This is a genomic window from Micromonospora sp. NPDC023956, from assembly GCF_040639195.1.
GTDB lineage: Bacteria > Actinomycetota > Actinomycetes > Mycobacteriales > Micromonosporaceae > Micromonospora.
The window spans coordinates 396548-511890 of sequence record NZ_JBEZZN010000003.1 but is presented as its reverse complement, the minus strand read 5'-3'; the positions used below and the strand labels follow the sequence as shown (position 1 = coordinate 511890).

99 protein-coding genes, 4 tRNA genes and 1 pseudogene (2 of these 104 running past the window's edge) are annotated in these 115343 nt (G+C 72.5%); 29 read left to right on the top strand and 75 right to left on the bottom strand.

The annotated features are described in order from the left end of the window. From fusA to AB0F58_RS08460, 23 genes are all read right to left on the bottom strand, one after another. On the bottom strand, positions 1 to 1493 hold the 5' portion of the coding sequence (gene fusA / locus AB0F58_RS08570) for an elongation factor G (RefSeq protein WP_357139881.1). It extends 604 nt beyond the left edge of the window; 1493 of the gene's 2097 nt are visible here — the first part of the coding sequence; it begins with the start codon at positions 1491 to 1493; its stop codon lies off the left edge, out of view. 77 nt (positions 1494 to 1570) lie between these two features. Next, positions 1571 to 2041, bottom strand: a complete 471-nt coding sequence (rpsG, locus tag AB0F58_RS08565; protein ID WP_357139879.1) for a 30S ribosomal protein S7 — start codon at positions 2039 to 2041, stop codon at positions 1571 to 1573. A gap of 1 nt (position 2042) precedes the next feature. Further along, positions 2043 to 2417 carry a 30S ribosomal protein S12 gene (gene rpsL, locus AB0F58_RS08560; RefSeq protein WP_014440718.1) on the bottom strand — a complete coding sequence of 125 codons (375 nt, stop codon included), beginning with the start codon at positions 2415 to 2417 and terminating at the stop codon, positions 2043 to 2045. A 460-nt stretch (positions 2418 to 2877) separates the two neighbouring features. Further along, positions 2878 to 3261: a hypothetical protein gene (locus tag AB0F58_RS08555; RefSeq protein ID WP_357140441.1), complete on the bottom strand. Its 384-nt coding sequence runs from the start codon at positions 3259 to 3261 to the stop codon at positions 2878 to 2880. Positions 3262 to 3728: 467 nt separating this feature from the next. Then, positions 3729 to 4097, bottom strand: coding sequence for a hypothetical protein (locus AB0F58_RS08550; protein WP_357139877.1), 369 nt, complete (start codon positions 4095 to 4097; stop codon positions 3729 to 3731). A gap of 103 nt (positions 4098 to 4200) precedes the next feature. After that, positions 4201 to 8094, bottom strand: a complete 3894-nt coding sequence (locus tag AB0F58_RS08545; RefSeq protein WP_357139874.1) for a DNA-directed RNA polymerase subunit beta' — start codon at positions 8092 to 8094, stop codon at positions 4201 to 4203. An 87-nt stretch (positions 8095 to 8181) separates the two neighbouring features. Beyond that, entirely contained in the window at positions 8182 to 11622 is a 3441-nt protein-coding gene (locus AB0F58_RS08540) for a DNA-directed RNA polymerase subunit beta (RefSeq protein WP_357139872.1), read from the bottom strand. A gap of 573 nt (positions 11623 to 12195) precedes the next feature. Then, positions 12196 to 12585 (bottom strand): 50S ribosomal protein L7/L12, encoded by a 390-nt coding sequence (gene rplL / locus AB0F58_RS08535; protein ID WP_357139869.1) that lies wholly within the window; start codon positions 12583 to 12585, stop codon positions 12196 to 12198. A gap of 52 nt (positions 12586 to 12637) precedes the next feature. Beyond that, positions 12638 to 13183, bottom strand: a complete 546-nt coding sequence (rplJ, locus tag AB0F58_RS08530) for a 50S ribosomal protein L10 (RefSeq protein ID WP_357139866.1) — start codon at positions 13181 to 13183, stop codon at positions 12638 to 12640. Between the two features lie 454 nt (positions 13184 to 13637). After that, positions 13638 to 14330: a hypothetical protein gene (locus AB0F58_RS08525; protein WP_357139863.1), complete on the bottom strand. Its 693-nt coding sequence runs from the start codon at positions 14328 to 14330 to the stop codon at positions 13638 to 13640. Beyond that, on the bottom strand, positions 14327 to 15277 hold the full coding sequence (locus AB0F58_RS08520) for an ABC transporter ATP-binding protein (protein ID WP_357139860.1): 951 nt from the start codon (positions 15275 to 15277) through the stop codon (positions 14327 to 14329). Before AB0F58_RS08520 ends, AB0F58_RS08525 begins: the two co-directional genes overlap by 4 nt. Before the next feature lie 81 nt (positions 15278 to 15358). Beyond that, positions 15359 to 16075, bottom strand: coding sequence for a 50S ribosomal protein L1 (gene rplA / locus AB0F58_RS08515; RefSeq protein WP_357139858.1), 717 nt, complete (start codon positions 16073 to 16075; stop codon positions 15359 to 15361). A gap of 83 nt (positions 16076 to 16158) precedes the next feature. Then, positions 16159 to 16590: a 50S ribosomal protein L11 gene (gene rplK, locus AB0F58_RS08510; protein ID WP_357139855.1), complete on the bottom strand. Its 432-nt coding sequence runs from the start codon at positions 16588 to 16590 to the stop codon at positions 16159 to 16161. Positions 16591 to 16779: 189 nt separating this feature from the next. Beyond that, positions 16780 to 17502, bottom strand: coding sequence for a transcription termination/antitermination protein NusG (gene nusG / locus AB0F58_RS08505; protein ID WP_357139853.1), 723 nt, complete (start codon positions 17500 to 17502; stop codon positions 16780 to 16782). Positions 17503 to 17531: 29 nt separating this feature from the next. Continuing rightward, positions 17532 to 17924 carry a preprotein translocase subunit SecE gene (gene secE / locus AB0F58_RS08500; protein WP_357139851.1) on the bottom strand — a complete coding sequence of 131 codons (393 nt, stop codon included), beginning with the start codon at positions 17922 to 17924 and terminating at the stop codon, positions 17532 to 17534. Between the two features lie 208 nt (positions 17925 to 18132). Further along, positions 18133 to 18205: transfer RNA gene (locus AB0F58_RS08495), tRNA-Trp, on the bottom strand. A gap of 128 nt (positions 18206 to 18333) precedes the next feature. Next, entirely contained in the window at positions 18334 to 18726 is a 393-nt protein-coding gene (locus AB0F58_RS08490; RefSeq protein ID WP_357140438.1) for a MaoC family dehydratase, read from the bottom strand. A gap of 43 nt (positions 18727 to 18769) precedes the next feature. Next, positions 18770 to 19216, bottom strand: a complete 447-nt coding sequence (locus AB0F58_RS08485) for a MaoC family dehydratase N-terminal domain-containing protein (protein WP_357139848.1) — start codon at positions 19214 to 19216, stop codon at positions 18770 to 18772. A 118-nt stretch (positions 19217 to 19334) separates the two neighbouring features. Further along, entirely contained in the window at positions 19335 to 19502 is a 168-nt protein-coding gene (gene rpmG, locus AB0F58_RS08480; protein WP_013288652.1) for a 50S ribosomal protein L33, read from the bottom strand. Positions 19503 to 19633: 131 nt separating this feature from the next. Continuing rightward, positions 19634 to 19706 (bottom strand) — tRNA-Met (locus AB0F58_RS08475). Between the two features lie 26 nt (positions 19707 to 19732). After that, positions 19733 to 19805, bottom strand: a tRNA-Thr gene (locus AB0F58_RS08470). A gap of 107 nt (positions 19806 to 19912) precedes the next feature. Continuing rightward, positions 19913 to 22441, bottom strand: coding sequence for a bifunctional diguanylate cyclase/phosphodiesterase (locus AB0F58_RS08465; RefSeq protein WP_357139845.1), 2529 nt, complete (start codon positions 22439 to 22441; stop codon positions 19913 to 19915). A gap of 70 nt (positions 22442 to 22511) precedes the next feature. Beyond that, positions 22512 to 22661, bottom strand: coding sequence for a hypothetical protein (locus AB0F58_RS08460; protein WP_357139843.1), 150 nt, complete (start codon positions 22659 to 22661; stop codon positions 22512 to 22514). A 640-nt stretch (positions 22662 to 23301) separates the two neighbouring features. Between AB0F58_RS08460 and AB0F58_RS08455 the strand changes: the two genes are divergently transcribed. Beyond that, positions 23302 to 23517, top strand: a complete 216-nt coding sequence (locus AB0F58_RS08455; protein ID WP_357139841.1) for a hypothetical protein — start codon at positions 23302 to 23304, stop codon at positions 23515 to 23517. A 160-nt stretch (positions 23518 to 23677) separates the two neighbouring features. On the opposite strand, the gene AB0F58_RS08450 is transcribed toward AB0F58_RS08455, so the two are convergent. Further along, the gene (locus AB0F58_RS08450) at positions 23678 to 24421 is read right to left on the bottom strand and encodes a class I SAM-dependent methyltransferase (RefSeq protein WP_357139838.1); all 744 of its coding nucleotides are present in this window, start codon (positions 24419 to 24421) and stop codon (positions 23678 to 23680) included. A 155-nt stretch (positions 24422 to 24576) separates the two neighbouring features. Then, on the bottom strand, positions 24577 to 24999 hold the full coding sequence (locus AB0F58_RS08445) for an ATP-binding protein (protein ID WP_357139835.1): 423 nt from the start codon (positions 24997 to 24999) through the stop codon (positions 24577 to 24579). 202 nt (positions 25000 to 25201) lie between these two features. Here AB0F58_RS08445 and AB0F58_RS08440 point away from each other — a divergent pair, with 202 nt between their 5' ends. Beyond that, complete coding sequence (locus tag AB0F58_RS08440) at positions 25202 to 25564, top strand: STAS domain-containing protein (protein WP_357139832.1); 363 nt, start codon at positions 25202 to 25204, stop codon at positions 25562 to 25564. Here the strand turns inward: AB0F58_RS08440 and AB0F58_RS08435 are convergent, their stop codons facing one another. Together AB0F58_RS08435 and AB0F58_RS08430 are read right to left on the bottom strand one after the other, a co-directional pair. After that, complete coding sequence (locus AB0F58_RS08435) at positions 25565 to 26821, bottom strand: PP2C family protein-serine/threonine phosphatase (protein ID WP_357139829.1); 1257 nt, start codon at positions 26819 to 26821, stop codon at positions 25565 to 25567. It abuts the gene before it with no gap. A 197-nt stretch (positions 26822 to 27018) separates the two neighbouring features. Beyond that, positions 27019 to 27102, bottom strand: a tRNA-Tyr gene (locus AB0F58_RS08430). Between the two features lie 176 nt (positions 27103 to 27278). Between AB0F58_RS08430 and AB0F58_RS08425 the strand changes: the two genes are divergently transcribed. Together AB0F58_RS08425 and AB0F58_RS08420 are read left to right on the top strand one after the other, a co-directional pair. Continuing rightward, on the top strand, positions 27279 to 27773 hold the full coding sequence (locus tag AB0F58_RS08425) for a YajQ family cyclic di-GMP-binding protein (RefSeq protein ID WP_357139826.1): 495 nt from the start codon (positions 27279 to 27281) through the stop codon (positions 27771 to 27773). Between the two features lie 142 nt (positions 27774 to 27915). Then, positions 27916 to 28509: a GNAT family N-acetyltransferase gene (locus tag AB0F58_RS08420; protein ID WP_357139823.1), complete on the top strand. Its 594-nt coding sequence runs from the start codon at positions 27916 to 27918 to the stop codon at positions 28507 to 28509. Positions 28510 to 28678: 169 nt separating this feature from the next. On the opposite strand, the gene AB0F58_RS08415 is transcribed toward AB0F58_RS08420, so the two are convergent. The 9 genes from AB0F58_RS08415 to AB0F58_RS08375 all read right to left on the bottom strand — a co-directional run bounded on the left by AB0F58_RS08415 (position 28679) and on the right by AB0F58_RS08375 (position 38528). Beyond that, positions 28679 to 29944, bottom strand: coding sequence for an MFS transporter (locus AB0F58_RS08415; RefSeq protein ID WP_357139820.1), 1266 nt, complete (start codon positions 29942 to 29944; stop codon positions 28679 to 28681). Positions 29945 to 30210: 266 nt separating this feature from the next. Beyond that, complete coding sequence (gene htpX, locus AB0F58_RS08410) at positions 30211 to 31086, bottom strand: zinc metalloprotease HtpX (RefSeq protein ID WP_357139817.1); 876 nt, start codon at positions 31084 to 31086, stop codon at positions 30211 to 30213. Between the two features lie 145 nt (positions 31087 to 31231). Next, entirely contained in the window at positions 31232 to 32698 is a 1467-nt protein-coding gene (locus AB0F58_RS08405) for a proton-conducting transporter membrane subunit (RefSeq protein ID WP_357139814.1), read from the bottom strand. A 184-nt stretch (positions 32699 to 32882) separates the two neighbouring features. After that, positions 32883 to 34436, bottom strand: a complete 1554-nt coding sequence (locus tag AB0F58_RS08400; RefSeq protein WP_357139812.1) for an NADH-quinone oxidoreductase subunit M — start codon at positions 34434 to 34436, stop codon at positions 32883 to 32885. 34 nt (positions 34437 to 34470) lie between these two features. Beyond that, positions 34471 to 36408, bottom strand: coding sequence for an NADH-quinone oxidoreductase subunit L (locus AB0F58_RS08395; RefSeq protein ID WP_357139809.1), 1938 nt, complete (start codon positions 36406 to 36408; stop codon positions 34471 to 34473). Continuing rightward, the gene (gene nuoK / locus AB0F58_RS08390) at positions 36405 to 36776 is read right to left on the bottom strand and encodes an NADH-quinone oxidoreductase subunit NuoK (RefSeq protein WP_357139806.1); all 372 of its coding nucleotides are present in this window, start codon (positions 36774 to 36776) and stop codon (positions 36405 to 36407) included. Before nuoK ends, AB0F58_RS08395 begins: the two co-directional genes overlap by 4 nt. Then, positions 36773 to 37312 carry an NADH-quinone oxidoreductase subunit J gene (locus AB0F58_RS08385; RefSeq protein WP_357139804.1) on the bottom strand — a complete coding sequence of 180 codons (540 nt, stop codon included), beginning with the start codon at positions 37310 to 37312 and terminating at the stop codon, positions 36773 to 36775. The genes nuoK and AB0F58_RS08385 overlap by 4 nt, the downstream gene beginning before the upstream one ends. Beyond that, positions 37309 to 37884, bottom strand: a complete 576-nt coding sequence (locus AB0F58_RS08380) for an NADH-quinone oxidoreductase subunit I (protein ID WP_357139801.1) — start codon at positions 37882 to 37884, stop codon at positions 37309 to 37311. The genes AB0F58_RS08385 and AB0F58_RS08380 overlap by 4 nt, the downstream gene beginning before the upstream one ends. A gap of 221 nt (positions 37885 to 38105) precedes the next feature. Further along, positions 38106 to 38528: an ester cyclase gene (locus AB0F58_RS08375; protein WP_357139798.1), complete on the bottom strand. Its 423-nt coding sequence runs from the start codon at positions 38526 to 38528 to the stop codon at positions 38106 to 38108. A gap of 207 nt (positions 38529 to 38735) precedes the next feature. Between AB0F58_RS08375 and AB0F58_RS08370 the strand changes: the two genes are divergently transcribed. After that, positions 38736 to 39803, top strand: a complete 1068-nt coding sequence (locus AB0F58_RS08370) for a glutathione S-transferase C-terminal domain-containing protein (protein ID WP_357139795.1) — start codon at positions 38736 to 38738, stop codon at positions 39801 to 39803. Positions 39804 to 39931: 128 nt separating this feature from the next. Here the strand turns inward: AB0F58_RS08370 and nuoH are convergent, their stop codons facing one another. Both nuoH and AB0F58_RS08360 read right to left on the bottom strand, forming a co-directional pair. Beyond that, positions 39932 to 40894, bottom strand: coding sequence for an NADH-quinone oxidoreductase subunit NuoH (gene nuoH / locus AB0F58_RS08365; RefSeq protein WP_357139792.1), 963 nt, complete (start codon positions 40892 to 40894; stop codon positions 39932 to 39934). Beyond that, complete coding sequence (locus AB0F58_RS08360) at positions 40894 to 41682, bottom strand: NADH-quinone oxidoreductase subunit C (RefSeq protein WP_357139789.1); 789 nt, start codon at positions 41680 to 41682, stop codon at positions 40894 to 40896. Before AB0F58_RS08360 ends, nuoH begins: the two co-directional genes overlap by 1 nt. A gap of 152 nt (positions 41683 to 41834) precedes the next feature. On the opposite strand from AB0F58_RS08360, the gene AB0F58_RS08355 reads away from it, so the two are divergent. Beyond that, positions 41835 to 42881, top strand: a complete 1047-nt coding sequence (locus AB0F58_RS08355) for a glucose 1-dehydrogenase (protein ID WP_357139787.1) — start codon at positions 41835 to 41837, stop codon at positions 42879 to 42881. 35 nt (positions 42882 to 42916) lie between these two features. Here AB0F58_RS08355 and AB0F58_RS08350 read toward each other — a convergent pair whose 3' ends face one another. The 6 genes from AB0F58_RS08350 to AB0F58_RS08325 all read right to left on the bottom strand — a co-directional run bounded on the left by AB0F58_RS08350 (position 42917) and on the right by AB0F58_RS08325 (position 50393). After that, the gene (locus AB0F58_RS08350; RefSeq protein ID WP_357139785.1) at positions 42917 to 44233 is read right to left on the bottom strand and encodes a DUF2252 domain-containing protein; all 1317 of its coding nucleotides are present in this window, start codon (positions 44231 to 44233) and stop codon (positions 42917 to 42919) included. Between the two features lie 123 nt (positions 44234 to 44356). Further along, positions 44357 to 46279: a carboxypeptidase-like regulatory domain-containing protein gene (locus AB0F58_RS08345; RefSeq protein ID WP_357139782.1), complete on the bottom strand. Its 1923-nt coding sequence runs from the start codon at positions 46277 to 46279 to the stop codon at positions 44357 to 44359. A gap of 59 nt (positions 46280 to 46338) precedes the next feature. Then, positions 46339 to 46923 carry an NADH-quinone oxidoreductase subunit B family protein gene (locus tag AB0F58_RS08340; RefSeq protein ID WP_357139780.1) on the bottom strand — a complete coding sequence of 195 codons (585 nt, stop codon included), beginning with the start codon at positions 46921 to 46923 and terminating at the stop codon, positions 46339 to 46341. Between the two features lie 106 nt (positions 46924 to 47029). Further along, a complete protein-coding gene (locus AB0F58_RS08335) occupies positions 47030 to 48631 on the bottom strand; it encodes an aminotransferase class V-fold PLP-dependent enzyme (protein WP_357139779.1) in 1602 nt (533 codons plus the stop codon). Beyond that, complete coding sequence (locus AB0F58_RS08330) at positions 48628 to 50004, bottom strand: MFS transporter (RefSeq protein WP_357139776.1); 1377 nt, start codon at positions 50002 to 50004, stop codon at positions 48628 to 48630. The genes AB0F58_RS08335 and AB0F58_RS08330 overlap by 4 nt, the downstream gene beginning before the upstream one ends. Before the next feature lie 32 nt (positions 50005 to 50036). Further along, positions 50037 to 50393: an MGMT family protein gene (locus tag AB0F58_RS08325; protein WP_357139774.1), complete on the bottom strand. Its 357-nt coding sequence runs from the start codon at positions 50391 to 50393 to the stop codon at positions 50037 to 50039. A 13-nt stretch (positions 50394 to 50406) separates the two neighbouring features. Here AB0F58_RS08325 and proB point away from each other — a divergent pair, with 13 nt between their 5' ends. From proB to AB0F58_RS08305, 4 genes are all read left to right on the top strand, one after another. Next, the gene (proB, locus tag AB0F58_RS08320) at positions 50407 to 51564 is read left to right on the top strand and encodes a glutamate 5-kinase (protein ID WP_357140435.1); all 1158 of its coding nucleotides are present in this window, start codon (positions 50407 to 50409) and stop codon (positions 51562 to 51564) included. A 93-nt stretch (positions 51565 to 51657) separates the two neighbouring features. Further along, complete coding sequence (locus AB0F58_RS08315; RefSeq protein WP_357139772.1) at positions 51658 to 52902, top strand: glutamate-5-semialdehyde dehydrogenase; 1245 nt, start codon at positions 51658 to 51660, stop codon at positions 52900 to 52902. Continuing rightward, entirely contained in the window at positions 52899 to 53048 is a 150-nt protein-coding gene (locus AB0F58_RS08310) for a hypothetical protein (RefSeq protein ID WP_357139769.1), read from the top strand. Before AB0F58_RS08315 ends, AB0F58_RS08310 begins: the two co-directional genes overlap by 4 nt. A gap of 12 nt (positions 53049 to 53060) precedes the next feature. After that, positions 53061 to 54077 carry a methyltransferase gene (locus AB0F58_RS08305; protein ID WP_357139767.1) on the top strand — a complete coding sequence of 339 codons (1017 nt, stop codon included), beginning with the start codon at positions 53061 to 53063 and terminating at the stop codon, positions 54075 to 54077. A 24-nt stretch (positions 54078 to 54101) separates the two neighbouring features. Here AB0F58_RS08305 and AB0F58_RS08300 read toward each other — a convergent pair whose 3' ends face one another. From AB0F58_RS08300 to AB0F58_RS08270, 7 genes are all read right to left on the bottom strand, one after another. Then, positions 54102 to 54980, bottom strand: coding sequence for a squalene--hopene cyclase (locus AB0F58_RS08300; protein ID WP_357140432.1), 879 nt, complete (start codon positions 54978 to 54980; stop codon positions 54102 to 54104). A gap of 78 nt (positions 54981 to 55058) precedes the next feature. Beyond that, positions 55059 to 56279, bottom strand: coding sequence for an adenylyltransferase/sulfurtransferase MoeZ (gene moeZ / locus AB0F58_RS08295; protein ID WP_357139764.1), 1221 nt, complete (start codon positions 56277 to 56279; stop codon positions 55059 to 55061). 121 nt (positions 56280 to 56400) lie between these two features. Beyond that, on the bottom strand, positions 56401 to 57288 hold the full coding sequence (locus AB0F58_RS08290) for a DUF3152 domain-containing protein (protein ID WP_357139762.1): 888 nt from the start codon (positions 57286 to 57288) through the stop codon (positions 56401 to 56403). A 139-nt stretch (positions 57289 to 57427) separates the two neighbouring features. After that, positions 57428 to 59131, bottom strand: coding sequence for a tetratricopeptide repeat protein (locus tag AB0F58_RS08285; RefSeq protein ID WP_357139760.1), 1704 nt, complete (start codon positions 59129 to 59131; stop codon positions 57428 to 57430). Between the two features lie 436 nt (positions 59132 to 59567). Then, positions 59568 to 60392: a DUF3152 domain-containing protein gene (locus AB0F58_RS08280; protein WP_357139757.1), complete on the bottom strand. Its 825-nt coding sequence runs from the start codon at positions 60390 to 60392 to the stop codon at positions 59568 to 59570. Between the two features lie 18 nt (positions 60393 to 60410). Continuing rightward, entirely contained in the window at positions 60411 to 61370 is a 960-nt protein-coding gene (locus AB0F58_RS08275) for an alpha/beta hydrolase (RefSeq protein ID WP_357139755.1), read from the bottom strand. 23 nt (positions 61371 to 61393) lie between these two features. Continuing rightward, on the bottom strand, positions 61394 to 63529 hold the full coding sequence (locus tag AB0F58_RS08270; RefSeq protein ID WP_357140429.1) for a hypothetical protein: 2136 nt from the start codon (positions 63527 to 63529) through the stop codon (positions 61394 to 61396). Between the two features lie 939 nt (positions 63530 to 64468). Between AB0F58_RS08270 and AB0F58_RS08265 the strand changes: the two genes are divergently transcribed. After that, positions 64469 to 65134: a TetR/AcrR family transcriptional regulator gene (locus AB0F58_RS08265; RefSeq protein ID WP_357139752.1), complete on the top strand. Its 666-nt coding sequence runs from the start codon at positions 64469 to 64471 to the stop codon at positions 65132 to 65134. 144 nt (positions 65135 to 65278) lie between these two features. Further along, positions 65279 to 65503, top strand: coding sequence for a DUF3107 domain-containing protein (locus AB0F58_RS08260; RefSeq protein ID WP_088981995.1), 225 nt, complete (start codon positions 65279 to 65281; stop codon positions 65501 to 65503). 245 nt (positions 65504 to 65748) lie between these two features. Here the strand turns inward: AB0F58_RS08260 and AB0F58_RS08255 are convergent, their stop codons facing one another. Continuing rightward, on the bottom strand, positions 65749 to 66396 hold the full coding sequence (locus AB0F58_RS08255) for a ferritin-like fold-containing protein (RefSeq protein ID WP_357139749.1): 648 nt from the start codon (positions 66394 to 66396) through the stop codon (positions 65749 to 65751). A gap of 353 nt (positions 66397 to 66749) precedes the next feature. Between AB0F58_RS08255 and AB0F58_RS08250 the strand changes: the two genes are divergently transcribed. The 3 genes from AB0F58_RS08250 (at position 66750) to AB0F58_RS08240 (ending at position 70290) form a co-directional block, all read left to right on the top strand. Further along, positions 66750 to 68450: a DEAD/DEAH box helicase gene (locus AB0F58_RS08250; protein ID WP_357139746.1), complete on the top strand. Its 1701-nt coding sequence runs from the start codon at positions 66750 to 66752 to the stop codon at positions 68448 to 68450. A 92-nt stretch (positions 68451 to 68542) separates the two neighbouring features. Beyond that, positions 68543 to 69691 (top strand): SAM-dependent methyltransferase, encoded by a 1149-nt coding sequence (locus tag AB0F58_RS08245; protein ID WP_357139744.1) that lies wholly within the window; start codon positions 68543 to 68545, stop codon positions 69689 to 69691. A 182-nt stretch (positions 69692 to 69873) separates the two neighbouring features. Further along, positions 69874 to 70290, top strand: a complete 417-nt coding sequence (locus tag AB0F58_RS08240) for a helix-turn-helix domain-containing protein (RefSeq protein WP_357139741.1) — start codon at positions 69874 to 69876, stop codon at positions 70288 to 70290. A 55-nt stretch (positions 70291 to 70345) separates the two neighbouring features. Here the strand turns inward: AB0F58_RS08240 and AB0F58_RS08235 are convergent, their stop codons facing one another. The 7 genes and pseudogenes from AB0F58_RS08235 to AB0F58_RS08205 form a co-directional block, all read right to left on the bottom strand. Then, positions 70346 to 71245 carry a hypothetical protein gene (locus AB0F58_RS08235; RefSeq protein WP_357139738.1) on the bottom strand — a complete coding sequence of 300 codons (900 nt, stop codon included), beginning with the start codon at positions 71243 to 71245 and terminating at the stop codon, positions 70346 to 70348. Positions 71246 to 71392: 147 nt separating this feature from the next. Beyond that, positions 71393 to 73567, bottom strand: coding sequence for a DEAD/DEAH box helicase (locus tag AB0F58_RS08230; protein WP_357139736.1), 2175 nt, complete (start codon positions 73565 to 73567; stop codon positions 71393 to 71395). Between the two features lie 274 nt (positions 73568 to 73841). After that, complete coding sequence (locus AB0F58_RS08225; RefSeq protein ID WP_357139734.1) at positions 73842 to 74951, bottom strand: branched-chain amino acid ABC transporter permease; 1110 nt, start codon at positions 74949 to 74951, stop codon at positions 73842 to 73844. Then, on the bottom strand, positions 74948 to 75838 hold the full coding sequence (locus AB0F58_RS08220; RefSeq protein WP_357139731.1) for a branched-chain amino acid ABC transporter permease: 891 nt from the start codon (positions 75836 to 75838) through the stop codon (positions 74948 to 74950). The genes AB0F58_RS08225 and AB0F58_RS08220 overlap by 4 nt, the downstream gene beginning before the upstream one ends. 179 nt (positions 75839 to 76017) lie before the next feature. Beyond that, positions 76018 to 76734, bottom strand: a pseudogene (locus tag AB0F58_RS08215) (ABC transporter ATP-binding protein); the annotation flags it as partial. Continuing rightward, positions 76731 to 77474 carry an ABC transporter ATP-binding protein gene (locus tag AB0F58_RS08210; protein ID WP_357139728.1) on the bottom strand — a complete coding sequence of 248 codons (744 nt, stop codon included), beginning with the start codon at positions 77472 to 77474 and terminating at the stop codon, positions 76731 to 76733. The gene AB0F58_RS08210 and the pseudogene AB0F58_RS08215, both read right to left, overlap by 4 nt. Before the next feature lie 7 nt (positions 77475 to 77481). Further along, a complete protein-coding gene (locus tag AB0F58_RS08205; RefSeq protein ID WP_357139725.1) occupies positions 77482 to 78687 on the bottom strand; it encodes a substrate-binding domain-containing protein in 1206 nt (401 codons plus the stop codon). Between the two features lie 415 nt (positions 78688 to 79102). Here AB0F58_RS08205 and AB0F58_RS08200 point away from each other — a divergent pair, with 415 nt between their 5' ends. Beyond that, entirely contained in the window at positions 79103 to 79276 is a 174-nt protein-coding gene (locus tag AB0F58_RS08200; RefSeq protein WP_357139722.1) for a GntR family transcriptional regulator, read from the top strand. Between the two features lie 707 nt (positions 79277 to 79983). On the opposite strand, the gene AB0F58_RS08195 is transcribed toward AB0F58_RS08200, so the two are convergent. Then, a complete protein-coding gene (locus AB0F58_RS08195) occupies positions 79984 to 81105 on the bottom strand; it encodes a glycerophosphodiester phosphodiesterase (protein ID WP_357139720.1) in 1122 nt (373 codons plus the stop codon). A gap of 142 nt (positions 81106 to 81247) precedes the next feature. Here AB0F58_RS08195 and AB0F58_RS08190 point away from each other — a divergent pair, with 142 nt between their 5' ends. Together AB0F58_RS08190 and AB0F58_RS08185 are read left to right on the top strand one after the other, a co-directional pair. Continuing rightward, complete coding sequence (locus tag AB0F58_RS08190; protein ID WP_357139717.1) at positions 81248 to 82630, top strand: potassium transporter TrkG; 1383 nt, start codon at positions 81248 to 81250, stop codon at positions 82628 to 82630. A gap of 34 nt (positions 82631 to 82664) precedes the next feature. After that, entirely contained in the window at positions 82665 to 83297 is a 633-nt protein-coding gene (locus AB0F58_RS08185) for a TrkA family potassium uptake protein (protein ID WP_357140427.1), read from the top strand. Between the two features lie 60 nt (positions 83298 to 83357). Here the strand turns inward: AB0F58_RS08185 and AB0F58_RS08180 are convergent, their stop codons facing one another. The 7 genes from AB0F58_RS08180 to AB0F58_RS08150 form a co-directional block, all read right to left on the bottom strand. After that, positions 83358 to 85172 carry a serine/threonine-protein kinase gene (locus AB0F58_RS08180; RefSeq protein ID WP_357139714.1) on the bottom strand — a complete coding sequence of 605 codons (1815 nt, stop codon included), beginning with the start codon at positions 85170 to 85172 and terminating at the stop codon, positions 83358 to 83360. A gap of 105 nt (positions 85173 to 85277) precedes the next feature. Further along, complete coding sequence (locus AB0F58_RS08175; RefSeq protein WP_357139711.1) at positions 85278 to 86831, bottom strand: fused MFS/spermidine synthase; 1554 nt, start codon at positions 86829 to 86831, stop codon at positions 85278 to 85280. A gap of 36 nt (positions 86832 to 86867) precedes the next feature. After that, complete coding sequence (locus AB0F58_RS08170; protein WP_357139709.1) at positions 86868 to 87881, bottom strand: hypothetical protein; 1014 nt, start codon at positions 87879 to 87881, stop codon at positions 86868 to 86870. A 152-nt stretch (positions 87882 to 88033) separates the two neighbouring features. Further along, positions 88034 to 88846: an inositol monophosphatase family protein gene (locus tag AB0F58_RS08165; RefSeq protein WP_357139706.1), complete on the bottom strand. Its 813-nt coding sequence runs from the start codon at positions 88844 to 88846 to the stop codon at positions 88034 to 88036. Further along, positions 88839 to 89291: a response regulator gene (locus AB0F58_RS08160; protein WP_357139704.1), complete on the bottom strand. Its 453-nt coding sequence runs from the start codon at positions 89289 to 89291 to the stop codon at positions 88839 to 88841. Before AB0F58_RS08160 ends, AB0F58_RS08165 begins: the two co-directional genes overlap by 8 nt. Continuing rightward, positions 89288 to 91075: an ATP-binding protein gene (locus AB0F58_RS08155; protein ID WP_357139702.1), complete on the bottom strand. Its 1788-nt coding sequence runs from the start codon at positions 91073 to 91075 to the stop codon at positions 89288 to 89290. Before AB0F58_RS08155 ends, AB0F58_RS08160 begins: the two co-directional genes overlap by 4 nt. Next, positions 91072 to 92274: a fused response regulator/phosphatase gene (locus AB0F58_RS08150; RefSeq protein WP_357140425.1), complete on the bottom strand. Its 1203-nt coding sequence runs from the start codon at positions 92272 to 92274 to the stop codon at positions 91072 to 91074. Before AB0F58_RS08150 ends, AB0F58_RS08155 begins: the two co-directional genes overlap by 4 nt. Before the next feature lie 376 nt (positions 92275 to 92650). On the opposite strand from AB0F58_RS08150, the gene AB0F58_RS08145 reads away from it, so the two are divergent. Then, positions 92651 to 95038 carry a M28 family peptidase gene (locus AB0F58_RS08145; RefSeq protein ID WP_357139700.1) on the top strand — a complete coding sequence of 796 codons (2388 nt, stop codon included), beginning with the start codon at positions 92651 to 92653 and terminating at the stop codon, positions 95036 to 95038. Positions 95039 to 95209: 171 nt separating this feature from the next. Here the strand turns inward: AB0F58_RS08145 and AB0F58_RS08140 are convergent, their stop codons facing one another. The 3 genes from AB0F58_RS08140 to AB0F58_RS08130 form a co-directional block, all read right to left on the bottom strand. Then, positions 95210 to 95464 carry a Smr/MutS family protein gene (locus AB0F58_RS08140; protein ID WP_357139698.1) on the bottom strand — a complete coding sequence of 85 codons (255 nt, stop codon included), beginning with the start codon at positions 95462 to 95464 and terminating at the stop codon, positions 95210 to 95212. A 127-nt stretch (positions 95465 to 95591) separates the two neighbouring features. Next, positions 95592 to 95963, bottom strand: a complete 372-nt coding sequence (locus AB0F58_RS08135) for a tetratricopeptide repeat protein (protein WP_357139696.1) — start codon at positions 95961 to 95963, stop codon at positions 95592 to 95594. Positions 95964 to 96048: 85 nt separating this feature from the next. Further along, positions 96049 to 96828 carry an ROK family protein gene (locus AB0F58_RS08130; RefSeq protein ID WP_357139694.1) on the bottom strand — a complete coding sequence of 260 codons (780 nt, stop codon included), beginning with the start codon at positions 96826 to 96828 and terminating at the stop codon, positions 96049 to 96051. A gap of 63 nt (positions 96829 to 96891) precedes the next feature. Here AB0F58_RS08130 and AB0F58_RS08125 point away from each other — a divergent pair, with 63 nt between their 5' ends. Next, positions 96892 to 98529, top strand: a complete 1638-nt coding sequence (locus AB0F58_RS08125) for an ABC-F family ATP-binding cassette domain-containing protein (protein ID WP_357139691.1) — start codon at positions 96892 to 96894, stop codon at positions 98527 to 98529. Positions 98530 to 98655: 126 nt separating this feature from the next. Continuing rightward, positions 98656 to 99381 (top strand): methyltransferase domain-containing protein, encoded by a 726-nt coding sequence (locus AB0F58_RS08120; RefSeq protein WP_357139688.1) that lies wholly within the window; start codon positions 98656 to 98658, stop codon positions 99379 to 99381. Between the two features lie 136 nt (positions 99382 to 99517). Here the strand turns inward: AB0F58_RS08120 and AB0F58_RS08115 are convergent, their stop codons facing one another. The 3 genes from AB0F58_RS08115 to AB0F58_RS08105 all read right to left on the bottom strand — a co-directional run bounded on the left by AB0F58_RS08115 (position 99518) and on the right by AB0F58_RS08105 (position 102704). Further along, positions 99518 to 101098 carry a hypothetical protein gene (locus tag AB0F58_RS08115; RefSeq protein ID WP_357139685.1) on the bottom strand — a complete coding sequence of 527 codons (1581 nt, stop codon included), beginning with the start codon at positions 101096 to 101098 and terminating at the stop codon, positions 99518 to 99520. Then, entirely contained in the window at positions 101095 to 101550 is a 456-nt protein-coding gene (locus tag AB0F58_RS08110) for a hypothetical protein (protein WP_357139682.1), read from the bottom strand. Before AB0F58_RS08110 ends, AB0F58_RS08115 begins: the two co-directional genes overlap by 4 nt. A gap of 146 nt (positions 101551 to 101696) precedes the next feature. Then, positions 101697 to 102704, bottom strand: coding sequence for a LacI family DNA-binding transcriptional regulator (locus AB0F58_RS08105; protein WP_357139679.1), 1008 nt, complete (start codon positions 102702 to 102704; stop codon positions 101697 to 101699). Positions 102705 to 102865: 161 nt separating this feature from the next. On the opposite strand from AB0F58_RS08105, the gene AB0F58_RS08100 reads away from it, so the two are divergent. The 6 genes from AB0F58_RS08100 (at position 102866) to AB0F58_RS08075 (ending at position 110123) form a co-directional block, all read left to right on the top strand. Further along, positions 102866 to 104377, top strand: a complete 1512-nt coding sequence (locus AB0F58_RS08100) for an alpha-N-arabinofuranosidase (RefSeq protein ID WP_357139676.1) — start codon at positions 102866 to 102868, stop codon at positions 104375 to 104377. A gap of 134 nt (positions 104378 to 104511) precedes the next feature. After that, on the top strand, positions 104512 to 105840 hold the full coding sequence (locus tag AB0F58_RS08095; RefSeq protein WP_357139673.1) for an ABC transporter substrate-binding protein: 1329 nt from the start codon (positions 104512 to 104514) through the stop codon (positions 105838 to 105840). 6 nt (positions 105841 to 105846) lie between these two features. After that, entirely contained in the window at positions 105847 to 106809 is a 963-nt protein-coding gene (locus AB0F58_RS08090; RefSeq protein WP_357139670.1) for a sugar ABC transporter permease, read from the top strand. Positions 106810 to 106820: 11 nt separating this feature from the next. Further along, positions 106821 to 107645, top strand: a complete 825-nt coding sequence (locus AB0F58_RS08085) for a carbohydrate ABC transporter permease (RefSeq protein WP_357139668.1) — start codon at positions 106821 to 106823, stop codon at positions 107643 to 107645. After that, positions 107642 to 108661 carry a glycoside hydrolase family 43 protein gene (locus AB0F58_RS08080; protein ID WP_357139665.1) on the top strand — a complete coding sequence of 340 codons (1020 nt, stop codon included), beginning with the start codon at positions 107642 to 107644 and terminating at the stop codon, positions 108659 to 108661. Before AB0F58_RS08085 ends, AB0F58_RS08080 begins: the two co-directional genes overlap by 4 nt. Positions 108662 to 108794: 133 nt before the next feature. Continuing rightward, entirely contained in the window at positions 108795 to 110123 is a 1329-nt protein-coding gene (locus AB0F58_RS08075) for a choice-of-anchor A family protein (RefSeq protein ID WP_357139662.1), read from the top strand. Positions 110124 to 110191: 68 nt separating this feature from the next. Here the strand turns inward: AB0F58_RS08075 and AB0F58_RS08070 are convergent, their stop codons facing one another. Then, a complete protein-coding gene (locus tag AB0F58_RS08070; RefSeq protein ID WP_357140423.1) occupies positions 110192 to 111655 on the bottom strand; it encodes an amino acid permease in 1464 nt (487 codons plus the stop codon). A 276-nt stretch (positions 111656 to 111931) separates the two neighbouring features. On the opposite strand from AB0F58_RS08070, the gene AB0F58_RS08065 reads away from it, so the two are divergent. Together AB0F58_RS08065 and AB0F58_RS08060 are read left to right on the top strand one after the other, a co-directional pair. Then, on the top strand, positions 111932 to 113596 hold the full coding sequence (locus tag AB0F58_RS08065) for a family 10 glycosylhydrolase (protein ID WP_357139659.1): 1665 nt from the start codon (positions 111932 to 111934) through the stop codon (positions 113594 to 113596). 189 nt (positions 113597 to 113785) lie between these two features. After that, the gene (locus AB0F58_RS08060; protein WP_357139657.1) at positions 113786 to 114325 is read left to right on the top strand and encodes a phospholipase; all 540 of its coding nucleotides are present in this window, start codon (positions 113786 to 113788) and stop codon (positions 114323 to 114325) included. 19 nt (positions 114326 to 114344) lie between these two features. On the opposite strand, the gene AB0F58_RS08055 is transcribed toward AB0F58_RS08060, so the two are convergent. Further along, positions 114345 to 115343: the 3' end of an adenylate/guanylate cyclase domain-containing protein gene (locus AB0F58_RS08055; protein WP_357139654.1), read on the bottom strand. The gene runs 1746 nt beyond the window's last position; the window shows 999 of its 2745 coding nt (coding positions 1747-2745); its start codon lies beyond the right edge, outside the window; the stop codon is at positions 114345 to 114347.

Here is a 115343-nt window from a genome sequence, read left to right as displayed (position 1 = left end):
TGGGTGTACTCGACCTTCTCCACCTTGCGGCGGATGGTCTCGCGGTACGCCACCTGCGGCTTGCCGATGTTCGCCTCGACGTTGAACTCGCGGCGCATCCGGTCGACCAGGATGTCCAGGTGCAGCTCGCCCATGCCGGAGATGACCGTCTGGCCGGTCTGGTCGTCCAGCTTCACGCGGAAGGTCGGGTCCTCCTCGGCGAGCCGCTGGATGGCGGTGCTGAGCTTCTCCTGGTCGGCCTTGGTCTTCGGCTCGATCGCGACCTCGATGACCGGCTCCGGGAACGTCATCGACTCCAGGATGACCGGGTTCGCCGGGTCGCAGAGCGTGTCACCGGTGGTGGTCTGCTTCAGACCCTGCACCGCGATGATGTCGCCAGCCTGGGCGGAGCCGCGCTCCTCCCGCTTGTTGGCGTGCATCTGGTAGATCTTGCCGATCCGCTCCTTGCGGTCCTTGGTGGAGTTGACCACCTGGGAGCCGGACTCGAGCGTGCCGGAGTAGATCCGGACGTAGGTGAGCTTGCCGAGGTGCTTGTCCGTCTGGATCTTGAAGGCCAGCGCGGAGAAGGGCTCCGACTTCGACGGCTTCCGCTGCAACGGGGTCTCCCCGTCGGTCGCGGTGCCCTCGATGGCCGGGATGTCCAGCGGCGACGGCAGGTAGGCGACCACCGCGTCGAGCATCGGCTGGATGCCCTTGTTCTTGAAGGCGGTACCGGTGAGGACCGGGTTCGCCTTGCCGCCGATGGTGGCCCGGCGGATGGCGGCCTTGACCTCCTCGACGGAGATCTCCTCGCCCTCCAGGTACTTCTCCATCACCGCGTCGTCGACGTCGGCGAGGGTCTCCATCAGCTTCTCGCGCCACTCGGCGGCGGAGTCGGCCAGGTCGGCCGGGATCTCCTCGACCGCGTAGTCCTCGCCCTTCTGGGTCTCGCCACGCCAGGTGAGGGCACGCATCTCGACCAGGTCGACCACGCCGATGAAGTCGGACTCGTTGCCGATCGGGATCTGGAGCACCAGCGGGGTGGCGTTGAGCCGGTCGATCATCATCTGCACGCAGCGGAAGAAGTCGGCACCGGTCCGGTCGAGCTTGTTGACGAAGCACATCCGCGGGACGTTGTACTTGTCGGCCTGACGCCAGACGTTCTCCGTCTGCGGCTCCACACCGGCGACACCGTCGTAGACCGCCACCGCACCGTCCAGCACCCGCAGCGACCGCTCGACCTCGACCGTGAAGTCGACGTGGCCGGGCGTGTCGATGATCTGGATCGTGTGGCCCTTCCACTCACACTTGGTGGCGGCGGAGGTGATGGTGATCCCCCGCTCCTGCTCCTGCTCCATCCAGTCCATGACGGCGGCGCCCTCGTGGACTTCACCGATCTTGTACGTGATGCCGGTGTAGAACAGGATCCGCTCGGTGGTCGTGGTCTTACCGGCATCGATGTGCGCCATGATGCCGATGTTGCGTACGTTGGCGAGCGCGTCTGCGGCGGCCACTTCAATCCCTACTTATCGTCGTCTCGACTCAACTGGTGGCGGTTCCGGCGCCCCGGAGGGCACCGGAACCTGATGTGTTACCAGCGGTAGTGCGCGAAGGCCTTGTTGGACTCGGCCATCTTGTGCGTGTCCTCACGCCGCTTGACGGCGGCGCCGAGACCGTTGCTGGCGTCCAGCAGCTCGTTCATCAGCCGGTCGACCATGGTCTTCTCGCGACGCGCGCGGGAGTACGTGACCAGCCAGCGCAGCCCGAGCGTGGTCGCCCGCGCCGGACGCACCTCGACCGGAACCTGGTAGGTGGCGCCACCGACACGGCGGCTGCGCACCTCGAGGGTCGGCTTGACGTTGTCCATCGCCCGCTTCAGGGTGACGACGGGGTCGGTGCCGGACTTCTCGCGGCAGCCCTCCAGGGCCGCGTACACGATGCGCTCGGCGAGCTGACGCTTGCCGCGCAGCAGGATCTTGTTCACGAGCTGGGTGACCAGCGGCGAGTTGTACACCGGGTCAGCGACCAGCGGCCGCCGCGGAGCGGGTCCCTTACGCGGCATCTCAGCTCTTCTCCTTCTTCGCGCCGTAGCGGCTGCGCGCCTGCTTGCGGTTCCGGACGCCCTGGGTGTCCAGCGATCCGCGGACGATCTTGTAACGCACGCCGGGGAGGTCCTTCACCCGGCCGCCACGGACGAGCACGATCGAGTGCTCCTGCAGGTTGTGACCCACGCCCGGGATGTAGGCGGTCACCTCGATCTGGCTGCTGAGCTTCACACGAGCGACCTTGCGCAGCGCCGAGTTCGGCTTCTTGGGGGTGGTGGTGTACACGCGGGTGCACACGCCACGACGCTGAGGGGAACCCTTCAACGCCGGGGTCTTGGTCTTACTCGTCTTGGCCTGGCGGCCCTTGCGGACCAGCTGCTGGATCGTGGGCACCGGGTTTCTCCGCTCCCTTCGGCCGCATCACGCGACCGCGCCGTCTGCTCGTAGCCGCCCTGATGGACGACTCTCCTACATTCCCGGCCAGGGCCGCCTCGCGGAGGTCCCGGCACCCGCGGTCGGGCGTGTCGCCCGATTCACGGTTTCCGGTGCCGACGCGCGCGCCGCACCGGGTGTGTCCCTGGCACACGGTCGCCCGCTCGCCAGGTGTTGTGGCTCTGTGGTGATGCCGCTCGACGATCGAGTCGCCGAGTCCAGCGCACGCACGAGTTGCCCGGACTGGCCGGGCACAAGGGGAAAGAGTACCTACCACAAGCGTGCAGGTCAAAACGGGGTGGTCCGGTAGGAATACGAACGCTCTCCCGGCTCCCGACGACCTGCCCGTCCGCGTCGGGCATCTACAGGTAACAAGTGTAACGGCTACCCCGCGTCCGGGCCCGGCGACCCCGGGCAGGCCTCAGGCGAACTGGGCGAGCACCGCCACAGCCAGGCCGAGCAGGCTGAGTGCCAGCCCGGTCGCGCCGCAGCTGATCCCCGCCACGGCCAACCCCCGGCCGGCGAACCGGACCGCCGGCGGCACCGCCGGCCGGCGGATCTGCCGGGTGCCGAGCAGACCGGCGACCACCGCCCCGGCCCCGGTGAGCACACCGAGCAGCGTGAACGCCCCCGCCGCCCAGGCGCCCCAGCCCCCGGCGGCTCCGAGCAGGCCGAAGCAGCCGACCACCAGGGACACCAGGATCGAGATGATGCCGGCGACCAGCGAACCCACCGCGAGGCCCGAGGTGACCGGCGGCACCTCCAGGTGCGCCACGCCGAACGGCGTACCGGGGACCGGGTCGATCCGCTTCGGGGGCAGCACCGCCTCCCGGGGCGGCGGCACCGGCCGATGGCCGGGCCAGGCCGGATGCCCGACCGGGCCCGGCAGTGGGTACGGACCACCGGCCACGGCACCGGGGTGTGCCATCACCGGACCGGGAGCCGCACCGCTTCCGGCGGGTGCGGGTCCGTTCTCTCCGACCGGCGGCGGTACCGGAGCCGGACCGGCCGACCACGCGGAGGCCGGGGTCACCGCCGACCGAACCGGGGCCGGGTCGGCAGCGGGGTCGGAGGTCGGGGCCACCGCCGGGGGGACGGGAGCCGGGCCGGCCCCGGGGCCGGATTCGGGGGTCACCGCCGGCTGCGCCGGGGCCTCCGCCGACGGCCGCACCGGTTCGGTCACTGGGTCCTCCTGTCGACGGGCACCGGCCACCGCCGCGCGGCGGGTACCGGGGTCAGGCTACCGCCGGGACGCCGCCCGGCACGGCCGGGTCAGTTGACGTTCGGCCCGAAGTCCTGGGTGTAGGGCGCCTCCGCGAGCCGGACCAGGCCGTACACCACGGCGAGCAGCACGGTGACCATGGCCAGGCCCAGGCCGATCCAGGCCAACCGCTCCCCCTGGCGCAGCCAGGCCGCGCCGGTCAGGAAACCCCCCGAGGCGTACGCCTCCCGGCGCGCCTGCCGGGAGAGGCGCAGTGCGACGGTCGCCGGTACGACACCCCCGAGGAAGAGGCCGGTCAGCGCGGCGACCAGCCCGAGGGCGAACACCGCCCGAGCCTTCGTCGAGCGGGCCGGGTCAGGGTCGAGCGGATGGCGCAGGCCCTGACGCACGGCGGGTGGCTGCCCGGGGGCCGTCGTCATGCCCTCCATCATGCCCGCCCGGCCGTCGGGGCCGCGGCGGAGCCCCGACGCCCGGTACGCGACGAGGCCCCCGGCGCGTTGCCGGGGGCCTCGTCGTCACTGCTTAGCGGTACGACCCGAAGTCGAAGTCGTCCAGCGGCACCGCCTGGCCACTGGCCGGTCCGAAGCCGTAGTCGGTCTCCGGGTAGCCGGTCATCGAGTAGACCTTGGCCTTCGCCTCCTCGGTCGGCTCCACCCGGACGTTGCGGTACTTGCTGATGCCCGTACCGGCCGGGATGAGCTTACCGATGATCACGTTCTCCTTCAGGCCGATCAGCGAGTCGCTGCGGGCGTGGATCGCCGCGTCCGTCAGCACCCGGGTGGTCTCCTGGAAGGAGGCCGCCGACAGCCACGAGTCGGTGGCCAGCGACGCCTTGGTGATACCCATCAGCACCGGACGGCCGGCGGCGGGCTCGCCGCCCTCGCCGACGAGTCGGCGGTTCTCCGACTCGAACAGCGCCCGGTCGACCAGCACGCCCGGCAGGAACTCGGTCGAGCCGGAGTCGATGACCGTCACCCGCTTGAGCATCTGGCGGATGATGATCTCGATGTGCTTGTCGTGGATGAGCACACCCTGCGAGCGGTAGACCTCCTGGACCTCCTGGGTCAGGTGGACCTGGACCGCCCGCGGGCCGAGGATGCGCAGCAGCTCGTGCGGGTCGATGGTGCCCTCGGTGAGCTTCTCGCCGACCTCGACGTGACCGCCGTCGTGCACGCCCGGCCGCAGCCGGACCCGCTTCGAGATCTTGTCGTAGACGATCTCGTCGCTGCCGTCGTCCGGGATGACGATGATCTTCCGCGAACGCTCGCCGTCCTCGATCCGGATCCGGCCGGGGGTGTCGGCGATCGGCGCCTTGCCCTTCGGGACCCGGGCCTCGAAGATCTCGGTGACACGCGGCAGACCCTGGGTGATGTCCTCACCCGCGACACCACCGGTGTGGAAGGTACGCATGGTCAGCTGCGTACCCGGCTCACCGATGGACTGGGCGGCGATGATGCCGACCGCCTCGCCGATGTCCACCGTCTTACCGGTGGGCAGCGAGCGACCGTAGCAGGCACCGCAGACGCCCAGCTTCGACTCGCAGGTCAGCACGCTGCGCACCCGGACGTTCTCCACCCCGGCGGCGACGATCTTGTCGACCAGGATCGAGTTCAGGTCCGAGCCCCGCTCGACGACGACGGTGCCGTCCGGCCCCTTGATGTCGTCGGCCAGGGTCCGGGCGTGCACCCCGGTCTCGGCGTGCTCGTGCACCACCAGCGTGCCGTCGATCCGCTCACCGACCTGCATCGGGATCGCCCGGTCGGTGCCGCAGTCCTCCTCGCGGATGATGACGTCCTGCGAGACGTCCACCAGACGACGGGTCAGGTAACCCGAGTCGGCGGTCCGCAGCGCGGTGTCCGCCAGACCCTTCCGGGCACCGTGCGTGGAGATGAAGTACTCCAGTACGGACAGACCCTCCCGGTAGCTCGACTTGATCGGCCGGGGGATGATCTCGCCCTTCGGGTTGGCCACCAGGCCCCGGATCGCGGCGATCTGCCGGAGCTGGAGCAGGTTACCGCGGGCACCCGAGTGGATCATCTTCCACAGCGGGTTCTCCCGGGGCAGCGAGGTCTCCAGGTCCTTGGCGACCTCGTTGGTGGCCTTGGTCCAGATCTCGATGAGCTCGCCGCGGCGCTCCTCACCGGTCATCAGACCACGCTGGTACTGCTTGTCGATCCGGTCGGCTTCCTTCTCGTACCGGGCCAGGATCTCCTGCTTGCGCGGCGGAGTGACGACGTCCTCCATGCCGATGGTCACGCCGGACCAGGTGGCCCAGTGGAAACCGGCCTCCTTGAGCCCGTCGAGGGTGGCCGCGAGCGCCACCTTCGGGAACCGCTCGGCGAGGTCGTTGACGATCGCCGAGAGCTGGCCCTTGCGCACCTCGTAGTTCACGAAGCGGTAGCCGACCGGCATGGTCTCGTTGAACAGCACCCGACCGAGGGTGGTGTCGACGATCAGCGGCTCGCCCTCGACCCAGCCCTCCGGCGCGACCCACGGCTCGGCCCCGGCGCCGTTGTCGACATCGGTGACGCCGCGCAGCCGGATCCGCACCGGCGACTGGAGGTGCAGCTCGCCGTTGTCGAAGGCCATCCGCGCCTCGGCGTCCGAGCTGAACGCCCGGCCCTCGCCCTTGCCACCGGGGGTGAAGTGGGTGAGGTGGTACAGACCGATGATCATGTCCTGGGTGGGCATGGTCACCGGCTTGCCGTCGGCCGGCTTGAGGATGTTGTTCGACGACAGCATCAGGATCCGCGCCTCGGCCTGCGCCTCGGCGGAGAGCGGCACGTGCACCGCCATCTGGTCACCGTCGAAGTCGGCGTTGAACGCGGTGCAGACCAGCGGGTGGATCTGGATGGCCTTGCCCTCGACCAGCTGCGGCTCGAACGCCTGGATACCGAGTCGGTGCAGGGTGGGCGCCCGGTTGAGCAGCACCGGGTGCTCGCCGATGACCTCTTCCAGCACGTCCCACACGACCGGCCGCTGCCGCTCGACCATCCGCTTGGCGGACTTGATGTTCTGCGCGTGGTTGAGGTCGACCAGCCGCTTCATCACGAACGGCTTGAACAGCTCCAGCGCCATCTGCTTGGGCAGGCCGCACTGGTGCAGCTTCAGCTTGGGGCCGACCACGATGACGGAACGGCCGGAGTAGTCGACCCGCTTGCCGAGCAGGTTCTGCCGGAACCGGCCCTGCTTGCCCTTGAGCATGTCGGAGAGCGACTTCAGCGGCCGGTTACCCGGGCCGGTGACCGGACGACCGCGACGACCGTTGTCGAAGAGCGCGTCGACGGCCTCCTGGAGCATCCGCTTCTCGTTGTTGACGATGATCTCGGGCGCGCCGAGGTCGATCAGTCGCTTGAGGCGGTTGTTCCGGTTGATCACCCGGCGGTACAGGTCGTTCAGGTCGGAGGTGGCGAAGCGGCCACCGTCGAGCTGCACCATCGGCCGCAGGTCCGGCGGGATCACCGGCACGCAGTCGAGCACCATGCCGAGCGGCGAGTTACGGGTGTTCAGGAACGCGGCGACGACCTTGAGCCGCTTGAGCGCCCGGATCTTCCGCTGTCCCTTGCCGGAACGGATGATCTCGCGGAGGTTCTCGGCCTCGGCGTCGAGGTCCATGTTCTGGACCAGCGCCTTGATCGCCTCGGCGCCCATGCCACCGGTGAAGTACTCGCCGAACCGGTCGCGCAGCTCACGGTAGAGCAGCTCGTCGGTGACCAGCTGCTTCGAGTCCAGCTTGCGGAAGGTGTCGAGCACCTCGTCCAGACGGTCGATCTCGCGCTGGGCCCGGTCGCGGATCTGGCGCATCTCGCGCTCTCCGCCCTCCTTGACCTTGCGCCGGACGTCCGCCTTGGCACCCTCGGCCTCCAGCTCGGCCAGGTCGGCCTCGAGCTTGGCGGCCCGCTTCTCGATCTCCGAGTCGCGGCTGTTCTCGGCCTGCCGCTTCTCGGCGAGGATCTCGTTCTCGATGGTGGAGAGGTCACGGTGACGCGACTCGGCGTCCACGCTCGTCACCACGTACGAGGCGAAGTAGATGATCTTTTCGAGGTCCTTGGGGGCGAGGTCCAGCAGGTAGCCCAGCCGGCTCGGCACGCCCTTGAAGTACCAGATGTGGGTAACCGGGGCGGCCAGCTCGATGTGCCCCATGCGCTCACGACGCACCTTGGAGCGGGTCACCTCGACGCCGCAGCGCTCACAGATGATGCCCTTGAACCGGACCCGCTTGTACTTGCCGCAGTAGCACTCCCAGTCCCGTTGCGGACCGAAGATCTTCTCGCAGAAGAGTCCGTCCTTCTCCGGCTTCAGGGTGCGGTAGTTGATCGTCTCAGGCTTCTTGACCTCGCCGTGGGACCACTGCCGGATGTCGTCGGCGGTAGCGAGGCCGATGCGCAGCTCGTCGAAGAAGTTGACGTCGAGCACTTGGTTATCCCTCACATCAAGTCAGCTCGGTTGATGGTTCGGCGGATCGGGTGCGGCGGCGGGCTCGCGCCGCCGCACCCGGCCCGATCAGACTTCGTCGACGCTGCTCACACCCTCGTTGGGCCGGCGGGAGAGGTCGATGCCGAGTTCCTCCGCCGCCCGGAACACCTCGTCGTCGGTCTCGCGCATCTCCAGGGCCACACCGTCGGAGGAGAGCACCTCGACGTTGAGGCAGAGCGACTGGAGTTCCTTGAGCAGGACCTTGAACGACTCCGGGATGCCCGGTTCGGGGATGTTCTCGCCCTTGACGATCGCCTCGTAGACCTTCACCCGGCCCAGGACGTCGTCGGACTTGATGGTGAGCAGCTCCTGGAGCGCGTAGGCCGCCCCGTAGGCCTGCATGGCCCAGCACTCCATCTCGCCGAACCGCTGGCCACCGAACTGCGCCTTACCACCCAGCGGCTGCTGCGTGATCATCGAGTACGGGCCGGTCGACCGAGCGTGGATCTTGTCGTCGACCAGGTGGTTCAGCTTGAGGATGTAGATGTAGCCGACCGCGATCGGGTCCGGCAGCGGTTCCCCGGAGCGGCCGTCGAACAGCTGCGCCTTCCCGCTCGACCCGATCAGCTGCTTGCCGTCCCGGTTGGGCAGGGTCGACGCGAGCAGACCGGAGATCTCCTCCTCGCGGGCACCGTCGAAGACCGGGGTGGCCACGTTGGTGTCCGGCTCGGCCTCGGCGGCGTCGATCGAGCGCAGTGCGCGCTTCCAGTCGGCCTCGTCGCCCTCGACGTTCCAGCCGGTCTTGGCGACCCAACCGAGGTGGGTCTCCAGGACCTGACCGATGTTCATCCGGCCCGGCACACCGAGCGGGTTGAGCACGATGTCGACCGGGGTGCCGTCCTCCAGGAAGGGCATGTCCTCGACCGGCAGGATCTTCGAGATGACGCCCTTGTTGCCGTGCCGGCCGGCGAGCTTGTCACCGTCCTGGATCTTCCGCTTCTGGGCGACGTAGACCCGGACCAGCTCGTTGACGCCCGGCGGCAACTCGTCGCCGTCCTCGCGGGAGAAGGTCCGGACGCCGATGACCGTGCCGGTCTCGCCGTGCGGCACCTTCAGCGAGGTGTCCCGGACCTCGCGCGCCTTCTCGCCGAAGATCGCGCGGAGCAGCCGCTCCTCCGGGGTCAGCTCGGTCTCGCCCTTCGGCGTGACCTTGCCGACCAGGATGTCGCCGGGGACGACCTCGGCGCCGATCCGGATGATGCCGCGCTCGTCGAGGTCGGCGAGCATCTCCTCGCTGACGTTCGGGATGTCGCGGGTGATCTCCTCCGGGCCGAGCTTGGTGTCCCGGGCGTCGACCTCGTGCTCCTCGATGTGGATCGAGGTGAGCACGTCCTGCTGCACGAGGCGCTGCGACAGGATGATCGCGTCCTCGTAGTTGTGGCCCTCCCAGGTCATGAACGCCACGAGCAGGTTGCGCCCGAGCGCCATCTCGCCCTCGTCGGTGCACGGACCGTCGGCGATGACCTGGCCGGCCTCGACGCGGTCGCCCTCGAAGACCACCGGCTTCTGGTTGACGCAGGAGCCGGCGTTGGAGCGGCGGAACTTGTGCAGCAGGTACGTCCGGCGGTGACCGTCGTCCTGGTGGATGGTGATGTAGTCGGCGCAGAGGTCCTCGATCACACCGCCGACCTCGGCCACCACCACGTCACCGGCGTCGACCGCGGCGCGGTACTCCATGCCGGTGCCGACCAGCGGCGACTCCGCCTTGACCAGCGGCACGGCCTGCCGCTGCATGTTCGCGCCCATCAGGGCCCGGTTGGCGTCGTCGTGCTCGAGGAACGGGATCATCGCGGTCGCGACCGAGGTCATCTGCCGCGGCGACACGTCCATGTAGTCCACCGCGGACGGCTGGACGTCCTCGGTCTCGCCACCCTTACGACGGACCAGGACCCGGTCCTCGGCGAAGGTGCCGTCGGCCAGCAGCGGCGCGTTCGCCTGGGCCTTGACGAACCGGTCCTCCTCGTCCGCGGTCAGGTAGTCGATCTGGTCGGTGACCCGACCGTCGACGACCTTCCGGTACGGCGTCTCGATGAAGCCGAACGGGTTGACCCGGGCGAAGGTGGAGAGCGCGCCGATCAGGCCGATGTTCGGGCCTTCCGGCGTCTCGATCGGGCACATCCGGCCGTAGTGCGACGGGTGCACGTCCCGGACCTCGAAGCCGGCCCGCTCCCGGGACAGACCACCCGGGCCGAGCGCGCTCAGCCGGCGCCGGTGGGTCAGGCCCGCCAGCGGGTTGGTCTGGTCCATGAACTGGGACAGCTGCGACGTACCGAAGAACTCCTTGATCGCCGCCACCACCGGACGGATGTTGATCAGGGTCTGCGGCGTGATCGCCTCGACGTCCTGGGTGGTCATCCGCTCGCGGACGACCCGCTCCATCCGGGAGAGGCCGACCCGCACCTGGTTCTGGATCAGCTCGCCGACGGTACGCAGGCGACGGTTGCCGAAGTGGTCGATGTCGTCGGCCTCGTAGCCGTCCTCACCGGCGTGCAGCCGGCAGAGGTACTCCACGGTGGCGACGATGTCGTCCTCGGTCAGCGTGCCCGTGGTGATCGGGACGCTCACCTCGAGCTTCTTGTTGAACTTGTACCGACCGACCTTGGCGACGTCGTACCGCTTCGGGTTGAAGAAGAGGTTGTCGAGCAGGGTCTGGGCGTTCTCCCGGGTCGGCGGCTCGCCAGGGCGCAGCTTCCGGTAGATGTCGAGTAGCGCCTCGTCCTGGCCGGCGATGTGGTCCTTCTCCAGGGTGGTCATCATCAGCTCGGACCAGCCGAACCGCTCGCGGATCTGCTCGGCCGACCAGCCGACCGCCTTGAGCAGGACGGTGACGGCCTGCCGGCGCTTGCGGTCGATCCGGACCCCGACGGTGTCGCGCTTGTCGATGTCGAACTCCAGCCAGGCACCCCGGCTCGGGATGACCTTGACGCTGGAGAGGTCGCGGTCGGAGGTCTTGTCCGGCTGCTTGTCGAAGTAGACGCCCGGCGACCGGACGAGCTGGCTGACCACCACGCGCTCGGTGCCGTTGATGATGAAGGTGCCCTTCGGCGTCATCATCGGGAAGTCACCCATGAACACCGTCTGGCTCTTGATCTCGCCGGTGGTGTTGTTGGTGAACTCCGCGGTCACGAAGAGCGGCGCGCAGTAGGTCAGGTCCTTCTCCTTGCACTCCTCGATCGAGGCCTTGACCTCGTCGAAGCGCGGCGCCGAGAAGGAGAGCGACATGGTGCCGGAGAAGTCCTCAATGGGACTGATCTCGTCGAGAATCTCCGCGAGACCCGAGCGTGCGTGCGGGTCGTCAGCCGACCGGCCCTGCCAGGCCTCGTTGCCGACGAGCCAGTCGAAGGACTCGTTCTGGATGGCGAGGAGGTTGGGGACCTCGAGGTGTTCGGTGATCCTGCCGAATGAGACACGGCGGGGAGCGAAAGCGCTCGACGTACGACTGGTCTTCGCAGGGCGGGAAGCTGCCAAGATGCGTCCTTCCGAGGACCGGTGCTGCAGAACGGCTGGTACGCGTGCACTCCAATGACCCCACCAGGAACACCCATAATTGGACATTCCGAGCAGGGGTCGAGATCGGAAGGCAGCGCAAACTAGCAGTGTAGCCGAAAGGCTAACCGCTGTCCAGCCCACCCCGCGGGTCGCCGCGGAACGTGCCTCGGGACCCCCGAAACGGGGTCTACCGAGCCGCTCGGAACGCGGCGCTCCCGCTGGACCGTCCGGCGTACTGCGGCATGGTGCTGCCGCAGCCCTTACCCCGGGCGTGGCCGTCGCAAGCGTGGAAGGTCTTGCAGGTGTCAGCGTGCCTGCCCGGGCGGGGTCGCGTCAAGGGCTGATCACCTTCCGGAGCCCTCTTTCCCACCGCCGTGCGACCGTCCGACACCGCAGCGTCACCGGCCGCCAGAACGCAAGCGCAGCTCACGGGCACACCAACAGGTGACGGAACGACAGCGGGCGGTGACCCCGGTCAGGGATCACCGCCCGTTGCGTGCCGTCGTGTGCCTCAGCTCACGTGAGCCGGGGCCCCGCGCAGGCACGCGCGGGTCACTTCAGGGTGACCTTGGCGCCTTCGCCCTCGAGCTTGGCCTTGGCCTTCTCGGCGGTCTCCTTGTTGACCTTCTCCAGGATGGCCTTGGGGGCGCTCTCGACGGCGTCCTTGGCCTCCTTCAGGCCCAGGCCGGTCAGCTCACGCACGACCTTGATGACCTGGATCTTCTTGCCACCGTCGGCCTCGAGGACGACGTCGAACTCGTCCTTCTCCGGCTCGGCCTCGGCGGCCGCGCCGCCAGCCGCCGGGCCGGCGACCATCATCGCGGCCGGGGCCGCGGCGGTGACCTCGAAGGTCTCCTCGAACTGCTTCACGAACTCGGAGAGCTCGATCAGCGTCATCTCCTTGAACGCGTCGAGCAGCTCGTCGGTGCTGAGCTTCGCCATGGCTGGCGTCCTTTCTCATCTACGGAAGTTCGAACCGGGTACCGGAAGGCCGTCAGGCCTGCTCGGCGCCCTCCTTCTCGCGCTTGTCCTGCAGAGCGGCCGCCAGACGGGCGGTCTTCGACAGCGGGGCCTGGAACAGGGCCGCGGCCTTGCTCAGGTTGCCCTTCATCGCGCCGGCCAGCTTGGCCAGCAGCACCTCACGGGACTCCAGGTCGGCGAGCTTCGTGACCTCGGCCGCGGAGATGGCCTTGCCCTCGAAGACACCGCCCTTGATGACGAGCTTCGGGTTGGCCTTCGCGAAGTCGCGAAGGCCCTTCGCCGCCTCGACGACGTCGCCCGAAACGAAAGTCAGCGCGGTAGGACCGGAGAACAGCTCGTCGAGGCCGTTGATACCGGCATCCGTCGCAGCGCGCTTGGCCAGCGTGTTCTTGGCGACCGTGTAGGTGGTCTCCTGGCCCAGCGAGCGCCGCAGCTGGGTCAGCTGGGCGACCGTGAGGCCGCGGTATTCGGTCAGCACGGTGGCGCCGGCGCCCCGGAACTGCTCGGTCAGCTCGGCGACGGCCGTGGCCTTGTCGGCCCGGATCGGCTTGTCCGCCATGTCCCTCCTCTCTCGTTACGCCAGGCTGGTCACCACCGAAGCCGGGAGGCGTCGGTGGTGGCGGAGGAATCGCGGGTAACGAGAAAAGCCCCGGCGCAGGGCGCGCGGGGCGAGGGCCGGCGGATCGGAACGCAGTCGGCGGACCACGTACCATCGAACCGATTTTTCGCTTGCCGCCCTACGCGGGTCGCCCGTCGTTCGCGGGACCTTCGACCGTGCCGGAGCACGGTGACCAGCGGTCTCTGGGTGGTACGTCAGCCAAAAGTACATTGGATGACGTCGGAAGACTACGCGACCCCTCCCCCAACACCAAATCGCCCCGGGCGTGGGCCCGGTCACGTCCGGCCGCTGGGTGGGCAGCATCCGGCGTACCGGCGACGGTCGGGCAGCCGTCGCGCGGGCTCCGGGTGGGGACCGTCGCCCCGGCGGCAGCACTGGCGGACGGTCGGGCGAGTCAGCCCCGCAGCCGACGACGCCAGGCGTACCCGGCCAGCACCACGCCGCTCCAGAGCACCGCCCAACCCGTCAGCAGGAGCGCCGCCGGCCCGGCCACCCCGGCCGTGGTGGCCCGCGCGGTCGCCATGACCGGCGGCGCGAGCCACGGCAGTACCGAGCCGGACCGGCCGAACACCAGCGCGACGACCGAGCCGACCGCGAGCACCGCGACGCCGTACCCGGTGCTGCCCACGCAGGCACGGCTGGCCAGCGCGCCGAGCGCCACCGCGGCGGGTACGGCGAGCAGGTGGGCCCAGAGCCCCAGCGCGATCCCCATCGGCAGCGGGTGGTCGGCGGCGGCCTCCGGGCCGGCCAGCCCGCCCAGCGGCCACGGCAGCAGCAGCGCCAGGGTCACCGTGCCGAGCGCCACCACCGTGGCGGCGACCAGTCCGGCCACCTGTTCCCGGCGACGGCTGCCGACCGTCACCAGCGCCATCCGGCGCTGCACGTCCGGCTCCACGTCGAGCAGCAGCTTGGTCTGCCAGGCCAGCACCGGAAAGAGGACCACCGCCGAGACGCCGTACGCCTCCGCCGGCTGGGCACGACCGCCGCCGTAGAGGACCCCGAGCACGACCAGGCCGGCGAGCAGGGGCGCGAGGACCCGGCCGGTACGCAGGAAGCCGGCCAGCCGGAGCCGGACCAGCGCGGTCACCGGGCCGCCCCGTCCGGGAGGACGGTGCCGTCGGCCACCGGCTGTCGCGGCGCGGCCCCGGCACCCGTCCCCGGTTCGTCGACCGCTCCGGTATCCGGTCGGGAGCCACCGTCGTCCGGCGCGACGCCGTCACCCGTCGGCCCGGGGTCGGATGCTGGGCCGTCGTCCGGCGCGACGCCGTGGCCCGTCGGCCCGGGGTCGGGTGCTGTGTCCGGCTCGGGGGTGCGTACCCGCAACACCTGGTGGCCGGCGGCGCGCAACCGGGCGACGGTGCCGGCGACCCGGGCCGCCGGGACGGCCACCTCCACCACCGCGACGCCCTCCGACTCGGCCGGGCCGGCCTCGGTGACCGTGCCGTCGGCCACCGTCCAGTGCCGCGCGCCCGGCAGCCGGACCGTCTCGTTGCGGTGGTCGCTGACCAGTACCCGGCCCCCGGCGGCGAGCACCTCGTCGACCACCAGCGGCACCAGGTCACGGGCGGCGGCGTCCAGCCCCTCCCAGGGCTCGTCCAGCACCAGCAGGCCGGGCCGGCGGAGCATCGCCTGCGCCAGGCCGACCTTCTGTGCCGTCCCCTTCGACAGGTCGGGCAGACGGACCCGGCGGAACCCCGCGATGCCCAGCCGGGACGTCCACTCGTCCACCGCCCGGTCCGCCTCGGTGGCGGAGAGCCCGGCCACCCGGGCCATCGCGGTGAGGTAGTACGACACCGTGAAGGGCTGGTCGGCGGGGAACCGCTCCGGCACCCAGCCGACGTGCCGGGGACGGTCCACGACCCGGCCCCGGGTGGCGCGGAGCACACCGGCCGCCACCTGGAGCAGGGTGGACTTGCCGGCCCCGTTACGGCCCAGGACGACGGCCACCTCACCCGGCCCGACCCGGGCGTCCGCCTGTCGCAGCACCCACGGCCCCCTCCGGTGGTACCGCACCGAGACGTTCTCCAGCCGCATGCCGACGAGCGTGCCACAGGAGAGACGGATCGGGGCGCCCCCACCAGTGGTGGCGACGCCCCGATCCGGGTGTTGAGTTCGTCAGCCCTCGGAGGAGTCCTCGTGCAGGTTCTTCACCAGGTTCGGGTCGACCGGGACGCCCGGACCCATCGTGGTGGTGAGGGTGACCTTCTTGAGGTACTTGCCCTTGGCGGCCGACGGCTTGACCCGCAGGACCTCGTCGAGGACGGCCGCGTAGTTGTCGATCAGCTGCGTCTCGGAGAAGGACGCCTTGCCGATGATCAGGTGCAGGTTCGAGTGCTTGTCCACCCGGAAGGCGATCTTGCCGCCCTTGATGTCCGCGACGGCCTTGGCGACGTCCATGGTCACCGTGCCCGTCTTCGGGTTCGGCATGAGACCGCGCGGGCCCAGGATCCGCGCGATCCGGCCGATCTTGGCCATCTGGTCCGGGGTGGCGATCGCCGCGTCGAAGTCCAGCCAGCCTTCCTGGATCCGGGCGACCAGCTCGTCGGTGCCCACCTCGTCGGCACCGGCGGCAGCGGCCTCCTCGGCCTTCGCACCGGCGGCGAAGACGATCACGCGGGCGGTCTTACCGGTGCCGTGCGGCAGGTTGACCGTGCCCCGGACCATCTGGTCCGCCTTGCGGGGGTCGACGCCGAGGCGCATGGCGACCTCGACCGTGGCGTCGAACTTGACGGCGGTGGTCTCCTTGGCGAGCTTGACCGCCTCGGACGGGCTGTACAGCTTCGACCGGTCGATGACCTCGGCGGCCTTGCGGTAGCTCTTGCTGCGCTGCATGTTCCAACTACTCCTGTGGTCTCTGGCGGGCGCCGTGCATCACGCGCCCTCCCACGAACGGGTCTGGTGTCGGGTCGCCGAGGTCAGTCGTTGACGACGATGCCCATCGACCGGGCGGTGCCGGCGATGATCTTCTCAGCCTGGTCGAGGTCGTTGGCGTTGAGGTCGGACATCTTCTTCTCGGCGATCTCCCGCAGCTGGGCGCGGGTGACCGAGCCGACCTTGTCCTTCTGCGGCACCCCGGAGCCCTTCTGCACACCGGCGGCCTTGATCAGCAGCCGGGCGGCGGGCGGGGTCTTCAGCACGAAGGTGAAGGTCCGGTCCTCGTACACGCTGATCTGGGCGGGGACGATGTCGCCCCGCTGCGACTCGGTCTGCGCGTTGTAGGTCTTGCAGAACTCCATGATGTTCACGCCGTGCTGGCCGAGCGCGGGGCCGACCGGCGGCGCCGGAGTGGCCTGGCCCGCCGGCAGCTGAAGCGTGAACGTCTTGACGAGCTTCTTCTTCGGAGGCATGTCTCTTCCTGGGGCTTGGAACGGGAAAAGTGATGCTGGCGCGTCCCGCTCGATGCGCGCACGGTCAGCACGACAGAACGGGGGCGACGTTCTAGGGTAGCGCAGCCCGCTGCCACCCCTTGCGGTGAGGGCCCACGGGCCGGGTACGAGTCGGGGCGGCGGGCCATGCCCACCGCCCCGGACGCGACGTCAGATCTTGGTGACCTGGTTGAAGTTGAGCTCCACCGGGGTCTCCCGGCCGAAGATCGACACCAGCACCTTGAGCTTCTGCTGGTCGGCGTTGATCTCGCTGATGGTGGCCGGCAGGGAGGCGAACGCACCGTCGGTGACGGTGACCGAGTCGCCGACCTCGAAGTCGAGGACCCTGATCTCGGGCTTCGCCTTCTTCTGCTCGGTCTCCACCGCCGGGGCCAGCCACTTCAGCACCTCGTCGAGGGAGAGCGGGGCCGGACGGTCCGCCCGGTCGGTCGCCCCCACGAAGCCGGTGACGCCCGGGGTGTTGCGGACGCAGGAGTACGACTCCGGGGTGAGTTCCATCCGGACCAGGATGTAACCCGGGAAGACCTTGTTCTGGACCTGGAGGCGCTTGCCGTTCTTGACCTCGACCTCTTCCCGGGTCGGCACCTCGACCTGGTAGATGTAGTCCTCCATGTCGAGGGACGTGATCCGGGTCTCGAGGTTGGTCTTGACCTTGTTCTCGTAGCCCGCGTAGGAGTGCACCACGTACCAGTCGCCCGGGGCGTAGCGCAGCTTCTGACGCAGCTCGGCGACCGGGTCGAACTCCTCTTCCGGTTCCGGCTCGGTCAGTGCGAACTCCGGCTCGCTGGCGGCCTCGACCGACTCGTCACCCGCCGCCGTCACTACCGAGGACTGCTCGTCCGCGGGTCCGGCGGTCTCGTCGTACTCAGGCACGCTCGCTCACTTCCGTCACTATCGCTTGGTCAGCTGGATCCGCCGAAGACCACCAGCGCACCCTTGGCGAACACGAAGTCGAGTCCGACGACGAGCGCGGTGACCACCGTCACGAACGCGACCACCACCGCGGTGTAGGTCAGCAGCTCCTTGCGGGTCGGCCAGATGACCTTACGCAGCTCGGCCACGACCTCGCGGATGAACCGCGCGAAGCGCCCGAACAATCCGACCCTGTCGTCGGACTTGGTCCTCGGCTTGCTGTCGGCCGAGTCGGCCTTGGTCCGCGACCGGGTCGCGGTGCCGCCCCGGGAGACCGGCTCCTCCGCGTCGGTGGCGTCGTCGTCGTCGGCAACGCTCTCGACGGTTTCGTCGTCGAGACGGTCGTCGCCGGCGTCCTCGCCGCGCCGCTTGTTGTCGGCCACTTCGCCCTCCGTCGCGGATGTCGGGTCGCACGTTGTTGGACGTGCGCGGCGCTGGTCACGCCGGCCGGACCAACCGTCCCGCGACGGGCCGCGGCCGGCGGATCAGCCGAAGGGCCCGATGCCTCGGAGCCATCCTGCCGATGCCACCACCACGGGCCGAACGCCGCCGGCAGGCGGCGCGACCCACGAAACGGTCAGGCCTGAGGCGCAGGGGTGACAGGACTTGAACCTGCAGCCTGCGGTTTTGGAGACCGCTGCTCTGCCAATTGAGCTACACCCCTGTGCGGCGCTGCTCACCCCACACCGACACGCAGGACGGTGCAGGGGTCACTTGCCCCACGGCGGACCAGTGTACGGGTAGTGGGTCCACTTTCCCAACCGGTCCACCCCTCGCGGGTCGAACAGCAGGTCAGCGGGGTGCCCGGATGACCGCCCGCGCCTGGGCGAGGACCTTCTCGCCCCCGCAGGTGACGGTCAGGTCGAGGCGGGTGAGCCCGTCCTCGGTGATCTCCCGCACCTTCGCGGCGACCTCGATCTCGGCCCCCTCGTCGTCGTCCGGCACGACCACCGGGCGGGTGAAGCGGACGTTGTAGTCGACCACCGCGTCCGGCGCGCCGGCCCACTCGGTGACCGCCCGTCCGACCAGCGCCATGGTGAACATCCCGTGCGCGATCACCCCGGGCAGCCCCACGCCGGTGGCGAAGCGGTCGCTCCAGTGGATGGGGTTGAAGTCGCCGGAGGCACCCGCGTAGCGGACCAGGTCGGCCCGGGTGATCCGGTACGTCCGGGTGGGCAGCTCGATCCGGGCCTGCCCCGCGTCGGCCGCCGTGGTTGCCGCGTCCATCTCAGTCCTCCCCGCGTACGACGAGCTTCGACCAGACGGTGACCACGGGCTCGTCGGCCACCGTGGAGACCTCGGTCCGGATGGTCAGGAAGCCGTGCCCACCCCGGTTGTCGATCGCCTCGACGTGGTTGACGCAGACCAGCTCGTCCCCGGCGGCCACCGGGCGGGTGTAGGCGAACCGCTGGTCGCCGTGGACGACCCGGCTGTAGTCGACCCCGAGGTCCGGATCGTCGACGATCTGGCGGCTCGCCGCCATGGTGATCGTCACCGGGAAGGTCGGCGGGGCGACCACGTCGCGGTGGCCGAGGGCCCGCGCGGCCTCCGGGTCGTGGTGGGCCGGGTCGGTGGCGCCGATCGCCGTGGCGAACTCACGGATCTTCTCTCGGCCCACCTGGTAGGGGGCGGTCGGCGGGTAGCTCCGGCCGACGAAGGACGGGTCCAGTGACATGCGGAGAACCTACACGGACGAAAAACGCCGATCCGGCACACGGGCGATGGATCCATGCCCTGCGCGCCGGATCGGCGTCGGAAGCTGCGTCGGCCGGCCGGCGGGGCCGGCCGCCGGGTCAGCGGGTCTCGCGGTGGACGGTGTGCTTGCCGTCCCGGGGGCAGAACTTCTTCAGCTCGATGCGGTCCGGGTCGTTACGACGGTTCTTGCGCGTGATGTAGTTGCGCTCCTTGCACTCCACACACGCCAAAGTGATCTTCGGCCGAACATCGGTCGCCTTCGCCACGGCGGAGTGCCTTCCTCGCTAACGGATCACCTACGGCGTGGCAGCCTATGCGCTGGCCACGCGGACACGCAAAGTGGGCGCCAGGGGCGCCCCTTTCACCGGCCACCGGACATCGGCCCGGAGGACGAGAGTAGCGGTGGCCGGACTTGAACCGGCGACACAGCGATTATGAGCCGCTTGCTCTGCCATCTGAGCTACACCGCCGCAGGCGGGTCCAGCCGGACCCTCTGAGCCCCCTTACGGAATCGAACCGTAGACCTTCTCCTTACCATGGAGACGCTCTGCCGACTGAGCTAAGGGGGCCTACCCGATCACCCCGGGGGGTGTCGCGCAGGGGTAACAGTACACGGCGGATCCCGGGAGGTGAAATCGGATCCCCCCTCCTCTGCCGCAGCGGGCATCGGCGCAGGTCAGGGCACTACACGGAGGCGGCGCACGTCCGCGCCGGGCAGCGACTCGACCTCCGCCTGGGCGCCGAACCAGGCCTCCAGCCGCTCGTACGGCAGCGGACGGCTGAACAGGAAGCCCTGGCCGATGTCGCAGCCGATGTCCTGGAGCAGTTCCAGGGTCAGCTCGCTCTCCACCCCCTCGGCCACCACCGCCAGGCCGAACTGCTGGGAGAGGGTCACCACGGCGTTGACGATCGCCAGGTCGCCCGGATCGGTCGCCATGCCCTGCACGAACGACCGGTCGACCTTCACCTCGTGCACCGGCAGCCGGCGCAGGTAGGCCAGGGAGAAGGAGCCGGTGCCGAAGTCGTCCACGGAGAGCCGGACGCCGAGGTCGCGTAGGCGGCGCAGGGTCGGGATCGGGCGGTCGGTGCCGTCCAGGACCCCGGTCTCCCTGATCTCGAAGGTGAGTCGCTGCGGCGGTACGCCGTACTCGTCCAGCAGCTCGCGCACCTGGTCGGGGAAATGCTGGTCGGTGAGCGTACGCGCGGAGAGGTTGACCGCGACGGAGAGTGGCTGCTCGGCGTGCGTCCAGTCCCGACTGCGCCGCAGCCCCTCCCGGAGCACCAGTTCGGTGAGCCGACCGAGCTGGCCGGTGTGCTCGGCCACCGCGACGAAGTCCTCCGGCGTGACCGAGCCGTGTGCCGGGTGCTCCCAGCGGGCCAGGCACTCCACGCCGACCAGTCGCCGGTCGCGCAGGGTCACCTTGGGTTGGTAGTAGACCTCGACCCCACCCTCCTCGAGAGCCTGTCGCAGGTCACCGGCGATGCCGAGGCGACGCAACGACCGGGACTCCAGCGCCGGGCTGAACAGCTGGATGCTGCCCGGCATGGACTTCGCGGCGGTCGCCGCCAACTCCACCCGTTGCAGCAGGGTGGCGGCGTCGGTGCCGTGGTCCGGGTGGACGGCGACCCCGACCGCGGTGTCCACGTCCAGGGTGAGCGGCTCGAAGACCATCTCGTCGCGGATCTGCTCGCGCAGCCGGGCGGCCAGTTCCAGCGCCGCGTCGGCGCTCTCCACCCGGAGGGTGAGCAGGAACTCGTCCCCGCCGAGCCGGCCGACCAGGGCGGACGACGGGGCCGACGCGCGCAGCCGCTCGGCGACCTCGACGAGGACCTTGTCCCCTGCGGCGTGGCCGAGCGACTCGTTGACCTGGCGCAGCCCGTCGACGTCGAAGAGGAGCACGGCGACGACCTCGCCCGGGGCCCGGATCCGGACCGCCTCGCCGAGCGCGTCGGCGATCCGCCGCCGGTTCGGCAGCTTGGTCAGCCCGTCGTGGTACGCGTCGTGCCGGAGCCGGTCGACCAGCCGGGAGTTCTCCAGGGCGACGGCGGCGTGCGCGGCCACCGTCTCGAAGACGGGGATGTCGTCCGGGGTGAAGTGGCCGGCGTCACTGAGCCGGTTGACCACCTCGAGGGTGCCGATCACCGCCTGGCCTGAGCGCAACGGCACGGCGATGACGTCCTTCACGCCGGTGCCGCGCAGGGCGGACCCGAGCAGATCGTCGCCGTCGAGCCGGGCGCCCCAGACCAGGGTCCGCCGCTCCCGGCGGGCCTCCTCCCGCACCACCACCGGAGTGGGGGCGACGTCGAGCAGGCCCGGGGTGTCCACCCGGGCGGTGAGCATCACCTCGGAGTGCCGACCCTGGGCGGGCAGCCAGAGGGTGGCGTACTCGGCCTGCATGAGCTTGCGGATCCGGGCCAGCAGGACGTCGATCAGGGTGCCGTCCTGGCCGCTGGCGGTCATCGCCCGGGTCAGCTCGTACATGTCGCCGAGGGTCCGGTGCTGGCGGAAGAACTGCGCGTAGGAGCGGTAGACCAGCACCACCGCGAAGGCCAGCACCGCGATGAGGACCAGGGCCCACCAGGTGGTCTCGATAGCGATCAGGACCACCAGGCCCATGACCACGTTGATCCCCGACGTCAGCAGCGGCGGCCCTGCGGTCCGGACCACCTCCCGCCCGGCCTGCCAGCCGTGCATCAGGGAGATCACCCCGCCGACCGCCGCCAGGGACGCCAGGGTGTTCAGGATGACCGCGCCGAACAGGGAGAGCCAGGTGGCCGGTCCGACGCCGTCCAACGGCGGCAGGGCGACCAGGACCAGCCCGGCCAACGACACCGAGGCACCCGCCTTGGCGACGTTGAACCAGAGCTTGGTGGGCGAGACGCGGCGGCAGAACTGCACGATGAGCACCGCCGCCACGCTCAACGCGACGACTGTCAGCGGTGGTAGCCAGAAGAAGGCGAGAACCAGCGGGATCTCGTTGATCGTGAAGGTGAGGCCCTGCCGGCGGATGACGAAGTGCAGCACCTGGGTGCCGGCTGCGACCATCACGGCCAGCAGGGTGAGCGTCAGTACCGGATTACCGGAGGACCGGTCCGACACGAGGGCGAGGAGGACGGAACAGACGACCGCGAAGAGGGCCAGCGGACCGGTGATCAGCCAGGCCTGGTCGGTCGATCTGCGCGACGACGGGCGAACGCTCGCCATCCGGCTCCCTCGTTACTCGTGCCTCGAACGGGCCTCCAACCAGCGACCTCCCGACGACGTCGGACCGACCTCAGGGGGCGAGGACGGTGACCACCGGGGCGCTCCACTCGAAATCGGCGAGCGGGCCGGCGGACTCGGTACCGAGGAAGCCGGAGGCGACCACGGCAAAGGCCATCAGCGCCATGACTGCGGCGAACCGGAAGGGCTTCCGACCAGACATCAGTGCGCTCCTGTCAACAGGGGTAAGGGGGAGACGGATGGAGGAGGTTCCACGATCGTGCCACAGAGGCCCGATCGAGCAAAGAGGCCTGGGAACGGGCCCACCGAGGATTGGTCAGTTTCAGACCGTTCGTACCTACCCCGCCCCCGAATAGCTACCCCTGGTTTCGGCGTTCATCTCACCATCTGCACCTTCCCGCTCATGTTGCCGCAGTACGTGATTCGCCATCAATCCCCAAGATCGCCTCGTTCTGCACACCGGGCCCCACCTGCCAGGATGCGCCTCCCACCCTAGCCGCAGGACTGACAAAAATAGAGAGGTGTCGAACAAACGGAATGGGGGTACGGGGAACTGCCCCGGCAAATGCCCATCGCGCCGGCACACCTCGACAACGGCGCCACGGTCCGTCCCGGCGTCACCACAGTGGGCAGTCCGTCACCCGCCCGGCGGGGAACGGGGTGGCCACGGCGCACCACCGCGCCGACGGCCACCCGACCCGGACCGCCCCGGGCAGGACCGCGCCGACCAGGCGCAGCGAGGCGGGATCGCGGTAACGGAGCCTGGCGCCTGCTCCCTACCCTCGGGGCCATGGCATACCAGCCGGTCCCACCCGACCGCCTACGGGCAGCTCTGCGCACCCATGCGGAACCGGATCAGCGAGGACGCGTTCACCCGCATGCAGGCAGCCCAACCCCGCCTGCGTGACTACGAGATCACCGGCGTGCACGTCGCCAGCACCAACGGCCGGACCGAGGGTTCCGCGACCGTCCGGCTGACCCAGGAGAACGGCACCGAGACCACCCAGCTCCTCCGACTGGTCAAGGAGGACGGAGCCTGGCGCGTCTGCCAGCAGTAGCGGCGGTCGCGGGGCACCGGTGGGCCGTCAGTCGGGGCCCGTCCGGCCCGGCTGACGGCGCTGGCCCTGCTGTGGGGGTCGGGCTTCCTCCGGATCAGGCTGGCCCTGCGCGGCTTCGACCGCGGCGGGCGACGGGCGGGTGGCGGGCGTCGACGTACGGTCAGTCGGCCGGCGGGAGACGGTAGACGGAGACGTGCGAACGTGAGTCGGCGGTGAACTCGGAGGCGTCCCAGTCCGCATGCCGGCTCTCCAGCTCGAAGCCGGCCAGTTGCGCCATCAGGTCCAGCTCGGCGGGCCAGATGTAGCGGTGCGGGCTTCGGCCCAGGGTCGCCTGCCGCCCCGTCCCGAAGCTGAAGTGGTGCGAGACGACGTGCTGGCGCAGCACGTCGTACGTGTCCAGGCCGATGTAGTCGGGTTGGGAGTTCCAGACCAGGGCCGACTGACCGGGCGGGAGCTTGCGCAGCTCCGGCACCCACAACTCGATCACGAGCCGCCCACCCGGGGTGAGATGCCCGGCGGCGTTGCGGAAGCAGGCGACCTGTTCGGCCTGGGTGAGCAGGTTGGAGATCGCGTTGAAGACCAGGTAGACCAGCGAGAACTCGCCGGGCGCACGGGTGGTCGCCATGTCGCCGACGACCACGGGGATGGTGTCCTCGTCCACCTTCGTCCGCAGTTGGTCGATCATCGGACGGGACAGCTCGACGCCGGTGACGGACACCCCCCGTCCGGCGAGCGGGATGGCCACCCGGCCGGTGCCGATGGCGAACTCCACCGCCCGACCGCCGCCGGCGAGTTCGGCGAGGCGGTCGACGGTCGGGCCGAGCACCTCCGGGGCGAACATGCCGGTGCCGGGCGTGTCGTAGTTCCGGGCGGTGTCGACGTCCCAGACGTCCTCCTGGCGCATACCGTCGACCATCGCCGGACGTGGATGCGATGTCCACCGGTTTTCGCCACCGGACGGCGAGCGGCGGGTGCCGCAACGCCGCCGCTCGTACGGACGCCCGGTCACCGGAGGCCGGGTTCATTCCGGACCCGGCGCGACCGACGCGGCCGTTCCGGTCATCGGACCGGTGCTGTCGGTACCTCGGTGAGGTGCTTGGCGATGCGTAGCAGCACCTGGTCGGGTGACCCGACGACGAAGGCGGCGGTGTCGGCGAGCGCGGCGATCAGAGGCAGTCCACGGCCGCCGACGGTGAGCGGGTCGGGGAGGTTGGCCTCGAGTCCACCGCCGTTGGGTGTGCTGCCCCGGTTGCCGACTTCGAGCAGGCAGACGTGGTCGTCGATGGTGATGGCGATGTCGACGGCGCTGTCAGAATCGGCGTGCACCACCGCGTTGGCGCACGCCTCGGTGATCAGCACGGCGAGCTGCCCCCGGGTTTCCTCGTCGGCCTCGGTGAGGCTCAGCAGGGTGGTGAGCACGTGGCGGGCACGGGTCACCGAGGACGGTTGGCGCGGGAGCGACAGCGTCATGCTCACCCGCATCGCGTAGCTCCTCCCCCGTCCCGTGCGTGAACCCGCCGGGCTACTGCGTAACACCCTAAGGCGGGAACCTCCGATTGTGATCAGCACTACCCGACAGCGCGGAGGTGAAACGGTCCGGGCGTGGGCTCGACGTACGTCCGGCAGCGGTTCGCCCGCCGGGCGCACTAGGGTGGGCGGGAATCATCGGCGTGGGGAGATTGTCGTGGATCTGGTCTCGATCCGGCCAGGCCGGGGTTGCACCGTGCTGGAGGTGCGCGGCGAGCTGGACATGGCGACGTCCCCGCAGTTGCGCGAGGGCCTGCAACGGCTGGTCGATGCCGGCGACCGTCAGGTGGTGGTGGACATGGCCGGCGTCGGGTTCATGGACTCCAGCGCACTGGGCGCCCTGGTGGTGACGTTCAAGGCGCTGCGGGACGTCGGCGGTCGGCTGAGTCTCGCCGCAGTGCAGCCCCCCGTCCGCAACGTCCTCACGGTGACGTCGGTGGATCGGGTGATCCAGGTCTACGAGAGCGTGCGGGCGGCCGAAGCGGACATGCCGTCCACGGAGGACGCCACCGGCGGGTAGTCAGTCGGGCAGCGCGGCGCTGGCGCGCGCCTGGTCGGCGCCGGCGCTGGTCCGCCGGTCCTCGCTGTGCCCGTCGTGCCAGTCGAGGATCAGCAGGGTGGCGTCATCGGCCAGGGTCGGCCCGCTGACCTCGAGTACGGCGTCGGCCAACGCCCGGACAGCCTCGCGCGGGTGCAGATCGGCGATCGACCGGAACAGGGTCGGCAGGTCCAGGCTGGCCGCGGTGCGCTCCCGCACGCCGTCGGTGACGATCACCAGGCGGTCGCCGGGTCGCAGCGCGATCTCGCCGGCGCGATAGTCGGCCTCGGCGAACATGCCCAGCGGAAAGTTGCCCGGTAACGGCAGCTCCCGGGTGTCCCCGTCGCGTACCAGCATCGGCGGCACGTGCCCGGCGTTGAGCAGCGCGCACATTCCGGTGCGCAGGTCGAGCCGGCCGAGCACCGCGGTGACGTAACTGCCGGGTACGGCGCCGTGGTCGGCCACCGCGGCGTTCGCGGCAGCGGCCTGCTCCACCAGGCTGGCCGCCCGGCGCCGACTGTTGCGCAGGCTCCCCACGCCCAGGGTGGCCGTCAGCGCGCTGGCCACCCCGTGCCCCATCGCGTCGGTGACGCTGAAGTGCAGCGCGTCCCGGGCGAGGCTGTAGTCGAAGGTGTCCCCGCCGATGCTCGCCGCCGGTTCGAGCCAGCCGGACACGGTGAACGCACTGGCCTCACAGGTGAACGAGGGTGGCAGCAGGCGGCGCTGGATCTCCGCGGACAGGGTGAACGGGGTGGTGCGTTGCCCCCACTCGAAGAGGTCGGTGTACCGCCGGTTCGCGATCACCACGAACGCCAGCACGTGCGCGGTACGCGCGATCTCCGCCCGCACCCGAGAATCGGGCTCGTCCGGCAGAACCATCTCCAGCAGTCCGATCGCCTCACCGCGGTCGGTCACCGGCGCCAGCACCAACCAACCGTCGGACTGCCCGAGCACCTGCACCTGCTGGGTGCGCAGGGCCTGCTCGGCGGGGCCACCGTCGAACGGCATCACCGTGGCCACCTCGTCGGCGTCCCGGCGCCCCTCACCGGTCCCCTTCAACGGCACGTGGGCCAGCCGGACCAGCGCCCGCCCGCTGAGGTCCGCGATCAGGAACGCGATCGTACGTGCCTCCAGCGCCGCACCGAGTTGTCGGGTGACGGCCTCGACCGCCTCGACCGGCGAGGCGTTCTCCGCCGCCTCCAACATCTCCACCACGATCCGTCCTCGGCTGCTTTCCACGGCCCGAGCCTACGAGACCCGGCCGGTGTAGCCGGGAAACAGGATCATCCCAGCAACCTCGGCAGCTCGCCCAGATTCGGCTGGCGGCACGTACGCGACACGACGAGTGGGAACGGCCAGCCCCGGATCGAAAGAGTGGCGATCACGAAAAAGGCCCCTGATCGGCATTTACGCTGATCAGGGGCCATTCCTGCACCTGGTGGCGGGTAGAGGATTCGAACCTCTGTAGCTTTCGCGACGGATTTACAGTCCGCTCCCATTGGCCGCTCGGGCAACCCGCCAGGGCGTGCCACCACGTCGTAACGCGGTAGCGGAGCAAGGATAGCGGCTCCACCCGGGGTCCGTGCAACCGGGTTCGGTCCGGGATCCGGACAACCGGGTACCGTCAGGGGGTCGTACCGCTGGTCGAGGACGACCGCAGCAGAGTCAGACAGCCGGACAAGCAGGAGCATGAGCCATGGCAGCGAACCCGTCGTTCGACATCGTCAGCAAGGTCGACCGTCAGGAGGTCGACAACGCCCTCCGTCAGGCGGAGAAGGAACTCGCGACGCGGTTCGACTTCCGGGGCACCGGGGCGGAGATCTCCTGGTCGGGTGAGGAGGCGATCAGCCTCCAGGCGGAGACCGAGGAGCGGGTCCGCGCCGCGCTGGACGTCTTCAAGGAGAAGCTGGTCAAGCGGAACATCTCGATGAAGTCGCTGGACGCCGGGGACCCCCGCGCGTCGGGCAAGATCTTCAAGATCGACTGCAAGGTGATCCAGGGCATCGACTCGGACAAGGCCAAGGCGATCGGCAAGAAGATCCGGGACGAGGGGCCGAAGGGTGTCCAGGCGCAGATCCAGGGCGACCAGCTCCGGGTGACCGGCAAGAAGAAGGACGACCTCCAGGCGGTCATCACCCTGCTCAAGGCCGAGGACTTCGGGGTCGCTCTCCAGTTCACCAACTACCGCTGACGCACCCGGCGCCAGTTCGTCGGTACGGTCGGCCGGCTGCCGAATGGTCGGCCGACCCATCCATCCGGCAGTCGGTGGGGTGTCTGGTCAGCAGGACGAGGAGAGGCCTCCGGTCGGCCCGCCAACGCCAGGAGGCACGGGCATGCGGTTACGCGACGTCGAGAGCGGCGACGGGCCGGCGTACGTGCGGATGCGCTGCGATCCGGCGATGATGGCCCACCTCGGCGGACCGTTCCCCGAGGAACGGGCCGAGGCCCAGGTGGGCCACGATCTCGCACTGGTCGGCAGCGGCGCCGGCCTGGTCAAGATGATCCTGGTGGATTCGCCCGCGCCGGACACGGTCGCCGGCACGGTGACCGTGTCGCAGCACGAGATCGACGCCACACCGGCGGCGGAGATCGGCTGGATGGTGCTTCCCGAGCACCAGGGCCGGGGCCTGGCCCGCTGGGCGGTGTCGAGCGTGCTGGACGAGGTCCGCCGGGGCGGTCGATGGAGCGTGGTGCACGCCTTCCCCGGCGTCGGGAACACCCCCTCGAACCGGCTCTGCCGCCGGCTGGGTTTCACCTGGTCGGCGAGCGGGAGACGTCGTTCCGCGACCGGCTCTTCCGGACCCACCACTGGACGCTCGATCTGCGGGACTGATCGGGCGGGTCAGGCCCTGCCGTGCGGCCTCGACTGGCCGTCCTCACGGCTGCCCCGGCGGGGTGCAGACGAGTGCGTGCGCGCCGGCGACTGACGCCCGGCGGGTGGGTGCCAGCCATCGACTAGGTCACGCTGAGCACCCGCTGCTGGCGGGTTGACGGATCTTCACCGTGGGTGATGCCCTGCTGGGCGGCCTGGTACCCGTTTCCGCCCTTTGCTCTGCACCCGGATTCGCGTCGGTGACGAGTTCCGCGAGACGGGTCCTAGACCGGATCGGCGGCGAGGGCGTGCTCGGTGCGTACCGCCCGCGCCTCGGCGCGGGCGATGGAGCCGCCGGGGCGGCCCGCCACCCCGGCCGCGACGACGACCGCCGAGCCGGCGAAGACGAAGGCCCAGGGCACGCTGCCGTGGTCGACGATCAGGCCGGCCACCGCGCTGCCGGCGGCGCTCGCGCCGACCGACATGGTCACCACCCAGGTGTACGCCTCGTTGAGCATGCCGGCCGGGGTGACCCGGCCGACCATGGTGTTCTCCAGGGTGAGCGCGGGGGCGATGGTCGCTCCCCCGACGACCAGCGCCACGCCGAGCGCCAGCGGGGTGGGCATCACCGCGAAGACCAGGAAGCTGGCCCCCACGCCGCCGAGCAGCCAGGCGAACTGGCGGGTCATGTTCCGGGCCGGGCGGCGGGTGCCGAACCAGAACCCCCCGACCGCGCTGCCCACCCCCCAGACGGCGAGCAGCAGGCCGGCGAGGCTCTCCGCGTCGCCGTCGGTCGAGGCGCTCGCGTACGCCGGGACGGTCACCCCGGCCGCGCCGAAGGCGATGCCGAGGCCGGCGACGCAGAGCAGCAGGGCGGGGAGGCCGGACACCCGCAGCGGGCCGAGGCCCCTGGCGTGGGCGTGCCGGGGGTGCGGCTGCCAGTTGCGCATCACCCGGCCGAGGGCGACCACGCCCGTACCGACCAGGGTGACCAGGGCCGAGCCGACCAGGGCCGCCCGAGCGTCGGCGACCAGCACGAAGCCGGCCACCAGCAGGGGGCCGAGGACGAAGACCACCTCGAAGAGGGTGGTCTCCGCGGCCAGCGCCGTGTTGCGCAGGTGGTACCGGCCGCTGGCGACCGTGGTCAGGTCGTTCCAGGCCCCCCGGAGCGCGGCGGTGAGCGGCGGGTACGTGGCACCGGCCAGGCCGGCCGCGACGTAGATCAGGGGCAGCGCCTCGGCTCCCGAGCGGCTGGCCAGCAGCAGCCCGACCAGGGCGAGTGGGTGGGCCACGGCGGTGGCGAGCAGGACCGGGGTGGGGCCGATCCGGTCGGCGACCCGACCGGCCACCGGGCTGCACGCGGCGCCCGCGACGGCGTACGTCGCGCCGGCTGCGGCGGCCAGCGAGTAACGTCCGGTGACCTCCTCGACCAGCAGCAGCAGCGCCAGCGAGGTCATCCCGATCCCGAGCCGGCCGATGATGCCGGTGACCAGCAACACCGGTGCTCCGGGGATCCGCCACACGTCACGGTACCGACCCAGCGCTGCCACGGTTTCTCCTCTGCTGCGGGCGCAGCCGTTCGCGCCCGCGGTGAGCGGTGATGAGGGTGGCGGCGCGGTAATGGGCGGACGGCTCTACGACCCTGACGCCGGACGTTCCGACCTTAGCCTGCCCCGGAGGCACGGAGAAATGGCCACCGCGCCGGCCGGGGACGGCTGGCCGGACGGGTGACAGGGTTCCGCCCGCGACCGGGACCTGGTCGCGGGCGGAACGGATGCCGTTCAGGGGCGGCCGGGGACGGTTCCCCGCCGTACGGTCAGCGCTGGAACTGCACGGGCCCGCTGTTCGCGGCCATCTGCTCCAGCCGGCGGACCCGCTCCTCCATCTTCGGGTGGGTGGAGAAGAGGTTCGCGATGCCACCGCCCTTGAACGGGTTGTCGATCATGAGGTGCGCGGTGCTGGTCAGCTGCCCCTGGGCCGGGAGCGGCCGGCGCTGGGTGCCCATGTGGATCTTGCGCAGGGCACTGGCCAGGGCCAGTGGATCCCGGGTGAGCTGGGCACCCGAGGCGTCCGCCTGGAACTCCCGGCTGCGGCTGACCGCCAACTGGATCACCGTGGCCGCGAGCGGGCCGAGGATGATGGTCAGCAGCAGCACGGCCGGGTTGGGGCTCTCCTCGTCGTCCCCACCACCGAGCGGGATGAACCAGGCGATGTTGGCCAACATGGTGATGATGCCGGCCAGGCCGGCGGCCACGCTGGAGATCAGGATGTCCCGGTTGTAGACGTGGGACAGCTCGTGTCCGATGACGCCCCGCAGTTCCCGGTAGTCGAGGATCTCCGTGATGCCCTGGGTGACGCAGACCGCGGCGTTGCGCGGGTTACGACCGGTGGCGAAGGCGTTCGGTTGGGCCGTGGGGCTGACGTAGAGCCTCGGCATCGGCTGCCGCGCCTCGGTCGCCAACTCGCGGACCATCCGGTACAGCTCCGGGAACTGCGCCTCGCTGACCGGCTGCGCCCGCATCGACCGCAGGGCCAGTTTGTCCGAGAAGAAGTAGGTGACGCCGTTCATGACCAGGGACGCCACGACGGCGATGACGAGTCCACCGCTGCCGCCGAACCAGTAGCCGACCGCGAGGATCAGCGAGGTGAGCAGACCGAGCAGCGCGGCGGTCTTGAGACGGTTGTGGTGCACGATCACTCCTTCGGTGCCCGGACCTGTCGGGATCCGTCAACCGGGTCAACAACCCGGTACCCCGCAACCATCCCTCTCATGACTGTGAGTAACCTGAGAATGGCACGCGAAGGCACCGGGAAGTGCCCTGAGGAGGAGCCCCCGCCTAGACCAGATCGAACAGGAGCTGCGGGGCAAGACCGAGCACGACCGCCACGGCGGTGGCAGTCGCCAACACGGTGATGACACTGCGTGACGACTGGTGGGCGGGCGCCGGGCCGGTCGGAGCGGCGTACACGGTCGCGGCGACGCGCAGGTAGTACGCCAGCCCGACGACCGCGTTCACCGCTACCACCAGGGCCAGCCAACCGGAGCCGCCGGCCGTCAGCGAACGGACCACGGTCACCTTGGCGAACAGTCCGGCCAGCCCCGGCGGCAGCCCGGCCAACCCGACCAGGGCCAGCCCGAACGCCGCCCCGGCGAAGCGGTGCCGCCGCGCCACGCCCCGGTACTGCTCGATCGTGCCGCCGTCCGCCCCGGGCGGGCGCAGCGCCACCACGCCCGCGAAGGCGGCGAGTTCCAGCACCACGAAGAAGACCGCGTACGCCACGGCGGCGGCGTAGGCGGTCGCGCGGGCGTCGGCGGTGCGCCCGGCGGCCAGGGCCAACGCGCCCAGCGGGGCGAGGATGTAGCCGGCCTGGGCCACCGAGGACCAGGCGAGCAGCCGTACCATCCGCCGCTGCCGCAGCGCCACCAGGTTGCCGACGGTCATGGTCAGCGCGGCCAACAGGGCGAGCACCGGCCCGGTGACGGTCGCCGGCAGCGCGTAGCCGACCACGGCGAGCAGGGCGACCACCCCACCGAGCTTCGACGCGGTCGACAGGTAGGCGGCCACCGGCACGGGCGCGCCGTCGTAGGTGGCCGGCGCCCAGGCGTGGAACGGCACCGCCGCCACCTTGAACGCCAGCCCGAGCACCACCAGGGTCACCGCGACCGTGGTCAGCGGCAGGTCGAGCAGGTCCGCGCCGTCGGTCAGCGCCGTGCCGAGCGGACGCAGGTGCAGCCGGCCGGTGACCGCGTAGAGCAGGGCAGCGCCGAGCAGGGTGACCGTGGTGGCCACCACGCTCACCACGAAGAAGGTCACCGCCGCCTCGGCCCCGGCCAGGCTGCCCCGGCGCAGCCCGACCAGCACGTAGAGCGGCAGGGTGAGCGTCTCCAGCGCCACGATCAGGGTGATCAGGTCACCGGCCGCGCCGAGCACCACACCACCGGTCATCGAGCAGGCGAGCAGGAAGCAGAACTCCCCCACCGGCATCCGCCCACCGCGCAGCAGCGGACCGGACAGCGCCAGCACCCCGAGGGTGAGCAGGGCGAACACCGCTCCGACCAGCCCCGCCCGGTCGTCGGCCACCCAGGAGCAGCCGTCGGTGACGCAGAATGTCCCCCGGTCGCCGCCCGCGCCGACCAGAGCCGCGCCGAGCGCGGTGGCCGTCGCGCCGACCACGGCAGCCGCCACCGTGGCGCGCGGCCGGGCCAGCAGCAGGTCGACCAGGAGCACCAGGACGGCCGTCCCGGCGGCCAGGTAGCCGGGCAACAGCGCCACGTGGTCCACGGACTGCACCACGCTGGTCACCGGGCTCACGATGCCGGCCTTTCGTTCGCGACTGCGGGGCTCCGCTGCGCTGCACTCCTCACGCTCACGGATGCCCGCCTTTGGTTCGCGACTGCGGGGCTCCGCTGCGCTGCACTCCTCACGCTCACGGATGCCCGCCTTTCGTTCGCGACTGCGGGGCTCCGCTGCGCTGCACTCCTCACGCTCACGGATGCACCACCTCCAGGAGAGCGGCGACCGGGGCTTCGGCGACGCCGAGCACCAGCGTCGGCACCAGCCCGACGGCCAGGGCGAGCAGGACCAGCGGTGCCCAGGCGGCGAGTTCCGCCCCGGCGATGCCCGGGGCCAGGCCCGCCACCGCCGGACCGGGCCGGCCGTGGGTGACCCGCCGCAGCAGCCGCAGCAGGTACGCGGCGGTGAGCGCCCCGCCCACCGCGGCGAGCACGCCGAGCGTGGTCCAGAGCACCCCACCGGCCTCGATCGCGGCCACCACGGCGAACGCCTCCCCCCAGAAGCCGGCGAGACCGGGCAGGCCGAGCGAGGCGACCGCGGCGAAGGCGAGCAGTCCGGCCAGGCGGGGGGCGGTCTCCCGCAGCCCGGAGAGGTCGGCCAGGTCACCGGTGTGGGTACGGTCCTTGACCGCCCCGGCGAGGAAGAAGAGCAGACCGGTGATCACGCCGTGCGCGACGTTGCCGATCAGGGCTGCCTGGATGCCGGTGGCGGTGAGCGTGGCGATGCCGAGCAGCACGAAGCCCATGTGCCCCACGCTGGAGTACGCGATGAGGCGCTTCAGCTCGTTCTGGGCGAGGCAGACCAGCGAGCCGACGAGGATCGCCGTGACGGCGAGCACGCCGAGCACCGGCGCGGCCCAGCGGGCACCCTCCGGTGCCACCCCGACGGCCACCCGGACCAGGCCGTACGTGCCCATCTTGAGCAGCACCCCGGCGAGGATCACGCTGCCGACGGTGGGTGCCCGGGTGTGCGCGTCGGGCAGCCAGGAGTGCAGCGGCCAGAGCGGACTCTTCACCGCGAAGGCCAGCCCGAGCAGGGTGAACGCGACGAGCTGGGTGCTCCGGGACAGCTCCGATCCGCCGGTCAGCGCCACGATGTCGGCGGTGCCGGCCGCCGACACCACGACGTACACCCCGACCAGCAGCAGCACCGAGCCGGCGAGGGTGTAGAGGGCGAACTTGCGGGCCGCCGCGCGGGCGGTGTCCCGGCCCGCCGGGCGGCCGGCGGCGTCGGCGCCGGCCGGGCCCGTACCGCCCCAGCCGGCGATGACCGCGTACATGGGCAGCAGGACGACCTCGAAGAAGAGGAAGAAGAGGACCAGGTCGAGAGCGAGGAACGTACCGAGGATGCCGACCTCGATCACCAGCAGCAGGGCGACCAGGAGGCTCCCCCGACCGCCGTCGGGCACCCGCCAGAGCGAGTAGCCGCAGCAGAGCAGGGTGAGCAGGGCGGTCAGCACCACCAGCGGGTACGAGATGCCGTCCACGCCGAGGTGGAACCGCAGGTTCAGGTCGGGCACCCAGGCCACGTCGAGCCGGTGCCAGGGAAGCACCCCGGGTGGGGCCGCCGCGTACGCCGTCCAGCCGCGGTCACCGGTGGCGAGCAGCGCCGCCGCGACCAGGGTGAGCGCGGCGGCGACCGTACCGGCCAGCCGACCGGCCCGATCGCCGGGCAGCGCGGCGGCCAGGGCCGCGCCGAGCGCGGGCAGCGCCAGCACGGCCACCAGCAGGAACTGACCGGTCGTCACGCGACACCCCCGGGCGGACGGGACGGACGGGCCGTCATGCGACACCGCCGACCAGGACGGCGGCAAGGGTGATGAGCAGGACGCCGGCCAGTACCGCCACCGCCGCCCGGGGCAGGGCCGCCCGGTGCAGCGCGGCCAGCCCGCCGCCGAGCCCGGTGGCGGCCCGTCCGCTGCCCTCGACCGCCCCGTCCACCACCCGTTCGTCGCCGGACCGCGCCAACCGGGCCAGCCCGACGACCGGGCGTACCACCAGGGCGTGCTGGACGTCGTCGAGCCGGAACGCGGCGGCGAACACCGGCCGCAGCGGGCCGAGCGTGTCCGCCGGGTCGGCGGCCCGGTCCCGCCGCCACCGCCACCCGGCCAGCCCCGCCCCCGCCAGCAGCAACGCCACCGGCAGCAGCAGCTCGGGGCCGAGGTGGACGAGTGCGACGTCGTCCGTCGGCGCGTTGGCGGCCGGCGTGAGGAGCAGCCGGCGGGCGAAGGCCCGGTCGAAACCGGCCAGGCCGAGCAGGGCGGCCGGCACGGCGAGGAGCAGGATCGGCCAGCGCATCAGGGCCGGCGGGTCGTGCGGGTGGGCCAGCGGGGCCCGGCTGGTGCCGAGGAAGGTGCGCAGCAGCAGCCGGGTGGCGTACCAGGCGGTGACCGCGACGCCGACCAGCCCGGCCAGCCAGACCAGCCAGCCGACCCAGGCCGGGGCGGGACCGGCACCGTGCCGGGCCGCGTCCTCGGCGACCGCGAGCACGCCCTCCTTGCTGAAGAAGCCGGACAGCGGCGGCACCCCGGCCAACGCGCCGAGCCCGATCAGGGTGCACCAGAAGGTGACCGGCATGGTCCGGCGCAGCCCGCCCATGCCGGACATCAGCGTGGTGCCGACCGCGTGGATCACCGCACCGGCGGCGAGGAAGAGCAGCGCCTTGAACGCCGCGTGGGTGAGCAGGTGGAACAGGGCTGCGGAGGGAGAGCCGACGGCCAGCGCACCGGTCATGTAGCCGATCTGGGAGACGGTGGACCAGGCGAGCACCCGCTTCAGGTCGTCCTGGGCGGTGGCGGCGAACGCGCCGAGCAGCAGGGTGACCGCGCCCATGACGCCGAGCACCGCCAGTGCCACCGGGGCCGCCGCGAAGAGCGGGTACAGACGGGTGACCGCGTAGACCCCGGCGGCGACCATGGTCGCGGCGTGGATCAGCGCGGAGATCGGCGTGGGACCGGCCATCGCGTCCGGCAGCCACGTGTGCAGCGGGAACTGGGCGCTCTTGCCGGCCACCCCGGCGAGCAGCAGCAGGCAGGCGGCGGTGAGCGTGCCGGTGGCGTGGTCGTGGCGGAGCACGTCGGCGATCCGGAAGCTGCCGGCGCTCACCCCGAGCAGGGCGATGCCGAGCAGGAAGCCCACGTCACCGACCCGGGTCACCAGGAACGCCTTCATCGCGGCGGCCGGCGCCTGCGGCAACCGCCGGTCGTGGGCGATGAGCAGGTAGGAGCAGACGCCCATCACCTCCCAGCCGACCAGCAGCGGGATCAGGTCGCCGGAAACCACCACCAGCAGCATGGCACCGGTGAAGAGGCTGATCTGCGCCGCGTAGGGCGGGTAGCGGTGGTCCACCACGACGTCGTCGTCCGGACCCCGCCGCAGGTAGGCCACCGAGTAGACCTGCACCGCGAGCGCGACCGCGGCCACCGCGACCGCGACCAGTGCCGCCGCGCCGTCCAGCCGGACGCCGAGGGTCACCCGCAGGTCGCCCAGCTCGATCCAGGTCCGGGCGTGGTCGGTCGGGTCGTCGAGGGTGACCAGCAGGGCCACCGCGAGCAGCAGCGTCCCGGCGGCCCCGGCCACCCCGAGGCCGATCGCCGTCCGCCGGGCCCGCGCCCCGCCGTCGGCCCGGCCGCGCGGGGAGGGTGCCAGCAGCAACCCGGTCAGCCCGGCCACCAGGGGTACGGCCGGCAGCAGCGCGCCGAGGGTCTGGACGCGGTTCACCGGGCGACCTCCTCGGGACGGTCGCCCTGCCCGGTGCGGTCGCTCTCGTCGGGACGGTCGGTCCCCTCGGTGAGCGGGACCTCGTCCACCGCGACGGTGGCCCGTAGCCGGTAGAGCTGGAGCACGATGGCCAGCCCCACGCCGATCTCGGCGGCGGCGAGGACGATCACGAACAGGGCGAAGACCTGCCCGCCGTGCGGCAGGGTGGCCCGGACGGTGGTGTCGGCGGTGACCAGGATCAGGTTGACCGCGTTCAGCATCAGCTCGACGGCCATCAGCACCAGCACGGCGTTGCGTCGGCGCAGCACACCGTAGACGCCGAGGCCGAAGAGCAGGGCGGCGGTGACGTACGGGATGACCGGCCTCATCGGGCGTCCCCGTCCGCCGACCCGTCCCGCCCGGTGCCGGTCGAGCCGATCTCGGGGCGGGAGATGACGACCGCCCCGACCAGGGCGGCGAGCAGCAGCACCGAGAGCAGCTCGAACGGGAGGACCCAGCTGCGGAAGATCTCCCCGCCGAGGCGCTCGGCGCTGCCCGGTTCGGGCAACTCCACCGCCGACCACCGGTACGCGTCGATCAGCAGCGCGCTCAGCCCCAGCCCGGTCCCGCCGCCGACCAGGGCGGCGGCCCAGCCGGGCCGGTCCAGGTCGTCGGAGGCACCGATCGGGGCGCGGGTGAGCATCACCGCGAAGAGCAGCAGCACCACCACCGCGCCGACGTAGATGAGCACCTGCACCCAGGCGACCAGTTCGGCGGTGAGGACGAGGTACGACCCGGCCAGCGCGCCGAGGCAGACCACCAGGTGAAGACCGGCCCGGACCAGGTGTCGCGTGGTCACCACCAGGGCGCCCGCACCGACCGCCACCGCGCCGAGCGCGAGCAGCAGCACGTCCGCCCCGGTCACCGGCCGGTCCCCTCCGTGCCGGCGTCGGGGCGTGCCCGGGTCGGCGTGGCGGCGGGGCCGCCGGCGGCCTTGCGCGCGGCGGTGGTCTCCTCCTTGGACGGCTCGCCGTTCGGGTCGTGCGCGGGTGGCGGCGGGACCGTCGCCATCCACTGCCCGAGGTGGTCCTTGTCGTGGAGGAGGTTCCGGATGTCGTACTCGGCGTACTCGAACTCCGGCGACCAGTAGAGGGCGTCGAACGGGCAGACCTCGACGCAGATGCCGCAGTACATGCAGAGCGAGAAGTCGATGTCGAAGCGGTCGAGCACGTTGCGCTGGCGGGGGCGGGCCGCGCCGGGCACGGCCACCTCCTCCTTGTGCGAGTCGATGTAGATGCACCAGTCCGGGCACTCCCGGGCGCAGAGCATGCAGACGGTGCAGTTCTCGGCCAGCAGGGCGATCACCCCACGGGACCGGGGCGGCAGCTCGGGGGCCACGTCCGGGTACTGCTGGGTGGTCGAGCGGCGGGTCATCGTCTTGAGCGTGACCGCCAGTCCCTTCGCCAGTCCGCTTCCGGGCACACCGCTGTCACTCATGTAGTCATCCTGCCCTGTGCCCCCCGGCGCGCGCGACCACCACCCGGCAGTTGTCGCCGGTACCGTCTGCGGCGGGGAGGACGACGCGCCGCACGAACACCAACGACGCGCCGCACGAACACCGGGAGAGCGACGGTGGACGAGGTGTACCCGGAAACCGGGCGGTGCAACGGTCGTCCACACCGGGGAGCCGTTCCCGGTGCACCTGCCGATCGCCCGGATCACGCCCCGGGGCCGGTGACCGGCGGCAACACCTCCACGCCGAGTTGCAGCAGGAGCTGGAACAGCTCGTTGACGCTCCACACGTCCACGATCCGGCCGTGCGGGTCGAACCGCAGGAAGCTCGCCCCCGAGTAGCTGACCACCTGCCCGGTCGGCGGCACCGGCCCGAAGTGTCCGGTCTGGGTGCCGGCCGCCCGCCAGCGCACCGCGACGCGGTCGCCACCGGCCGCCACGTCCACGATCTTGTAACGGAGGTCGGGGAAGGCCGCCCGGCGTTCCCGGTGCCAGGCCAGCGTCGCCTCCGGACCGGTCCCGCCCAGCCCCGGGCACTCCGCGGCGATGAGGTCGTACGCCGTCTCCGCCCGGCCGTCGTTCCAGACGTCGGCGACGAGCCGACGGGCCAGGGCCTCCAGGTCGGTCACCCGCCGAGCCTAGTCGGCGACGGCCGCGCACCGGCCGGCGGACGGAGCGCGACGGCGTACCGCGCACGGCCGGCAGACCGAGCGCCGGACCGGGCGTCGACCACGGCGACGGCTGGCGCGGGGCACCTGGGAAGTCGGTGCGCCGACCGTCGGAAGATCGGACATGATGGGGGCGGCAGACGACCTGGCGCACCGCGAGGGGGCTACGTGAGCGACACCGACAGCGGCTCGGCGACGAACGACGACGAGGTCCTGGAGCGGACCGGGGGCAAGTACGTCGAGCCCGGCGGGGAGTTCACCCGCGACCAGCGCTACATCGCCACCCGGATCACCGCCGACGGGCGGAACGGCTACCCGGTGGAGCCCGGCCGGTACCGGCTGGCGGTGAGCCGGGCCTGTCCGTGGGCGAACCGGCTGATCATCGTCCGGCGGCTGCTCGGCCTGGAGGAGGCCATGTCGATGGCGGTGGCCGGTCCCACCCACGACAAGCGGAGCTGGACCTTCGACCTGGACGCCGACGGCCGGGACCCGGTGCTCGGCGTCGAGCGGCTCGCCGAGTCCTACTTCAAGCGCTTCCCCGGATACGACCGGGGCATCACCGTGCCGGCGATCGTGGACGTGCCGACCGGGCAGGTGGTCACCAACGACTACGCGCAGATGAGCCTCGACCTGTCGACGGAGTGGACGGCGTACCACCGCGACGGTGCGCCGGAGCTCTACCCGGAGCGCCTGCGCGCCGAGATCGACGAGGTCAACGCGCTGGTGTTCGCCGACGTGAACAACGGCGTCTACCGGTGCGGCTTCGCCGGCAGCCAGGCGGCGTACGAGCGGGCGTACCGCCGCCTCTTCGAGCGGCTGGACTGGCTGAGTGACCGGCTGGCCGGGCAGCGCTACCTCGTCGGGGACACCGTCACCGAGGCGGACGTGCGCCTGTTCACCACGCTGGTCCGCTTCGACCCCGTCTACCACGGCCACTTCAAGTGCAACCGGCAGAAGCTGGCCGAGATGCCGGTGCTCTGGGCGTACGCGCGGGACCTCTTCCAGACGCCCGGCTTCGGCGACACCATCGACTTCGACCACATCAAGCGGCACTACTACGAGGTGCACCGGGACATCAACCCGACCGGGGTGGTGCCGCTCGGGCCGGACCTGGCGAACTGGCTCACCCCGCACGGCCGCGAGGAACTGGGCGGACGCCCGTTCGGTGACGGCACCCCGCCCCCGCCGCCCCCGCCCGCCGAGCGGGTCGACCCCGCCCACACCCCGCTGCGCTGACCCGATCCGGGCGCCCGGGTCGGGCGCCCCCGGTCGGGGTGTGTTCTTCGCCGATGTCGCGGTTTCCGGTCTCGCCGACACCCCGACATCGGCGAAACGGGGACGCCTGGGCGGGGCGTGCCGGTCGGTCAGGTCGCGACCCGGACGGCGGCGGTCAGCACGAGCTGGCCGAGCGCGACCGGCACGAGCACCAGCCAGCAGAGGCGCTGGAGCTGGTCCTCACGGAGCCGGGGGTACGACACCCGCAGCCAGATGATCACGAACGAGACGGCGAAGACCTTCAGCAGCGTCCAGAGCCAACCGAGGTACGCGTCGCCGAACGGGCCCTGCCAGCCGCCGAGGAAGAGCACCGTGGTCAGCGCGGCGATCACCACGATGCCGACGTACTCGGCGAGGAGGAAGAAGGCGAAGCGCAGACCGGTGTACTCGGTCATGTAGCCGAACACCAGCTCGGAGTCGGCGATCGGCATGTCGAACGGGGGCCGCCGGATCTCGGCCAGCCCGGCGACGAAGAACACCACCATCGCGGGGGCCTGCCAGAGCAGCCACCACGGCTGCCACGCCTCGACGATGCCGGGCAGGCTGAGCGTGCCGGCCGCCATGGCCACCGACGCGGCGGCCAGCACCAGGGGCAGCTCGTAGCCGAGCAGCTGGGCCGCGCCGCGCAGGCCGCCGAGGAGGCTGTACTTGTTGGCCGACGCCCAGGCCGACATGAGCACCGCCACCACCCCGACCCCGACCACGGCCAGGACGAAGAAGAGGCCGATGTCCAGCGGCTGACCGACCAGGTCACCGGGGCCCAGCGGGATCACCAGCAGGGCGAGCAGGTACGGCACCAGCGCCACCGCCGGGGCCAGCCGGAACACCGGCCGGTCCGCCTCCCGCGGGGTGATGTCCTCCTTCTGCACGAACTTGATGCCGTCGGCGACGAGCTGGGCCCAGCCGTGGAAACCACCGGCGTACATCGGGCCGAGTCGGCCCTGCATGTGGGCCATCACCTTGTGCTCCGCCTGCCCCACCACCAGCGGCAGGATCAGGAAGGCGGCGAGCACCCCCACCACCCGCAGGGTCAGCTCCAGCCAGAGCGGCATCAGACCGCACCCCCGTCGTCGTCCGGCGGAGCGGGCCGCTGCGGACGGTCGCCGTCAGCGGCAGGCCGGTCAGTGGCGGCAGGCCGGTCAGTGGCGGCAGGCCGGTCTGGGCGGTCGCCCCGGGGCGGTCGCTCGCCCGGGGGTCGGCGGGCGGGGCGGGCGGGCGTGCCGCCGCGCGGCCCCTCGCCGACGCCACCGGCACCGGCCGGGGTCGGTGTGGTCCCCCACTCCCCCGGTGCGGGAACGCCCGGCGGGCGGACCGTCCGCCGGCCACCGCCGGCCACCGACTCGCCCGGTTCCTTCGCCCCCGGCCACGGCTTGGCCACCCGGGAGGCGAGCACGAACTCCTTGCGCAGCGGATGTCCCTCGAACTGCGGCGGCAGCAGCAGCGGGCGGAGCCCCTCGTGCCCGGCGAACGCGATGCCGAACATCTCGTGGGTCTCCCGCTCGTGCCAGGCCGCGCCCGGGTAGACGTCCACCACCGACGCCACCTCGGCGGCTTCCCTGGGGATCCGGGTGCGCAGCAGGATCCCGTGCCGGTGCGTGGTCGACCAGAGGTGGGCCACCACGTCGAAGCCGGCGTCCAACTCGTCCACCGCGGAGAGCCAGTCGAAGAAGTCGCAGGCCAGCCCGGCGTCGTCCCGCGCCGCCCGCAGCGCGTCCCGCCAGCGGGCCGGGGGCACGTCGACGGTCGCGCGAGCGTACGCCTGGCCGCCGGAGACGCCCGCGACCGCTGCTTCGTCCGCGACCAGCTCGACCAGCCGCCGCCCGACCTCCTCCGCCGCCATGCCCCGATCCTATGGCCCACCCGACCCCCGCACCCGCCCCCACCCGTTGATCATGAGGTTGGCGCTGCTCGGGGTCGGGAGCCGCACCGCCAACGCATGCTCGATCGAGGTAACCCGGTGTGCGCCCGGGTGGCAGCGGGGAAGATCGGGGGGTGCGGGCGATAACGGTGGCACCCGGGGTGGCGAACTCCCTACGGCTGGACGAGGCCTGGCCGGATCCGCACCCCGAAGAGGGCGCGATCCTGGTCGAGGCGATCGCCGTGGGCATCTGCGGCACCGACTACGAGATCATCGCCGGGGAGTACGGCGAGGCACCCCCGGGGGCCGACCGCCTGGTGCTCGGGCACGAGTCGCTCGGCCGGGTGCTGGAGGACCCGACCGGCACCCTGCGCGCCGGCGACCTGGTCGCCGGGATCGTCCGGCATCCCGACCCGGTGCCCTGCGCCAACTGCGCGGCCGACGAGTGGGACATGTGCCGCAACGGCCGCTACACCGAGCACGGCATCAAGGCGCTGCCCGGCTTCGCGCGGGACCGCTGGCGGATCCCGCCCAAGTTCGCGATCGGGCTCGACCCCGACCTGGCCCACGTCGGAATGCTCCTCGAACCGGCCAGCGTGGTGGCCAAGGCGTGGGACCACATCGACCGGATCAGCCAGCGCAGCGAGTGGCAGCCGCAGACCGTCCTGGTCACCGGGGCCGGTCCGATCGGCCTGCTCGCCGCGCTGCTGGCCACCCAGCGGGGGCTGGCCGTACATGTGCTGGACCGTACCCCGACCGGGCCGAAACCGGCGCTGGCGGCGGCGCTCGGCGCGACGTACCACACGAGCACGGTCGGCGAACTGGACTTCGAACCCGACATCACCCTGGAGTGCACCGGCGCGCCGAGCGTGGTGCTGGACGTGATGTGCAAGGCCGGTCCGGTCGGCATCGTCTGTCTCACCGGAGTCTCCAGCGGTGGGCGCGTCATCAACTTCGACGCGGGCGCGCTGAACCGGGCGATGGTGCTGGAGAACAACGTCGTCTTCGGCTCGGTGAACGCCAACCGCCGGCACTGGGAGCTGGCCGCCCGCGCCCTCGGCCGGGCCGACTCGTCCTGGCTCGAGAGCCTGGTCACCCGCCGGGTCCCGGTCGAGGAGTACGCCGAGGCGTACCACCCCGGCCGGGACGACATCAAGGTGGTGCTGGAGTTCGCCCGCTGACCCGCCACCGGAGGCGGCGGGACCGGCCGGGGGCTTCAGAGGCCGGGCAGCTGCCCGTTGCGGAACAGGTCGACGAAGAGCTGGTGGTCCCGACGGGCCTGGAGGCCGTACGTGTGGGCGAACTCCACCAGGTACGTCACGAAACCCTGCTCGTCGGCGTCGACGGCGGCGACGATCGCCTCCTCGGTGGAGTAGTCGACCAGATCGTGACTGGACTCGTCGTCGGCGACCGAGTGCATCCGGGCGACCGCCCGCCCCAGGTCGGCGATCACCCCGGCCAGGTCCTCCGCCTCGTTGACGTCGGCCCAGTCCAGGTCGGCGGCGTACGGGGAGACCTCGGCGACCAGCTGGCCCACCCCGTTCAGCTCGGTGAAGCCCAGCCACGGGTCGGCGTGCGCCTGGAGGGCCCGCTGCGACTCGGCCGTCCGGTGCCCCTGGTGCCGGAAGTAGCCGCGGACGCGCTCGTCGTCGATGTGCCGGGCCACGGCGGGCACCTGGGCCTGCTTCATGTAGATGACGACGTCGTTCTCCAGCGCCTGGGTGTGCCCCTCCAGGAGGAGGTTGTACGACGGCAGCCCGGCCGACCCGATGCCCACACCCTTGCGCAGCACCACGTCCTTGACCTGGGCGGCGACCGGACGCAGCCGGGCGGTGGACGCGGGCAGCGTGTCCAGGTAGCGGTGGAACGCCGCGCAGACCGCCTCCCGGGTCGCCTCGTCGACCTCGTAGACCCCGTCACCGAGGGAGAAGCGGCGTTCGTAGTTGTCGATGGTGGTCTGCGCGGCGAGCAGGTCGACCCGGGTGTTCAGCCGGGCCTGCTGGAGCACCTGACGCAGCACGCCGTCGGCGTTCTCCAGGGTGATCGAGCCGATCGCGTCGTCCCCGCCGTGCGCGATGGCCCGCAGCTCGGTCAGGTACGACCGGGCGAAGACCTGCACCAGGTCGCCGATCACCTGGTCGGAGAGGGCCTTGGCGTACCCGATCAGCGCCACGCTCGCCACGAACCGCTTCAGGTCCCAGGAGAACGGGCCGACGTACGCCTCGTCGAAGTCGTTGACGTTGAACACCAGCTGCCCGGAGGCGTTCATGTAGGTGCCGAAGTTCTCCGCGTGCAGGTCACCGTGGATCCACACCCGGCTGGTCCGCTCGTCGAGGAAGCGGTCGTCGGCGTACTCGCCGACCTGGTCGGCGTAGAAGAGCGAGGCGCTGCCCCGGTAGAAGGCGAACGGCGAGGCGGCCATCTTGCGGAACTTGCGACGGAAGGCCGCCGGGTCGAGGGCGATCGACGCCCCGAACTCCTCGATCAGGACGTCGACGATGTGGGCGGAACGGCGGTCCAGGGTCTGGCTCATGGACGGCCACGCTAGTCCCCGGCCGCCACGGCGTGATCATCGCGTCAGGTCCGGTGGACCGGGGCCGGTCCGGCGGGACGAATCCCACCGGACCGGCCGTGGCGGCTCCCGAAGGGGCGCAGTTCAGCGGGGTGCGCCGGACGGCACCGGCGCGACGAGCGGTCCGCCGGCCCGGCGGACCGGCGAGACGGCGTCACCCGGGTGCCGGGCACAGGTGGTGGTCATGGTCGGCGCGATCGTGGTGGACGCACCGGCGGTCACCGCGACGGGGGTGGCGGCCCGCCCCCCGGCGGCGTACCAGCAGCCCTCGGTCTGGCTCCAGTACTCCAGGTACACCTGCTGGGTGCGGTGGCCGCCGATGGTGAAGGTCCCGTTCGACCCGATGTTGACGAACGACGGGCTGGCGATGTCACCGGTGGTCGCGTTGTACGTCCAGACGTACCCACCGTCGAGCGGGGTGCCCCCCTCGGTCACCGTGCCGGTCACGCTGCCACCGGCGACCAGGTTCGCGTCCATCGCGGCGGTGGCCCCCGTGGTCACCTGGGTCAGCGTGGCGCTGAACCGGTCGGCCACGTCACCGGACCACTGCCACGCGTAGCCGGTGTTCCGGGTCGGCGCGAACTCCACCGGCCAGCGGTACGGGCCCAGGTCGGAGATGGTGTACCGGCCCTGGGCGTTCGAGCAGTTCGGCCCCCACACGTTGCCCTGGCCCGGGTGGAACGCATACGGGTAGGTGCAGATGCCGGAGACGGCCGCCCCCGTGGTCGCGTTGCGGACCATCCCGCTGATCGCCCCCGGCGGATCCATCCGGATCGGCGGCACGGTGACCGTCCGCTGGTCGAGCAGCTTGACCGTCAGCGCCTGCCGCTGGTCCCCGGTTCCGCCGTTCGCGGTCACCCACTGCGCGCCGTAGTACTTCGCCGGCGTGACGTACGGGCTGCGCGGCTGGTACGCGTAGAGCTGGACCTTGCCCCCACCGCTGAACGGCCCGATCTCCAGGCGGCCGTCCGCCGTCGAACAGTACGACTGCATGCTCGCGGACTGTCCGCCCCACTTCGGCGCGGCCAGGCGGACGCAGACCCCGCCGACCGGCGCGCCGGTGGCGGCGTCCAGCACGGTGGTGACGGCGGCGGTGGCCGGGGCCAGTGCGGTGTCCGCCCGGACGACCTGGCCACGGAGCACGTCGACGTGCCGTCCCGACTCGCCGTCGACGTAGGAGGCACCGCCGCTCACGGTCACCTCCCACCACCCGGGCGGCACCTCGTCGACCCGGACGGTGCCGTTCGTGCCGCACGCCTGTCGGCCGTTCGGTGTGCTGTGGACGTAGAGGCAGGGCCGGGGCACCGGTTGACCGGTCACCGCGTCGGTGACGGTGGCCTCGACGACGCCGAGCGGCAACCACTGTTCGTCGGCGACGACGGTGCCGCCGTCGGTGACCGTGACGAGGCCGGCGTCGTCCTGCGTCTCCTTCTGCGGGAACCACTGGGTGCCCCGGAAATTGTCGTAGACCGAGATCCGGTACTGCCCGGGAGCCAGGTTGCCGATCTCGTACCGGCCGTCACCGAGGTCCCAGGTGTAGGCGCTGGCGTCGAAGGAACCGCCGACGTCGCGCACGGTGACCGTGGCGTCGGCCGGCGTACCGCTCGGGTCGGTGATCCGGCCCCGGATCGTGCCCGCGCCCTGCCCCAGGGTCAGGTCCCGGTCCACGAGGCTGGACGTCGGAATCCACACCGTCTCCGCGTTGTGGTGGTCCGGCTCGTCGTGCCACCACCGGGTACGGAAGCCGTCCGCGTACGTCCGGATCTTGTAGCCGACACCGGTGGGCACGCCGCTGATCGTGTAGCGGCCGTTGGCGTCCGTGCAGAACTCCGCCGCGACCTCGGTGGCCGTGGTGTGCAGAGCCAGGCAGGCCCCCGCGATCGGGGTGCCCCCGGTGTCGCTGACCAGACCGGTGTAGCCGGCGGTGTCGGCAGCCGCCGGTGCGGCGAGTAGTGGAATCAGGGCGAGCGCCGCCACGGCGGCCCCCGTCGCCCGCAAGATCTTCATGGTGAGGGACCATAGCGAAGATCAGCGATATCCAAGGACCCTTTTCCCGCGCTCGGGGGTCAGTGCTCCGAGGGCGGGCGGACCACCGGTGCGGTGAGCGACTCGACCGGGCGGGGCGGCGGCGCGGCGCCCGGCGGCGGCCCGTCCGCCGGGGAGGCCAGCGGGTCCGGGCGCGGCACCCCGCCGATCCCGGACTGCTCGGCGGCGATCCTCTCCTGGAGGCGCAGGATGCCGTGCAGCAGCGCCTCCGGTCGGGGCGGGCAGCCGGGCACGTAGACGTCGACCGGGATGAGCTGGTCGACCCCCTTGGTCACCGAGTACGAGTCCCAGTACGGCCCGCCGCAGTTGGAGCAGGCCCCGAAGGAGATGACGTACTTGGGCTCGGGCATCTGGTCGTAGAGGCGCTTGATCGCCGGCGCCATCTTGTCGGTGACCGTGCCGGAGACCACCATCAGGTCGGCCTGCCGGGGACCGTGCGCGAAGGGGATCACGCCGAGCCGCATGAAGTCGTGCCGGCCCATGCTGGTCGCGATGAACTCGATCGCGCAGCAGGCCAGCCCGAAGTTGAACACCCAGAGCGAGTAGCGGCGGCCCCAGTTGAGCACGAACCGGATCGGCTCACCGAGCACTCCCGGCAACTGCACGCCGGCCTCCCTCCCGTGTCCCCGGATCACAGTCAACCACAGCACTCCGGCAGCCTCCGCCGGCAATCGGCGCGACGGCCGGTCCGGGCGGGGACGTCCCGGTGGTTCAGTACGTCGGACGCTGGAGCAAGCCGACGAACTCGGTCAGCAGCCGTTCCCGCAGGGCCGGCGGCGCGGCGTCGAGCAGGGCGTTGACCGGGGCCATCCGGTCCGGCAGGCCGGTGCCGCCGGCCAGGCCGAGACCGGCGGCCAGCCCGGCGACCAGGTCCGGGGTGAGCGCCTCGGGCGGCAGGTCGGACGCCATCGCCAGCACCTCCGCCGGCAACGTGAGGGGGCCGGCCGCCCGGGTCGCCGCCACCGCGCCGGCGAGATCCTCGCGGAACTCGGCCACCCGGGCGGCCACCGAGGCGGTGACGGTCAGGTGGACGCTCGCCGGCAGCTCGCCGTACGCCATCTGGGGCTGGGTGTGCCAGCCCCGCGCGGTCAGCTCGTCGACCAGGACGAAGAGGTCGAGCCCGGGGTCGGTGCTGGTGAAGCAGACGACGGTGGACTCCGGTTCGGCCATCAGCCGCAACCCGCCGGTGGCCCGCACCGACGCCGCCAGGTGGCGGACCGCCTCGACGGTACGGGCGGCCAACTCCACGTAACCGGCGTCGCCGATGTGCCGCAGGGTGGCGTACGCGGCGGCGATCGGCCCGCCGGACCGGGTGGAGGCGATCCCGGGATTGATCATCGTGTAGCCGGGCCAGTCGGCGAAGGCGAAGTACTGCGGGGCACGCAGCGCCGGATCCCGGTGCAGCAGCACCGAGACGCCCTTCGGGGCGTAGGCGTACTTGTGCAGGTCCACCGAGATCGAGGTGACCCCGGGCACCGAGAGGTCGAACGGGGGCACCGGCAGGCCGAGTCGCCGCAGGTAGGGCAGCGTCCAGCCGCCGAAACAGGCGTCCACGTGGCAGCGCACCCCGGACCGGGCGGCCACCGCCGCGATCTGCTCCACCGGGTCGAGCACCCCGTGCGCGTACGAGGGCGCGGAGCAGGCCACCAGTACGGTCTCCGGGCGGATCGCGGCGGCCACGTCGGCCACCTCCGGCCGCAGCGTCTCCGGCGAGACGGGCACCGGGTCGAGCGCCACCCGCAGGTAGTGCGCCGCCTTGGCGAACGCCGCGTGCGCGCTGACCGGCACCACGATCCGCGGCTCGACGATGTCGGGCCGGGCGTCCCGGGCGGCCTTCACGGCCAGGATCAGCGATTCGGTGCCCCCGCTGGTGACACTGCCCACCGCGTCCGGGGCAACCGTGCCCGGCCCACCGCCGAGCAGCGTCACCGCCGCCCCGACCAGCGCGTTCTCCATCGCCAGTAGGGACGGGAAGGCGGTCGGGTCGAGCCCGTTGACGTGCGCGCTGCCCGCGTGCGCGGCGCCGGTCAACTCGTCCAGGCCGGGCACGGCAGGGTCGTAGACGTACGCGAAGAGGCGTCCACCGTGGGTGGGACGGTCGGCGGCGCGCAGCGCCCCGATCTCCGCGAGCACCTGGTCCGCCGGTACGCCCCGCGCCGGCAACGCCGACGGCACCGCGTTCCCCGCCTCGCCCGGTACCGCGCCCGCCGGGTCGGCCAGTGTGGTGCCCGTCCCGTCGGTCGGCACCACGCCGGTCGGTCCGTCCGGGGAGTTGGCCGGTTCGGGCGGAGCCGTCCTCGCGTCGTCGGTCATCGGGTGGTCCCCTTCTCTGCGCGGTCGGCGGCGACCTGCTCGGCGGCGGCGAGTCGTTCGGCGGTCAGGTCGTAGCGGCGCAGCAGCAGCACGACCGGGCCGACCAGCAGCGCCGGCAGCACGGTGAAGCCGAGCAGCACGCCGAGGCGGGCGGTGTCGGACTGGGCCGCCGCCGAGCCGGTCGCCGAGGAGACGTATCCGGAAAGCTGGAGCACCAGGCCGTAGATGCCGGGGCCGAGGGCGAGCCCGAAGGTCTCCCCCGCCGTCCAGAGCCCGGTGAACACGCCGGCCTGGCGGCGACCGGTGCGCGCGGTGTCGTAGGCGATGCAGTCGGGGAGCATGGCCAACGCGAAGACCTGCTGCCCGGCGTAGCCACATCCGATCACCGCGACCAGCGGGTAGACCACGGCCGGGGGCAGCACCGGTGCGGCGGCCAGCGCCAGCGCGCCGACCGCGAAGATCACCGAGGCGGCGACCAGCGCGGCGCGCTTGCCCACCCGCGCGCCGACCCGGGTCCACAGCGGCATGACCAGCAGGGCGGGGCCGACGAAGCAGGCGAACAGCAGGGTCGGCCCGGTCTCCGGTTCGACCAGGATCTGGTCGGCGAAGTAGTTGACCCCGGCGAGGATGGTGGCCACCCCGGCCGACTGCACCACGAAGCAGATCAGCAGCACCCGGAACGGACGGTTGCGGCCGGCGACGGCGAGTTGCGCGCGCAGCGTCGGCTCGCTCTGGCCGACCTCACCGGCCGGGGCGCCCCGGGTGCCGAGGAACGCCCCGACTGCGCCCGTCACGATCAGGGCCGCGACGAACAGCCCCATCCAGCGGTGCCCGGGAACCCCGTCCCCACCGGCGGTGACCACCAGCGGCGCGACCGCCCCGGAGACCAGGATGGCGACCGCCAGGACGGCGATCCGCCAGCTCATCAGCCGGGTCCGCTCCGCGTAGTCGCCGGTCAGCTCGGCCGGCATCGCCACGTACGGCACCTGGAAGAAGGCGAACGCGGTCGCGGTGGCCAGGAAGGCGACCGCGACGTACACCGCGGCGGCCGGGCCGGTGCCGAACGGTGCGGCGAAGATCGCGGCGAAGAGCACGGCGAGCGCGGCCCCGGCGAGGAGGAGGTACGGCCGGCGCGCACCCCAGCGGGACCGGGTCCGGTCGGAGATCCGCCCGGCGACCGGGTTGACCAGCACGTCCCACGCCTTCGGCAGGAGCACCAGCAGGGCGGCCACGCCGGCCGCCACACCCAGGGTGTCGGTGAGGTACGGCAGCAGCAGCAGCCCCGGGACGGTGCCGAAGGCCCCGGTCGCCAGGGAGCCCAGGGCGTAACCGAGGTGCACCCGACGGGGCAGCTCAGCCGGCGGCGCGCTCATGGAGCCGAATGGTACTCACATTGTGTCCGTCATCACGTGCCCGGGTGTTCCGGCCTGCGGGGGAGGCACCGGGTGGTCGGTCGGTCCGGTGGCCGCCAGGTGGCGGCGGTGAGGTCCACCCGCTCGCCGCGCAGCGGGGCGCCCTCGGCGCGCAGCCGGGCCCCGGCCTCCCGCTCGTGGCCGGGTGGGAGCCGCCCCGCCGCGTTGACCACCCGGTGCCAGGGCACCCCGCCACCGTGCCGGGCCATGATCGACCCGACCAGTCGGGCCGACGTGCGACCGGAGCGCTCGGCCAGCGCGTCGGCGACCGCGCCGTACGTCATCACCCGGCCCGGCGGGATCCGCTCGACGAGTTCCAGCACCGCCTCGACGTACTCCTCGGGGGTCATGGCCAGCCACGATATGGGAACGGCAGCGGGCGGGGCGGGACCGACCACGCAGAATGGGCGGGTGCGCGAAGCAGTCACCACAGCCCGACGCGTCGTCGTCAAGATCGGTTCCTCCTCGCTGACCACCGCCGACGGGGGGCTGGACGAGACCCGCGTGACGGACCTGGTCGACGCCCTCGCCGCGCGGGCCGGGCACGGACGCGAGGTGGTCCTGGTCTCCTCCGGCGCGATCGCCGCCGGACTGGCCCCCCTCGGTCTGCCCCGCCGCCCGCGGGACCTGGCCACCCAGCAGGCCGCCGCGAGCGTCGGGCAGGGCCTGCTGATCGGCCGGTACGCGGCCAGTTTCGCCCGGCACGGGCTGACCGTCGGGCAGGTGCTGCTCACCGTCGACGACGTCACCCGGCGGGCGCACTACCGCAACGCGTACCGGACCCTGCGCAAGCTGCTCGACCTGCGGGCGGTGCCGATCGTCAACGAGAACGACACGGTGGCCACCGAGGAGATCAGGTTCGGCGACAACGACCGGCTCGCCGCGCTGGTGGCCGCGCTGGTCCACGCCGACCTGCTGGTGCTCCTCTCCGACGTCGACGCGCTCTGGACCGGTGATCCGACCCGGCCGGAGTCGACCCGGATCACCGAGGTCCACGGTGAGGGGGACCTCGCCGGAGTGGAGATCGGCGGGGCGGGACGGGCCGGAGTGGGCACCGGCGGCATGGTGACCAAGGTCGAGGCGGCCCGGATCGCCACCGGCTTCGGCATCCCGGTGGTGCTCACCGCCGCGCCGCTGGCCGCCGCCGCGCTGGCCGGCGAGCCGGTGGGCACCTTCTTCCACCCGGTACGCCAGCGGCCCACCGCCCGGCTCTTCTGGCTGGCCCACGCCACCTCGCCCCGGGGCCGGCTGCACCTGGACCCGGGTGCGGTCCAGGCGGTGGTGGGCCGACGCAAGTCCCTGCTCCCGGCCGGTATCACCGCCGTCGACGGCGCGTTCACCGCCGGGGACCCGGTCGACCTGGTGGACGACGAGGGCGCGCCGGTCGCCCGGGGACTGGTCAACTACGACGCGGTGGAGCTGCCCGGCCTGCTCGGACGCTCCACCTCCGAACTCGCCGCGGCACTCGGCCCGGCGTACGAGCGTGAGGTGGTCCACCGCGACGACCTGGTGCTGCTGTGACGGTGACGGGTGCGCCGGGGCGGGATGGTCGCAGGGGTCCCCTGCCCCGCAGGAAGCGGTGACCGGGGCCCCCTCCTGACAGGAAGGTGAAAGATGAGCGTTACCGAGCAGGCCCGTCGGGCGCGGGAGGCGGCGGAGGCGTTGGCGGTGGCGACGCGGACCGTGAAGGACGCCGCTCTGCACGCGATGGCCGACGCGCTGGTGGCGCGTACGCCGGAGATCCTGACCGCGAACGGGGCGGACCTGGCCGCCGGGCGGGAGGCCGGGCTGAGCGCGGCGGTGCTGGACCGGCTGGCGCTGGACACCGACCGGGTGGCCGGGATCGCCGACGCGCTGCGGCAGATGGCGGCGCTGCCCGACCCGGTCGGCGAGGTGGTGCGCGGCTCCACGCTGCCGAACGGGTTGGAGCTGCGTCAGGTCCGGGTGCCGTTCGGGGTGGTCGGGATCATCTACGAGGCCCGGCCGAACGTCACCGTCGACGCCGCCGGGATCTGCCTGAAGTCCGGCAACGCCGCGCTGCTGCGCGGGTCGTCCTCGGCGGCGCACTCGAACGGGGCGCTGGTGGCGGTGCTGCGCGACGCGGTCGCCTCGGCCGGGCTGCCGGCGGACGCGGTGCAGCTGCTCGACGCCACCTCGCGCGACTCGGTCAAGGAGCTGATGCGGGCCCGGGGCCTGGTGGACGTGCTGATCCCGCGCGGCGGGGCGTCGCTGATCCGGACGGTGGTCGAGGAGTCGACGGTGCCGGTGATCGAGACCGGGGTGGGCAACTGCCACGTCTACGTGGACGCCACCGCCGACCTGGCGAAGGCGGTCGCCATCACCCTGAACGCCAAGACCCAGCGCCTCTCGACCTGCAACACCGCCGAGTCGCTGCTGGTGCACGCCGACGTCGCGGACGCCTTCCTGCCGCCGGTGCTGGCCGCGTTCGCCGAGGCCGGGGTGACCGTGCACGGCGACGCGCGGGTGGCCGCGTACTCGACGGCGGTGGTGCCCGCCACCGACGAGGACTTCGCCACCGAGTACCTGTCGGCGGACATCTCGGCCGCCGTCGTCGACTCGCTGGACGGGGCGGTCGCGCACATCCGGCGGTACGGCAGCGGCCACACCGAGGCGATCGTCACCGACTCGCAGGCGGCGGCCCGGGAGTTCGTGGCCCGGGTGGACTCGGCGGCGGTGATGGTGAACGCCTCCACCCGGTTCACCGACGGGGGCGAGTTCGGCTTCGGCGCGGAGATCGGCATCTCCACCCAGAAGCTGCACGCCCGGGGGCCGATGGGCCTGCCCGAGCTGACCAGCACCACGTACGTGGTGACCGGCGACGGTCACCTGCGCGAATGACCGTGCTCGCGGTCGGGGTCGACGGCGCGTCGCCGGCCCCGACCGCGAGCGAGGACCGGGGCGCCACCCTCACCGAGGGTGTTCGGGTAGTCGACACGCCGATACTGACTATCGGATTCACGACACCCATCTACCGGGAAAAATGATCACATGTCTTCATGATCACCCCCACTCCCCTCATGCGCCTCGTGACCGGTTACTGGGCCTTCAAGACCCTCGCCGCCGCCGTCGAACTCGACCTGTTCGGACGGCTCGCCGACGGGCGGGTGGTCACCCGCCAGGACGTCGAGAAGGAGTTCGGGCTGCCCGAGCGGCCGGCCGACCTGCTGCTCTCCGCGTGCGCCTCGCTCGGTCTGCTGGAGAAGGCCGGTGACGGCTACCGCAACACCGAACTCTCCGAGCAGTTCCTCGTCCCCGGTCGGCCGCACTACTTCGGTGGCCAGGTGCGCTACTGCGACGAGCGCACCTACCTGCCCTACCACCGGCTGAGCGAGGCGCTGCGCACCGACCGGCCGCTGACCTGGGACCCGGAGACCCAGGACTCGCTCTTCACCACCGCCGACCCGGAGATGCTGGCGCTGTTCTGGGAGGCGATGTACTCCACCTCGGCCTTCACCGCCCAGGCGCTCGGCGCGGCGTACGACTTCGGTGACCGCCGGCGCCTGCTCGACGTCGGCGGCGGGGCCGGGGCCTTCCCGATCGAACTGTGCCGGCGGTACCCCGAGCTGCGGGCGACCATCCTCGACCTGCCGCACGTCACCGCCAAGGCGGCGGAGAAGATCGCCGCCGCCGGGCTGACCGACCGGATCGGCACGACCGACGGCAACTTCCTCACCGACCGGGCCCTGCCGACCGGCCACGACGTGATCCTGCTGAGCATGATCCTGCACGACTGGAACGAGGCGCAGAACCGGTCGATCCTGGCCAAGTGCCACGACGCGCTCCCCTCCGGCGGGGCGATCGTGATCTGCGAACTCCTGCTCGACGACGAGCGGACCGGTCCACCGGCGGCGGCCCTGATGGGCATGACCATGCTCGTCGAGACCGAGGGCGGCCGGAACTACTCCGGGGCCGAGTACACCGCCTGGTTGACCGAGGCCGGCTTCACCGACGTACGGACGATCGCGTTCGACGCGCCGGGGGCCAACGGCGCGGTGGTGGCCCGCCGGCCCTGACGCCCGCAGCCGCCCGGGGTCGGGTCAGCGGAACGCGCGGACCACCGCGAGCGTGGTGTGCACGTCGAACTGGTGGCCGCCGTCGCTGTCCCAGCCGCCGTCGCTGCGTTGGGTGGCGGCGAGCCGGTGGCGGGCGGCCACCAGCGTCCACTCCGCCGCCGGCACGTCCGCCCGGCGCAGGGTCGCTGCCAGCCAGGCCACGTCGGCCGGAGACAGCTCACGCATCCGCTCGTCGAGCACCGCCCGGATCCGCGCCGCCTCGTCGTACGCCTGCTGGAGGTGCAGCACAGCAGCGCTGAGCCAGCCCACCGGCAGGTACGACGGCCAGGTGCCGTCCGGGCGGAGGGCGGCGGCCAGGGCGCGGGCGGCGGCGTGCACGACACCGGCGTACGCCCCGCCCACCCGGTGATCGAGCGGCCCGGCGGCCCGGGCGTCCAGGCCGGCGACGCTGAGCCGGAAGGCGGCGTTGGCGGTGAGGTAGAGCCGTGCCTCCGGGTCACCGGGGCGGGCCCAGGCCGGGGCGGTGTCGGCCAGCGCCGGGTCCTCCTCCCAGCAGCCGTCGCGCCGCTGCCCGGCGGCGAGCCAGTCCAGCGCCCTCCGGGCGGCCGGACGGCCGAGCGCACCGAGGTCGTCCAGTTCGCCGAGGCGGAAACAGGTGGCGTCCACCGAGGTGACGTCGCCCGCCCACACCGCCGGCCAGCCGCCGTCGGGGGCCTGTCCCACCTCGGCCGAGTCGAGGATCTCGGGTGCGGGCGGCGTGCCGGCGCGGAGCCAGTTGAGCCGCGCGCGCTCCACCGCGTCACCGTGTGCCACGACGAAGCCGATGGCGGCGTCCAGATCGACCACGACGACGACGCTACCGACCCCGGCCGGATTCCGCCTCGGTAGCTCGGCCGGCGAAATACCAGCCGGTGGGGGTACCCGGACGCGGATTGGACAGGTCAGGGGCCCGGCCGAACGGCCGGGCCCCTGACCGACGACTCAGTACGCGGGCAGCGTGGGATCGATCTGCTTGATCCAGGAGAGCACCCCGCCCTGAACGTGCACCGCGTCGGTGAAACCGGCCGCCTTGAGCGCGGCGAGCGCCTCGGCGGAGCGGACGCCGGACTTGCAGTGCAGCACGATCTGCCGGTCCTGCGGGAACCTCGACAGCGCCTCGCCGGAGAGGATCTCGCCCTTGGGGATCAGGGTGGCTCCGGGGATGCGGACGATCTCGTACTCGGCCGGCTCCCGGACGTCGACCAGGAAGACGTCCTTCCCCGCGTCCTGCCACTCCTTCAGCTCGGCGGCGGTGATGGTCGCGTCGACCACCGCCTCCTGCGCCTCGACCGAGACCGCGCCGCAGAAGTCCTCGTAGTCCTCCATGAGGTCGGTGAGGGTCGCGTTCTCGCCGCAGAGGACGCAGTCCGGGTCCTTCCGGACCTTGATCTTGCGGTAGCTCATCTCCAGGGCGTCGTAGACCATCAGCCGGCCGACCAGGGGCTCGCCGATGCCGGCGAGCAGCTTGATCGCCTCGTTCACCTGGATCGAGCCGATCGAGGCGCAGAGCACGCCGAGCACGCCGCCCTCCGCGCAGGAGGGGACCATGCCGGGCGGCGGGGGCTCCGGGTAGAGGCAGCGGTAGCAGGGGCCGTGCTCGGCCCAGAACACCGACGCCTGACCGTCGAAGCGGTAGATCGACCCCCAGACGTACGGCTTCCCGAGCAGCACCGCCGCGTCGTTGACCATGTACCGGGTGGCGAAGTTGTCGGTGCCGTCGACGATCAGGTCGTACCGGGAGAAGATGTCGCGGACGTTGTCCCGGTCCAGCGCGGTGTTGTGGATCTCGACGGTGACCAGCGGGTTGATCTCGCGGATCGTCGCGGCGGCGGACTCGGCCTTGGACCGGCCGACGTCGGACTGGCCGTGGATGACCTGGCGCTGGAGGTTGGACTCGTCGACCGTGTCGAAGTCGATGATGCCGAGGGTGCCCACCCCGGCCGCGGCCAGGTACATCAGGGCGGGTGAGCCGAGGCCGCCCGCGCCCACGCAGAGCACCCGGGCGTTCTTCAGCCGCTTCTGCCCCTCCACCCCGACGTCCGGGATGATCAGGTGGCGCGAGTAGCGGCGGATCTCGTCAACGGTCAGCTCGGCGGCGGGCTCGACGAGCGGGGGCAACGACACGGTGGACTCCCCGGGATCGGCGTTGGGTTGCCGCGCCATTGTCGCTCGCCGGGCCGCCGGTCGGCCATGAGGAGGGACACCCCGCCCGACATGCGGGAGCGGGAATAACCAACGGTCGCCCCCGACCTCCGGGAGCGGCGACGACCAGCGTGGACGCGGGTCAGGGGATGAGGTCACCGGCGTACCGGCGGCCGTCGAGGTACGGCCAGGCGTTGGCGACGCAGCCGGCCAGGCCGTACGTCTGCTGCTGCATCACCGGGGCGGGTCGGCCGGGGCCGGGGCAGGCCTCGTGCAGCTCGCCGAACTCGTGCCCGACCTCGTGGTTGATCACGTACGCCTGGTAGACGGCGAGCGGCGCGGCGTAGTCCGGTACCGCGGTGAGCCACCGGTCCAGGTTGATGATCACCTTCCCGGGCAGCCGGCAGGAGCTGTAGCCGGCGGTGTGCAGGCCACCCTCGGCGCACATCCGCTCGGAGGTGACGGCGGTGGCCAGGTAGACGGTGAAGTCCGCGGCCCCCGCCCCGGCGACCCGCTGCACCCGTAGCTCGCCCGAGGCGATCCAGCTGCGGGGATCGGCCAGCGTCGCGTCGACGGTGGCGGCGAACTCGGCCGGCTCCTGGCCGGTGCCGGTCTCCACGGCCACCCGGTACCGGTGGACCGGACCGTCGGTACCGGCCACCGGTGAACCGCCCGCCACTGCCAGGAAACGACCGTCCCCGTCGGCGGCTCGGCGCTGCTCACCGGCACCGTGGTCGCTCCGGGCCGCCGAGGGCCGGTCGTCCGGCTCCGTGCTCGGGCCCGGCACGGGGGCCGGGGCGCCGCCGCCCTCGGTCCGCCCCCGGGGACCGGGGCCGGTCGGGGTGGTGGCGGACCAGAGCAGGGCCAGCGCCGCCACTGCCGCCACCAGCAGGGCCAGCAGTGCGCGGGGGCGGAACCGACGGCGGCCGGCATCCGTGACCGCTCCGCCCACCCCGGCGGGAGGGCCACCGACCGGGTCGTGGGGGGCGGCGGGAGCACCGGGTCCGCCGAGAGGCATGAACCTTCGCATACCAGCAGGATGCACGGTGAAACCGAATGAATATTCTGATTCGCGTAGAAACCGCATATCTGCGGGCCGGCGACGGGGCGCCACCCCATCCGACGCCACGCCCACCCCGCGACCGCCGGCGACGGGGTGCCGCCAGCGGTCACCCGGCCATCGGGCGCCGGCAGCGGGCGAGTCCCGCCCGGAGGTCACGGCGCAGTGCCCGGTCCAGACCGGGCTGGGCGAGAGCGTGGGAGAAATCCCGGGCGGCTTCCTCCCACCGGCCCAGGCGCAGCAACGCCGTACCCCGGTTGTAGCGCGGCACGGGCGCCGCCGACAGCGCGACCGCCCGGTCCAGGTCGGCCACGGCGGCGGCGATCTCGCCGCGTTCGAACCGGACGGCCGCCCGGTTGGTCCACGCCTCCACCAGCTCCGGATCCCGGGCCAGGGCCCGGGTGAGCAGATCGTCGGCTTCGGCGGCGTTGCCCCGCTCCGAGCAGATCAGCCCGAGGGTGCACAGCAGTGCGGCATCCTGGGGAGCGCGGGCCAGCCCGGCCCGCGCGCCGGCCTCGGCCGCGTCCAGCGCGCCACGCTCCCGGTGCAGGTTGACCAGGGCGATCCGGGCGTCGAGGTGCCCGGGGTCGATGGCGAGCACGCGCTCCAGGTCGTCGCGGGCCCGACCGACACGGCCCCGCTCCTGCTGGAGCACGGCCCGGTTGTAGTACGCCTCGGGCAGGTGCGGACCCAGCCGGATCGCGGTGCCGTAGTCCCGGATCGCGGCGACAGAGCGGCCCGCCGCCCGGTGCAGGGCCGCGCGGTCCACGTAGTACTCGCAGTTGCCCGGGTCGTGGCCGATCACCGTGTCCAGGTCGGCCAGGGCCCGTGCCGGATCGCCGAGGGCGAGGTGCACCTGCGCCCGGTTGTGGCGGAGCCGGGCCAGGTCCTGCGGGCGCTCGCCGGGGGCGAGCACCGCCGCCAGCCGGGCCAGGCCGTCGTCGATCAGCCGTAGCGCACGGTCGGGCTCACCGGCCCTGCTGTCCAACAGCGCCAGGCCCTGCTCGTAGAAGACGGTGGAGATCGTGCGTTGCCGGGGATCGTCGAGGCCGGCGGCGAGGTCGAGGGCCCGCTCCAGCCAGTGCCGCGCCCGTGCCGCCTCCTGGTCGGCCGCCGGCAGGTGCCGGGCGTATAGCATGGCGGTGGAGTACGCCGCCGACATGATGATCTTGGGGTCGTCGGTGGTGGCGCGTACCTCGTCGTAGAGCTGTAGGGCCTCGGTGGGGCGGTCCAGCGCCACCAGGGCGGTGGCCAGGCCGGTGGTGAACGCCCACCAGTGCCGCAGATCGTCGGCCGGGGTGACCGTGGCGCGACCGTGACGGGCGACCCGGGCCGCGTGGTGGTAGAAGCCGCACGCCAGGCTCTCACCGAGGGCGGCGCGGACGGCCTCCGGCGCCGGGTCGGCCACCGGTGCCCGGCGGTCGCCGCCGTCGCGTAGATCCAGCCGCAGCGGGGACGACCCGACCCGGCGCACCAGGGTCTCGATCAGCTCGCGGGTGGTCTCGTCAGCGTCGGCGACGTGGGAGAACCGTACCGTGACCGGGCGACGGAGCCGGCCCGCCCAGGCCGCCACGAACTCCGCGGCACCGTAGGCCAGGCAGGCGGTGCGTCGCGCCGGATGGAACCGGATCGGCTCCTCCTCCGCCGCAGGTCGTGCCGCCCGGTCGAGGCCGGACGCGATGGCCTGGAGCTCGACCCGGTGGCGGGCGGCCAGGCGGGGACGGTCGGTGGCGACGCGGCCGAGGAAGTCGGCGACCCCGGCGTACGGCCCGAGGTCGCGGTGGCAGTCGTAGTCACCGGACACATCGGTCACGACCGGGCCGATCGCCGAATGGGCGGGCGCCCGAGGGCGCCCGCCCGGCCGGCAACTACCAGCACCACTCGAACCACAGCCGGCGGGCGCCGGACACCAGGCGCAGGGCGCTCGTGCGGCGGATGGCCATCTTCCTCATGGGACCTCCATTGTGATTCACTTCAGGACCGCCCGAGCGTAAACCCGATCTTGCGATATATGAAGACTTCTCGCGAACAGAGCGATGATGGTCGAGGTTCCTCGGGATGCCGGCAACGCGGCTGGTCACCGTGGGTGCGGATGCCAATCGGCCGAGTGATCGCCGCGAGCGGTGGAGTGCCCGGCGCGAGCGGCCGACGCCATTCGCCGGCGGCGACGGACCGGATGGCCGACGGCGCCGCACCGGCCTATTGATTGACGAAAGCCAATGCCCGAGTCGGCTGCGGGAGGAGGGGCCTCAGAGCCGGGGGCCCGCGTACCGCCGACCGTCGAGGTACGGCCACGGGTTCGCGACGCAGCCCTTCAGGAAGAGCGTCTGCTGCATCATCACCGGCGCCGGACGCCCCGGCCTCGGGCAGCGCTCGTGCCGGTACCCCAGCTCGTGGCCGACCTCGTGGTTCACCACGTACGCCCGGTAGACGGCCAGCGGCACCCCGGCGTCGACGAAGTGCGGCACCGACGTCCGCCACCGGTCGAGGTTGAGGATCACCTTCCCGGGCGCCCGGCAGGAGGTGTACGGCCGGCCGCCGACCCGGATGTTCACCCCGCCGGCCGCGCACATCCGGGCCGCCGTCCGGGCGGTCACCAGGTACACGGTGAAGTCGTGCGGCGCGTTCCCCGGCACCCGTTGCAGGCGGAGCCGCCCACTGCCGATCCAGCTGCCCGGCGCGGCGAGCACCTGCTCCACCTCGGCACCGAACGCCCGGACGTCCTCTCCGGAACCCGCCTCCACCGCCACCCGGTAGCGGCGCAGGGTGCCGGCACGTCCGAGCAGCTCACCCGGGCGGTCGTCGTAGCCGAAGGTGCCCCGACCGCCGGACGGCACCGGACCCGGCATCCGCAGCGGAGGCGGTGCGGCGACGCTCGGCGACGCCGACAGCGACGGTGACGGTGCGGCCAGAGGGGCGGCCGACCCGACCGAGGCCGGCTCGGTGGTGGCCGGTCCGGTGCCGGACCGGGCGGGCAGTACGGCCGACACGACCACGGCCGCGGCGGCCGAGCCGGCCAGGACGTACGCCAGGATCGTCCCGAGTGGACGACGGAAGCGGGAGGACAGGGACATCCCGCTCAGCGTGCCATGTCACCCCCGGTCCCGCACACGCGCCACGTCGTCGAGAAGTCCCAGTACCGCGCGGGCCACCGTGCGGGGCAGCTCCATCTGGGCGACGTGCCCGGCGTCGAGCATCAACAGCCGGCTGTCCGGGATCACCTGGGCGGTCTGCGGGGCCACCCGTACGTCGATCAGCCGGTCCTGCCGTCCACCGATCACCAGGGTCGGGGCCCGCACCGCGCGGGCCATCTGCCACAGCGAACCCGAACCCGGCAGGTACGACCGCAGGAAGCTGGAGACGATCCCCCGGAAGGTGCGCACGTACGCGGCGGCGTGGTGCTCGGTCTGGTGCCGGAGCCGCAGCTCCTCCAGCGCCTCGCGACGACGCTGCTCACCGATCCGGGTGAGGTCGGCGATGCACGCCTCCATCACCTGCTGGGCCATCACCTCGGGGGCCAGTTGGGCCAGCCGCCAGGCGGCCAGCCGCTCGCCCCGGGGGATCACCAGCAGGGGCAGCATCCGTCCCTGCAACGAGCGGCGGAAGTCGAGGAAGGGCAGAGCCGGCGAGATCAGCGTCAACGAGCGGACCAGCTCCGGCCGCAGCGCCGCCACCCGGACCGCCACCGCCCCGCCCAGCGAGTTGCCGAACAGGTGCACCGGCCCCCGGTCGGAGTACTCGATCCACCGGACGATCCGGTCGGCGAAGGCCCCGATGGTGTAGCGCGGGGCCGGGTCGCTGTGCCCGAACCCGGGCAGGTCGACGGCCTGACCGTCCAGCCGGCCGGCGAGCAGCCCGGCCAGGTCGGTCCAGTTCTGCGCCGACCCGGCCAGACCGTGCACGTAGAGCGCCGGTTCCGCGTCCGGGGCGGTGGCCGGGGTGTCCCGGACGTGGATGACCGAGCCGTCGAGGAGCACCGACCGGCCGGGCCAGGGCGGCGGGATCCGGTCGGCCGGGAGCAGGTCGTCCGGGCCGAGCGTGGCGGGCTTCATGTCTCCAGTCTGCCGCCGGATGCTCAGGTCAGCAGCGCTTCCAACCGCCGGTTGACCGCGGCGAGGGTGGCCCGGACCACCGCCTGCCGGGGATCGGCCCCGGAGACCAGCGCCGACCCGGCCAGTTGCTCGACCCAGCCGTCGCAGACCAGCAGGACGACCACCGTGGCCACCTCACAGGTGCCGAAGGGCACCACGGCGGCGTGCTCGACGAAGCACCGCCCGCGTCCGGATCCGGCGATCCGGAGCAGTTCGTCGACGGCCGCCGCGGCGGCCACCGCGCAGAGGCGCAGGACGTACCCGTCGACGGCCGGCCCGACGGCGCGGCCGGCGGCGTTGCGCTCGCCGGCCAGCAGGCGGACCTCGACGTCCGCGTCGAGGCCGAAGGTGCTGACCTGCACGTGGTCGATCACCACCCGGGGACCGGGGGCACCACCGGTGTCCAGCGGCCGGGACGGCGCGGTCTCCGTCGTGGTCCGCTGCCCGCCCGAGTACGAGGCAGCCAGCGTCGCCGGACTCCCGGTGGCCGCCACGGGGCTGCCGGTGGCCGCCCCGCCGAAGGCGGCCCAGGGGGTCGGTTGCTCCTCCACGCTGGCCCGGCCCCGGGGCGTGCCGGGCTGTTGGCGACGACGGCGTACGTCGGCCGGCAACTCGGCCCGGTTCTCCGGCGGGGGTGCCATCCGGCGGCGCACCGGCGGGTCGGGTACGGGTGCCGGGCCGGGCAGGTGCGGCGCGGCGGCCAGCCCCATCCGCTCCTGGAGCAGGCGGGCGACCATGCGGCTCACCTCGGCCGCGTCCGCCCCGTCCGCGAGGTCGAGCCGCAGGCTGTGCGCGCCGGCGGCGGTGCGGCGCAGCGACGCGTCGTGCACCCCGGCCACGCCCCGGACGGCGTCGAGGATCGCGTTGACGTCGAACCCCTCGGGGCGCTCCTGCGGCGGTGCCGGCTCGTCCTCCCGTCTCAGGTGGGTGGCGATGCGGGCGAGTTCGGGGGTCTGGGCGGGGGGCTCCACGGCTGGCGGCTCCGGCACGACGGGCACATCCGGCTCGGCGGGTACGCGCTGGGGCAGCACCGCCGGCGTACCGGCCGGATGCCGGTCGGCGACGGTGGACGGAGCCGGGGACACCGGGTCGGGCGCGGATCGACGGGCCGTGTACGGGGGTGCGCTCGCCGGGGCGGGCGCGGGCGGGAAGGAATCGGACCGCCCGGTCCCGCCCGTGGCGGGTGCCGCGAGGGGACCGGCACCGGGGCGGTCCGGATGGCGACCGACCGACGGGGGATGGTCGGCCTCGGCGGCCTCGGGCCGGAGCCGGAAGGGCCGGAGGGTACGGGTCTCGGGACGGGCGCCGGACGGGTCGGTCGGGTCGACCGGGGACGGCACGGGTGGGGCGCTGGACGGCACGGCCGACGGGCGAGCCGACGCCCAGCTGGTCTGGTCCATCGGCGGATACGGTCGGCGCGGCTCCGACTCCGGCTCGGGGGAGCGCCGGCCGGCGACCCGGTACGGCGCGCCGGGCTCCGCCGACGGCACTCGCGGGTCACCCGTCTCGGCGGCCCGGTACGGCGTGGGCTCCGTCGTCGGTGTCCGGGCGGCAGCGGGCTCGGCCGGGGGTGTTCGGCCGGAACCGGGCTCCGGCCGGGGTGCCCGGCCGGCATCGGGCTCCGGTGCGGGCGTCCGGGCGACGGCGGGGTCGGTCGACGGCAGCCGGGCCGGGTCGGCGAGGCGACGCGGCTCGGGCTCCCGGGCGGCGGGCGGCGGCGTCCAGGCCGGCGGCACGTCCTCGCGGGGCCGTTCCTCGCGGGGCCGGCGACCGGTCGGCTCGTCGTCCTCGCGGTGCCGCTCGGCGCGGGACCGCCGGCCACCGCCTTGCTCGCGGGACCACGGCGGCGCCCAGCCACCCCCGGCCCAGCTGGGACGCTCCGGCTCGGTGGGCGGATTCCAGGGCCGGCGCTCCGCGTCGACGCCGGACACTGCCGGCCCGGGGTCGATCGGGTACGGGTCGGCGGGGTACGCGTCGGTCGGGTGACGGTCGGCGGGGTACGCGTCGGTCGGGTACCGGTCGGCCGGCTCGCCCCGGGCCGGGGAGCCGGTCGGTGTGCCCCCCGCGCCCGGACCGTCGGCCGGCTGTGCCGCGACGGACGGCGTCGAACGCGACGGCAGGGTGTCGAACCCGGCGGGCGGCGGGGTCGGGGGCACCGACTCCGGGCGGCTCCCCTCCGGCCGGCGCTGGCCGGCGGGCTCTGGGCCCTCGCTCGGTTCCGGGCCGACCCGACGTTCGACGGTCGGGGCCGGGGGCTCGTCCGAGGCGTGCCGCGCCGCCCTGCCCTCGGCGGACAGCGCCGGGTACCCGCCGGTGGGATGGCGGAGCGGGTCGGCGTCCACCGCGGGGCGGATCGACGTCCCACCACTTCCCACCACCGGATACCCGCCGGTGGGGTGGCGGACGGCGGGGCCGTCCGAGGGCAGCACCGGCTGCCCGCCGGTCGGATGCCGGAGGGCGGCCTCCCGTCCCGGCTCACCGGCCTGCTCCAGCGCGGGCGCGGGCCGCTGCGCCGGGACGGCGAGGCGACCGTGATCGGGTTCACCGGCCAGCCCGGGAGGCGCGCTGACCGGCACCTGTCGCGCGCTCGGGGACTCGTCGCGGTGGGCGTGGCCGTTGAGCCGCCGGCCGTTGACCCGGCTCGGCAGCTCGCTCACCTCGTCGATGCCGGGCATCGGGGCGGGCAGGTCGCCGTGCTCCGGCGACGACGAAGCCCAGCCGCGGCCCGAATCGGCGGGACGCCACTGGCTCCGGGCCGGTTCCCCCCGGGACCCGCCGTCGGCCGCACGGGACCAGCCGGCGCCTGACGGCGCCCATGCGCTGGCCGAGTGGGCCAGGTCATCCCGCTGACCCGTCCCATCGCCGTGCTCTCCCGGGGTGGCGGCACCGGGTTGCCCTGTTTCATCCACCGCGCGCTCCTTGGTCGCCCCCGCTGAGGCTACCGTGTGGTGACAGTGGCGATAAGTTACAGCGGCGGGCCAAATTCGACGGCAGGGCGAGTGACCCGGCCGGTTCGGGTAGGAAGTGCCGGCTCGTACGACGAACTCGGAGGTCTTCCCATGACAGCGGTGGGGAACGGCTCACAGACGGCGGGTCGTCCCACGCGCCTGCCCCGGTCCGCACGGCGCAAGCAGCTGCTCGCGGCGGCGCAGGAGGTGTTCGTCGCGCAGGGCTACCACGCGGCGGCGATGGACGACATCGCCGAGCGGGCCGGGGTCTCGAAGCCCGTCCTGTACCAGCACTTTCCCGGGAAGCTCGAGCTCTATCTCGCCCTGCTCGACACCCACTGCGACGCGATCGTGGCCAAGGTGCACGAGGCGATGCGGGAGACCAGCGACAACAAGGAGCGGGTCGGCGGCGCGGTCCGGGCGTACTTCGACTTCATGGACCACGAGAGCGAGGCGTTCCGGCTGGTCTTCGAGTCGGACCTGCGCAACGACCCGGCCGTCCGTCAGCGGGTGGAGCGGGTGGAGCAGGGCTGCATCGCGGCGATCACCGACACGATCATCTCCGACACCGGGGTCAGCCGGGCGCACGCCGAGCTGCTCGCGTCCGGACTGGTGGGGGCGGCCGAGAGCGCCGCGCAGTTCTGGCTGGCCGGCGGGCGGCAGGTGCCGAAGGCGGAGGCGGAGGCGCTGCTCGCCGCCCTCTCCTGGCGGGGCATCGCCAGCTTCCCGCTCCAGGGCGAGCCGGCCGCGGGGACGGGGCCGAGCGAGGCACCGTGACCGACAGGTCAGCGCGAGGCACGTGACCGACAGGTCAGCGCCAGGCACCGTGACCCACGGGGCAAACCGAGTCACCGTGACCATCGCCTGCCCGGATCGGCTAGCCTTCCCAGGGCGGTCGTTTCGCCCGGATGAGGAGGCACAGTGGAGGTCAAGATCGGCGTGCAGTACGCGCCGCGCGAGCTGGTCATGGAGAGCGCGCAGTCGCCGGCCGAGATCGAGCAGATCGTGACCGACGCCATCGCGGGCGACGGGACGCTCTCGCTGACCGACGAGAAGGGCCGGCGGGTCATCGTGCCGGTCAGCAAGCTCGCCTACGTGGAGATCGCCGAGGCCGCGCCGCGCGCGGTCGGGTTCACCGTCCGCTGACGGGCGGACCCACCGTCCACCGGTCCACCAGGGTCGCCGCGGCAGGTGCCGGAAACTCACCTGCCGCGGACCGGTCCCGTGCCACCCGGCCGACCGCCCACTCCCGGTAGCCCCACCTGACCGGCAGGTGTCACCACCTGACCGGCGGCACCGTCCGACCGGCGGCAACCCTCCGAGCAGCGGTACGGCGCGTCGGTGCCCTCACCGCCCGGTCGGTAAGGGCACGCGCCGACCCCGACCGCCGGTCAGTTGTTCAGTCCGACCGCACCCATCCGCTCGGTGTGGGCGGCGGTCAACCTCCGGAACAGCTTCTGCGCGTCCCCGTCCCGCGCGATCAGCCCGGTCAGCGCGCCCCGGTCGGCGGCGGCCACCCGCCCCGCCTGGGAGAGCCCCTCCCCCACCAGGCGTCGCGCCCACATCGAGAGCCGGTTGGCCACCCGGGGGTCCGCCTCGATCGCCGCTCTGATCTCGGCGGCGGCGAAGTCCGCGTACCGGGACTCGTGCAGTACGTCGAGGACGAGTTGCCGGTCCGGCTCGGCGAGCGCCCCGGCGATCTCCCGGATGAAATCGTCGGCGACGGCGTCCCCGACGTACGCCTTGGTCACCGCCTCCAACCAGTCCTTCGGCTCGGTCGAGTCGTGGTACGCCTGCAACGCGGTCACGTACGGGGCCATCGCGTCGTCGGGCAGCGCGCCCAGCTCGGTGAGCCGGTCGGCGAGCCGCCGGTAGTTGGTCATCTCCGCGGCGGCCATGGCGCTCAGCTCGGCGCGACGCCGCAGATCCGGGGCGAGCCGGGCGTCGGCGGCCATCCGGTCGAAGGCGAACAGCTCGCCCAGGGCCACCAGGCCGAGCAGGTCGACGACGGCGGACGGGGGCACGGAGGCGGCGGACACGAGCGCAGGCTACCCGTCGGCGGCCCGGGGCGTGGGGCACCCGATCATGGATTCCCGAACCCGAGATGTTGTGACCTGAATCACAACATCGACCCCCGGCTGGACCGACTGTGGCACAGATCAGGACGACATCCGGGCTCACCAGGTAGTATGGAGCAGTTGTCGTGGGCGTCGCTCCAATGTTCGCCCGCACGCAGGTGCGGCCGTCGATCCGGTTGAACGTCCTGCCCACGGCGCGCGTGCGGCCCGGTCCGGCACGGCGTTCCCGCCGCCGACCGTGTGGCCCGCGCCAAACCGAAACGCGCCCTGAGGACATGACGGGGCGCACCACGAGAGGGCACCCCAAACACCACATGAGCGAACAGAATCTCCCCACGGACGGTCAGGAACTGACCCTCACAGACCTGCACACCGACGGTCCGGTACTGGTCCCGGCGGCTCCGGTTCGCCCGGAGGCGCCCACCTTCGCCGAACTCGGCGCGCGGCAGGAAACCGTCGAGGCGCTCGCCGCCGCCGGCATCACCCGCGCCTTCGCCATCCAGGAGTACGCGCTGCCGATCGCGCTGCGCGGCACCGACCTGATCGGCCAGGCCCCCACCGGCACCGGCAAGACCCTCGGCTTCGGCGTCCCCCTGCTCGAGCGGGTCTTCGCGCCCGGCGAGGGCAGCGACGGCGTGCCGCAGGCGCTGGTCGTCGTCCCCACCCGCGAGCTGGGCATCCAGGTGGCGAAGGATCTCGCCGCCGCCGGCCGCACCCGGAACGTGCGGGTGCTGCCGATCTACGGTGGCGTCGCGTACGAGCCGCAGATCGAGGCGCTGCGTACCGGTGTCGAGATCCTCGTCGGCACCCCGGGCCGTCTGCTCGACCTGGCCAAGCAGAAGCACCTCCGGCTCGACCGGGTGCACGCCCTGGTGCTGGACGAGGCCGACCGGATGCTCGACCTGGGCTTCCTCGACGACGTCGAGAAGATCCTGTCGATGCTGCCGGAGGACCGGCAGACCATGCTCTTCTCGGCCACCATGCCGGACCCGATCGTCACCCTCTCCCGGCGCTTCCTGCGCCGACCGGTGACGATCCACGCCGGGCACACCGCCGAGACCGGCCCGTCGCCGCAGACCCAGCAGCTCGCGTACCGCACCCACTCGATGAACAAGATCGAGATCGTGGCGCGGATCCTCCAGGCGGAGGGGCGCGGCCTGACCATGATCTTCACCCGGACCAAGCGGGCCGCCGACCGGGTCGCCGAGGACCTCGACTTCCGGGGCTTCGCGGTGGCCGCCGTCCATGGCGACCTGGGGCAGGGCGCGCGGGAGCGGGCCCTGCGGGCGTTCCGGGCTGGCAAGATCGACACGCTGGTCGCCACCGACGTCGCCGCACGCGGCATCGACGTCAGCGGCGTCACCCACGTGATCAACTACGACTGTCCCGAGGACCAGGACACCTACACGCACCGGATCGGCCGCACCGGCCGGGCCGGGGCGACCGGGGTCGCGGTGACCTTCGTCGACTGGGACGACATGCCGCGTTGGCGGATCATCGACAAGACCCTCGGGTTGGACATGCCCGAGCCGCCGGAGACGTACCACACCTCCGCCCACCTCTACACCGACCTGGGCATCTCCACGGAGATGACCGGCACCCTGCCCACCGCCGAGCGCACCCGGGCCGGGCTCTCCGCCGAGGTCGAGGAGGACCTCGGCGGTGGCCGCCGCCGGGGCGAGGGTGGCCGGCGCGGCGAGAGCGGCCGTCGGGGCGAGCGCCCGAGCCGTTCCCGTCGGCGCGACTCCGACCCCTCGCCCGACGCGCCGTCGGCGGACGTGTCGACCGGGTCGGCGTCGACCGACGAGGAGAGTCTCCGTACCCCGCGTCGCCGGCGTCGCCGGCGGGCCGGAGAGGTGGTCTCCGACGGAGAGCCGACCGCGGTGATCACGGACGACACCGCCGGTAGCCCGGCCACCGCCGCCGAGGGCGAGGCGAAGCCGCGCCGCCGCCGTCGCCGTCGTGGTGGTGCCGGCTCCACCGCCGGTACGCCCGCCGAGGCGATCGCCGACTGACACCCCGCAAGCACCGACGTCCCCCGCACCGGTCCGCCGGTACGGGGGACGTCCGCTTTCGGCCCACCCGTGCCGCCGAGGATGATGGACCGATGCCCGTACCCCTGGACGACGCCCTCACCGACCTCCGGGCCCTGCTGCTCGACCCCGCCCTGACCAGGGCGGTCGCTGCCGGACGACGCCGTGGGCAGCGGCCCTCGGTGGTGCGCGCCGAACTCCGACCGGTCACCCTCAAGTCCGGTGCCCGGCTCCAGATCTCCACCTCCGACGGAAACCGCCCGTACACCCGCAACGTCGCCCCGGGCCCGGAGGCGGACGAGGCCGTCGACGCGCTGCTGGCCGAGCCGTTCGGCAACTGGCACGTGGAGACCACCGACGCGACCGTCCAGCTCCGGGTGACCAAGTCCGGCGAGGCACAGGTGCACCGGGCCACCGCCAGCCGGCCCGCCGCCGCCGACGGTCACGACCGCGAGAAGGAGTACCTGCTCGACCCGGGTGACCCGATCTTCGCCGAGATCGGTGGGTCGGCGGCCAAACGGCGACAGGTGGACGCCTTCCTCCGCGCCCTCGCCGCCACCCTCCCCGAGGAGCTGACCGGCACCCTGCGCGTGGTCGACCTGGGTTGCGGCAACGCCTACCTGACCTTCGCCGCGTACCGTTACCTGACTCGGCGCGGTGTCGACGTGGAACTCGTCGGCGTGGACGTCCGGGAGGACCAGCGGCAGCGCAACACCGCTATCGCCGAGCGGCTGGGCTGGACCGACCGGGTTCGGTTCGTCGCCGGCACCATCCTCGGCGCGGAGGTCGACCCGGCACCCGACCTGGTGCTGGCGCTGCACGCCTGTGACACGGCAACCGACGAGGCGCTGGCCCGGGCGGTCCGCTGGCGGGCCCGTTGGGTGCTCGCCGCTCCGTGCTGCCACCACGACCTCGCCGCGCAGCTGCGTGCCCGCCCCGCGCCGGCCCCGTACGAGCTGCTCACCCGGCAGGGCATCCTGCGGGAACGCTTCGCCGACGTGCTGACCGACGCGCTCCGGGCCGGGCTGCTCCGGTCGCACGGCTACCGGGCCGAGGTGGTGGAGTTCGTCGACTCCCGCCACACCCCCCGGAACCTGCTGATCCGCGCCCGTCGCGCCACCGCCGCCGCCGGCACCGACGAACCGCACGCCGACTACCGCGCCCTGGTCACCCAGTGGCAGGTCACGCCCCGCCTGGAGACGCTGCTCGGCGACGGTGCGTAGCCCTTCGGGTCGACCACCGTGACGAGCGGCACGGGCTTGGTTGACGGCCGGCAACTATTGCCGTCCGGAGTACCGGAACAGCCGTGACCGGCCGAGCGATCAGGCGGTCCCCCACCCCGCCGGCGGTATTACCCTCGAAGGCGCACCGTCCGGTGCACCCCGTCGGAAAGGGACACCCGACCATGGGCTCCGCAGAGGTTTCGCCGCAGATGGCCTTCGCGCGTTTCGTCCGACGGGCCATCGACGACGCTCGCCAGGATCGCGGCTGGACCGTCACCGACCTGGCCGCGCACACCGGGGTGGGGCGGTCGACGATCTTCCGCTGGCTGGCCGGCGACTGGCAGGACTACCCCGAGCTGGCCAAGGTCCGTGGTTTCTGCGCCGCCCTGGACGTGCCGGTCACCGCGGCGTTCCGGGCGCTCGGCCTGCCCGACGGCGCTCCGGCGGCCCGACGCCGGGTGGACGACGCCCCGGTCGAGGCGGACGTCCGGGTGATCCTCGACCGGCTCGCCGACCCCACCGTCCCGGCCGAGGAGAAGCACCAGATCCGGGACCTGCTGCGGTACCTCGCCCACCGGCCCGCCCGGCGGGCGGGCTGAGCCCTCACCGAACAGTTCCCCCGCCGGACCGACGCGGCCGGGCCGGGCGGAGTCGTCAGGGCATCGTCACCGTGTACTCGGCGGTGTACACCTCACCCGCCACCTGGAAGTCGAGGTAGAACCGGTAGCGACCGGGGCCGGGCATGGTGAGCCGGAACATCATCGCCTGCCCGGCCAGTTCCGGTTCCGGATGCACGTGCAGGTAGCCGAGGTCGCCCTCACGGAGCACCACCAGGTGCCCGTACGCACCGAGGTAGCGCTCCAGCGTGGGCGTGCTGTCACCGACCCGGACCCGGAACGCCAACGGCGCGTACACGCCGATGCGGGGGTCACCCTGGAAGTCGACGGTGAACCGGTCGACGGTCGCCGTCCGGGTCGCCGGGGGCAGCTCCCGGGGGGTGTACGCGCCGGGGACGACCAGGTCCACCCCGAGGGTCACCGGTGTCTGCACGCCGTCCGGGGTCACCGTGGCGAAGTCCGCGTACGCCCGCCAGCTCCCCGGCTCGGGCAGCGTCAGCGGGACCGACCAGGTGCCGTCGGCGGCCATCGTCGGGTGCAGGTGCTGGTAGCCGGTGAGGTCCCGGCGTACCACGATCAGGTGCATCGGCTTGTCGTGCACGATCGCGAAGCGGGTCACCGGTCGTTGCCCCGCCTCCTGGATCTGGAAGCGGAACTCGTCGGCCCGGCCGGCGGTGAACGTCCCGTCCAGCGGGACGAGGGTGTGACCGGCTGCGGTGACGGCCAGGCCGCCGACCTCCATCGCGCCCTCGGCATGCTCGTGGGCGGGGGTGCCCGCCGCATGCGCGTGGTCGGTGCCGGCCGTGGTGGCCGTTCCCGCCACCGACGACGGGTGGGGGTTGAGCCGGCCGATGCCGAAGCCGGCGATCAACGCGAGGACCAGCCCGGCCACCACCAGCGCCAGCCGGAGGGTACTCACGGGGAACTGGTCGTTCATGAGGTTCACGGTACCGTCGGAACGACCGGTCACCGGGCGGCCACGACGACGGCGTGGTAACGGTCGCATTCCGTCCCGGCCGGGAACTTTTCCGCCCGATCCGGGACGCGCCCGCCTCCGGTACGGCCCGGGTCGGCCACCCGTGGCTCAGCCGGCGACGGCCAGGGCCAGGGGCAGGACGTCGGGCGCGCCGTGGCGACGCAGCAACCGCGCCACCAGGGTCAACGTCCAGCCGGAGTCGACCAGGTCGTCGACCAGCAGCACCGGGCCGGTCAGTCCGGCGAGCGTAGCGGCCAGGTCGTCCGGCACGGTGAAGGCGTCGTGCAACGCGCGTACCCGCTGGGCGCTGTTGCCGCGCGGGCCGTCGGGACCGGCGGCGCCGGCCGGCGTGACCTGGCCGAGCAGGGGCAGCCGGCCGATCGTGCCGATCCGCTCGGCGAGCGAGCCGACCAGCCGGGGGCGCCGCCGGGAACCGACCGCCACCACGCCCGCCGGCCGGCGTGGCCAGGGGTCGTCCCCGTGCGACCAGTCCCGGAGCACCTCGACCACGGCGGCGACGACGTCGTCCGGCACCGGCGCGTCGGCGGCGTCCGGGCCGACCAGGGCGCGCAGCCGCCCGCCCCACCCGAGGTCGGAGAGGCGTCCGACCGCGCGTCCGGGCAGTGCCTGCTCGGACGGGGCGATGCGCCCCTTCAGCGGTACGCCCACCGCGTCCAGGCCGGTGGGCCAGAGCTTCTTCGGTGCCAGCTCCACCCCGGGGCGGCCGAGGAAGGCCTGCGCGGCGGTGAGCGCCGGCCCGGACACCTCGGCGCCGAACAGCGGCCCGGCGCACCGGTCGCACCGGCCGCAGTCGGTGGCCGCGTCGTCGTCCAGGCACTCGCGCAGGTAGCGCAGCCGACAGCGGGGCGTGCTGGCGTACTCGCGCATGGCCTGCTGCTCGGCGGTACGGGCCTGGGCGACGCGGCGCAGGCGGGGCTCGTCGTAGGCCCAGGGTTCGCCGGTGGCGAGCCAGCCGCCGCGGACCCGGCGGACCGCGCCGTCGACGTCGAGCACCTTGAGCATCATCTCCAGCCGGGCCCGGCGCAGGTCGACCACGGGTTCGAGGGCCTGGGTGGAGAGCGGCCGGTCGGTCCGCAGCGCGGCCAGCACGGTACGCACCTGCTCCTCCGGCGGAAAGGCGAGCGAGGCGAAGTACCGCCAGATCGCCGCGTCCTCGGGACCGGGCAGCAGCAGCACCTCGGCGTGCTCGACGGCCCGGCCCGCCCGGCCGACCTGCTGGTAGTACGCGATCGGCGAGGGCGGTGCGCCGAGGTGCACGACGAAGCCCAGGTCGGGCTTGTCGAAGCCCATACCGAGGGCGGAGGTCGCCACCAACGCCTTGATCTTGTTGTCGAGGAGATCCTGTTCGGCGGCGCGCCGGTCGGCGTCGTCGGCCTGCCCGGTGTACGCGGCGACCGGGTAACCGCGTGAGCGGAGGAAGTCGGCGGTTTCGCCCGCCGCCGCCACGGTCAGCGTGTAGACGATCCCCGAGCCGGGGAGGCGCTCCAGGTGGTCGGCGAGCCAGCCGAGCCGGTGCGCCGGGGTGGGCAGGTCGAGCACGGCCAGCCGCAGCGACTCCCGGTCCAGGCTGCCGCGGAGCACCAGCACCTCCCCCCGCCCACCGGCCGGGGCGGCGGCGACGGTGTCGAGCTGCTCGGCGACGTCGGCGGTGACCCGGGTGTTGGCGGTGGCCGTGGTGGCGAGCACCGGCGTGCCGGTCGGCAGGTTCGCCAGGAAGGTACGCAGCCGGCGGTAGTCGGGACGGAAGTCGTGGCCCCAGTCGGAGACGCAGTGCGCCTCGTCGACCACGAGCAGCCCGGTGGTGGCGGCCAGCCGGGGCAGGACGGTGTCCCGGAAGTCCGGGTTGTTGAGCCGTTCGGGGCTGATCAGCAGGACGTCGACCGTACCGGCCTGGATCTCGGCGGTGATGCCGTCCCACTCGTCGAGGTTCGCCGAGTTGATCGTGCGGGCCCGGATACCGGCCCGACCCGCCGCCTCCACCTGGTTGCGCATCAACGCCAGCAACGGCGAGACGATCACCGTGGGGCCGACGCCGCTGGCCGGGGCGGGGTCGGTGTCCCGCTCCCGCAGCAGGGCGGTGGCGACGAAGTAGACGGCCGACTTGCCCCACCCGGTGCGCTGCACGCAGAGCACCCGCCGCCGATCGACGACCAGGGCCTCGATCGCCCGCCACTGGTCCTCACGCAGCCGGGCGTGCTCGCCGGCCAACCGCCGGAGCACCGCCTCGGCCCGCTCCCGTACCGCCGCCCGGTCCCACCCCATCCGCCCTTTCTACCAGGTGCGCGAGGGCGCCCCCGGCGGTCACCGCCAGCGGGGAGGACCGCCGGCGACGTCCTCCGGGTGGACGGTCAACTCCGGCCCGGCGGCTCGGCCGGCGGAAGGAAGACCAGGACATCGCCGGGCGGCAGCGCCGCGCAGGACGCCCCGCCCCGGCGTACGAGCTGTTGAACGGCTGACGGCGTGGCGACAGGGCGGGCGGCGGCCACACGGGGGGGCCGCCGCCCGCCCTGTCCACGACCCGGACGGGCCGCGCGGGTCAGGTCCGACGACGTGGGGAGAGCCGGGGGAACCGGTTGGCGAGGGTGGCGAGGCCACCGGGGAAGAAGTAGACCGCCAGGATGAACACCGTGCCGAGCACGAACAGCGGCTGGGAGAGCGGGGCGCTGAGCCAGCCGGGCAGCGCGTCCACCGCCTCGGACGCCCCGAAGGCGGTCAGCCGGTGGTCCAGGTACATGTAGAGGATGCCGCCGAGTACCGGGCCCCAACGGGTGCCCGGTCCGCCGAGCACCACCATGACCAGCAGGGAGAGCGTCAGCTCGCTGGAGGTGATGTGCGGCGAGGCACCGCCGACGATCAGGCAGTAGACCGTCCCGCCGGCCGTCGCCAGCCCGCCGGCCAGGGTGAACGCGACCAGCTTGAACCGGTACGGGTCCAGCCCGAGCACCCCGACCCGCCGCTCGTCGTCGCGCAGCCCGGCGAGTACCCGCCCGGTCGGCGACGCGCCGACCCGGTGCACCACCAGGACGACCACCGCGAGGTACGCCAGCGCCAGCCAGTACAGGTTCACCGTGTTCGGCACGCCGACCAGCGCCGCCGGCAGCCCGGAGACGTCCAGCGGCAGCCCCTCCTCGCCCCCGGTCAGCCCGCCGAAGTCCCGCGCCACCAGGATCGCGCCGACCTGGGCGAAGGCGAGGGTGACCATGGCGAAGGCGATGCCCACGGTCCGCAGCGCGACCGCGCCGAGCAGCGCGGCGAGGATCGTCCCGCCGGTCACGGTGAGCAGCGCCGCCTGCCACAGCGGCAGCCCGGCCTTGGTGACCAGGATGTCGGTGCCGTACACCCCGGCGGCGAAGTAGAGCGCGTGCCCGAAGGAGAGCATCCCGGTCCGCCCGAACAGCAGGTCGTAGCCGGCGGCGAGCCCGCCGAAGATCAGGCAGATGGCGAGCAGTTGCAGGGTGCCGGGCGAGTTCAGTGGCCCCTCGAAGATCCCCGGCAGGTGCACCGTCGAGTACGGCAGGATCACCGCGACCGCCAGCGCCACCAGCGGCAGGAACGGCCGCAGCCGCTGCCACCGGGTCGGCTCGGGCTCCGCCGGCACGGCCGCCCTCGGCGGCTCCACCGCCCCGTCGACCACGGAGTTCGTCATGCGGTGGCCACCTTTCCGGCGATGCCCTGCGGGCGGAGCAGCAGCACCACGGCCAGCAGCGCGACGACGCAGATGTCGCCCAGGCCGGAGGTGCCGTAGTAGTTCACGAACTGTTGCAGCAGTCCGACCGCGACGGCCGCGTACGCGGAGCCGACCACCGAGCCCATCCCGCCGATCACCACCACGATGAACGCGAAGATCAGCAGCGAGCTGCCCTGACCGGGCGAGACCGAGCCGAAGTAGACCCCGCCGAGCGCGCCGGCCAGCGCGGCGGCGGCCCCGCCGATCGCGAAGACCAGGGTGAACGCCTTCCGCACGTCGATGCCGAGCGCGGTGACCATTTCCCGGTTCTCCACCCCGGCCCGGATCACCAGGCCGTACCGGGTGAAGCGGAGGAAGGCCAGCAGCGCGGCGAGCACCAGTCCGGCGGCGACGATCAGCAGCAGTCCGGCGTTCGGCACCTTCGCGCCGAGCACCGAAGTCACCTCCCGGGTCCAGGCGGGACGCGGGAACGGCCGCGGGTCGGCACCCCAGACCGCCTGGAGCAGGGCCACCCCGGCGAGCGAGAGCCCCACGGTGACCAGGACCTGCGCGATGGTGCGGGAGTAGAGCGGCCGGATCAGCACCAGCTCCACCAGCACCGCGACCAGCGCGCCGGTGAGCACGCCGAAGGCGGCGGCCACCACGAAGCCGAGACCGTCCGGGCCGGCACCGGGCAGGTTCCCCGCCGCCCACCAGGTCGCGTACGCCCCGACGCCCAGGAAGAGCCCGTGCGCGAAGTTGAGCACGTCGGCCAGGCCGAACACCAGGGAGAGCCCGGAGGCGACCAGGAAGTAGAGCGCGGCCAGTCCCAGGCCGGTGAGGGTGAGCAGCACAACCGTGCTCATCAGTGATCCTTCTTCCTCGCGACTGCGGGGCTCGCAAGCTCACTCCTCGCGCTCGGAGGGTGATCCTTCTCCTCCGCGACCGCAGGGCTCGCAAGCTCACTCCTCGCGCTCGGAGGGTGATCCTTCTCCTCCGCGACCGCAGGGCTCGCAAGCTCACTCCTCGCGCTCGGAGGGTGCGCCTCCGCCGAGCCGACGCCGAGCAGGGACCGGGTCAGGTCCGCATCCGCGAGCAGGTCCCGGCCGTCGCCACTCCAGGCGACCCGCCCGGCATCGATCACCACCGCGTCGGTGGCGAGCCGGCGTACCACGGCGAGGTTCTGCTCGACGAGCAGCACCGGCACCGTCGTGGCGACGCGTTCCAGTACCTCGGCCACCTCGGTCACCACCTTCGGGGCGAGCCCCTTGGTCGGCTCGTCGACCAGGAGCAGCTTGTTGTCGTTGAGCAGCACCCGACCGATGGAGAGCATCTGCTGCTGGCCGCCGGAGAGCGAGCCGGCCCGCTGGCGTCCGCGTCGGTCCAGCTCGGGAAAGAGCGCGAACACCCGGTCGTACGCCGGGGTGCTGCCGCGCCGCTCGGCGAGCCGCAGGTTCTCGGCGACCGTAAGGCCGGCGAAGACGCACCGGTCCTCGGGTACGTAGCCGAGACCGTCCCGGACCAGCCGGTGGGTGGGCCGGTCGAGCAGGCTGCGCTCGCCCATCCGGACCCGGCCGGTCACCTCCCCGCCGGCCGGGGTGAGCCCGACGACAGCGCGCAGCGTGGTGGTCTTGCCGACGCCGTTGCGGCCCAGCAGCACGGTGACCCCGGTCGGGGCGACCGTGAAGGACACCCCCTGGAGGATGTGCAGCCCGGCGATCCGGACGGACAGGTCCTCGACGGTGAGGATGGCGGCGGTCATAGGGATTCCCCCAGGTAGGCCTCCTGGACGGTGGGATTGGCCATCACCGTCTCCGGGGTGTCGCAGGCGAGCAGCGCGCCGTGGTGCATCACGGCGATCCGGTCGGCCAGCTCCAGGATCACGTCCATGTGGTGTTCGACCATGAGCACTGCCCGGCCGCTCTCCCCGGTCAGCGACTTGATCACGCTGACCAGTTCGGGCACGTCCTCGGCGCTCACCCCGGCCATCGGCTCGTCGAGCAGCATCACCCGGGGTTCCCCGGCGAGCAGCAGGGCGATCTCCAGCTTGCGCTTCTCGCCGTGGGCGAGGGTGCCGGCGAGCGCCGTACCCCGGTGGGCGAGGCCGACCCGGTCGAGCGCCGCGTCGGCGGCGGCGATCACCTCCCGGTCGGCCGCCGCCCGCCGCCACAGCTTCATCGAACCCCCGCGGTGCGCCTGGACGGCGAGCCGCACGTTCTCCCGCACGCTCAGCGAGCCGAAGACCGAGGACGCCTGGAAGGTACGCCCCAGCCCGAGCCGGGCCCGCCGGTGCGGCGGGAGGGTGCTGATGTCCCTCCCGTCCAGCAGGACCGTTCCCTCGGTGGGGGCACGCAGGCCGGTGATCAGGTTGAACAGTGAGGTCTTGCCGGCACCGTTCGGCCCGATCACGCCGAGGAACTCTCCGGCCGCCAGGTCGAGGTGCACGTCGTCGACGATGGCGACCTCACCGATCCGCCAGGTCAGACCGCGGGTGGCGAGCATCGCCGGATCAGCCCTTCATCGCCACGACCGGCGGCGCGGACTCGTCGCCGGTGAGGCTCTTCTGGGCGGTCGCGGTGAACGCGGTGCCGCTGCCGGCGAGGCTGGCCTGGTACATCGGCTGGAGCAGGGCGTGGTCCTCCTTGCGGATGGTCATCTTGCCCTTGACCCCGTCGAAGCTCCAGCCCTCCAGCGCGGTGACCATCTTCTCCACGTCGTCGCCACCCTCGGCGACCGCGCGGACCACCATCTGCGCGGCGGCGAAGCCGTCCGGGTGGAACAGGTCGAGCGTCCCGCCCTGGACCTTGGCCTTGGCGGCCTTGGCGGCCTCGGTGTCGCTGGCCCCGTCGAAGTAGTGCGACAGGAACGAGATCTTGGTGCCGGCCGCGCCGAAGGTCGCCCAGGAGGCACGGATGTCGAGGCCGGTGACGACCGTGGTGGAGGTCAGCACGCCCTGCTGGTCGAGGGTCTGCCACATCGCCGGGGCGGTGGTGCCGGCCCAGGCGACGAAGAGCAGGTCCGGCTTGGCGGCGGTGATCTGGCTGGCGAACGGGGTGAAGTCGGTCGCGCTGGCCGGGGCCCGCACGCTGCTCACGGTCGCCCCGGCACCGCCGATGACGGCCTTGACGGCGGCCTCGTTGGCGTCGCCGAACGCGCCGTCCTGGGCGAACACCACGACCTTCTTGCCGGCCGGGTCGCCGATGAACGACTTGGCGGTCACCACATCCTGGTACGACTGCCGACCGGACCGGAACGTGTAACGGTTCGCGCCGGTCACCGCGTCGGTGGCGGCCGGGCCGGAGATGAAGAGGACCTTGTTCTGCGCGGCGATCGGGGCGACCTGCAACGCGACCCCGGAGGCGGTCGACCCGGCGAGGATCTTGTGGCCCTTGCCGATCAGGTCCTTCGCCGCCGACACCGCCTTCGCCGGGTCACCGGCGTCGTCGACCTCGGTGACCTCGATGGTCCGACCGTCGACCTTGCCGGTGCCGTCGGTGGCGAAGTCGAGGCCGGCCCTGAACCCCTCGATGTACTGCTTGCCGTAGCTGGCCAGGGCTCCCGACTGGGAGTACACCAGGCCGACCTTGACCGGGGCGGCGCCGTCACCGCCACCGGAGGCGGTGTCCTGCGGGCTGCCACAGGCGGTCGCGGCGACCGCCGCGGCCATCATGGTGGCGGCGGCGAGGACCGCGCGCCGCGTCGTCCGGACCGTCATAGCGACTCCACGTGAGGACTCGGAGGGAGGGGGATATCCGTTGTCGGCTCACGCTAGGAGTGACGTCACCCACGGGCTATGTGGCGGCAACACACAAGTCACACGCTTCAGGTGGCCGGTCGGGACAATTGGTCACCCCGGTGTTTCCGGTCGATAGCCGGTACCGCCACCGGGACGTCGCCCGACGTGTCGACTCCCCCCATCTACCGGTGTCGCTCGGGGCCACAGTCGTCGTCGTGGCCGGCCAGCCGGGGACAGCGCCGGCCCCGCGAGCAACCGGTCGCAGAAGACCCGAGGTGCACCACGAACCGCCCCCGTTCCCGGTTCACCGGTGCACCCTCGGACGCCCGCCCCCGAGGGTTTGCCGCACCAACCGGAGTCCTCACCATGCCCACAGCACAGCCATCGTTCCGCCGTGATCGTGAACGAGATCGCCGAGAAGATCCGGATTGGCGCCCTCAAGGCCGGCGACAAGCTGCCCTCGACCAGCCAGCTCGCCACGGCTTACGGCGTCAGCAACGACACCGTCTACCCGGCGCTGGCGATCCCCCACGACCGCAACCGGCGATCCCCCACGACCGCAACCTGATCATCGGTCGACGAGGACGCGGCACATACGTCGCCGACCGCCCGGAGCAGCAACCGCGATAGCCACCCCGCGATCTTGGAGACTTTCCGTTCCCTGAGGACGGAAAGTCTCCAAGATTCGCCTTGAGGAGACCGGGCGCAGGGCGCAGGGTGTCGGACCCCGGATACCGGACAGCGGACAGCGGACAGCGGGTGCGGAGCGCGGGCGCACCGGAGGACGGGGTGGGGTTTCGACGACTACGGAGCTGCCCCTACAGACGGGGCAGCCGCCACGCGCTGTCCGCCTGTGGCGCTCCGCCCGGCCGGAACCACGTCCTGTCGAGCCTCAGAGCAGAGTTCGGACGTGGCACGTGCCCTTCGTAGTGGGGTTCCGGCACACCGTCCCGCCGGCAAGCGGGCGCACAAACGGGGCAGCTCCACAGCGTCCCATGTCATATGGCGTCGGCCGCCGGCGGCGGCCACGGCCGGGCGACAACCGACGAAGCGCGATGGAACAGCGACAGCGCGGGAGGTGAAACGGCGACGGCGCAGCGACGGGGCGTGGGCCCGGCCGCCGCCGGAACAGCGACGGGACAAGGACCGGAACAGCAACGGGGCGAGGGCCCGGATCAGCGACGCGGACGGGGCCGGCCCGCCACCCGGGCGGTCGGGTGGCGGGCCGGCAGGGAGGAAAGCCCGGGGGGGGCGGGACTGGCCGGTGAGGCGGCGTCAGGACAGGCCGGCGCGGGCGGCGACGGCGGTGTCCGGGTGGTCGGCGAAGACACCGTCCAGGCCCAACCGGAAGAACAGCTCGTACTCGGCGATGATGTCGCCCCGGGCGTTCGGGTCGGTGCCGGTGCGGTGGTCGACGGCGAGGAACTGGTTCTCCGCGCGGAACGTCCAGGCGTGCACGATCAGCTTCTGCCGGTGCGCGTCCCGGACCAGGGTGGTCGGGGCGAGCAGCTTGCCGGCCGCGTCCCGGGGCACGATCAGGTTCTTCTGCGCGCCGATGCCGTCGGCGTAGCCGGCGATCCAGCGCAGGCCCGCCGGGGTGGTCAGGTCGGCGTAGGTGCGCGGGTCCCCGGCGGCGGTGAAGTCGTACGGGCGGCCGGCGGCGTCGAGGAGCTGGGCCAGCCGCACGTCGATCATCCGGTTCAGCCGGCGCAGGTTGGCGGTCTCGAAGGACTGGATGATCACCGGCGAGCCGGGCCGGGTCAGCCTGTTGGCCCGCAGCACCTCGACCAGCGGCTCCTCCAGGGGCAGCCCGATCGAGGCGAAGTAGGTCGGGTGTTTGGTCTCCGGGTAGATGCCGATCTCCCGGCCCCGCTTGCGTCCCTCCGTACGCGCCAGGTCGATGACCTCTTGGAGGGTGGGCACCTCGAACCGGCCGTCGTACGCGGTGTTGGTGACCCGGACCTGCGGCAGCCGTTCCTTGGCGCGCAGCGTCTTCAGCTCGGCGAGGGTGAGGTCCTCGGTGAACCAGCCGGTCACCCGGACCCCGTCGATGGTCTTCGTGGTCTTCCGGGCGGCGAACTCGGGCCGGGCGGACACGTCGGTCGTGCCGGAGATCTCGTTCTCGTGCCGGGCGACCAGTACGCCGTCCCGGGTCCGGACCAGATCGGGCTCGATGTAGTCCGCGCCCATCCGGATCGCCAGCCGGTACGCCTCCAGGGTGTGCTCGGGCCGGTAGCCGCTGGCCCCGCGGTGGGCGATCACGACCGGCCGGTCACTGGCCCGCGACCGGTCCGGGCGGGCCTGCGGTTCGGCCCCGACGGCCGTGGCGGTGGGCACGGCCACCGCGACCGTGAGCAGCAGGCCGGCCACACCGAGGGCGGAAAGGGTACGTCGCAACGCCGTCTCCTGTCATCGAGGGGAATCGCGATCAGCCAAGCGGCGGCCGGCGACCGGAAGGTGGTCTCCGACTGACCGCCAGGTGAATGTCGGAATGGCCGTTGCCACCACGGGGAGGGCGGCGGCTCCCGCTCCCGGCAGGATGGCCGTTTCCGCACCCGGGACCGGGCTCCGCCACGAAGATTGGCTGGTGCACCGGCTTCTCCGTCACCCCGTACGGATCGTGCCCCTCGGTTTCCTGGTGGCGATCCTGCTCGGTACGGGCGTGCTGATGCTGCCCCCGGCGACCGCTGAGGACCGGTACACCCCCTTCCTCACCGCCCTGTTCACCGCCACCTCGGCGGTTTCGGTCACCGGCATGGCCGTGGTGGACACCCCGGGCTACTGGACCCCGGTCGGACTGGCGATGATCACCGTCCTGACGCAGATCGGCGGTCTGGGCATTCTCACCGGCGGTACGCTGGTCATCCTGCTGGTCGGCCGACAGTTGGCACTGCGTAGCCGACTGCTGGTGCAGGCGGAGACCGCCGAGTTCGGCATCGGTGACGTGCGCCGGCTCCTGTTCAGGATCGGACTCACCACGCTCGTCTGCGAGGCCGTGATGACCGCGATCCTGACCCTGCGCTTCGTCCTCGCCTACGACTATCCGCCCGGCCGAGCCCTCTGGTACGGCTTCTTCCACGCGGTCCAGGCGTTCAACAACGGCGGCTTCTCCCTCTACCGGGACAACCTGATCGGCTTCGCGCACGACGGATGGATCACCCTGCCGCTGGCGTTCGGCACGATCATCGGGGGCCTCGGCTTCCCCGCCCTCTTCGAGGCGACCCGGAGCTGGCGACGACCGGGCCGTTGGACGATCAGCACCAAACTGACCATGTGGGGCAGTCTGGTGCTGCTGGCGATCGGCTTCGCCGCCCTGCTGGCCGCCGAGTGGAGCAACCCCCGCACGCTCGGCCCCCTCAGCTGGCACGACAAGGCGCTGACCGCCGTCGCCCAGGACGCGTTCGTCCGCACCGGCGGGTTCAACACGCTGGACGTCACCGGAATGGACGAGGCGAGCTACCCCCTGCTGATCGCCCTGATGTTCATCGGCGGCGGTAGCGCCAGCACCGCCGGGGGCATCAAGGTGGCCACCTTCTTCCTGCTGGCGTTCGCGATCTGGGCCGAGGTGCGGGGCGAACCGGACGTCACCGTCGGGCGGCGTCGGGCGGCCACCGCGAGCCAACGTCAGGCGCTCACCGTGGCCCTGCTCAGCGTGGCCCTGGTGGTCGTCGGCACGGTGGTGCTGATCCTGCTGACCGAGCAGGTGAGCTACGACCGGGCGCTGTTCGAGGTGACCTCGGCCTTCAGCACCACCGGGCTCTCCACCGGCGTCGCGCCGACGCTCCCCCCCGCCGGGCAGCTCACCCTGATCGTCCTCATGTACATCGGACGGGTCGGCACCCTCACCCTCGGGTCGGCGATCGCGTTGAACACCCGCAGACGGCTGTACCGGTACCCGGAGGAGCAACCCATTGTCGGCTAGACGTAAGTCCGGCGGAAAAGGCGACGGCGTCGTGGTGATCGGGCTGGGCCGGTTCGGCACCTACCTGGCCGCGACCCTGGCCCAGCTCGGCAACGAGGTGCTCGCCATCGACCGGGACGCGCAGACGGTGCAGCGGTGGTCGTCCCGCCTGGACCGGGTGGTGCAGGCCGACGCGACCGACGAGACCGCATTGCGCCAACTCGCCATCGGTGAGTACGAACGGGCGGTGGTGTGCATCGGCGCGGCGGTGGAGGCGAGCATTCTCACCGTCCTCGCACTCACCGAGGTCGGCGCCTCGTCGGTCTGGGCCCGCGCCACCTCCGGGAAACACGCCAGGATCCTCTCCGCGATCGGGGCGCGGCACGTGGTCTTCCCGGAGGCGGAGACCGGGGAGCGGGTCGCCCACCTGATCGTCAGCAACATGCTGGACTTCATCGAGTTCGGCGACGACTTCGCCATCGCCAAGGTGCGGGTCCCACCGCCCCTGGTCGGCCGCACGTTGGCCGACGTGACCCCGAACGCCCGCTACGGCGTCATGGTGGTCGGGGCGAAACGGCCCGGGAGCCGGTACGAGTACGCCACGCCGGACACGGTGCTCACCGAGGGGTCCCTGCTGATCGTGGAGGGCGGCATCGACCAGGTGCAACGTTTCGCCGGACTGACCTGAGCGGCGCGGGCCGGCTCGTCGGGCACCGGTCGAAGTGGTCACCGGAGCCGGCGGCGGACCTCACCGGTCGGCCGGCTCCTCACCGCCGTCGTCGCCGCCGTTGTCATCGCCTCCGTCGCCGCCGCCGTCGTCATCGTCGTCGTCCCCACCGCCGCCACCGGTGTCATCGGGACTTGGGGTCACGTCCGGAGTTGGCTCCGGAGCCGGGGCCGGGTCCGTTACCGGGGGCTCCGGCTCCGGAGTTTCCTCTTTTTTTCCCTCACCACCCTTGCCCTTGCCTTTGCCCTTGCCTTTGCCCCCGCCGTCCCCGTCGTCGTCGGAGCCCCCGGTGCGCGGGGTCGTGCCGGACGTGGTCGGGGAGCCGCCGGTCCGGGTCGCCCCGCTCGACGTGCCCACCGGGGCGGGCAGGGGGGTGGGTGAGCCGGCCACCCCGGCGACCTGGACCTCACAGGTCTCCGTGCCGATCTGGAACCGCACCGGCAACGGATTCGCGCCGACGTACCGGCCGGTCAGGGCGACCTTCGCGGCGGCACCGGGCGCCAGCGTGGCCTGCCCGGCAGCCGAGTGGACCTCGACCGTCCGGCCCTGCTGTCGCACCGTGGTCGGGTGCGGGCCGGTGACCGTCTGGTCGCCCGGCAGGGTGAAGCGCATCGTCCAGTCCCGCAGTTCGGCCGGGCCGGTGTTGGTCAGCGTCAGGTCAGCGGCGAAGGTGCGGCCGTCGTCGCGGCGCAGCGCGTAGTCGACCGTGCAGGGAGCCGGGCGGTCGAGCCCCATCCGGGCCTCGTCCGGGGTGACCTGGTCGCCGTTGGCCGGACGCTGCCCGCTCATCCCCCAGACCACGCCGGTCACCGCGAGCAGTCCGGCCGCCAGCACGCCCGCCTGCGCCTGACGTCGTCGCCGGCTCGCCACCCGCCGCGACCGACTCACCGACGACGGCAGCGCGTCGGTCGCCGCCGACCAGGGCAGGATCGTGGTGTTCGCGGCGGCCAGCAGCGCCGGGTCGGACGGTCCGGCCGGCGACACCGGTACGGCGGCGACCACCCCGGCCGCCTCGGCGAGGGTACTGGCCAGCTCGACGCTGCTCGGCCGGTCCTGGGGACGCTTGGCCAGGCAGCGGTGCACCAGCTCGACCACGTCCACGGGCAGGTCGGCCACCGGTGGCATCGGCTCCGGGTCGGCGTGCACGTGGGCGCGGAGCATCTGCGTGGTGGTGCTCGCCTGCCAGGGCAGCCGCCCGGTCAGCATCCGGTACAGCAGCAGTCCGACCGCGTACACGTCGGTGGCCGGGGAGACCTGGCCGTCCTCCAGCCGTTCCGGGGCGAGGTACGCCGGGGTGCCGAGCAGCGCCCCGTCCGGCCCCTTCTCACTCTCCCCCACCAGGGCGGAGATGCCGAAGTCCACGACCTTCACGCCGGACGCGGTGAGCATCACGTTCCCCGGGGTGACGTCCCGGTGGACCACCCCCCGGGCGTGCGCGGTGGCCAGGGCGGCGGCCGTCTCGGCGGCGATGGTCACCGCCTCCCGCCAGGGCAGCTGCCGGTCCCGCCCGAGCCGGGCGGTCAGCGGCACACCGTCGACCAGCTCCATGACCACGTACGGAACGGTCAGCCCGACCTGCTCCGACTCGCCGTAGTCGTAGACGTTGGTGATGTGCGGGTGGATCAGCCGGGCGGACGCCTGCGCCTCGGCGCGGATCCGGTGGCGGAACGCCCGGTCGCTGGCCAGCCGGGAGGCGAGCACCTTGACCGCCACCTGGCGGCCGAGCACCTCGTCGTAGCCCCGCCAGACCACGGACATTCCGCCCGCACCGAGCTGTTCGATCAGCCGGTACCGGTCACCCAGCAGCTGCGCGCCCTTCCTGACCCCACCACCCATGACAACATCTGTTGCCCGATGGAACGGATGGTTACACCGGTCACGGCAGAATCGGTCAGCCTCGCCGCGGCGGCGCGGTGCGGACGCCCCGCCGGGAGGCCGGGCTCAGGCGGTGGCGAGAAGCTGGTCGACCGGGGCGTAGTCGTCGGTCAGCACCAGCGCGTCACCGACGAACGCGGTCAGATCGGCACCGGACAGCAGCCGGGTCGGCTGGTCCAGGGTGGCGAGCCGTTCCCCGACGGCGGTCAGCGGCAACGGCCCGTCCGAGGCGACGATGAGGAAGTTGGACCCGTGCTCGCCGCGCAGCGCGGCCGGCGGGGCGATCAACGCCACGTTCCGGAACTCGGCGGCCACGGTGGCCACCTCGGCGCGGATGAACCGCAGCGGCGGGTAGTCGATGACGTTCTGCACGTAGATCCCGCCGGGACGGAGCACCCGGTGGACCTCGGCGGCCATCTCCCGGGTGGCCAGGTGCCAGGGCACCACCAGGTGTCCGAAGGCGTCCCCCACCACGAGGTCCCGACTGGCGGCGGGCTCCCCGGCGACCAGCAGCCGGGCGTCGCCGACCTCGGCCCGCATCCCCGGCCCGGTGCGCAGCCCCAGCTCCGTCCGGCCCAGGTCGACCAGTCCCCCGTCGATCTCGAAGACCAGGTTGTCGCTGCCGGGGCGGGTCGCGGCCAGGTAGCGGGGCATGGTGAAGCCGCCCCCGCCGACGTGCAGCGCGTCCAGCGGCTGCCGGGTCGGGGCTGCCACGTCGGCGACCGCCCCGATCCACTGGGTGTACTCGAACTTCAGGTGCGTCGGGTCGGCCAGGTCGACGTAGGAGTGCTGGGCCGAGTTCAGCAGCAGCGTCCGACCGGTCGGCCGGCTGCCGTCCACCTCCACCGACGCGCAGTGGTACGCGGTCTCCACGTCGCACGGGTTCGGCGCGACGGCGGCCAGGCCCGCCCCGGCCAGCCCGAGCACCGCCAGCGCGGCGCGGGTGCGGGCCGGACCGGGCAACCCGGTGCGGTCCTGCCGGTGCAGGTGGACCCCGAGGGCGATGCCGCTCACCCCGAGCGCCACCGCCAGCCCCAGCATGATGACCGAGCTGGGCAGGGCCGCCACCAGGACGAAGCCGGTGGCCAGCGTGGCCGTGATGCCGCCGAGGGTGCCGATCCCGGACAGCCGCCCGACCACCTGCCCGGTCCGGCGCAGGTCGGCCAGCTGCAGTTTCACCACCAGCGGGGTGACCGCCGACAGCAGGGCCGCCGGCACGAAGACGGCCGCCGCGACGAGCAGCAGGATGGCACTCGCCGCGCCGCCGCGCAGCACCTCACCGGCGTACCGGACCACGGGCAGGGTGACCGCGGTGGCGATGCCGGCCAGCACCAGCGCCGGGGCGAGCAGGGGACGCGGGTCCCGCCGGTCGGCGAGCCAGCCGCCGGTCCACGCCCCGTACGCGATGGCGGCCAGCGCGATTCCGATCACCGAACTGGTGACCTGGAGGGTGACCCCGACGTACGGGCCGACCAGGCGCAGGGCCACCGTCTCCAGCACCAGCACGGCCCCGCTGGAGAAGAAGACCAGGAACGCGGCGAGACCGGTGGGCAGCGCGCGGCCGGTCACCGGCGCGGGCGGCGCGACGTCGACGTCGACGGGGGACTTCGGGGAGCTCACCGCTGCGATGGTACGCAGCGTTCCTGGTAGGAGCGGTCAGTACATGGAGAGATGAACGTGGTTCGTGTGGTCGGCGGCCGGGCTGCCGCTGCCGCCGTACGCCCGCCAGCCGGTGCCCGGGTGCCAGATCTGCCGGTACCAGATCACGTAGAGGACGCCGAGACGGCTGGCGTTACGGACGTACCAGGCCGCGAGCCGGTCGCCGTAGTCCTTGTCCCCACCGGTGGCGGTCTCGTCCTTGAAGCCGTTCGTGGCGGCGGAGAAGTCGCAGGCCCGGCCCTTGGGGTGCTCGCCGGATCCGCCGCCGCGGTAGCAGGAGACGTGCCGCCGGTAGCCGGCCGACTGGGCCTGCTGAAGGGCGTTGAGGGTGCGCGCGGTGATGCAGCCCGAGGTGGTCGGGTCGTTCACCGAGCAGGACTCCGACGGCCAGGAGCCGTCCGGGTTGCGCGGCGCCGGCCGGGCCGAGGCGGAACCGCCGCTGCCGAAGCCGCCACTCGGGCCGGAGCTGACGGCGGCGAGCGCCCGCTCGGCCTCCCGCTTCCGTTTGGCCAGCTGGTTGACCTGCTTGAGCTGCTCGCGGACCTCGGCGTCGAGGGCCAACTTGGCCCGGTCGGCCCGGCTGCGTTCCTCGGTCAGGGCCCGCACCCGCCGGGCGTCCCGCTGGGCCATCACGTCCAGCTCGGCGGCCCGCTGGAGGAAGGCCTCCGGGCCGCTGCTCCGTAACAGCAGGCCGGTGGCGGTCAGCCGGCCCTGCTTGTACGAGTGGACGGCCACCTCGGCCACCTGGGCGGTCAGCCCGACCAGCCGGGACTCGATGTTCTTCACCTCGGCGGCCAGCAGGACCTGCCGCTTCTTGGAGTTCTCCAACTTGGCGGTGGCCTCGAGATGGCCCTTGGCGCTGGCCTCCAACGCGTCCCGCAGCGCCTTGGTGCCGCCCTCGGCGGGCTCGGCGTGGGCCGGAGCGGGCCCGGCCAGCACCAGCGCCACCACGGCGAGCAGCGCGACCAGTGGCCGGAGGCCACGACACCGGTGGAGAGCCGTCCTGCGCACGAAAGTCGATGTCCTCTCGTCAGCCGGGTCACGAGACGCGGGGCCCGGCCCCGGATGCGTCCTCGGCGTGGACCGCCGGTCACAATACCGGACCGCCGACCGCCGGCCGATCCGGTGACGGCCCGGATCGCGGCCCTGACGCCACCGGTGTCTCAGTCGGCGAGCAGGGCGGCGTGCACCTCGTCCCAGACCTGCTCGTTCGCGGCCACCAGCAGCCCGTGGTCGTCCACGGCCGGGTGGTAGTCGGTGCCGTCGAACCGGCGGACCACGCCGCCGGCCTCCCGGACCAGCAGCGCGCCCGGCACGTGGTCCCAGGGGAACGTCCGCCAGAAGAGGACGAAGTGCTGCGTGCCGGCGATCACGTCGAGGTACTCCCGGCCGGCGCAGTGCTGGCCGGGAAGGACCTCGCCGATGCGCCGACCGCCGGCCGTCACCCGGGACCGCATCGACGGCGGCAGGTAGTGGCTCATCGACGCACCACGCAGCTCGCCGAGGGGAGGCACCCGACCGGCCGTGTCGACCGGCCGGCCGGCCAGCCGGGCACCCGCGCCGGCCCGGCCCACGGCCAGGGTGTCGGCCAGCGGGTCGAGGATCCAGGACGCCGCCGGCTCCCCCTCGGTCAGCAGGGCCACCATCAGGGCGAACGGCCGCCGCCCGGCGGCGAAGTTGGCGGTGCCGTCGACCGGGTCGACCAGCCAGACGTCGCCCGCACCGCGCAGGTGCGCCAAAAGGGAGGGATCGGCGGCGACCGCCTCCTCGCCGACCACCACCGAGCCGGGACGCAACCGGAGCAGTTCCTCGGAGATCATCTCCTCGGCCCGCTGGTCGGCGACGGTGACCACGTCGCCCGGGGCCTTCTCGGTGATCTCGTGGTCGTCGAGTCGCCGGAACAGTGGCACGACGATCCGCTCGGCGGCCTCGCGGAGCACGTCGCCGACGTCGTCGAGCAGGGTGTCGTCAGCCACGCGGCGGCAACTTGACCACGCTGACGAAGAACTCGTCGATCTGCCGGACCACCGAGATGAACCGCTCGAAGTCGACCGGCTTGGTCACGTACGCGTTCGCGTGCAGCTGGTAGCTGCGCAGGATGTCCTCGTCCGCCTGGGAGGTGGTGAGCACGACCACCGGGATCCGGCAGAGCGTCTCGTCCTTCTTGATCTCCTCCAGCACCTCCCGGCCGTCCCGCCGGGGCAGGTTGAGGTCGAGCAGGATCAGGTCCGGCGTCACCACGTCGGCGTACTGGCCCTCGCGCCGCAGGTAGGCGAGCGCCTCGGCACCGTCGGAGACGACGGTCAGCCGGTTGCGGAGCTTGTGCTCCTCGAACGCCTCCTGGGTCATCAACACGTCGCCCGGGTCGTCCTCCACCAGGAGGACCTCGATCGGGCTCTTGCCGTCCGCCGGAGCGGTCATCCCACTGTCTCCTTCGCGCCACCCGCCCGGTCGTCCGTCACCTGGTCCGGACGCTGGTCGTCAGCGTCCCGAGCGGTCTCGGTCCTCGGCCCGGTCGTTGCCGTGTCGTCGGTGTCGGCGGGCCGGTCCCGGTCCGCGCCCGTCTCCGCGTCGGTGTTCCCGACCGGCTCGTCGCCCCCGGTCGCGTCGTCGTCCCCGCCGCCCCGCCCGTCGGCCGCCGCCCGCGCGGCCTCGACGTCCTCGGGCAGCGCCGGGAGGGTGAACCGGATGGCCGTGCCCTGCTCGGTGTCGGTGTCGACCCAGACCCGACCGCCGTGGTACTCGACGATCTTCTTGACGATCGCCAGGCCGATGCCGGTACCCGGGTAGGCGTCCTTCGAGTGCAGCCGCTGGAAGATCACGAAGATCTTGTCGGCGAACTCCGGTTCGATCCCGATGCCGTTGTCCCGGCAGGTGATCTCCCACTCGGCGTCCACCAGCCGCGCGGAGACCTGCACCTTCGGCGGCACGTCCGGCCGCCGGAACTTCACCGAGTTGCTGACCAGGTTGGCCAGCAGGTTGGTCAGCAGCGGCTCCTCACCCCGGATGGTGGGCAGCTCCGACCAGGTCAGTTCCGCATCGGCGTACTGCCGGGCGGCCTCGGTCTGACCGGCCACGTCCGCCATCACCTTGTTCAGGTCGACCTCGGTGAAGCCGGTGGTGAGGCGGCCGATCCGGGAGAAGGCGAGCAGGTCGTTGATCAGGCGCTGCATCCGCTGCGCGCCGTCCACCGCGAAGGCGATGTACTGGTCGGCGCGCTCGTCGAGCTGGCCCGCGTAGCGGCGCTGGAGCAGCTGGCAGAAGCTCGCCACCTTGCGCAGCGGCTCCTGGAGGTCGTGCGAGGCCACGTAGGCGAACTGCTCCAGGTCGCGGTTGGAGCGGACCAGCTCCTCGGCCTGCTTCTGGAGCTGGGCGTTGACCCACTCGATCCGTTCCCGGGCCTCCCGGACCTCGGTCAGGTCCTTGGCGATCTTGCGCCGCATCGCCTCGACGTCGTCGGCGAGCTGGCTGAACTCCGGCGGCCCGGTCCCGCTGATCCGGTGCTGGTAGTCGCCCTCGGCCACCTCCCGCACCTGGTCGGCCAGGCGGGTGAGCGGTCGGACGACCATCCGCTCCAGGGAGAGCAGCAGGACCGCACCGGCCACGACCACCACCAGCGCCGCGATGATCAGGAGTACGACCAGCAGGTTCCCGGTCCGCCGGATGTTCCGCTCGTTGGCCTGCCGTTCGGCGAGGATCTCCGCCTCCAGCCGGGACATCGAGCTGCGGATCTGGTCGAACTCCTGCCGGGTCCGGTCGTTGATCAGATTCTGGGCCGCCCGGGTGCCGTCCCGGTCGACCGCCGTGATCACCGGTACGGCCACCGCCTGCCGCCACCGTTCCGCCTGGACGCGGACGGCGTCGAGCTCCTCCCGGATCACCGGGAAGTCGTCGGCGAGCCGACCCATCGACTCGATCCGCTCCCGCTCCTGCTGGACGCCGCTCTCGTAGGGCACGAGGTCCCGGCGGTCGCCGCTGACGGCGTACCCGCGGACGGCGGTCTCCTGGTCGAGCAGCGCGTTGAACAGCTCCTGCGCCTGGACCCGCAGCGGACCGGTCTTGGTCAGCACCGCGTCGGTGTGGGAGCGGTTGCGGGCGGCCACCGTCGCCTCGGCGGCGGCCAGACCGACCAGCAGCACACCGACCACGGTCAGCAGGGTGACCACCCGTCGGCGCAGCGTCCAGCCCTGCGTCAGGTCCCTCACCGGCCACCGCCCCGACTCACCAGCAGCATGGCCACGTCGTCGGCGAGCGGGCCGCCGTTGATCTCCTCCGCCCGGCCGACCAGCCAGGCCGGCAGCTCGGGCAGGGGCACCGCCCGGTTCGCCGGATCGCCGACCAGGGTGCTCAGCCCCGGCACGTCGAGTCGTTCCTCGCCGTTACCCACGCGCCCCTCGATCAGCCCGTCGGTGTACATCAGCAGGGACCAGTCATCGGTGGTGAACTCCAGGTCGAAGGCGACGGGCCGGCGGGGGCGCACCCCGAGGAGCAGTCCGCCCGGGGCCGGCACCGGCGCGACCTTACCGTCGGAGATCAGCAGCGGCGGCGGGTGCCCCGCCAACCGTACGGTGGCCCGGTTGGCGTCCAGGTCCAGGCTCGCGGTGGCGACGGTGGCGAAGATCTCCTGGAGCCGGCGTTCACTCATCAGCACCTGCTCCAGGGCGGGCAGCACCTCGTCGTCGGGGACCCCGGCGAGGATCAGGGCGCGCCAGGCGACCCGCAGTTCCACGCCGAGCGCCGCCTCGTCCACGCCGTGTCCGCAGACGTCCCCGACGATCAGGTCGATCCGTCCCAGCCGGGTCTGCACCACGTCGTAGAAGTCCCCGCCGATCAGGGCGGCGTGCCGGCCCGGACGGTAGAACGTGTGCACGGCGATCCGGTCGCGCTCCATCAGCAGCGGTGTCGGCAGCAGGCCGCGTTCCAGGCGGGCCGACTCGGCCTGGCGCAACTCGACCTCGCGGAGCCGGCGGGCGTTCTCGTCGGCCCGCTTCCGTTCGACGGCGTAGCGCAGCGCACGGGTCAGCAGGACGCCGTCGACCGTGCCCTTGACCAGGTAGTCCTGCGCGCCCTCGGCCACCGCGACGATGCCCAGGTGCTCGTCGGAGCGACCGGTGAGCACGCAGACCGCGGCACCGCCGGCCATGTCGAGGACCTGACGCAGGCCGTCGAGCCCCTGGGCGTCGGGCAGGCCGAGGTCCAGCAGGACACAGTCGACGCCGACCACCCGCTGCCGGGCCTCGCTCAGGCTCGTGGCGACCAGCAGGTCGATCATCGAGTTGGTCTCGGCGAGCAGTTCCCCGACGAGGAAGGCGTCCCCCTCGTCGTCCTCGACCAGCAGGACCCGCAACCGCTCGCCCGGCGGCAGGGCCGGGTGCCGCCCGAGGCCGCCGTGCGGATACGCCAGCGGCGCGACGGTGGCGCGGGGCAGCCCCGTCCCCGGCACGGACCGGGTCACCGCCGCGAGACGCGGAAGATCACTACTGATGTCGGGCTCCTTCCGAGTGCCCTGCTGATCCTGTATTAGACAACGGTCGCACACAACACGACGGCCACGGCACGGGCCGGGATGGACTCCGTCACTACGCGGCTGTGGACAAAACGGCCCGCCTGCCGCCCGTTTCCCGGCCGACCGGGCACGCTCCCATGGACCGTTCCGTCCGGCCGCCCGGGGACCGTCCCGTCCGGCACCGGCCGGACAAGACGATCACGGTCTCCCGCCGGACGCGCGGGCGGGGCAGGATGGTCCCACCCCCGGCCCCACCCCCCGCGAGGAGACCCCAGTGGGCGCACCGCCTGCCACCCCCGCCGCCGACCGGGCGCTGGCCCGGCCGCGCCGCCGACCGATCGCCGCCGTGGCCGCGCTCGCCGCGCTCGTCGCGGTCGCCGCCGGCACCCTGTTCGACCTGCGTACGCCGGCCCCGGCCCCGGCCGACGCCCCGGCCGCCGAGTTCAGCGCCACCCGGGCGTACGAGCACGTGAAGGTGGTGGCCGCCGAGACCCATGTCGCCGGCAGCCCGGCCAACGACCGGGTCCGCGCCCACCTGGAGCAGACCCTGCGCGGGCTCGGTCTGGACACCTCGGTGCAGGACACCGTCGCGCCGGAGGCCGGGCAGCTCAGCGGATCCGCCGGGGGCACCACGCTGGCCCGGGTCCGGAACGTGGTGGCCCGGCTTCCCGGCACCGATCCGACCGGTCGGGTCTTCCTGGTCGCGCACTACGACTCGGTGCAGTCCGGGCCGGGCGGCAACGACGACGCCGCCGGCACCTCGGCGATCCTGGAGGCGGCCCGGGCGCTGACCAGTGGCCCCCGGCTGCGCAACGACGTCGTGTTCGTGCTGACCGACGCGGAGGAGGCGTGCCTCTGCGGGGCCGCCGCGTTCGCCGCCGAGCACCCGCTCGCCGCCGACGGCGGGGTGGTGCTCAACCTGGAGGCGCGCGGCAGCACCGGTCCCGTGATCATGTTCGAGACCTCCCGGCGCAACGCCGCCCTGGTGGGCGCCTTCGGCCGGGCCGCCCCGCACCCGGTGGGCACCTCGTTCGCCGTGGAGGTCTACCGGCTGCTGCCCAACGACACCGACTTCACCGCCTTCCTCGACGAGGACTTCGTCGGGTTGAACTCGGCGTACCTGGACGGCGGGGCGATCTACCACACGCCGCTGGACACCCCGGAGGCGTTGGACCGGCGCAGCCTCCAGCACCACGGCGACAACGTGCTCGCGCTGGCCCGGGAGTTCGGTCGGACCGACCTGGACAGCCTGGACGCCGGGCACGACGCCACGTACTTCCCGGTGCCCGGCGGTCTGGTCCGCTACCCCGGCTGGCTGACCTGGCCGCTGGCCCTGGCCGGGCTGCTGGCCGTCGCCGCGCTCGGCTGGGCGGCCCGCCGGCGCGGCCGGTCCAGCCTGCCCCGGCTCGCCGCCGGTTTCGGGCTGGCGGCGGTGCCGCTCGTCGCCGCCCCGCTCGCCGCCTGGCTGCTCTGGGCGGCGGTGCTCGCCGTCCGTCCCGGCTACGCCGAACTGCTCGACCCGTACCGGCCGGGGTGGTACCGGCTGGCGGTGGTGGCGCTCGCCGCGGCCGTCCTCTTCGGCTGGTACGCGCTGACCCGCCGCGCGGTCGGTCCGGCCGCGCTGGCGGTCGGCGGGCTGGGTTGGCTGGCCCTGCTCGGCGTGGTGCTCGCCGTGGTCGCGCCCGGTGGGTCGTACCTGGCGACCCTGCCCGCCCTGGCCGGCTCGGTCGCCGGTCTGGTGGCCCTCGCGACCCGGATCGACGGGCCCGGACCGGTGGTCGCGGTGACCGCCGCGGCGGCCGTGGGGATACTGATCCTGCTCCCCACGGTGGTGCTGCTCTTCCCGGCACTCGGCATGGGGATGGGCGCGGTCGCCGCGCTCTTCGCGACGCTGCTCGGATTCGCCGCGCTGCCCGTGGTGGACCTGCTGCACCCGCAGGCCGGCGGGGAACGCGGCATGGCCGCCGCGCGGGCCCGCCGCCGGGGAGCGCTGCCGGCGCTGGCCGCGACGCTCGCCGCGCTGGTCTTCGCCGCGGTGGGCCTGGCCGTGGACCGCTTCGACGCCGCGCACCCGGTCCCGACCCACCTGATGTACGCCCTCGACGCCGGCACCGGTCAGGCCCGCTGGCTCAGCCACGAGACCGACCCGCAGCCCTGGACCGACGGATACGTCGACGGGGTCGAGCAGGTGGACGACGAGTTCCCCGGCCTCGGCGACACGAAGCTGCGCAGCGGCCCCGCCCCGGCGGCCGACCTGCCCGCGCCGAAGGTGGAGGTACTCGCCGACACCCGCGCCGGCAGCGAGCGCACCCTGCGTCTGCGGCTCACGCCGCAACGGCAGGTCCGCCTGGTCACCCTGCACGTGGACGCCGGCACGGCCACCGTGCAGTCGATGGTGGTCGGCGGCCGGCCGGTCCATGTCGACCGGATCTCCGGCGAGCAGCGGTGGGACTTCGGGCTGGTCTTCCACGCTCCGCCGCCGGAGGGAGTGGAGATCACCCTGACCGTCACGCCGAAGGCCGAGCGGATCGCGCTGCGCGCCATGGACGCCAGCGACGGCCTCGACGCCCTACCCGGTTTCCGGCCCCGCCCGCCCGACGTCGGCGTGGTCGGGTCGCACACCTCGGAGATGCTGGCGGTGGCCCGGACCCATCAGCTCTGACCCCTCACAACCCGTTGCCGCAGAGGGCGGACTGAGCCTCGACCGGCACGTCGTCCGGCAAGCGGGCGACCGCATGATCGACGCGACGGGCCCGGTTTCCGTGCGGAAGCCGGGCCGGGCCGTCGAGAGCCCTGCCCGTGCGAGGAGTGCAGGTCGACGGCCGCGCAGTGCCTACTTCCAGCGGAAATGGACGAAGAGGCGGCCGAAGTTCTTGGAGTCCTTCTCCACCCGGTGATAGAGCTGTTTGACGTCCTTCTGGTCGAGGAACCGCAGCACCCGCTTCTTGAGCTGGCCGGAGCCCTTGCCGGGAATGATCTCGACCATGGCGGCCTTCTTCGCCACCGCCTCGTCCATGATCGCGCGCAGCGCCCGGTCGATGTCGTGGCCCTTGTTGAAGATGTCGTGCAGATCCAGCTTCAGTTTCATGCCACGCCCCGGTCGAGTCCCGTGCCGTCCGCCGGCCGGGGGTGTCCGTGTTCGTGTTCGCGGACACCCCGGCCGGACGGGCAGGCTTCCTGCCGACCAATCGTAGGTCGACCCGACCGCCCCGGGGTCAGCGCGTGTTGCCGCCGACCCGGGTCTCGACCCGGTGCAGGGCCTTGCGGTAGTCGTCGTTCGTCGAGTGCATGGCGGCGGCGATGCGCAGGTGCCGCAGCGCGTCCGCCGGGCGGTTCAGCCGCTCCAGGGTCCGGCCCAGCACGTGGTGCGCGTAGTGGTCGCTCGGGTCCTGGTCGACCAGCACCCGGAGCTGCTCCTCGGCCCGGCCGAGCTGGGCCGACTGGAAGTACGCACGGGCCAGCAGCTGCCGTACCGAGGCGTTGCCGGGCTCGGCCGCCACGATCGGCTCCAACAGCTGGGCCGCTCCGGTCGGGTCCCCGGCCTCGAAGAACATCGTCGCCCGCCGGTACTCCGTCAGGAAGTCCATCCGACCCACCCCCTCGTCTCCCGCCGTCCGGTCCTCGTCCGACGCTCGCACAAACACCGCGGGGCGGGCCAGTGTTCCCGCCCGGTCAGCCGGCCGGACGCCCGTCGGCGGAGACCGGCGGGGTGAGCTGCCAGGCCCGTACCCCGCCGACCAGGGCGGCGCTGTTCGGGACCACCACCACGTCCTCGCCCATCCGGGCGAGCTGCTCGGGACGGATCAGTCGCGAGTTGCCGCCGCCCAGGTAGAGCCGGTCCCAGCGGAACACCGGACGCAGTCCGTCCACCACCTGCCGGACCCGCCGGGACCAGAAGCCGTCGCCGAGCCGGCGGCGTTCCGGTTCACCGATGTACGTGTCGTAGGTCATCCCCCAGCGCACCGGCGCCTGGGACAGTTCCAGGTGCGGGGCGAGCACCCCGCCGTCGAAGAGGGCGCAGCCGAGCCCGGTGCCGAGGGTCAGCACCAGCTCGCACCCGCTGCCGGCGACCACCCCGGCACCGTGCACCTCGGCGTCGTTGAGCACCAGCGCCGGCACGCCGAAGGCGTCGGTGAGCGCGGTACGCACGTCGTAACCGGACCACTCGGCGAGCAGGGTCGGGTCGACCCGGGACCGGGGACCGGACCGGGTGACGTAGTGCGGGGTGGCCACCACCACCCCGTGCCGGAGCATCCCGGGCATGCCCACGGTCACCCGGTCGGCGGCGGGCAGCCGCCCGGCGAGGTCCAGCAGGGTCCGGACGAAGAGACTCGGCGGCAGCGGGTACGGCGTGGGCACCCGCAGCGGCCGGGCCCGCATCGTTCCCGCCTCGTCGAGCACCGTGCCCTTGATGCCGCCGCCACCGCAGTCGATCGCCAACGTGGTCACCACGGGCGACAGTCTGCCTAATCCGTTCGAACCGCGGGGGGCGACCCGGCTAGGCTTCGGCTTCTGATGAGCGCCACGATGATCGTCAAGGACCTCTCCGCCGGGCACGGCGACCGACTGCTCTTCGCCGGACTCGACCTGGTGGTGGCCCCCGGGGACGTGATCGGCCTGGTCGGTGTCAACGGAGCCGGCAAGTCGACGCTGCTGCGTACCCTCGCCGGGTTGCAGCCGGTGGAGGCCGGAAGTGTCACGCTGAGTCCGCCCACGGCGAACGTCGGGCACCTGCCGCAGGAGCCGGAACGCCGCCCCGGCGAGTCGGTCCGCGACTTCCTGGCCCGCCGGACGGGGGTGACGGCGGCGCAGGCAGCGCTGGACGAGGCGACCGAGGCGCTGACCGCCGGAACGGCCGGCGCGGACGACGCGTACGCCGAGGCGCTGGAGCGGTGGCTCGCCCTCGGCGGCGCCGACCTGCCCGAACGTGCCGAACAGGTGGCCGCCGACCTGGGGCTCGGCGTCGACCTGGACCATCCGATGACCGGCCTCTCCGGCGGGCAGGCGGCCCGCGCGGGGCTGGCCTCACTGCTGCTCAGCCGGTACGACGTCTTCCTGCTCGACGAGCCGACCAACGACCTCGACCTGGCCGGGCTGGCGAGGTTGGAGGAATTCGTCACCGGGCTGCGGGCCGGCACGGTACTGGTGAGTCACGATCGCGAGTTCCTGACCCGTACGGTCACCCGGATCCTGGAGCTTGACCTGCACCAGCAGCAGGTCAAGCACTTCGGCGGTGGCTACGCCGCGTACCTGGAGGAGCGCGAGGTGGCCCGCCGGCACGCCCGCGCCGAGTACGAGGAGTACGCGGACACCCGCGCCGGCCTGGAGGAACGGGCCCGCACCCAGCGGGCCTGGATGGAGAAGGGCGTACGCAACGCCCGACGCAAGGCGACCGACCCGGACAAGCACGTCAAGCACTTCCGGGGCCAGACCAGCGAGAAGCAGGCGGCGAAGGCCAAGCAGACGGAGCGGCTGATCGAGCGCCTGGAGACGGTCGAGGAGCCGCGCAAGGAGTGGGAGCTGCGGATGGAGATCGCCGCCGCGCCCCGCGCCGGGGCCGTCGTGGCCGCGCTCCGCGACGCGGTGGTACGCCGCGGCGGCTTCACCCTCGGCCCGGTGACGCTCCAGGTCGACTGGGCCGACCGGGTGGCGGTGACCGGGGCGAACGGGTCGGGCAAGTCGACCCTGCTGGCGGCGCTGCTCGGGCGGGTGCCGCTGGAGTCCGGGCACGCCTCGCTCGGGCCGGGGGTGGTGGTCGGCGAGGTCGACCAGGCCCGGGAACTCTTCGTCGGTGACCAGCCGCTGCTGGACGCCTTCCGGGCCGCCGTACCGGAGATGTCACCGGCGGACGCGCGGACCCTGCTGGCCAAGTTCGGCCTGCGCGCCGACCACGTGTTGCGGCCGGCGGCGACCCTCTCGCCCGGCGAGCGGACCCGCGCGGCGCTGGCGCTGCTCCAGGGACGCGGAGTGAACCTGCTGGTACTGGACGAGCCGACCAACCACCTCGACCTGCCGGCCATCGAACAGTTGGAGTCGGCGCTGGCGGGTTACCCCGGCACGCTGCTGCTGGTCACCCACGACCGGCGGATGCTGGAGGCGATCGAGACCAACCGGCGGCTGCACGTCGACGCCGGACGGATCACCGAGCGCTGATCCGGCGGGCCGGCCCTTCCCGGGCCGGTCGCGGCTGACGGGAGCGGGTGACCACGCAGCGCGCCGGTCCGGAATCGGAGCATACAGGGCGCGGATGCGGGTAACGGGCGGCGGGAGGTGACCCGCATGGTCGCGCAGGCGCAGGCACCGCCCTCGGCCGACCGGCTGAGGGCGATCGACGTCTTCCTCGCCGAGGCGTGGACGGACCAGGCCCGACACGACGACCGCCTCCGTGACCTGGCGGTCGGCGTCGAATTCGACCAGGGCGTGGCCCATGTGACCGGCGAGGTGCCCACGGCGGCGGCGCTGCGGCTGGTCCGGGACCGGGTCGGCCGGCTCGCCGGGGTGTTCGGGGTGTGGTCACGGGTGGCCGTCGCCGGCCGGGCGCCGGTCGTCGTCGACCTGGGCTGCGGCCCCACCAAGCAGTACCCGGGCAACCTCGGGCTGGACATCTTCCCCGCGCCCGGCGTGGACGCGGTGGCGGACCTCTCCGGGTCGCTGCCGCTGGCCGACGACTCGGTCGACGTCCTCTTCGCGGTGCACATCCTGGAGCACATGGTCGACTTCCTGCCACTGGTGGACGAGGCCCACCGGGTGCTCCGGCCGGGCGGTGTCCTGCACGTGATGAGCCCCTGGTGGCGACACGTGAACGCGGTCGCCGACCCGACCCACGTCCGACTGCTCGACGTCCAGACGATCAAGGGCATTTGCGGGCAGCGCCCGCCCGGCACGCCCCGCTGGTATCCCCTGCACGTCGGCTGCGACGGGGCGTCCATCTTCGCGGACCTGACGCCGCTCGCCGCCGACGACCCGGGCCCGGAACCGTCCCACCTGGCCCGCTTCTTCGACTGACCGGGCCGCTTCTTCGACTGACCGGGCAAGCCGAGCCGGACCGCCCGGGACCGGGCCCGGCCGGGCGTCCGGCCCGTGAGCCGGTGGCCGCCGTCGGTCCACGGCAGTGCCGGACCCCGACGGCGGCGGACCCTCGTCAGGAGGGTCGATACCCCGGCGGACGGGGCCACTCCTCCGCCTCCGGATCGACCGGCCGGCTCAGCGGCGGCACCGGGGGCACCGAGAACGACGGCACCGGAGCGGACACCGGAGCCGGGACCGGGGCGGGCGGTACCAGAGCCGGGGGCATCGGGGCCGGGAGCCCCGGGACGGGCGGTGCCAGAGCCGGCGGAGCCGGGGCGGCCAGCGGAGCCGGGGCGGCCAGCGGAGCCGGGACGGGCGGAGCCGGGGCGGACGGAGCCGGGGCGGACGGAGCCGGGGCGGACGCCGGAGCCGGGGGCAGGTGCGCCGGCGGTGGTACGGCCGGAGCGTCCGACGACGCCACCCCGGTCGACGGGGTCGGCCGGGGTTGCCAGAGCCGGTCCCCGGCGATCAGGCTGCGGAAGTCGAACTGGCACTTCGAACAGGTACGCAGCGCCGTCTCGGCCCGCCGGTCGCCGCACCGCTGGCAGAACGTCACCACCGTCTCGTCGGCGTCCATGCCCTGGCAGCGCGGGCAGGCGAAGCTCGGCCCCTTGTTGTTGAGCTGCGCCAACCGGCCGGCCAGCACGTACGGGGTGACCACCGCGCTGATGCTGGTGGCCAGGTCCCGGGTCCGTCGGGTGCGTTCCTGCAACCGTTCCAGGTCGGGGTTGATGACCTTTTCCAGTCGGCAGGTGGTGCAGGTCCGCAGGTTCCGGGCGGGCAGCAGGCTCCGGAGCCGGGCCTGCTGGTGCAGGAAGGTCACCACCGGCACGTCCGCCGGCTCGACGGTGAACCGGGCAGCCGGGGTCGAGCCCGGCGCGACCGAGGCGAGGTGTTCCTCGACGCGGAACACCAACGACTGGACCTGGGCGACCAGGGCCGGTGGCATCTCCCCGGAGCGGCTGGCGATCAGCGCGCCGACCATCAGCATGCCGTCGGCCAGTTCGGCCGGCACCTCCGCGACGGCCTGCGGGCTCTCGAAGGTGAAGGTGTCGGTGCCGGCCCGGCTGACCGCCGCCTGGCGCTGGGCCGGGGACTCCCCCTCGAGCAGGCGGGACGCGTGCCGGGAGAGCACCGCACCGGCGCGGTTGGCGAGGCTGGCCGCGTTCTGCATGATCGCCACGTCACCGGGGCCGGTCTGCCGCCACCAGCCGGGGAAAGCGGTGGCACGGGCGGGGTCGAGGCGGCCGAGCGCGTCGTCGACCGCGCCGAGGACCGACTCGAAGAGCTGCACGTAGGCCGAGGTGAGGCCCCAGTTCCGGCCCACCCGGCCGGCCCAGCGGTCGGCGAGCAGGACGACGACCCGGCAGCCGGCGCCGTCGGCTTCGAGGCTGATCCGCAGCGAGACCGGCACCCGGGCGGCGGAGAGGGTGACCCCACCCAGCTTCGAGCCGCGTACCGCCTCGAGCAGGCTGAGCTGCTCGGTGCGCAGCTCGAAGGAGAGATCGCGGAGGACGCGGAGCAGGTGCTGCCGGACCACGCTCGGCGGCACGGCGACCCGGCGATCCGCACCGGCCAGCAGCCGGCCCACCTCGGTGGCGACCACGGCCGGATCGGGCCGCGCCCCGGGATCGGTGTCTGCCGCCCAGCTCATTCCGCGACGTCGAAGCTGGTGCCGGCGTCGTACGTGTCGTACGGGGCGACCTCCGCCACCGCCGTGTCCAGGTGGGTGACCGCCTGGTTGGAGTAGTCCAGGGACACGTCGTAGTTGTTGTCGGCGATGTCGGCGTGGCTGGCGGCGGCCGCCATCCCGGTCTCGACGGCGCCGAGGTTGCCGGCGGCCAGGTTCTCGTTGGCGTAGTCGACCCAGTCCTGCGCCGAGTCGGCCCACTGGTCGCCGCTGGCCGCGTGCCAGTCGGACCAGTCCTGGTCGGCCACGGCCCCGGCGATCTCGTTGTCGACGACGTCGAGCACCGGATCGGGCAACACCGGCTCGACCACCGGCATGATCGGGTCGACGGTCGACGTGTCGAACGTGTCGACGCCGACCTCCGGGAGGGACGTGTCGGTGGACAGGTAGTCGCCCCAGCTCGAATCGGTGCTCATCTCGCCCCCAGGTCTCATGACGGCGCGTGGCGCGCGCGTACATCATGGCGACGGGATGACACCGCGCCCATCCCCCGATCGGTGCCGCCGGTCGCCACAAAGGACTGTCGCATGTGGACACAAGAGGCGGGCCGCGCCCGCTGCGGTCAGCGACCGAGGGTGCTCTCGCGCAGTTCGAGACGGTACGGCGCGGTGACGGTCCGGGGCGGGGCCTCCCGGTCGCCCTCGATCCGGCCGACCAGCAACTCCACCGCGAGCCGGCCGATCCGCTCCTTGTCCGGTGCGATGGTGCTCAGCGTGGGGATGGAGAACCGGCCGTCCTCGATGTCGTCGAAGCCGGCGACCGCCACGTCGTCGGGGGCCCGCAGCCCGTGCTCGTGCAGGACGCGCAGGGCGCCCAGGGCGAGCGTGTCGTTGAAGCAGAAGACGGCGTCGGGGCGCACCCCGGAGGCGAGCAGGTCCCGCATCGCGGCGGCCCCGTCCGCACGGTGCCAGACCGGCGCAGGGGCGACCAGGCGCTCGTCGTACCCGAGGCCGGCATCGGTGAGGGCGGCACGGTAGCCGGCCAGCCGCAGCCGGGCGCTGGCCCCCTCGACGGTGCGCTGCGAGCCGATCGCGGCGATCCGGCGGCGGCCGAGGCCGGCCAGGTGCGTGGTGATCTCTCGGGCGGCGGCCACGTTGTCGATCATCACGTGGTCGGCCGGCCCGTGGTCGACCCGTTCACCGAGCAGCACCGTCGGGGTGCCGTCCAGGCCGGTCAGGTCCTCGGCGGTGAGCGCCAGCGGGCTGAAGATCAGCCCGTCGATGAGATGGTCGCCGATGCCGCTGGCGGCCACCCGTTCCTGTTCCCGGCTGCCGCCGGTCTGGTCGATGAGCACCGTCCAGCCCTGCTCGGCGGCGGCCACCACGACGTGCCGGGCCAACTCGGCGAAATAGGGGATGTCCAGTTCCGGCACGGCGAGGGCGATCACCCCGGTACGCCCCTTGCGCAGGTTGCGGGCGGAGAGGTTGGGCCGGTAGTTCAGCTCCGCGATCGCCTCCTCGACGCGCGCCCGGGTGGTCGGTCGGACGTGCTGGTATCCGTTGACGACGTTGGATACGGTCTTCACGGAAACGCCGGCCTTCTCGGCCACGTCCTTCAGCCTGTGCCGCACCTCGTCAACCTCCCGACCCCGTCCTGCGGGCACTTTACCGTGCCGGCAGCCCTTTACAACGTTGCCTACAACGTTGTACAAAGTCGGGCGGGAGAGTGACCACGGTCACTCCCCGCAGTCAGACGGTCAGAAAGTCAGGCGACGAGGAAAGGTGGCCCCCTTTGCGGACCGCTCAGGTGACGATCGATCCCGCCTTCGCGATCGGCGCGGCCGACCGCCGGCTCTTCGGATCGTTCGTCGAGCACATGGGGCGCTGCGTCTACGGGGGCGTCTTCGAGCCCGGCCACCCCGGGGCCGACGCCGACGGGTTCCGCACCGATGTCCTGGAGCTCACCCGCGAACTCGGCGTCTCGGTGGTCCGCTACCCGGGCGGCAACTTCGTCTCCGGCTACCGCTGGGAGGACGGCATCGGCCCGGTCGGCGACCGGCCACGCCGGCTCGACCTGGCCTGGAAGACGATCGAGACCAACGCCTTCGGCCTGGACCAGTTCATGACCTGGGCGGCGCGGGCCCAGGTGGAGCCGATGATGGCGGTCAACCTCGGCACCCGGGGCGTCCAGGAGGCCTGCGACCTGCTGGAGTACACCAACCACCCGGGCGGCACCGCGCTGTCGGACCTGCGCCGCAGGCACGGCGCGGAGCAGCCGTACGGGGTGCGGCTCTGGTGCCTCGGCAACGAGCTGGACGGCCCCTGGCAGGTCGGCCACAAGACCGCCGACGAGTACGGCCGGCTGGCCGCCGAGACCGCCCGCGCGATGAAGCTGGTCGACCCCTCGATCAGCCTGGTCGCCTGCGGCAGCTCCAACCGGGGGATGCCCACCTTCGCCTCCTGGGAGGCGACCGTGCTCGAGCACACCTACGAGCACGTCGACTACATCTCCGCGCACACCTACTACGACCCGTCCGACGGCGACCGGGCCAGCATCCTGGCCTCGGCGCTGGACATGGACAACTTCATCCGCGAGGTGGTCGCCACCGCCGACCACGTGGCGGCCAAGCTTCGTCACCCGCGCAAGCTCAAGATCTCTTTCGACGAGTGGAACGTCTGGTACCAGTCCCGCCTCCAGGCCGACCTGGACCGGCGCGGCTGGGTGGAGGCCCCGGCGCTGATCGAGGACACCTACACCGCCCTCGACGCGGTGGTCGTCGGCGACCTGCTGGTCACCCTGCTGCGGCACGCCGACCGGGTCGGGGTGGCCTGCCAGGCGCAGCTGGCCAACGTGATCGCCCCGATCCGGACCCGCACCGGCGGCCCGGCCTGGCGGCAGAGCATCTTCCACCCGTTCGCGCTCACCGCCCGGTACGCCCGCGGCACGGTGCTGCGCACCGAGCCGGTCTCCCCGACCTACCCCACCGCCCGGTACGGCGACGCGCCGGTGCTGGACACCGTGGCGGTGCACGACGAGGAGCGCGGCGAACTGAGCGTCTTCGCGGTCAACCGGGGCGAGGAGGACCTCGCGGTGGACCTCGATCTGCGCGGCCTGCCCGGCGCGACCGGCCTGGCCCACCTGACCCTCGCCGCCGGGGAGGACCCGACGGCGAGCAACACCGAGGCCGAGCCCGACCGGGTGACGCCCCGGGAGAGCACCATCCCCACCGCCGACGGCGGCCGGTGCACCGTGCGCCTGCCCGCCGTCTCCTGGAACCTGCTGCGCTTCGCCGCTCGATCCTGACCGGCTTCACCACCTACCCTCTGACCAGCCCGCCACCGGCCTCGACACGCTCCGCCACCCGCCCCGGTCCGGAACCCGGTCCGGGCCGGGGCTGCCAGCCGGTCCGGCGATCCGTCCCCCAAGGAGACAACAGCATGATGCGCAACGAGATGAGCCGACGGCATCTGCTCAGCCTCGGTGTCGGACTCGGCACCGCGGCCACGCTCGCCCTGGCCGGCTGCGGTGGCGACGACGAGGAGTCGAGCACCGCCTCGGGCAACGGCGGCAAGGACTACACCGGCCCCAAGGTCGACCTGAAGCTGTGGAACGGCTTCACCGGCGGGGACGGTGAGATCTTCAAGAAGCTGGTCGACAGGTTCAACACCGAGCACAAGAACATCGCGGTGGGCGTGACCACGTACCGCTGGGAGGACTACTACAGCAAGCTGCCCGGCGCGGTCTCCAGCGGTGCCGGCCCGGACATCGCGGTCATGCACATGGACCAGCTCGCCACCTTCGCCGCCCGGGGCGTCATCACCGAGCTGGACGACGTGGCGAAGGCCCTGGAGCTGACCGAGGCCGACTTCGCCCCCACCGTCTGGAAGGGCGGCATCTACGCCGACAAGCGGTACGGCATCCCGCTGGACATGCACCCGCTCGGCTTCTACTACAACAAGGCCGTCATGCAGAAGGCCGGCCTCGACCCGAACAAGCCGCCGGCGACCCGGGACGACTACACCGCCGCGCTGACCGAGCTGAAGAAGTCCGGCGTGCAGGGCTTCTGGGTCAGCCCGTTCCAGTTCACCGGCGGCATGACCTTCTACTCCCTGCTGCACCAGTGGGGCGGCACCCTCTTCGACGCCGAGGTCGCCAAGGCCACCTTCAACTCCGACCCGGCGGTCGAGGCGTGCACCTGGCTGGTCGACCTGATCAAGCAGGGGCACTCGCCGGCCAACGTCGGCCAGGACGCCGACTACCTGGCGTTCAAGGCCGGCAAGAACGCCTTCAACTGGAACGGCATCTGGCAGATCAACGACCTGAAGAAGAGCGCCGACGTGCAGTGGGGTGTCGCACCCCTGCCGCAGATCGGCAGCCAGCCGGCGGCCTGGGCCAACTCGCACAACTTCACCATCGTGAAGCAGCGCAGCACCGACGCCAACAAGGTGGCCGGGGCGAAGGTCTTCATCAACTGGCTCAGCCAGCAGTCGCTGGACTGGGCGGCGGGCGGCCAGGTGCCGGCCCGTAAGGCGGTCCGTGAGGACGCCGGCTTCAAGGCGCTCACCGAGGTCGGCGCGCTGGCCCCCGAGATCGAGTACGCCGCGTTCCCGCCCGCCGCGCCGGGCATGGGCGAGGTGCTGACCACCTTCTACACCTCGTTCAACGAGGCGGTGCTGGGCAAGAAGTCGCCGAAGCAGGCCCTGGACGACGGCGTGTCGAAGGCCAACAAGCAGTTGGAGGACAACCGCAAGAAGTACGGGAACTGACCGGTCGTGGCCGGTACCAGCACAGTCGGGGCGGCGCGGGGGGACGCGCCGCCCTCGGCGGTTCAGCGCAAACCCCGGGGCGCGGGCCAGCGGGGCTCCGCCGTCACCCCGTACCTCTTCCTCGCGCCGTACCTGGTGCTCTTCCTGGTCTTCGGGCTGGCCCCGATCCTGTTCGGGCTCTGGCTGAGCGTCCACCAGTGGGACATCCAGTTGCCCAACCGGCCGTTCGTCGGGCTGGACAACTACCGGGACCTCTTCTCCAGCGACTCGGCCATCTACGGGGACTGGTGGGCCAGCGTCCGGGCCACCGGCATCTTCACGGTCTTCTCGGTGCCGCTGCTGGTGGTCGTACCGCTGGGGTTGGCGCTGCTGCTCAACGAGCGGTTCCCCGGGCGGACCTTCTTCCGGGCGGTGTACTTCGCCCCGTACGTGCTGGGTGTGGCGGTGATCGGCCTGCTCTGGCGGTTCCTGCTGGACGCCAACCTGGGCCTGGTCAACCGGCTGCTCGGGGTGTTCGGGCTGCCCACCGACACGCCGTGGGTGACCGACGTGCCGTGGGCGTGGGTCTCGCTGGTCGGGGTGACCGTCTGGTGGACCTCCGGGTTCAACGCGGTGATCTACCTGGCCGGGCTCCAGGACATCCCGCCGGAGCTGTACGAGGCGGCGAAGATGGACGGCGCCAACGCCTGGGAACGGTTCCGCAACGTCACCCTGCCCGGGTTGCGGCCGGTCATGCTGTTCGTGCTGACCACCACGATCCTGGCCTCGGCGAACGTGTTCGGCCAGTCCTACCTGATCACGCAGGGCGCGCCGGGTCAGTCGACCCGCACGGTGGTCTGGCGGATCGTCGACGAGGGGCTGCGCAACAACGACGCCGGCCAGGCCGCCGCGATGAGCATCCTGTTCGCGCTGGCGCTCGCCGTGATCAGCATCGTCAACTTCCGGTTCTTCCGGTTCCGGGAAGACTGAGGAGGCCGGACGTGACCACACTTCGCCGTACCGCCCGTTACGCCGTCCTGGTGACCCTGGCCCTGGTGTTCCTCACCCCGCTCATCTGGATGGTCCTCACCTCGCTGAAGACCTACGGGGGCGCGCAGCGGATCCCGCCGGACTGGCTGCCGGACCCGTTCTCCGGGTACGGCTACGACCGGATCCTCAGCGACACCCAGAACCCGGTGCTGCGCTGGTTCGTCAACAGCATGCTGGCCGCCACCCTGCACGCACTGCTGGTGCTGGTGACCGCGTCGATGGCCGCGTACGCCCTGGCCCGGCTGCGGTTCCGGGGACGCTCGGTGGGATTCGCGCTGATCGTGGGGACGCTCTTCATCCCGCCGACCTCGCTGATCATCCCGAACTTCGTGATCGCCGACGAGATCGGCTGGGTGGACACCCTCGCCGTGGTGGTGGTCCCGGGCGCGGCCAGCGCGTTCGGGGTCTTCTTCCTCCGGCAGTTCTTCCTCTCCATCCCGGCCGAGCTGGAGGAGGCCGCCGTCCTGGACGGGGCGAACCACTGGCAGATCTTCACCCGGGTCCTGCTGCCGCTGTCGAAGCCGGCCCTGGCCACCCTCGCGGTGCTGTCGTTCCTGACCAACTGGAACGACTTCCTCTGGCCGGTCTACGTGCTGTTCAGCCCGGACAACCTGACCCTGCCGGCCGGGCTGGGCCTGCTCCAGGGCGCCTACGTCACCGACTACCCGGTGATCATGGCCGGTGCGGTGCTGGCCAGCGTGCCGGTGCTGGTCCTCTTCGTGGCGGCCCAGCGGCACATCATCCAGGGTGTGTCCCGCAGTGGACTGAAGGGATGACCGTCCGACGGCCCGCCGTCACGACCCTGGTCGCGGGGCTGCTCACGACCGCGCTGGTCGTCGCCGGCTGCACCGCGCCCGACGAACCGAACACCACGACCACGGGACCCGACATGTTCACCAATCCGGTCATCGCCACCGACTCCCCCGACCCGCACGCGATCCGGGTCGGCGACACCTGGTACCTCTTCCACACCAACGCCGACGGCCGCAACGTCCCCGTCCACACCTCGCCCGACCTGGTGGACTGGACGCCGGCCGGGGACGCCCTGCCGGAGCTGCCGGACTGGGCCGACCCGGGGAAGACCTGGGCGCCGGAGGCGATCCAGCTGGCCCCGGACCGGTTCGTCCTCTACTACACCGTCGCCGGGCGGGACTCCGGCCGGCAGTGCGTGGGGCGGGCGGTGGCCAGCGCGCCGCAGGGGCCGTACCGGGACGAGTCGTCCGGGCCGCTGATCTGCCAGGCGGAGCTGGGCGGCGCGATCGACGCCAGCCCGTTCCGGGACACCGACGGCAGTCTCTGGCTGCTCTGGAAGAACGACGGCAACGCGGTCGGCCAGGACACCTGGCTCTGGTCCCAGCGGCTCTCCGCGGACGGGCTGGAGCTGGTCGGCGAGCCGGCGAAACTGCTCAAGCAGACCGAACCGTGGGAGGGCCACCTGATCGAGGGCCCGTTCTTCTGGCGGCGGGACGGCAAGCTGTACCTCTTCTTCGCCGCCAACGCCTACGACAAGGCCGAGTACGCCGAGGGGTACGCGGTCTGCGAGAGCCCCACCGGCCCCTGCGTGAAGGCCTCGGAGAACCCGATCCTGAAGAGCAACGCGGCGGCCTCCGGCCCCGGCCACGCCTCGATGGTCGAGGTCGACGGCCGGACCTGGCTGCTCTACCACGCCTGGCCGCCCGGCCAGGAGGGCGCGATCGACCCGGGCCGCCAGACCTGGCTCGACGAGGTCGTCTGGACCGACGGCCGTCCCACCGTCAAGGGCCCCACCGCCACCGCCCAACCACGCCCCTGACGGTCGGCCGGGCGGCCCGTGCCAACCGGTGCGGGCCGCCCGGCGGTCACCCGAACGGGCGGTCCGGGACATCGTCAGCGTCCCACCACCATCCGGCTCGTTACCAGTTCGTGACCTTGCGGACGGGGGCGAGATGACGATCGTGCGAACCACTCTCCGGGTCCTGCCGGCGGCGGCGGTCGGGGCGTGCGCCGTCCTGGCGCTGACCCTGACGACCGGCAGCACCCGCGCGCAGACCCGGCAGGCGATCGACCCGGTCGGCCCGACCCGGGGCTTCCTGGTGATGACCGAGGGCGACGCCCGCCTCGTCGGTGCCGAGAACGAGGGGACGGTGGCGGTCGGCGGGAACCTCAGCTTCGGCCAGTACCAGGTGGCCGCGAACACCGCCGGCTCCTTCGTGGTGCCGCCGGACACCAGCCCGACCGCCCTGGTCGTGGGTGGGCGGGTCGACGTCGCCGGCAGCGTACCCGGCACCCGGCTCCAGGTGCTCCAGGGCGGTTACGTCAAGGTCGGCGACCTCACCGGCACCGTGGTCCGGAACATCGACGACAACGGCGCGGCGGTCAACACGCGGGTACTGCCGACCGACGACTACGACGCGACGCCCCGGGTGGAGCTGGTGACCCGGCAGCCGGTGGCGAGCGTCGGTCCCACGTCCCCGCTCGATTTCGACGGCGCCTTCGCCTTCTTCCGGTCCACTGCCACCACGCTTGCCGGCTGCCTGCAGACGGTGGTCCTCCGGTCCCCGGACGGCGACCCGCTGCTCCGACCGGTGCCACCGGACAGCAACGCCGTGGTCACCCTCGCCCCGGGCACCAACGTGCTCAACCTGACCGCCACCGAGCTGGCGAACGTCGTCACACTGAGCTTCGCCGACCGTCCCGACGCGGCCCGCCCGCTGCTGGTCAACGTGGACACCGCCGACGTGGGCAACTCCTTCACCTGGCGGGTTCCCACCTTCGCCGGAATCGGCGGCGAGCAGGCCCGCCACATCCTCTTCAACTTTCCCACCGCCAGATCGATCACGCTGGCCGACGACAGCGCCACCCTGGAGGGAACCCTCTACGCGCCGAACGCGGACGTGCAGGCCCTCTCCACCAGCAACATCGAGGGGAACATCGTCAGCGGCAGCCTCACCCACCACGGCGGCGAGATCCACGCCTTCCCGTTCTCCGCCGTTCTCGACTGCCGGCAGCCCACCCCCACCCCCACGGCGACCGGCAGCCCGACCGCGAGCCCGACCGGCAGCCCGACCGGCAGCCCGACCGGCACTCCGACGGCCACCCCGACCACGCCGCAGCCGACCACGCCCGGGCCGACCAACCCGCCGCAGCCCTCGCCCGGACCGCCGCTGCCAGTCACCGGCTCGCCGGTGCTGTCGATGGCCGCCGCCGGGGTGCTCGCCACCGGAGTCGGCGCCGGCCTGCTCCTGCTCGTCACCCGTCGTCGCGCCCGGAGCTGATCCGCACCCCTGCACCACCGGGCCGGTCGGCGGAGTGTCCGCCGACCGGCGCGGTCGGAAGCGCCTGACTACCCGTCCCGGCGGGCGAGGCGGTTGCGGCGGCGGCCGTAGCCGAAGTAGATCAACGCGCCGAGCAGCATCCAGGCCAGGAAGCGCAGCCAGGTCTCCACCGACAGGTTGAGCATGAGGTAGAGGCAGGCCAGCGCCGAGACGGCCGGCAGCACCGGTGAGAACGGCACGGTGAACGGTCGCTCCAGATCGGGCCGGCTCCGGCGCAGGATCGGCACCGCCAGGGAGACCAGCACGAACGCGCAGAGCGCGCCGATGCTGACCAGGTCGGCCAGGGCCGCCAGCGGCAGGAAGCCGGCGAGCAGCGCGACCAGCACGGTCATCAGCGCCGTGATCCGGTACGGGGTGCCCCAGCGGGGGTGCACCTTCGCCACGGCGGGTGGGATCAGCCCGTCCCGGGCGACGGCGAAGCCGATCCGCCCCATGGCCACCAGCTGGACCAGGATCACGCTGGTCAGGCCGGCGACGGCGGCGATGGAGACGAGAATCGCCGCCCAGCCGGCCCCGACCGACTCGAAGGCCGCCGCGATCGGGGCGCCCCGGTCGATCTCGTCGTACGGGACCATGCCGACCACCACCAGCGAGACGCCGATGTAGAGCACGGTGGCGACCAGCAGCGTGCCGAGAAGGCCGAGTGGCAGGTCCCGCCGTGGGTTCCTCGTCTCCTCGCCCAGGTTGGCCACCGCCTCGAAGCCGGTGTACGCGAAGAAGACCACCGCGGCGGCGGTGAGCACCCCGGCGAAGCCGAAGACCGAGGGCTCCATCCCGAAGATCGCCTGGGTGACCGGCTGCCGGATGCCGGTCTCGCCGGCCCCGGCGTCCTCGGCCGGCGGGATGAACGGGGTGAGGTTGGCGGCCTTGACGAAGAACCCTCCGGCGACCACCACGAAGACACAGATGGCGACCTTGACCAGGACGAGCAGGTTGGTGACCCGGGCCGACTCCCGGATGCCGACGATGGCCACCACGCCGAGGAGCAGCACGATGCCGATCGCCCCGACGTTGACCACGCTCCCCTCCTCGCCGAACCAGGCGGCGGGCAGGTTGAACAGCTCGGCGAGGTACCCGGACCAGCCCCGGGCGACCACCGCCGAGCCGAGGGCGAACTCCAGCAACAGGTCCCAGCCGATGATCCAGGCGACGATCTCGCCCATGGTGGCGTACGCGTAGGTGTAGGCGCTGCCGGCGGCCGGGACGCTGGAGGCCAGTTCGGCGTAGCAGAGCGCGGCGAGCAGGGCGACCAGCCCGGCGATCGCGAACGAGATCACCACGCCGGGGCCGGCGTGTTCCCGGGCCTCCAACCCGGTCAGCGTGAAGATGCCGGTACCGATGACGATGCCGATGCCGAAGCCGGTGAGGTCGCGGGCCCCGAGCCGGCGTTTCAGCCCTGGTCGGCCGTCCTCCCCGTCCGCCTCGCTCTGCGCGATCACGTCCTTGATCGGTTTGGTCCGCAGCACGGACACCGTGTTCACCCCTCCCACCGTGCGACCACCCCGGTGGCGGCCGGTGACCGCTGCTGCTACCCCACCGCCCACCTGGCGAACCTTCACCGTGCGTACCAACCCGGTAACGGCGGGCTGAGCCGATGGTCCGGGCCGGTGGTCGATCTTCGGCGGGGTATTGCGTCGGGCGGCCGGGTGTGAAAATTTCCTTCTGACGGTGTATTGCTGGCGACGAATCTTGCCGACCGGCAACCGTCCGCTCCCCTGCCAGTCGAGCCCCAACGAAGGGACGCACTGATGAAGGCACCTCGGCTCAGAGCCGCCGGGCTGGCCGTCGCGCTGCTCGGCGCGCTCGTCGCCGCGACGCCCGCGCAGGCCGCTCCGGCCGCCGACGCCACCAGCACCATCGCCGCCGCCGACTGCACCACCGACCCGGCCACCCCCAAGCGCCAGTTCCGGGCGATGTGGATCGCGTCGGTGACCAACATCGACTGGCCCACCAAGGCGTCCTGGACCGCGCCGGACCGGATCGCCGCCCAGCAGGCCGAGTACCTGCGCTGGCTCGACCTCGCCGAGAAGCTCAACCACAACGCGGTGGTCGTCCAGATCCGGCCGACCGCCGACGCGTTCTGGCCCTCGCCCCACGAGCCGTGGTCGGAGTACCTGACCGGGGTGCGCGGCCAGGACCCGGGCTGGGACCCGCTGGCCTTCCTGGTCGCCGAGTCGCACAAGCGGAACCTGGAGTTCCACGCCTGGTTCAACCCGTACCGGGTCTCGATGCCGGCCCCGGGCGGCGCCGGCGCGGACGTCAACCAGCTCGCCCCGAACCACCCCGCCCGGCAGCACCCGGAGTGGACCTTCGCGTACCCGCCGGCCGGCGTCGCCGGCAGCCGGCTCTACTACAACCCCGGCATCCCGGAGGTCCGCGAGTTCGTCCAGACCGCGATGATGGACGCGGTCAAGCGGTACGACGTCGACGGCGTGCACTTCGACGACTACTTCTACCCGTACCCGAGCGGCACCCACCAGGTGCCGGACGACGCGACGTTCGCCGCGCACAACCGGGGCATCGCCGACAAGGCCGACTGGCGGCGGGACAACATCAACCTGCTCGTCAAGGAGATGGGCGAGAAGGTCAAGGCGGCGAAGCCGTGGGTGAAGTTCGGGGTCAGCCCGTTCGGCATCTGGCGGAACAAGTCGGTCGACCCGCTCGGCTCGGACACCACCGGCAGCCAGTCGTACGACATCATCTCCGCCGACACCCGCAAGTGGGTCAAGGAGGAGTGGGTCGACTACATCGTGCCGCAGCTGTACTGGTACATCGGCCAGTACCCGGCGGCCGACTACGCCCGCCTGGTGCCGTGGTGGGCCGAGACGGTGCGCGGCACGAAGGTGCAGCTCTACATCGGCCAGGCCGACTACAAGAGCGGCGACCCGGCGTACGGGTCGTTCTGGATGAACCCGCGTGAGCTCTCCGACCACCTGACGCTCAACCGCTCGTACCCGGAGGTGCTCGGCAACGTGCACTTCTCGGCCGTGCAGGTGCAGGCGAACCGGCTCGGCGCGACCGACATCTACGCGCAGGACCACTACTCGAAGCCGGCGCTGGTGCCGACCATGCCGCACCTGGCGGCGAAGCCGCTGCTCTTCCCGGTGGTCACCGGCGTGAAGCGGACCGCCGACGGGGTCAGGCTGTCCTGGCGGCAGCCGGCGGACGGCGTCGGCCCGCTCGGGAAGGCGACGTCGTACGCGATCTACCGGCTGGACGGCCGGCAGCTGCCCGGCCGGTGCGACCTGGCCGACGCGACGCACCTGGTCGACACCGTGCGGGCGACCCCGGGCGCGGTGCAGTCCTGGGTGGACGACACCGCCGAGGCGGGTCGGTCCTACACCTACCTGGTGACCGCGCTGGACCGGCTGTACAACGAGAGTCTGCCCAGCCCGGTGCGCTTCGTGCGCTGACCTGACGAGTACCGGATGCCCCGGAGTGGTCCATCCACTCCGGGGCATTCGTCGCTTTCTACGCCTGGTGGCAAATTCGATCAAGATGACACCGAATATCTATCAAGATCGATAAAAACTGTTCTCCAGCCGGTAACCCGCCGGTGACACCGTTCCGACACCCCCACCCCACCCCCGGAGGAGAACCCGATGCACCGTCGCCTCACCACCCTGCTCGCCGCCAGCGCCTTCGCGCTGCTCGCTCTCCTCGGGGTCGCCTCACCGGCCGCCGCGGTCACCCGCGACCAGAAGCTGTCGGTGATGTACAGCTGGACGCAGACCAGCGCCAGCAGCTACAACGCCTGGAACTCGGCCCGGCTGAACCAGGGCGCCTGGTCGGCGTACGCCTTCAACTGGTCGACCGACTACTGCTCGTCCAGCCCGGACAACCCGCTCGGGTTCACGTTCAACGTCTCCTGCTACCGGCACGACTTCGGCTACCGCAACCACAAGGCGATGGGCGTCTTCACCAGCGCCAACAAGGCCCGCATCGACAGCGCCTTCTACGAGGACCTCAAGCGCGTCTGTGCCACCTACAACAGCACCGTACGCCCGGCCTGCACCAGCCTGGCCTGGACGTACTACCAGGCGGTCCGGGCCTTCGGCTCGCGCTCGGCGGTCAGCCAGGCCGACCTGGACCGGGCGGCGAAGATGAAGGCCGACGCCGAGCGGGCCGCCGCCCGGCGCTGACCCGCCCGGCGCCCGACGTTCACCAGCTCGACGTGAACCGGGGGGAGGCGGGGGACAGGTCCGGGTGCTCCACCGCCAGGGCCAGCGCCGCCGCCTCCTCCAGTCCCAGTTCCGCGCCCGCCGCGTAGGCGGCGTCGAACGCCGCATCGCCCACCCGCCGGCGGACCTCCGTCTGCCAGCGCAGCCAGTACGCCCCGAAGAGCCCCGCCGTGAACCGCATCCGGGCCCGGGTCGTCTGGGTCGCGCCGAAGAGCCGGGCGGCGGTCGACGGATCGCCCCCGTCGGCACAGCGCACCGCGAGGGCGTTCACCGTGTCGCAGGCCCGCCCGTGGTAGCCGTGGTTCATCCGGGAGCGGAGCGCCACCTGGAGGTGCTCGTGCGCGGCGACCAGGTCCCGCCGGGCCAGGGCCACCATGCCCAGCAGCATGTCCACCGAACGCTGGCCCCGCTCCACCGGGCGGGTCGCCTCCACCGACCGGGCCGCCCCGAGCAGCTCCGCCGCCTCGTCCAGCGCTCCGCGCCGCCAGAGCAGCTCGGCCAGGCTGTAGACGGCGAGCAACGCGTCCGCGGCCACCCCCCGGTCACGCGCCCAGTCGATGACCTCCCGGCAGACCTGCTCCGCCTCGACGAACTGCCCCATGTCGACCAGGGGCGCGGCCCGGCCGGCGAGCACCCGGGCCAGCAGCCCGGCGTCCCCGGCCTGTCGCGCCGCCGCCTCGGCCCGCTGGGCGAAGCGCAGCTCCTCGGCGAACTCACCGTCCGCGCCGGCGTGCAGCGAGTGCATGTGGTACGCCGCCGCCAGTTCCGCCTCGGGAATCCGCTCGCCGGTCTCGGCGATCCGCCCGTAGAGCCGGAACAGCCAGAGCCGCCCCTCGCGGGCCAGCCCCCGTTCCCGCCACCACAGGTCCAGGCCACCGGCCAGGCGCAGCCCGTCCCGGGCCTGTCCCCCGGTGGCCGACCAGCGCAACGCGGCCCGCAGCTCGCCGGCGAGCGGGTCGAGCGAGTAGAGCGACAGGGT

Coding starts and splice junctions, on each gene's coding strand:
- rpsG (WP_357139879.1), bottom strand. CDS start 2,041: ATGCCGCGTAAGGGACCCGCTCCGCGGCGGCCGCTGGTCGCTGACCCG.
- AB0F58_RS08550 (WP_357139877.1), bottom strand. CDS start 4,097: ATGACGACGGCCCCCGGGCAGCCACCCGCCGTGCGTCAGGGCCTGCGC.
- rplL (WP_357139869.1), bottom strand. CDS start 12,585: ATGGCGAAGCTCAGCACCGACGAGCTGCTCGACGCGTTCAAGGAGATG.
- rplJ (WP_357139866.1), bottom strand. CDS start 13,183: ATGGCGGACAAGCCGATCCGGGCCGACAAGGCCACGGCCGTCGCCGAG.
- AB0F58_RS08520 (WP_357139860.1), bottom strand. CDS start 15,277: ATGCGGCTGGAGAACGTCTCGGTGCGGTACCACCGGAGGGGGCCGTGG.
- rplA (WP_357139858.1), bottom strand. CDS start 16,075: ATGCAGCGCAGCAAGAGCTACCGCAAGGCCGCCGAGGTCATCGACCGG.
- rplK (WP_357139855.1), bottom strand. CDS start 16,590: ATGCCTCCGAAGAAGAAGCTCGTCAAGACGTTCACGCTTCAGCTGCCG.
- AB0F58_RS08485 (WP_357139848.1), bottom strand. CDS start 19,216: ATGTCACTGGACCCGTCCTTCGTCGGCCGGAGCTACCCGCCGACCGCC.
- AB0F58_RS08465 (WP_357139845.1), bottom strand. CDS start 22,441: ATGGCGAGCGTTCGCCCGTCGTCGCGCAGATCGACCGACCAGGCCTGG.
- AB0F58_RS08460 (WP_357139843.1), bottom strand. CDS start 22,661: ATGTCTGGTCGGAAGCCCTTCCGGTTCGCCGCAGTCATGGCGCTGATG.
- AB0F58_RS08455 (WP_357139841.1), top strand. CDS start 23,302: ATGCGGAACCGGATCAGCGAGGACGCGTTCACCCGCATGCAGGCAGCC.
- AB0F58_RS08450 (WP_357139838.1), bottom strand. CDS start 24,421: ATGCGCCAGGAGGACGTCTGGGACGTCGACACCGCCCGGAACTACGAC.
- AB0F58_RS08445 (WP_357139835.1), bottom strand. CDS start 24,999: ATGCGGGTGAGCATGACGCTGTCGCTCCCGCGCCAACCGTCCTCGGTG.
- AB0F58_RS08425 (WP_357139826.1), top strand. CDS start 27,279: ATGGCAGCGAACCCGTCGTTCGACATCGTCAGCAAGGTCGACCGTCAG.
- AB0F58_RS08420 (WP_357139823.1), top strand. CDS start 27,916: ATGCGGTTACGCGACGTCGAGAGCGGCGACGGGCCGGCGTACGTGCGG.
- nuoK (WP_357139806.1), bottom strand. CDS start 36,776: ATGAGGCCGGTCATCCCGTACGTCACCGCCGCCCTGCTCTTCGGCCTC.
- AB0F58_RS08380 (WP_357139801.1), bottom strand. CDS start 37,884: ATGAGTGACAGCGGTGTGCCCGGAAGCGGACTGGCGAAGGGACTGGCG.
- nuoH (WP_357139792.1), bottom strand. CDS start 40,894: ATGCCGCTCTGGCTGGAGCTGACCCTGCGGGTGGTGGGGGTGCTCGCC.
- AB0F58_RS08360 (WP_357139789.1), bottom strand. CDS start 41,682: ATGGCGGCGGAGGAGGTCGGGCGGCGGCTGGTCGAGCTGGTCGCGGAC.
- AB0F58_RS08350 (WP_357139785.1), bottom strand. CDS start 44,233: ATGAGCCAGACCCTGGACCGCCGTTCCGCCCACATCGTCGACGTCCTG.
- AB0F58_RS08345 (WP_357139782.1), bottom strand. CDS start 46,279: ATGAAGATCTTGCGGGCGACGGGGGCCGCCGTGGCGGCGCTCGCCCTG.
- AB0F58_RS08335 (WP_357139779.1), bottom strand. CDS start 48,631: ATGACCGACGACGCGAGGACGGCTCCGCCCGAACCGGCCAACTCCCCG.
- AB0F58_RS08330 (WP_357139776.1), bottom strand. CDS start 50,004: ATGAGCGCGCCGCCGGCTGAGCTGCCCCGTCGGGTGCACCTCGGTTAC.
- AB0F58_RS08325 (WP_357139774.1), bottom strand. CDS start 50,393: ATGACCCCCGAGGAGTACGTCGAGGCGGTGCTGGAACTCGTCGAGCGG.
- proB (WP_357140435.1), top strand. CDS start 50,407: ATGGGAACGGCAGCGGGCGGGGCGGGACCGACCACGCAGAATGGGCGG.
- AB0F58_RS08315 (WP_357139772.1), top strand. CDS start 51,658: ATGAGCGTTACCGAGCAGGCCCGTCGGGCGCGGGAGGCGGCGGAGGCG.
- AB0F58_RS08310 (WP_357139769.1), top strand. CDS start 52,899: ATGACCGTGCTCGCGGTCGGGGTCGACGGCGCGTCGCCGGCCCCGACC.
- AB0F58_RS08305 (WP_357139767.1), top strand. CDS start 53,061: ATGATCACCCCCACTCCCCTCATGCGCCTCGTGACCGGTTACTGGGCC.
- moeZ (WP_357139764.1), bottom strand. CDS start 56,279: ATGGCGCGGCAACCCAACGCCGATCCCGGGGAGTCCACCGTGTCGTTG.
- AB0F58_RS08290 (WP_357139762.1), bottom strand. CDS start 57,288: ATGCGAAGGTTCATGCCTCTCGGCGGACCCGGTGCTCCCGCCGCCCCC.
- AB0F58_RS08280 (WP_357139757.1), bottom strand. CDS start 60,392: ATGTCCCTGTCCTCCCGCTTCCGTCGTCCACTCGGGACGATCCTGGCG.
- AB0F58_RS08275 (WP_357139755.1), bottom strand. CDS start 61,370: ATGAAGCCCGCCACGCTCGGCCCGGACGACCTGCTCCCGGCCGACCGG.
- AB0F58_RS08265 (WP_357139752.1), top strand. CDS start 64,469: ATGACAGCGGTGGGGAACGGCTCACAGACGGCGGGTCGTCCCACGCGC.
- AB0F58_RS08250 (WP_357139746.1), top strand. CDS start 66,750: ATGAGCGAACAGAATCTCCCCACGGACGGTCAGGAACTGACCCTCACA.
- AB0F58_RS08245 (WP_357139744.1), top strand. CDS start 68,543: ATGCCCGTACCCCTGGACGACGCCCTCACCGACCTCCGGGCCCTGCTG.
- AB0F58_RS08240 (WP_357139741.1), top strand. CDS start 69,874: ATGGGCTCCGCAGAGGTTTCGCCGCAGATGGCCTTCGCGCGTTTCGTC.
- AB0F58_RS08235 (WP_357139738.1), bottom strand. CDS start 71,245: ATGAACGACCAGTTCCCCGTGAGTACCCTCCGGCTGGCGCTGGTGGTG.
- AB0F58_RS08230 (WP_357139736.1), bottom strand. CDS start 73,567: ATGGGGTGGGACCGGGCGGCGGTACGGGAGCGGGCCGAGGCGGTGCTC.
- AB0F58_RS08225 (WP_357139734.1), bottom strand. CDS start 74,951: ATGACGAACTCCGTGGTCGACGGGGCGGTGGAGCCGCCGAGGGCGGCC.
- AB0F58_RS08220 (WP_357139731.1), bottom strand. CDS start 75,838: ATGAGCACGGTTGTGCTGCTCACCCTCACCGGCCTGGGACTGGCCGCG.
- AB0F58_RS08210 (WP_357139728.1), bottom strand. CDS start 77,474: ATGCTCGCCACCCGCGGTCTGACCTGGCGGATCGGTGAGGTCGCCATC.
- AB0F58_RS08205 (WP_357139725.1), bottom strand. CDS start 78,687: ATGACGGTCCGGACGACGCGGCGCGCGGTCCTCGCCGCCGCCACCATG.
- AB0F58_RS08190 (WP_357139717.1), top strand. CDS start 81,248: ATGGCCGTTTCCGCACCCGGGACCGGGCTCCGCCACGAAGATTGGCTG.
- AB0F58_RS08180 (WP_357139714.1), bottom strand. CDS start 85,172: ATGGGTGGTGGGGTCAGGAAGGGCGCGCAGCTGCTGGGTGACCGGTAC.
- AB0F58_RS08160 (WP_357139704.1), bottom strand. CDS start 89,291: ATGACCGCTCCGGCGGACGGCAAGAGCCCGATCGAGGTCCTCCTGGTG.
- AB0F58_RS08140 (WP_357139698.1), bottom strand. CDS start 95,464: ATGAAACTGAAGCTGGATCTGCACGACATCTTCAACAAGGGCCACGAC.
- AB0F58_RS08135 (WP_357139696.1), bottom strand. CDS start 95,963: ATGGACTTCCTGACGGAGTACCGGCGGGCGACGATGTTCTTCGAGGCC.
- AB0F58_RS08125 (WP_357139691.1), top strand. CDS start 96,892: ATGAGCGCCACGATGATCGTCAAGGACCTCTCCGCCGGGCACGGCGAC.
- AB0F58_RS08120 (WP_357139688.1), top strand. CDS start 98,656: ATGGTCGCGCAGGCGCAGGCACCGCCCTCGGCCGACCGGCTGAGGGCG.
- AB0F58_RS08115 (WP_357139685.1), bottom strand. CDS start 101,098: ATGAGCTGGGCGGCAGACACCGATCCCGGGGCGCGGCCCGATCCGGCC.
- AB0F58_RS08110 (WP_357139682.1), bottom strand. CDS start 101,550: ATGAGCACCGATTCGAGCTGGGGCGACTACCTGTCCACCGACACGTCC.
- AB0F58_RS08095 (WP_357139673.1), top strand. CDS start 104,512: ATGATGCGCAACGAGATGAGCCGACGGCATCTGCTCAGCCTCGGTGTC.
- AB0F58_RS08080 (WP_357139665.1), top strand. CDS start 107,642: ATGACCGTCCGACGGCCCGCCGTCACGACCCTGGTCGCGGGGCTGCTC.
- AB0F58_RS08075 (WP_357139662.1), top strand. CDS start 108,795: ATGACGATCGTGCGAACCACTCTCCGGGTCCTGCCGGCGGCGGCGGTC.
- AB0F58_RS08065 (WP_357139659.1), top strand. CDS start 111,932: ATGAAGGCACCTCGGCTCAGAGCCGCCGGGCTGGCCGTCGCGCTGCTC.
- AB0F58_RS08060 (WP_357139657.1), top strand. CDS start 113,786: ATGCACCGTCGCCTCACCACCCTGCTCGCCGCCAGCGCCTTCGCGCTG.